Genomic DNA, 114,234 nt, shown 5'->3' on the forward strand with positions numbered 1-114,234 from the left:
CGGAGATCACCCGCGTCGAGCAGCTGCTCAACACCCGCCCCCGAGCCACCCTCGGATTCCACACCCCGGCCGTTAGGCTCAACGAACTACTCAACGTTGCGCAGACGGGTTGAGACCGCCCTGCCTCCGGGGCGAGGAACTGGGCACTCGACCAACGGGGTCGGCTCACGGGCCTCACTGACGGCCGAGGCCCGACGAGGCGGCATACCGGGCGTGCAGGGCGCTCCACGTGGCGTCCCAGTCCGGCATGGCGGCACCGGACCGGTCGGCGTCGAGCCGACGCACGTAGGTGTCCCAGCCGGCGGCGTACCCGGCCGCCTGACCGGGTGAGAGTCACTCGTGCCGCAGCGTGAGGCGCGCCCCGTCGCCGTCGCCGGCGATGCCGACCGTGACGAGGCTGGCAGCCTCCCCCACCGGCCACTCCCAGACGAGCCGACCGGGGGCTGCGCACTCGACGACCCGACACACCGGGGTGTCGGCGTCGTCGAAGTGGATGGTGAAGGCGCCACCGTCGCGCAGGTCGCCCGACACCGGGGCGAACCACCGCGCGAGCCGGTCGGGGTCGGTGCAGGCCTGCCATAGGTCGTCGACCGTCGTCGCGTAGTGCCGCTCGATGACGACGGCCACGGCGTCGTCGCTGCGCTCTATCCGGCCCAGCACCTGCAGCAGCTCATTCATCCCTCGTCCTGTCGTCTGGCCCGCGCGCCGCGGGCGATCTCGGTGTCGAGGGCGTCGAGTCGCTGCCCCCAGAACGAGCGGACCTCGCGGCACCACTGCTCGACCTCGTCGAGCGCACCGGGCACCAGGCGGTAGACCCGCCGCTGGGCGATCGCCTCGGCCTCGACCACGCCGGCGTCGCGCAGCACCCGCAGGTGCCTCGAGATGCCGGGCCGGGCCGTGTCGAAGAGCGCCGCGACGTCGCCCGCCGTCAGCTCCTCACGCGCGAGGTGCTCGACGATCGCGCGACGCGTCGGGTCGCTCAGTGCCTCGAAGGTCCCACTCACGCCCCAAACGTAACTTGCAGGTTACGTAACCGTCAAGCTACGCACGGCTCTCGTCGAGTCAGAGGGCGGCGTCGGGCTGGGCCCCGGCCCAGCGCACCGCCTCGGCGCCGGCGCGATTGGCCGCCTCGAGCGCCGCCGCGTCGTCGGCTCCTGCCGCCAGGGCGGCGGCCAGCGCCCCGCAGAACGCGTCGCCCGCGCCGACCGTGTCCACCACGTCGCCCGCATCCACCGGTATGCCGTCGACCTGGTGCTCACCCCAGCGGGCCCCCGCCGCGCCGAACGTGACGAGCAGCGAGCCGGGCACGAGGTCGGAGTCGGCGAGCTGCCGCATCTCCGACTCGTTGACGACGACGGGGTCGCACACGGCGACGGCGTCCCAGAGCAGGGGCGCGTACGGGGCCATGTTGAGCACGACCCGGGCACCCGCCCGGTGCGCTGCGAGCGCCGTCCGGGCGACGGTGTCGAGCGGCACCTCGAGGGAGCACAGCAGCACGTCACCCGGGCCGATCCCGACCGATGCCACCGACTCGTCCCGCACGAGGCCGTTGGCGCCCGGCACGACGATGATGGTGTTCTCGCCCGCGTCGTCGACGGCGATGTACGCGGTGCCCGTCGGCGCCTCAGGGTCACGCGTCACGGCCGTCCCGATGCCGGCGGCGTGCAGCCGAGCCAGGTAGGCGTCTCCGGCCTCGTCGGCGCCGACGGCACCGACCATGACGACGTCTGCGCCCGCGCGGCGGGCCCCCATGGCCTGGTTGCCGCCCTTGCCGCCGGCGAACCGTCCGTCCGCCTCGCCGAGCAGGGTCTCGCCGGGCAGGGGGTGCCGCTCCACGCGGGTCACGACGTCGACGTTGAGCGAGCCGAGCACCACCACGCGACCCATCAGCGCTGCCCCATGCGCCCGAGCAGGGTGTCGGCCCACAGCCGGGCGTAGCGGCCACCGTCGACGCCGAGCGCCACGTCCACGCGGACCGGGGCCTCACCGTGCGGGTCGTGCTTGATCGCCCCGCTCCAGTCGCGGCGGTCGACGATGGTGCGCCCCCGCGACCAGTGGCCCGCGAGCTCGACGCGGATCGGCAGCACCTGGGTGCGCAGGGCCTCGCGGTCGATGACCGCACAGACGGCACCGGCGTCACCGATCGTCGCGTCCTGGCCGCCCAGCCGCTCGCGCTGGAAGTCCATCAACCGCCCGCCCAGCTCTGCCGGCCCGCGCCCGCCGACGGCGACGAGCTCGGCCGCCGCCTCGGTCGAGATGACCGGGTCGTAGAACACGTCGAGGCCGTACATCGTGACGCGGATGCCGAGGTCGGCCGCGGCATCGAGCGTGACCGCAGCGGCCTCGGGGTCGTGGAAGACGTTGAACTCGGCCGACGCCGTGGCGTTGCCGACGTTGGCCGCTCCGCCCATGAAGACGATCTCCGAGATGCCCGCCGCCACGTCGGGGTAGGTGCGCAGCAGCAGGGCGATGTTCGTCAGGGGGGCGAGGGGCACGAGGGTGACAAGGCGGCCGGCGATGGCGGCCTCACGGCATACGTCCCGGAGCAGCTCCACGGCATGGCGAGGGTCGGGCGCGAGCGACGGTGCGGGCCACCCGAGGTCGCCCATGCCGTCCTCGCCGTGGACGTGTCGGGCGTGCAGCGGCGGCTCGAGGAGCGGCCGCTCGGCGCCACGCGCGACGGGCACGTCGGCGCGGCCCGCCGTCTCGAGCACCGTGAGCGTGTTGCGCACGACGTCGTCCACGGGGGCGTTGCCGCCGACGCACGACACCGCGCGGAGGTCGAGAGCCGGGTGCAGCGCTGCGAGCAGCAGGGCGCACGCGTCGTCGACGCCGGTGTCGACGTCGAGCACGACGGGAGTGGGTTCGGTCGTCACAGCGGCAACGTACCGGGTGGTGCCGTGCCCCGTCCCGGGCCACCGTGGTCGCGGCGGGGCGCACGGAGCGTCGCACCGCACCCACGGCCCCACGAAGCTCGAGGCGGGGCGAGATAGGGTCGGATGATGCGCCAGAGCCCCAGCCGACGCCGCCTGCCGACGACCGTCCGGAGGCTCGCCACGCTCGCCGCCGTCGTGTCGACGGTCGCCGCCTGCTCGTCCGCGCCCACGTCGACCAGCACCTCGGCCAGCACGTCGAGCAGTGCGGCCGGCTCCTCCACCACCTCGCCCAGCAGCACCACGAGCGCGACGCCGTCGACCACGTCGAGCCGCGCGACGACCACCGCGCCGACGCCCTCCCCCACTGCGACGGCGGGCGGCTCCACCTCCTGCGCCCCGAGCATCGTCGCCCGCATGGACGCCGGCGAGCGCGCCGGTCAGCTGCTCATGGTCGGCCTCGACACCGGGGCGCGCCGCACGAGCCTCGATGCGCTGGTCGCCAAGCGCCACCTCGGCGGCGTGATCCTCCTCGGCGGCTGGTTCAACGGCGCCGACCGCGTCCGAGCGACGACGCGACACCTCGCGAGCCTGGCCTCCGACCGCGCCACGGCCGGCCTCGGTCTCTTCCTCGCCGCCGACCAGGAGGGCGGCCAGGTGCAGCAGCTGCGCGGCGACGGCTTCACGCGTATGCCGTCGGCCCGCGTCCAGAACCAGGGCTCGCCGGGCGAGCTCACCGCCGACGCCACCCGCTGGGCCGACCAGCTGCGCGCTGCCGGCATCAACGTCAACCTGGCCCCGGTCGCCGACACCGTGCCGACGTCGGTCGGTCGCGCGAACGGTCCCATCGGGCAGCACGACCGGCAGTTCTCGAGCGACCCCGAGCGGGTGTCGCGGATGGTGGGCGCCTTCATCGCCGGCATGCGCGCCGGCGGCGTGGCCTCGACCGTCAAGCACTTCCCCGGCATCGGCCGCATCACCGGCAACACCGACTTCACGTCCAGCGGCATCACCGACCGCACCACGACCGTCGACGACCCGTTCCTCGAGCCGTTCCGCACCGGCATCCAGGACGGGGTCGAGCTCGTCATGGTCGGCTCGGCCATCTACAGCCGCATCGACCCCGGCACCAACGCCACGTTCTCCAGGGCGATCGTGACCGACCTGCTGCGCGGCCGGCTCTCCTACGACGGGGTCGTCATCACCGACGACGTCGGGGCGGCCAAGGCCCTCGCCGCCGTGCCGGTGGCCCAGCGCGCGACGCGCTTCATCCGGGCCGGGGGCGACATCACCCTGACCGCCCGGCCCTCGACGATCCCCGCGATGCACGACGCGATCACCCGCACGATGGCCGCCGACCCCGCCTTCGCCACGCTCGTCCAGGCCGCGACCACCCGCGTCGTCGACCTCAAGCTGCGCCGCGGCCTCGCCACCTGCAGCTGAGCACGGGCCCCTTCCCGCAGGGGGCGGGCGGGGACGCGAGCGGCATCGGCGGCGGCCGGCGGACGCTGGGAGCCGACGTACCGGCATACGGCCACCGGCGCTCCACGCCGCGAGTGTCCCCGCGTGCCCGACGGGCTCAGCCCGGCGGACTTGCCGAGCCGGGTGACCGCCGAGCGTGTGCGCTGGGCTATGCCTGGACGAGGGTGACCGGCATCGACGAGTCCGTCGGCAGACCGAGGTCGCTCGGCTCGCGCCCCTTCGACACCATCTGGGCGCCGAGTGCTGCCACCATCGCGCCGTTGTCGGTGCACAGCCCGGGACGCGGCACGCGCAGGGTCACTCCGGCCTTGGCGCACCGCTCCTCGGCGAGTGCCCGCAGGCGGGAGTTCGCTGCGACGCCGCCGCCGATGAGCAGGTGGTCGACGTCGTGCTCCTTGCAGGCGAGCAGGGCCTTGCGGGTCAGCACGTCGACGACGGCCTCCTGGAAGCTGGCTGCGACGTCGGCGACGGGCACCGACTCCCCCGCGCGGTGCCGGGTCTCGACCCAGCGCGCGACGGCCGTCTTGAGCCCCGAGAACGAGAAGTCGAAGCGGTGCCGCTCCATGTCGCGCCCGGTCGTCAACCCACGCGGGAAGTCGATGGCGATCCGGTTGCCGTCGCGGGCGGCCCGGTCGACGTGCGGGCCGCCGGGGAAGGGAAGGCCGAGCACGCGGGCGACCTTGTCGAAGGCCTCTCCGGCGGCGTCGTCCATCGTCGAGCCGAGCGAGCGCACGTCGTTGGTGACGTCGGGGACGAGCAGCAGCGAGGAGTGCCCGCCGGAGACGAGCATCGCCATCGTCGGCTCGGGCAGCGGGCCGTGCTCGACGATGTCGACGGCGACGTGCGACGCGAGGTGGTTGACGCCGTAGAGGGGCTTGCCGAGGGCGAGCGCGAGGGCCTTGGCCGAGGCGACGCCGACGAGCAGCGCGCCGGCGAGACCGGGACCGGACGTCACGGAGATGGCGTCGAGGTCGCGCAGCTGCACCCCGGCGTCGCGGCAGGCACGCTCGATGGTCGGGATCATGGCCTCGAGGTGCGCCCGGCTCGCGACCTCGGGGACGACGCCGCCGAAGCGTGCGTGCTCGTCGACGCTGCTCGCGACCGTGTCGACGAGCAGCGTCTGGCCGCGCACGATCCCGACCCCGGTCTCGTCGCAGGACGTCTCGATGCCGAGGACGAGGGGCTCGTCGCTCATGCGTCTCCCTTCGGGATGAGGAGACGCATGACGAGCGCGTCGACGTCCCCCGGCTGGTAGTAGCGGCGGCGGACCGAGATGACCTCGAAGCCGGCGCGGTCGTAGAGCCGGCGTGCGGCGTCGTTGTCGGCGCGCACCTCGAGGAGCACCGCCTCGACGCCACGGGCGACGGCCCGCCGAACGAGCTCGTCGAGCAGCAGCCGACCGATGCCCCGGCCCTGCGCGGCCGGCGCGGTGGCCACCGTCATGACGTCGGCGACGTCACCCGAGACGTCGAGGCCGGCATACCCGGCGGTGCTCCCGTCGGCGCTCACCGCGACGACGTAGTCACGGCGCGGACGGGCGGCCAGCTCGCTCCACCACGTCGCCTCGGACCACGCGTCGTCGGCGAAGAGCTCCTGCTCGAGCTCGGCGAGGCGGGCGAGGTCGGTCCACTCGAGGTCGCGGAGTGTCACGTCGGGCGACATGCCGGCACCGTCGGAGGGTTCGGGGCCCCCGGTCGGGGCCGTCGGCTCTGTGGTCGCCACGGTCATCCGAGCGTCGACTTCTTCGACGGCGGTGCCGGCGCGGCGTCGGGGCGGCGGAGGTAGAGCGGCTCGAGCCCGTCGAAGCCGTCTCCCGGGTCGACCCACTGGAGCCCCGTGGCCGGGGTGTCGCCGGTGTGTCGCGGGAGTCGGCGCACGGCGAGGTCGGCCAGCGCTCCCCCGCTGACGTCGAGGGGTCCCGCCGCGTGCGGCAGGGCCTCGGGGTAGAGCGAGGGGCCCCGCCCTGCGCACGGCAGGGCACGCAGCTCGGGCGGCAGGTCCGCTGCGCGAGCGACCGTCGGCGCACTGGTGCGGGCGGCTCCGTCGTCACCCAGGGCGTACGCGGCGGCATACACCTCCTTGCGGCGGGCGTCGGTCGCGACGAGGAGGTCTCCGCGGTGGCCGTCCGTCCAGGCCTCGTGGGCGAGCGCGTCGAGGCTCGTGAGCCCCCGCACCGGCAGGCCGAGCGCGAACGCGAAGGTGCGGCCGGTGACGATGCCGACGCGCAGGCCGGTGAACGGGCCGGGCCCGATGCCGACGACGACGTCCGTCACGTCACCGGGCGCGGCACCCGCGGCGCGGAGGGTGGCGCTGATGCCGGGCGCGAGGTGCTCGGCATGGGCACGGGCGTCGAGGGTCGTCTCCTCGGCCACCACCGACGTGCCGTCGTGCAGCCCGACGGTGATGGCCGTCGTGGACGTGTCGATCGCGAGCAGGAGCACGGTCGTCAGGCTATCCGAGGCCCACCGTCGCGCTGGACGGCGCGGTCGGGCGGCGCGTCAGGAGCGCGGGGCCAGCTCGTCGAGCACGGCGTCCCAGCGGGAGCCGACGCCGGTGAGCTCGACGGTGCGCTCGTCGTCCCCCGTGATGGTGAGCTCGAGCCGCGTGTCGCTGAGCTGCTCGGCGAGACCCGCACCCCACTCGACCACGGTGACGCTGGCGTCGAGGTCGGCGTCGAGGTCGAGGTCGTCGAGCTCGAGGGCGCTGCCGAGGCGGTAGGCGTCGACGTGCACGAGCTCGGGGCCGCCGACGAGCGAGGGATGCACCCGGGCGATGACGAAGGTCGGTGACGTGATCGGCCCGCGCACGCCGAGACCTTCGGCGACGGCCTGGGTCAGGGTGGTCTTGCCCGCCCCGAGGTCTCCGGTCAGCACGAGCACGTCGCCGCCGCGGAGCAGCGCCCCGAGCCGACGCCCGAAGTCCTGGGTCTGCGCGAGGGATGACCAGCGCACCTCGCGCCGGTTGCCCGCTCGTTCGCCCATCGTGCTCAGGCCCCCTTGGCGCGGGGGGTCGAGGAACGCGGCGTCTTCGCGCGGGCCGCCTTGCTGCGGCCCGTCCGCACGAGGTCGGCCGCCTCCTTCTCGAGCCGGCGCTGGCGCCGGTTCTTCGCGACGTCGGTGACGACGCGGCGCACGCGCGGCTGCTTCGAGACCTCGATCTGCTCGGCGCGGGCACGGGTGGCCTGGTCGACGAGCTGGATGAGGTGGGCGTTCAGCAGGTCGGGGTGCTCGAGCATGATGACGTGCCCGGCGTCGTTGACGACGATGTGCTCGGCGCCGGGGATGCCCTCGACGATGAGCTCGCTGTGCGACGGCGGGGTGAGGATGTCCTCGCGCCCGTTGAAGACGAGCACCACCGCGTTGCGGAACTCGCCGAGGGCCGGTCGCTTGTCGAAGCCGTCGAACGTCTGGAGGTAGTCGTTGACGACGTCGAGCGGGGTGCCGAGCAGGATGTCGGCGGTGTAGCGCACGACCGAGCGGGGCACCGGCGACGCGAACGAGTTCTGCTCGACCATGAAGTGCTCGAGGTCGCGGGCCGCGCGCCGCATCCTGGTGAACACCTCGGGGCGACGCGCGAGCGAGCCGAGCACGCCGGGCCCCAGCCGCTCCAGCATGAGCCGGCCCAGGGTGGCGACGCGGCCACCGTTGGCGAGCATGAGGCCGCCCGGGCTGGTCGCGACGAAGCCCGCCCCGACGACGCGGTCGAGCACCAGCTTCGGGTCGTGCTCGCCGAGCGCCAGCATCGTCATGCCGCCCATCGAGTGCCCGACCAGCACGAGGTCGCCCTCCGGCGCCATCTCGGCCAGGACGGTGCGCAGGTCCTGCCCGATGCGGTCGATCGTGTAGCTCTCCTTCTCGCCGCGCCCGGAGCGGCCGTGACCGCGCTGGTCCCACGAGACGACCCGGTAGCCGGCCTCCTTGAGGGCGCGGCGCTGGTAGACCCAGCAGCGCAGGCTGAGGCAGTAGCCGTGGGTGAGCACGACCGTGGGCAGCTCGTCGGCGCGGCCGTGGCGGGTCGAGCCGTCCGCCGCCGCTGCTGCCGCCTCGGGGGTCGGCAGGTCGATCTCGACGTGCAGCGCCACGCCGTCGTCGGTGAGGACGACGTGCTGCTCGTCGGGCTCGATGTCGAGCAGCTCGGGGGTCTCGAGGGCCGCCATCGCGGCGCGGTGCTTGCCGGCGCGGTCGGCGGCGATGCCGGCGGCGACGCCGGCGGCCACGCCCAGGGTGGCGGCGGCGATGCCGATGACGGGGTTGCGGCGGGGGCTCATGCGAGCCCCGCTTCGGCGGTGGCGTCGGCCGTGGTGGCGCCGGCCGTGGTGGCGCCGGCCGTGGTGGCGCCGGCCGTGGTGACATCCGAGCCGTCGGCGTGCGTGGCGGACGCGCCCTCGTCGCCGATGAGCAGTCGCGGCACCCGCGCCCCGAGCCGGGTGACGATCTCGTAGCTGATGGTGTCGGTGGCGTCGGCCCAATCCTGGGCGGTGGGCTCGCCGGGTGCCCCGCCGAAGAGCGTGACGACGTCGCCGGCCCGGGCCGTGGAACCCGGCCCGAGGTCGACGACGAGCTGGTCCATGCAGACCCGGCCGGCGATCGTGGTGCGGCGCCCGTCGACGAGCAGCGGCCCGACGTTCGTGGCGTTGCGCGGGATGCCGTCGGCGTAGCCGGCGGGCACGAGGCCGACCACGGTGTCGACGTCGGGCACGTAGGCGTGGCCGTAGCTGATCCCCTGCCCCGCGGGCAGCTGCTTGACGAGGGCGAGCCGGGCCCGCAGCGTCATGACCGGGCGCAGCCCGAAGTCGTCGTCGACCTGTGGCACGGGCGTGAGGCCGTACATGGCGATGCCGGGCCGCACGAGGTCGGCGTGTGCCGAGGGGTGCACGAGGGTCGCGGCAGAGTTGGCGAGGTGCCGCACCTCCGGGCGTATGCCGGCCTGCTCGGCCTCGGCGACCGCCTCGAAGAAGCGCTCCTGCTGGGCGAGCACGGTGGGGTGCTCGGGCGAGTCGGCGTGGGCGAAGTGGGTCCAGATGCCGACGACGCGGACGGTGCCCTCGGCCTCGAGGCGCCGGGCGTGCGCCACCAGGCTGCCCCAGTCTGCGCCGTAGGCGCCGCCGCGCCCCAGACCGGTGTCGACCTTGAGGTGCACGCGGGCGGTGCGACCGAGGTCGGCAGCTGCAGCGGAGATCTCGTCGAGCACCCACGGGGCGGAGGCGGACAGGTCGATGTCGCGGCCGACGGCGCCGGCGAAGTCGGAGCCCGGCACGCTCAGCCAGGTCAGCAGCCGGGTCGTGATCCCGGCGTCACGAAGGGCGAAGGCCTCGACGAACTGGGCCGCCCCGAGCCAGGTCGCGCCGCCGCGCAGGGCGGCCCGCGCCACCGGCAGCAGGCCGTGGCCGTAGGCGTCGGCCTTGACGACGGCCATGAACTCCGACGCCGGCGCGAGGGCGCGGAGGGTGCGCACGTTGGCCTCGAGCACCGTCAGGTCGATCTCGGCCCACACCGTGAGGCCGCGGGTGTCGGGCACGAGGCGCTCGGGGGGCACGGCCGCACTCCCGGCGTCGGCGGCCTCGGCGGCGTCGATGGTGCTCATGGGTGCAGTCTCGCAGTTCGTGGTGTGGGTCGCTGAGCGGGGCAGGGCGGCGGCGGCCCTGCCGGTCACCCCGGTGCTGACCGTCCCCGTGCGAGCAGGTCGCGCACGGCGGGCCGGATGCCGTGGGCCACCGCGAGCGCCCGCAGCGGGCCCCCTCCGGAGGCTCGGTCGGCGGCGACGCCGTGCACGAGCGCGCCGAGGGAGGCGGCGTCGTGCGGCTGGAGGCCCGCCGCGAGCAGCGTCCCCACGACGCCGGACAGGACGTCGCCCGCGCCCGCGGTGGCCAGCCACGTCGGGGCATCGGCCTGGGCGCGCACGGCGTGGCCCTCGGTCACCACGAGCGTCGTGGAGCCCTTGAGCAGGACGGTCGCCCCGGTGAGCTCGGCGAGGCGCCGGGCGTGGCCGAGCGGGTCGGCCTTGACGTCGTCGGCGGTGACAGCGGGCCGGTCGGCCGGATCGTCGGAGTGCCCTGAGCCTACGGCGTCGCCTTCGGCGGGTTCGTTCCGGCCGGTCGACCCGTCGAGGCGGGTCAGCAGGCGGGCCAGCTCACCGGCGTGGGGCGTCAGCACGGTGGGGGCGTCGCGGGGGTCGCCCGAGACGAGGTCGAGGCCGCCGGCGTCGACGACCACGGGCAGGTCGGAGGCCAGGGCATCGCGGGCCGCGTCGAGGTGCGCCGTGGCCGAGTCGTCGTCGGCCTGCGCGTCGAGGCCCGGGCCGACGACCCACGCCTGGACCCGTCCGGCGCCGACGACCGCCTCCGGGACGGCGTGGTGCACGAGGCCGACCGGGGTCGGCGTGCCGACGTAGCGGATCATCCCGACGCCGGCCTCGGCCGCGGCCGTCGTGCACAGCACGGCAGCACCCGGGTAGGCCTCGCTGCCGGCGACGACGCCGAGCACGCCGCGGGAGTACTTGTCGTCGGACGCGTGCGGCACCGGCCAGAGAGCGGCGACGTCGTCCCAGGTGAGCCGCTCCACGGCGGCCGGCACGTCGCCGAAGGGGACGCCGATGTCGACGACGGTGAGCACGCCTGTGGCACCTTCGCCCGCAGGCAGCAGGTGCGCCGGCTTCGGGGTGCCGAACGTCACCGTCTCGTCGGCCCAGACGGCGTCGTCCTCGCCCGCGCCGCCTGCGGGGTCGAGCCCGCTGGCGACGTCGACGGCGATGACCCACGCGTCGTCGTCGATGGCGTCGACGAGCCGGGCTGCCTCGGGACGCAGGCCGGGGCGTCCGCCGATGCCGACGATGCCGTCGAGCACGAGGTCCGCCTCGGCGACGACGTCGGCGGCATCACCCAGCGCGTCGGGGCTCGCGGCCTCCCCGGGTCCGCCGGACGCGAGGTGGACCATGACCCCGGCGGCTTCGGCGGCCGCCAGACCGCCCGCGTGGACCCCCTCGCGGCCGGACGACGCGAGCAGCACCACGGCGGCGGCGTAGCCCGCCTCGGCGAGGTGGGCGACGGCATACAGGGTGTCCCCGCCGTTGTCGCCGCCACCGACGAGCCCGACGACCGTCGTGCCTTCGGTGTCCGACAGCCGCGCAGCGGCGACCTCGGCCAGACCGAGCGCGGCGCGCGCCATGAGCGTGCCTTCGGGCAGGTCGGCCATGGCGGACTGCTCGGCGGCCCGCACGGCCTCGATGGAGTGGGCGCTGATCATCAGCCCTCCGCGACGACGACGGCCGACGCGATGCCCGCGTCGTGCGACATGGACAGGTGGAACGAGTCGACCCCGAGCGTGTTGGCGCGGGCGCGCACCGTGCCGCCGATCTCGAGCGAGGGGCGGCCGTCGTCGTTGGTGACGACGCGGGCGTCGGTCCACTCCATGCCGCCCGGGGCCCCGAGCGACTTGGCCAGCGCCTCCTTCGCGGCGAACCGCGCGGCGAGGGAGGCGATGCCGAGCCCGCGCTCCTCCGGCGTGAAGAGTCGCTCGCGCAGCGCCGGCGTGCGCTGCAGCGTCTCCTCGAAGCGCGCGATGTCGACGACGTCGATGCCGACCCCGACGATCACGTCACTCGACCGTGACCGACTTGGCGAGGTTGCGCGGCTGGTCGACGTCGAGGCCCTTGGCGGTGGAGAGCCAGAGCGCGAAGACCTGGAGCGGCACGACGGTGAGCAGCGGCGCCAGCAGCGGCGAGGTCGCGGGCACGCGGATGACCTCGTCGGCGAAGGGCTCGACGGCCTCGTCGCCCTCCTCGGCGATCACGAGCGTGCGGGCGCCGCGGGCGCGGATCTCCTGGATGTTGGAGACGACCTTGCCGTGCAGGCCGTGCTCACTCGTCGGCGAGGGCACGACGACGAAGACCGGCTGGCCCGGCTCGATGAGCGCGATCGGGCCGTGCTTGAGCTCGCCGGCGGCGAAGCCCTCGGCGTGGATGTAGGCGAGCTCCTTGAGCTTGAGCGCGCCCTCCATCGCGATCGGGTAGCCGACGTGGCGGCCGAGGAAGAGGACCGAGCGGGTGTCGGCCATGAACTTCGCGATCTCCTTGACGCGGCCCATCTGGCCGAGCAGGGTCTCGATCTTGGCCGGGACCTGCCCGAGCTCCTTCATCACCGCGGCCGCGTCATCGGCGAAGGATCCGCCGCGCAGCTGCGCGAGGTAGAGGCCGAGCACGTAGCAGGCGGTGATCTGTGCGAGGAACGCCTTCGTCGAGGCGACGGCGATCTCGGGACCGGCGTGCGTGTAGAGCACCGCGTCGGACTCGCGCGGGATCGTCGATCCGTGCGTGTTGCACACCGAGACGGTGAGCGCGCCCAGCTCGCGGGCGTGCTTGACGGCCATGAGGGTGTCCATCGTCTCGCCCGACTGGCTGATGGAGACGACGAGCGTGCGCTCGTTGACGATGGGGTCGCAGTAGCGGAACTCGTGGGCGAGGGCGACCTCCACCGGGATGCGGGTCCAGTGCTCGATGGCGTACTTGGCGGTCATGCCGGCGTACGCGGCGGTGCCGCAGGCGACGATCGTGATGCGGTCGACGTTCTTCAGCTGCTCTTCGGAGATGCTCATCTCGTCGAGCACGAGCCGGCCGTCGGCGTCGGTGCGCCCGAGCAGCGTGTCGGCCACCGCGTGCGGCTGGTCGTGGATCTCCTTCTCCATGAAGGTCGCGTAGCCGCCCTTCTCGGCGGCCGCGGCGTCCCACGTCACCTCGTACGCCTTGCCCTCGGCGGGCGTGCCGTCGAAGTTGATGACGGTGGCGCCGTCGGGCGTGATCGTGACGATCTGGTCCTGGGCGAGCTCGAGGGCGTGACGGGTGTGGCCGATGAAGGCGGCGACGTCGGAGCCGAGGTAGTTGGCGTCGTCGCCGAGACCGACGACGAGGGGGCTGTTGCGGCGGGCGCCGACGACGACGTCGGGCTGGTCGGCGTGGATCGCGAGCAGCGTGAAGGCGCCCTCGAGGTCGGCGACGACGGCACGCATCGCGGCCGTCAGGTCGTGCTCGCGCTCGTAGGCGGCGGCGAGCAGGTGGGCGACGACCTCGGTGTCGGTCTCGCTCGTGAACTGGACGCCGTCCGCCAGCAGGCCCTTCTTGAGGCTGTGGAAGTTCTCGATGATGCCGTTGTGGATGAGGGCGAGCTTGCCGTCCCCGCCACCGCGGTGCGGGTGTGCGTTCTCGTCGGTGGGGCCGCCGTGCGTGGCCCAACGCGTGTGCCCGATGCCGGTGGTGGACGCGGGCAGCGGGTCGGCCTCGAGCTCGGCGGTGAGGTTGGCGAGCTTGCCGGACTTCTTGCGGGTCTCGACGTGGTCGCCGTCGAGCAGGGCGACACCGGCGGAGTCGTAGCCGCGGTACTCGAGGCGGGCCAGGCCCTCCATGACGACATCGAGCGCCGTGCCGTCGTTCGTCCGGCCGACGTATCCCACGATTCCACACATGAGGTCCAGCCTAGGGGACCGCCCACGGGCCCGACGCCACCCTCCGGGCGCGCGTCCGACACCCGTCCGACACAATGGCCACCGTGTCGGACTCATCCAGGGAGACGCCGAGCGGCAGCAACGGCGGCAACGGGTCGATCCCCTCCCCCTACGTGGAGTTCGACCGGGCGGCGTGGTCACGGCTGCGCGAGAACCAGCCGCTCAACCTCGACGACGCGGACCTCGCGCGCCTGCGCGGCCTCGGCGACCGGGTCGACCTCAACGAGGTCGAGGAGGTCTACCTGCCGCTGTCGCGCCTGCTCAACTTCTACGTCGGCGCGACCCGGCAGCTGCACCAGGTCACGAGCGACTTCCTCGGCGAGCGCCCGGCCAAGACCCCCTTCGTCATCGGGGTGGCCGGGTCGGTCGCCGTCGGCAAGTCGACGACGGCGCGCATCCTGCGCGAGATGCTCGCCCGCTGGCCCGACACCCCACGCGTCGCCCTCGTCACCACCGACGGCTTCCTCTGGCCCAACGCCGAGCTCGAGCGCCGCGGGCTGCTCCAGCGCAAGGGCTTCCCCGAGTCCTACGACCGCCGGGCCCTGCTGCGCTTCGTCGCCGAGATCAAGTCGGGACGCGCCGAGGTCACCGCCCCGGTCTACTCGCACCTCACCTACGACATCGTCCCCGGCGAGCGCATCGTCGTGCGCCAGCCCGACGTGCTCATCGTCGAGGGCCTCAACGTGCTCCAGGCGCCCGAGGTGCACCCGGTGCGCGGCACCGGCCTCGCCGTCAGCGACTTCTTCGACTTCTCCGTCTACGTCGACGCGTGGGTCGACGACGTCCGCAAGTGGTACGTCGAGCGCTTCCTGCGCCTGCGCGAGACCGCGTTCTCCGACCCCGACTCGTACTTCCACCGGTATGCCGTGCTGTCCGACGACGAGGCGGTCGCCACCGCCAACCGCATCTGGCGCGAGATCAACGGCCCGAACCTCGTCGAGAACATCCTGCCCACCCGGTCGCGCGCCAGCCTGGTGCTCTCGAAGGGCGACAACCACGAGGTGCGCCGGGTGCGCCTCCGAAAGATCTGAGCGCCACCCGCCGCCCTGCGCACCCCGCACGCGAGCGGGTACGGACGCAGGTATGCCGTGTGGCCGGCCCCCGCTGGGAACCGGCCACACGGCATACGTCGGCCGCCTGTCGACCGCGGCTGCTCAGTACCAGTGCGGCGAACGCGCCTGCCACGTGGACCACGCGTTGCAGGGGTTGCCGTAGGACTGCTTGATGTACCAGAGACCCCATTTGATCTGCGTCAGTGGGTTGGTGCGGTAGTCCGCGCCGAACGTAGCCATCTTTCGGGCAGGCAGCGACTGCGGGATGCCGTAGGCACCCGAGCTCGCGTTCTCGGCGGACCAGCGCCAGTCGCTCTCACCCGTCCAGAGGTTGACGAGACAGTTGTACTGCGAGTCGCTCGTCCAGCCCTGGTCGACCATGAGCACGCGGGCGGCGGCCTTCGGGTCCTCCTTGGCGTTCGCGATGGCACGCTGGCGCTCGCGCTCGCGCTCGGCCTTCTCGGCGGCCTCGCGGGCCTTCTCGGCCTGCTTGGCCGCCTCCTTCTTCTTCTTGGCCTCGAGCTCCTCGGCCGTGCGCAACCCGGTGGCGGCGATCGCAGTGCGGCGCTCGTTGCGCGAGACCGAGGCTGCGGCACGGTAGGTCGTGTCGACCGTGGTCGCGCGGGCCAGCTCGTCGGTCTGGGCAGCGACGCCCGAGCCCACGACGAACGCCGCGGCGTCGGTGCCGATGAGGTTTGTCGCTTTGGCGTACGCGAAGCCCGAGGTGCCCAGCCCGAGCGCCAAGGCCCCAGCGAGGATGGGGCGTCCCACGTGACGCCTACGTTTGGGGGGCGAGTCGTGCCGGCTGCGACGAGTCCCTGCCGGCGGGCTCGCCACCTCGTGCTTCACCGGCTGAGGCATGCCCTGCCGTCGAGGAACGGCCAGATCGGACTGGTGTGGTGCGCCAAGCCGACTCGAACGGGCCGAGGTGGCGGGGCGCGTCACGCTGGAAGCGGTTGAGGGAGCCGGAGCGTTGCGGTGCCGGCCTTCATACCGTGCCATGAACGTACGTCACGCCTTCCTGGGTTCGGGGTCAGTGCTCGACGCAGGTGCGGGACGGCAGCTGGCCGTCCCGGAGACTGGTCGTGTGGGAGGAAGGTCCCAGCTGGGACATCGCTCGCACCCCACGGCGAGCGTTATCGTTCCGAGACCTTCGATGAGCAACGGTGCCAGCGCGCGGCACCCGAGAGCAAGTTCGAGCCCAACCGTAATGGGTGGTTGGGGTGTTTTGCGCCTGTGTGCCACAACACGGCGCCCCCCGAAGTCGTGCTCAGGGGGCGCCGTGCGTGACGTGACTCAGGTCACACGTCCAGACCCTCCAACATGTCGGTCACGAGGGCCGCGATCGGGCTGCGCTCGCTCCGGGTCAGGGTGACGTGCGCGAAGAGCGGGTGGCCCTTGAGCTTCTCGATGACGGCGGCCACGCCGTCGTGGCGACCGACGCGGAGGTTGTCGCGCTGGGCGACGTCGTGGGTGAGGACGACCTTCGAGTTCTGGCCGATGCGCGAGAGCACCGTGAGCAGCACGTTGCGCTCGAGCGACTGCGCCTCGTCGACGATGACGAAGGCGTCGTGGAGCGACCGGCCGCGGATGTGCGTGAGCGGCAGGACCTCGAGCAGCCCCCGGTCCATCACCTCCTCGACCACCTCGGTCGAGACCAGCGCGCTCAGGGTGTCGAAGACCGCCTGCCCCCACGGGTTCATCTTCTCGGCCTCGGTGCCGGGCAGGTAGCCGAGCTCCTGGCCACCCACCGCGAAGAGCGGCCGGAAGACGAGGACCTTGCGCTGGATGCGGCGCTCCATCACCGACTCGAGGCCCGCACAGAGTGCGAGCGCCGACTTGCCGGTGCCGGCCCGGCCGCCGAGGCTGACGATGCCGACGTCGGGGTCGAGCAGCAGGTCGAGGGCGATGCGCTGCTCGGCGCTGCGGCCGTGCAGGCCGAACGCGTCGCGGTCGCCGCGCACGAGCCGGATCTGCTTGTCGGCGCCGACCCGCCCCAGACCGCTTCCCCGCGGCGAGAGCAGGACGAGACCGGTGTGGCACGGCAGCTCGGCTGCGCCCGCGTGCTCGACGCGGCCGCGGTCGTAGAGCTGGTCGAGCTCGTCGGTCGTGACCTCGAGCTCCTGCAGGCCGGTCCAGCCCGTGTCGACCCCCTGCTCGTGGCGGTACTCCTCGGCCTCGAGCCCGCAGGCGGACGCCTTGACGCGCATCGGGAGGTCCTTGGACACGATGGTCACGTCGCAGCCCTCGTTCGCGAGGTTCTTGGCGACGGCCAGGATGCGGGTGTCGTTGTCACCGAGGCGGAAGCCCGCGGGCAGCGAGGACGGGTCGGTGTGGTTGAGCTCGACGCGGAGCGTGCCGCCGTCGTCACCGACACCGACCGGCTTGTCGAGCCGCCCCTCGCTGACGCGCAGGTCGTCGAGCAGCCGCAGGGCCTGGCGGGCGAAGTAGCCCAGCTCGGGGTGGTGCCGCTTGCCCTCGAGCTCGGTGACCACGACGACCGGCAGCACGACCTCGTGCTCGGCGAAGCGGAGCATGGCCCGCGGGTCGGACAGGAGCACCGACGTGTCGAGGACGTACGTCTTGTGCTCGGGCACGCGGTCGCGTGCCGTCGCTGCTGTGGTGGCGCGTGTGGAGGCCGCGGCCGGCTTGGTGGTCGTGCTGCTGGCTGTCGTGCTGGCGTCCGACGTGACCTGACGGGTCGTACGTGCCATGTGCCACTCCCTACGCGGCGCGCTCAGCGCGCCTGATCGCTCCCGAGATGCCGGGCGGCCACCAGAGGGTGGCGTCGTGCCCGGCCCTCCGTCCTGAGCGATCGCTCCATGGGTGGGCCTCCTGGCAACGTCCGACGGGTGTCGGCCGTTGGGACGACGGTACGACCCGGATCCGACGGGGACGCGGATTGAGAGCCGTTGCGGCGTCGTGTCGCCGGAGAGTTCACCTGTCGGCAACACAGCCGCCCACCAGACGTCCGCACGACCGCCTTGACGTCGCCGATGGCATACTGTCGAGGACTGCCGTGGGGCGGCCCGGCGAGGCAGCCGCGCGGCGGTTCGTGCCGGACAGGTCAGCGGTCGAGGCCGAGGTCGTCGAGGTCGTGGTGCTGGATGCGGGTCTCGCCGTCCTCGCCCTGGTACGCGGACGCACCGCTCTCGTGGGTGACGTAGACGTCGTCGCCGATGACGTTGATGCCCTCGGCGTAGTAGGGCAGTTCCGCGACGTCACGGGCGTCGCCGCTGTCGACGAGGCGCAGTCCGCCGGACTGGTCGCCGTCGAACGGCTGGTAGACGAGCTCGTTGGGCGAGATCCCGGCCTTGTCGCCCCACGACGTCGTGAAGAGCAGCCCACCGTCGGTGGCGGCAACGCCCTGCGCGTTGTTGGGGATGCGCTGCGGGCCCGACTGGTTCACCAGCGTGCCGGTCTCGTGGTCGACCTCGTAGCGGTAGAGCTCGGGGTGACCAGGGCTGCTGTCGCCCGGCAGCAGGGTGTTCTTGTCCCACTCGCCGACGTACGCGTAGCGCCCGTCGGGCGAGAGGTTCAGGAAGCTGCTCACCGGCACGTCCTGCGAGTGCGCAGCGGCGACGGGCGAGCCGGGGACGGCGGCGTCGATCAGCGAGCGGTCGTACGTGTAGACCTTGCCCCCGTCGGAGACGTAGACCCAGCGCCCGTCGGTCGTGACGCCGCCTCCGTGCCCGAGCTCGCCGCCGTCCTCGTCCTTGAGCTGGACGTAGGCCGTCTCGTAGCCGGTGCGCTTGTCCTGGATGGACAGGCGGACGTCCTCGGACGTGTCGCCGTCCTTGGCGTAGTAGGTCGTGAGGAACTCGTCGCGGCCCCCGTCGTAGCCCTGCCCCTGCGGGATGCCCTCGTAGTCGTCGTCGCGCAGGTGGAGCAGCTCGGGCGGCACCGTGCCGCCGAAGAGGCGCTGCATCAGGTCGGCCGTGACGACCGCCTCGCGCTCCTCGTCGGTGACGACCCCGTCGCCGTCGATGTCGTAGCGGGCGTGCTGGGCAGCGTGGCGGTCGGCCGCGGTGTGGGCCCAGCCGTCGTCGGCGCTGCCGCTGCCGCTCGTCCCGTCCTGGGCGGCCGCGTTGCGGCGCAGAGCCTGCGCGAGGCGTCCCAGGTCGCCGCCGACCCGCTCGAGCTGCGTCGAGATCGACGGCCACCGGTCGAGCAGGTGGTCGAGGCCTCCCCCGCCCCAGTGGCCCTTGAGGCCGTGCACGGCCCGGGTCGCCTCGCCGCGCAGCGACTCGAGGTCGCCGGCGTGCGCGTCGATACGGTCGGCGCTGCCGCGCAGTGCGACCGGGTCGGCCCCCTTGCGGTAGATGGCCACGGCGTTCCCCCTCCGACGTCCGGGCTCAGGACCGCGCGGCCGGCGACCCGGGCCCGCTCGAGCGACCGCGACCGCGACCGCGACCGGAGGGCCTTGGACACACCGGAACGGGCGACGTGTCGCCCATGCCCGTCACCGGCCTCGCGGGCGGGTGCGCACGGCGGCCATGACGCCGATGACGGCGGCGAAGAGGCCGAGCAGGACGATGACGACCACTCCCCCGGCGCTCGTCGGCGTCTCGCCGGTCAGCGCGCGGCGCAGGGCGAGGACCATCACGAGCGTCACGGCTGCGCACACGGCCACCAGCAGCCAGCGGCCGAAGCGCGCGACGCGGGAGTCGTTGCCGAAGGCGCTGCCCACGTTCGCGCCGGACTCGACCGCGGCCGCGAGCGGGTCGACACCGGGGTTGCGCTCGCGCCAGGCGCGGCGGGCGGTGCCCATCCGGACCACCATCGCGCCGATGAGCACGAAGACGATGCCGACGCCGAGGCGGGCACCGCGCGCCTGGTCGCCGCCGAACAGGCCGAAGGCCAGCCCGAACACCCCGATCGCACCGAGGGCGGAGCCGAGCACGATGGTCGTGCGGATCCCGACCGGACCGAAGGGCTGCGCAGGATCGTCGAGCCACGCGTACGGCGGCGGGTCGCCCACCCGGCCGCCGGGCGTCGGCGTCGGCGGGGTCGGCGCACTCATGCAGGGGCTCCCGGCAGGAGCTGCTCGAGCTCGCTCGCGAGCCCGGTCGTCACCGGGCGCGGCTCGCCGTCGGCCGAGTCGGACACGGTCCAGCCTGCCCCGTCGGGGCGGAAGTAGCGGGTGCCGACGCTGCCCTCGAGGGTGCGCGTCTCGATCGCGAAGCGAGCCGACGAAGCACCGCCACGAAGCTGCTCGACGGCGCGGGCCAGCACCTCGGCGGGCCGGTCGACGGCGTCGGTGAGCCCGACGAACCACGTGCCGAGGCTGCGCGGCTGCAACAGGGCGATGATGTCGCCGTCCTCGAGCACGACCATGAGGTCGCCCTGCTCGCCGTCCCGGACGCTGATGCCGCTCCAGCGCTTGGCGCGGGCGAAGACCGTCTCGAGCACCGCCGCCTCGCCGCGGCTGACGGCGCGGTCGCCGTCGGGCTCGGCCAGACCGCGAGCGAGCAGCGACGCCACACCGGCAGCGCCGACGAGCTCGTCGGTCGGCGCTGCGTCGAAGCCGAGCGAGGCCACCGTCATGCGGCTGCTCGCGGTCGAGTGCCGTCCGAGCAGGTAGCGGATCTCGGCCCAGCCGAAGCCGTAGACGTCGTCGGGCAGCGGCACGCGGGCGAGCTCTGAACCGGCCAGCGGGTCAGTGGCTGTGGACATTGGTGTGCTCCTTCATCGGTCCCTGTGGCACGGCACCCATCTTGTCGTGCCGCCTCTCGTCGTGCTCGGCCAGCCCCGCGGTGACCGGTGTGGGCACGTGTCGTCGAGCCTCGTCACGTGCCGCCACCTGGTCCCGGGCGCGACGCCGGTCAGAAGATGCTCGTCACCGAGTCCCAGGCGTCGGAGGCCGCGTCGCCGATGTCGCCCGCGACGTCGGCGACGCCCTCGCCGACGGCGTTGACGGCGTCGTGCACGGCCGGGATGTTCTGGTAGGCCGCGACACCGAGACCGGCCACGCCGCACGCGATGTTGATGGGCGGCGGCGCGAACACGGCGCCGGCCGCGAGACCGGTGCTGAGGCCGTTGGTGATGATGCCCTCGGTGTCACCCTCGGCGATGGAGACGCCGAGCTGGGCGGCGCTGAGGCCGATGCCCACCGGTCCGAGCACACCGAACCTGCCGACGGCGTTGCCCGCCGCGCTGCCCTCGGCGAAGAGTCCGGAGAGGCCCTTCATGTCCCAGGCGTCCGCGAAGAGGTTCGCTCCGGCGGCGAAGCGTGACGCCCCCGGGAAGACGTCGAGCATGCTGTCACCGACGCGCATCATCTCGGTGATGTTGGACAGGTAGCGGCCGCTCATGAGGGCGCCCTGCGACCGGGAGAAGACCGAGCCGAAGGCGGCCGTCTGGGCGAGCAGGCTCGGCATGCCGAAGATCGTCATGGCGTTCGCGATGCCGTCGAGGGGCGAGGTGCCGCCGTCGCCCGACCCCGACCCGCCGGGGCCGGTCGGCGATCCGGGCCCGAACGGCAGGCCCGACCCGGGTGCCCCCATCGGGCCGACACCGCCGGACCCCTGACCGCTCGTCGTGTCCTGGGCGCCGGCGTTGCGGCGCAGCGCCTCGGCGAGCTTGCCGAGGTCGGTGCCGAACTGGGTCAGCTGGGCCTCGATCGGGGGCCAGCGGTTCATCAGGTGGTCGAGGTCGCCGCCGCCCCACTGCCCCTTGAGGGCGTGGACGGCGCGACTGGCTTCACCCTTGACCGTCTCGCACTCGCGCGCGTGGCCCGTGATCCGCTCGGCCGACGCACGCAGCGCCACCGGGTCGGCGCCCTTCTTGTAGATCGCCATGCTCCGCTGCTCCCCTGACGTCTCGTGTGGCTCCGGTGTGCTCGCCACCCCGGCCGTATGCCGTGTGCCACCGGCGAGTCTTCCAGCCGGCTCCCCGAAACCTACGGGGCGGGGGCGAAGGCGGACAATGGGGAGCACTCCCCACCCCCTGCCCCCCTGCGGTCGGTCAGCTGCCGAACCGACGGTGCCGGCCGGCATACGCCCGCAGCGCGCGCAGGAAGTCGACGTGGCGGAAGTCGGGCCAGTACGCCTCGCAGAAGTAGAACTCGGACGTGGCGCTCTGCCAGAGCAGGAAGCCGCCGAGGCGCTGCTCGCCGGACGTGCGGATGACGAGGTCGGGGTCGGGCTGGCCCTTGGTGTAGAGGTGCCCGGCGATGTCGTCGGCGGTGAGGCCTGCGGCGATCTGCTCGATGGACTCGCCGGCGGCCGCACGCTCGAGGAGCAGGTCGCGCACCGCGTCGGCGATCTCGCGGCGCCCGCCGTAGCCGACGGCGACGTTGACCGTCATGCCGTCGACGTCCTTGGTGCGCCGCGCCGAGTCGCTGAGGCTGTCGGCGGTCTCGCGCGGCAGCAGGTCGCGGGCCCCGACGATCTTCAGGTGCCAGTTGCCGGTGTCGGCGAGGTCGGCCACGGCCGTCTCGATGATCTTGAGGAGCGGGGCAAGCTCCTCCTGCGGCCGACGCAGGTTGTCGGTCGAGAGCAGCCAGAGGGTGACGTACTCGACGCCCGCCTCGCGGCACCACTCGAGCAGCTCCTCGATCTTGTCGGCGCCGGCCTGGTGGCCGCTGGCCGTGCCGGCGCCGCGGGCGCGGGCCCAGCGCCGGTTGCCGTCGAGCATGACGGCCACGTGGCGAGGGAGGGACTCCTTGGGAAGATCCTTGAGGACCCGGCGTTCGTACGCGCCGTAGACCACATCGCGCCACCCCACAGGGGCCTCCTCGTCGCCTCGATCGTCCTCGCCCTCGGTCGCAGCCCGCGTGGGCCGCGGTCCCACCGTACCCTCCGGGATCGACGCGATCTCAGCGGTCGGGCGGCAGCCGTCGACGGGTCCTGTGAGGCGTGTGTGGAGGTTGTGTGACGTCGCGTGGCTTGGTGAACATCCGCCAACCTACGCACCCGTAACCTACGGTTCCGTAGGTTACACTCGGCCCATGAGCACCACGACCGAGCAGCCTCGCGACGAGTCCCCCAACGGGCCTGTCGCCGACCTCGTCGCCATCGTCAAGCCACGCCTGCGCGGCTGGCTGCACCTCGGCATGTTCCCCGTCGCACTGCTCGGCGGGCTCGTGCTCGTCCTGCTGTCCGAACCCGGCGCCGTGCGCACCGCCTCGATCGTCTTCACGACCAGCGCCGCCCTGCTCTTCGGGGTGTCGGCCGTCTACCACCGTGGCACGTGGGGGCCGAGGATGGCGGGCCTGCTCAAGCGCTTCGACCACTCGAACATCTACCTCATCATCGCCGGCACCTACACGCCCTTCGCGGTGACGCTGCTGTCGGCCGACCAGGCCCGACTGCTCCTCACCGTCATCTGGGGCGCGGCGATCGGCGGCGTGCTCTTCCGCATCTTCTGGGTCAGCGCACCGCGCTGGCTCTACACGGCGCTCTACATCGCGCTCGGCTGGACCGCGGTGTTCTACGTCGTGCCGTTCTGGCGCGAGGGCGGACCCCTCATCGGCACGCTCATCGGGCTCGGCGGGCTGCTCTACACCGCCGGCGGCATCGTCTACGGCACCAAGCGCCCGAACCCGTGGCCCAAGTGGTTCGGCTTCCACGAGGTGTTCCACGCCTTCACGCTCGGCGGCTTCGCGACTCACTTCGCGGCCGTCGCCCTCGCCGTGATCGGCTACCAGGCCGCCACCTGACGAGCACCCCCTCCCTGATCGAGAGAACGCTCCGTCACGCGCATCGCGTGACGGAGCGTTCTCTCGATCAGGGCGTTTCAGTCGTTGCGGGGCACCGGACGGTCGTCCGGCCCGTCGACCGGCGCATCGCCCGCCGTGCCGCCCGCCGTGCCGCCCGCCGTGCCGCCCTCGAGCGGCGCGTCCCGCGTGGGGTCCGGCTCGGGCCCCTCCGCCGTGCCCTCGGTCTCGGCCCGGGCCGCCGCCTCGTCGCGGTCGCGGTAGGCCATCCGGCGCAGCCGGCTGTTCATGTTGCGCACGAGCAGCCACAGCGAGATCGCGAGCACGAAGAACGCGATGAAGCCCCAGATGCCGGGGCCGACCGGGAGGTTGCCGCCGCTGCCCATCAGACGCCCGCCTTCTCGTCGTCGTGGTCGTCGTGGTCGTCGTCGTGGTCGTCCGTGTGCGTGTCCGAGCTGTCGCCGTGCCGGTGCCGAGCCTCCTCGGCACCCTCCTCGGGCTCCGGCTCCTCGGTGACCCGCCCGTCGTGGACGAGCTCGAGATCACCGCGGGTGGCGAGGGCGTCGGCCTCGGCCGGCGTGCCGAGGCCGGCGAAGAGGTCGTCCTCGCCCTCGGCCACCGGCACGTACGACAGCGCCGCCTCGAACTCCTCGACCCCCCAGACCCGCTTCTGGATCTCGAGCGGCACCTGGAACCAGAAGCCGTCGGGGTCGACCTGGGTCGCGTGGGCCATGAGCGCACGGTCACGCGTCTCGAAGAAGTCACCGCACGCGATCGTCGTCGTGGGGCGCCCCGAACGGCGCGGCTTCCAGTTGGCCAGCCACTCGGCATACGGGCTCTCGAGACCCTCGGCGAGCATCGCCTCGTGGATCGCCTCGAGGCGCGGCTTGGACCAGCCGCCGTTGTAGTAGATCTTGAGCGGCTGCCACGGCTCGCCCGCGTGCGGGTAGCGGCTCGGGTCACCGGCCGCCTCGAAGGCCGCCATCGACACCGTGTGGCACATGATGTGGTCGGGGTGCGGGTAGCCACCCTTCTCGTCGTACGTCGTCATGACGTGCGGGCGCCACGCACGGATGACCCGCACCAGCGCCTCGGTCGTCACGTCGATGTCCTCCAGCCCGAAGCAGCCGTCGGGCAGCGGCGGCAGGGGGTCGCCCTCCGGCAGGCCGGAGTCGACGAAGCCGAGCCACGTGTGCTCGCAGCCGAGCACCTCCTGCGCCGCCTTCATCTCGTCGCGGCGCACCTGGGCGATGTCGCGCAGGATGTGTGGGTCGTCCTTGAGCTTCTCGTTGAGGATGTCGCCGCGCTCGCCGCCCGTGCACGAGACGACCATGACGGACGCGCCGGCCGCGACGTACTTGGCCGTCGTCGCCGCGCCCTTGCTCGACTCGTCGTCGGGGTGCGCGTGCACCGCCATCAACCGCATGCCCTCGGCCACGTGGCTCCCTGTTCGTCGATCGTCGGTGGGATGGGCGCAGACGGCTCGTGGCCGCTCTGCGCTCGGGCCCGCGCGTCGTGCCCTGCCGGCATACGAGAGACTGGACCCGCCTGTCATCCTCTCACTCCCACCCGCGGCCACCGACGCCCGGGCTCCGACCGCCAGGACTTCGTATGCCGTCCCGCAAGACCCTGCCCCGCCCCGCCCCCGGCCAGCTCAAGTGGTGGGTCATCGGCGCGGTCGGCATCCTCGCCGGCGTCGCGCTCGCCATCTGGTTCGGGCTCTCGGCCACGCTCGGACAGCCGAGCTGGCAGACGCTCGGCTACAAGGTCGTCAGCGACCAGCAGGTGCGCGTCGACTTCGAGGTCTACCGCCCGGGCGGCACCGCCCTGACCTGCACGGTTGAGGCGCTGGCCCGCGACTTCTCGCCCGTCGGCACGAGCAGCGTCCGGGTGCCCGCGAGCGCCGACGAGACCACGCGGATGTCGGCGACGCTGCGCACCACCTCGCGAGCCGTGACCGGGCAGGTCAAGACCTGCTCCTGACCGACGCCGGCCGTCCACCCAGTGGCCACGAACGTGTCGTGAACTGCGCTTTTGCCGTTCGCTTTGTTATCCTTGTTGCTTCATCCAAGGGTCCGGACCCGTCGCCGACCGGCACGTCGAGTCGGTGACACCACGGTTCGGTCCCTTTTATTTTTGTGAGGCGCCCACGCGAGCACCGCGTGGGCGCTCTTCAATCGAGGAGTGACTACAGTGACCGACACTGCCGCTGGCTTCCTGACCCAGGAGGCCTATGACCGCCTCAAGGCGGAGCTCGACCAGCTGACGGGCGAAGGTCGCATCGAGATCGCCCGCAAGATCGAAGAGGCCCGCGAGGAGGGCGACCTCAAGGAGAACGGCGGCTACCACGCCGCCCGCGAGGAGCAGGGCAAGATGGAGGCCCGCATCCGCCAGCTCACCGAGCTGCTCCACAACGCGACGATCGGCGAGACGCCCCCCGACGACGGCGTCGTCGAGCCCGGCATGCTCGTGACGGTCGAGATCTTCGGCGACGAGGAGACGTTCCTGCTCGGCAACCGCGAGATCGCCGACGGCTCCGACCTGCAGGTGTTCTCCGAGAAGTCCGCCATGGGCGCCGCCATCAACGGCAAGAGCGTCGGCGACAGCACGAGCTACGAGGCCCCCAACGGCAAGACGATCGACGTCAAGATCGTCGCGGCCAAGCCCTACACCGGCTGAGCCGAGCCCCAGACCGCCTCGAACGGGGCCGGGTTCCCACGGGAGCCCGGCCCCGTTCTGGCGTCCGAGCCCGGTCCGGCTCAGCGACGCCAGTCTGTCCCGCTGACGGGGCAGCGCTGCGGCGCGGCTGAGCGAGGCCGGCGTCGCTGAGCGAGGCCGGCGTCAGCGCAGGATCTGGGCGGCGACGGCGCGGGCGACGTCGGGGGCGTCGGTCGCGAGCAGGCCGGCCGCGAAGAGCAGGTATGCCGTGTCGACCGTCGCGCTCGCCGCGCGGGGCACCTTCCAGCCGCCCGCGTGGTCGGCGAGCACCGCGCCGAGCACGCGCTGGCGCCCGGCCTCGTCGGTGTGGCGCAGCACGCCGCCGGAGCCGACCAGGGCGGTGACGTTCGCGAGCGGTCGCGGCGCCTCGGTGGGCTGCGCGGGGCGGGCGTGCCGGCGCACGGCCACGAGCGCCGCGAGCCGGGCCAGCTCGAGATCGAGGTCGCGCTCGACGTCGTCGGCGGGGAGCGAGCCGGGCTGCTCGTGGACGCGGGCGGCATACGCCCTCAGCGCGTCGGCGTCACGGACCCCCTCGAGCAGGTGCTCGGCGGCCGCGGCCTCGACGACGTGCTGGGCGTTCCACCGCATTCCGAGGTCCCCCTCGACGGTGCGCGCGTGCCAGAGGGGCGCGACGACGTCCTTGCGCAGCCCGGCGTCCTCGCCCTCGGGAGTCAGGCACGAGTAGACGTCGGTGGTCGCGCCCCCGATGTCGACGACGAGCACGTCTCCCCCACCGGCGACGGAGGCGAGCACCTCGACCCCGCGCAGCACGGCGTCGGGCGTGGCGGCCTCCACCATCGCCGCGAACGCCGGATCGCGCGAGAGACCCTTGCCGCCGATGACGTGGTGCAGGAACGCCTCACGGATCGCTGCGCGCGCCGACTCAGGCGCGATGACGCCGATCTGCGGCAGCACGTTGTCGGCCAGGACCGTCGGCCGGTCGGTCGTCGCGAGCACGCCGGCGGCCTCGTCGCGTGCCTCGACGTTGCCGGCGACGACGACGGGCACCGCGTGCGCTCCGTGCCCGCCGACCGCCCCCTTGGCGAGGCGCGCGGCGTTGTGCAGCAGCACGTTGCTGTTGCCGCCGTCGGTGCCGCCGACGAGCAGGATCATGTCGGGACGCGAGGCGCGCACACCCGCGACGTCAGCGGTGGTCAGCTCACCGGCCGCGACGTGCACGACCTTCGCACCGGCCGAGAGGCCGACCCGGTGACCCGCCTGGGCGGTGACGGTGCGCTCGTAGCCGACGACGGCGAGCCGAAGGCCTCCCCCGGCGCTCGAGCAGGCCCGCACGACTGCGTCGCCGCGCACGCCCAGGCGCTCCCGCAGGTCGCGGTAGCCGTCGAGTATGTCGCCGCGGCGCTGGGTCCCGGTCGTCGGTGTCGACGCGGTGCCCAGCACTGTGCCGTCGTCGGCGAGCAGGGCGCCCTTGGTGAAGGTCGACCCGAAGTCGACAGCGAGGATCGTCATGCGTGAGGAGGGAGCCGGCGCCGGATCAGCCGTGGATGTCGAGCGCCTCGCGCAGGTCGGCGATGAGGTCGTCGACGTCCTCGATGCCGACCGAGAGGCGGATGAGGTCGCCCGGCACCTCGAGCTCCGTGCCCGCGACGCTGGCGTGCGTCATGCGCCCCGGGTGCTCGATGAGCGACTCGACACCGCCGAGCGACTCGCCCAGCGTCCAGAGGCTCACGGCGGCGCACGTCTTGACGGCGGCGTCCTCGCCGCGCTTCATGCGGAAGCTGACCATGCCACCGAACCGCTTCATCTGCCGCGCCGCAACGTCGTGGTTGCGGTGCCCGGGCAGCCCCGGGTAGAGCACCTGCGAGACGCCGTCGTGGCCCTCGAGGAACTCGACGACCTTCTCGGCGTTGTCGCTGTGACGGTCCATGCGGACACCGAGCGTCTTGAGACCGCGCAGCGTGAGCCATGAGTCGAACGGGCCGGCGACGCCGCCGATGCTGTTCTGGTGGAAGGCGATCCGGTCCTCGGCGTCCTCGAGGCCTGGCACCGTGATGCTCTTCGCGGTGACGACCGCGCCGCCGACGACGTCGCTGTGGCCGCCGGAGTACTTCGTCGTCGAGTGCGTGACGATGTCGGCGCCGAGGGCGAGCGGGCTCTGCAGGTAGGCGGTCGCGAACGTGTTGTCGACGACGAGGATCGCGCCGGCCGCGTGGGCGATCTCGGCGATGGCCGCGATGTCGGCGATGCCGAGGAGCGGGTTGGTCGGCGTCTCGACCCAGACCATCTTCGTCTGCCCGGGCCGGATCGCGGCCCGCACGGACTCGAGGTCGCCCATGTCGGCGATGGAGTGCTCGATGCCCTGGGGCCCCGCGACCTTGTTGAAGTAGCGGTAGGTGCCGCCGTACGCGTCGTTGGGCACGACGACGTGGTCGCCGGGCACGAGCAGGGCCCGTGCGACGGTGTCCTGCCCGGCGAGGCCCGACGCGAAGGCGAAGCCGCGGCTGCCGCCCTCCAGGGCCGCGATGCACTCCTCGAGCGCCGTGCGGGTGGGGTTGGCCGACCGGCTGTACTCGTAGCCGTTGCGGAACCCGCCGATGCCGTCCTGCTTGTAGGTCGACACCTGGTAGATCGGGGTGACCACCGCACCGGTCAGCGGGTCGGCCTCCTGGCCGGCGTGGATGGCGCGCGTGGAGAAGCCGTGCTCGTCAGACATGGTGACGAGCCTATGCCCACGGCTCGGTCTGCGATGCTGCGGGCGTGGGCGACGACTTCGACTACGCCAACCACGGGGTGCGCCCCCGCGGGCCGGTGCTCTCGGCCCTCTCGGCGGCGTTCCCCGGCATCCGCGCCGTGCAGGAGCAGGTGGAGCCGTATGCCGCCTGGTGGCGTGCGCACAACCGCGCGGCTGCGCGGGCGGCCGGCCCGCTCTGGGTGGCACTCGGCGACTCCATGACGCTCGGCATCGGGGCCGGGGCGCCCGACCGTGGGTGGGTGGGGCAGCTGAGCCGGCGCTTCGAGGATCGCGGCTGGCAGCACCGGCTCGTCAACCTCGGCGTCAACGGGGCCCGCGTCGAGGACGTCCTCGAGCGACAGCTGCCAGCGCTGGCCGCCCTGACCGTCGACCGGCCGGCAGCCCTCGTCACGGTGGTCGCCGGGTCCAACGACGTGGTGCTGCGCCGCCACCGCCGGCTGCTCTTCGACCGGTTCGCCGCGCTGCTCGACCGGTTGCCCGACGACGCCGTGGTGTCGAACCTGCCCAACCCGCACCGCGAGGCACGGGCCGTCGACCGGCTGCTCCGCGAGCGCGCCGAGGCCGGCCGGGTCGTCCTCGTGGACGTGCGGCGGGAGGGGCCGCGGTCTTGGTGGGGGCGTCTGGCCTCGGACCGCTTCCACCCCAACGAGGCCGGCTACGCCGACCTGGCTACGGTCGTCGAGCGCTCCGTGGACCGGGCCGGGCTGCTCGGTCTGTGAAGTGTGGTGAGGCGCTCGCGCGGTGAGCCTGCGAGGGCCTCAGGCGACGCCGTGGTCGCGGGCCCAGAGGGCGGCGGACGTGCGGTCGCCGACACCGATCTGGCGGAAGACGTTGCCGAGGTGCACCTTGACGGTGCGCTCGCTGATGCCGAGGCTGCGGGCGATCTGCTTGTTGGCCAGGCCCTGCGCCACCTGGGCGAGCACCTCGCGCTCGCGGCCGCTGAGGGCGGGCCCGCCGGCCGCGTGCTGGCTCGTGGACGGCAGCAGCGCCCTCGTGACGCGGGGGTCGAGGGGGGCGTGGCCGGCGGAGGCGGCTCGTACCGCGTCGAGGACGTCGCGCGGCTCGCTGTCCTTGAGCAGGTAGCCCACGGCTCCTGCCTCGAGCGCCGCCCGCACCCGCTCGGCCTCGGCGAAGGAGGTCAGCACGACGACCGGCGCAGGGATGCCTGCCGCCTTGAGCCGTCGGATGGCCTCGACGCCGTCGACACCGGGCATGGAGAGGTCCATCAGGACCACGTCGGGCTCGACCGCCCTGACGACCCCGAGGGCCTCGGCGCCGTCGGCCGCCTCGCCGACCACGTCGAGGTCGTCGCTGGCGTCGATGATGGTGCGCAGGCCGGCGCGGACGAGCCGGTGGTCATCGACGACGACGACGGTGGTCATCGAACCTCCTCCACGGGTAGGGCGAGCTCCCACGTCGTGCCTCGGCCGCGGAACGAGCTCACACGGAGCACCGCCCCGACCTCGGTGGCGAGGTCGGCGAGTACTCGTATTCCGAAGTGTCCCTCAAGTCGCGGCAGAATGTCGGGATCGAAGCCGATCCCGTTGTCCTCCACCGTGAGCATGACCGGGTGGGCCGGGTCCTCGTCGTTCGGGCCGAGCCTGATGGAGACGTGGCAGGCGTCCGCGTGGCGCACGACGTTGCGCAGGCACTCCCGTGCCACGCGGTGGGTCAGCTGCTGGGCGACCTCGGTGAGGCGGGCCGCCGCCGGCTCGTCCACGTCGACGTGGACCTCGACCCCGCGACCTGACAGCGGTCGGGCGAGGTCGGCCAGCGTCGTGGACAGCCCGGCGTCGGCGAGGCGCTCGGGGTAGATGTCGACGAGGAGGGAGCGCAGGCTCGCGACGCTGGCCCGGAGGGTGCCGGCGGCCTCGCTGATCGTGGCCGCGAGGCCCGTGTGTCCCGCCGCGCGTTCGGCCTCGGCGGCGCCGCTGACGGCGAGGGAGCTCGCCACGAGGTCCTGCACCGGTCCGTCGTGCAGGTCGGCGGCGATGCGGCGGCGTTCTCGCGCGGAGGCGTCGACGGCGCGGCGCAGCAAGGACTCTCGGTGGTGCTGGGCGGCCTCGAGGCGCTCCAGCAACCGCCACATGACGGGAAGCATCAGCACGAGCAGCAGCATCAGGCTCGTGGCGAGCACGCCGGCGAGTCCCCGCCAGAGGTCGAAGGCCCGCTCCTGGACCGGCTGGTAGTCGCCGTAGACCTCGAAGAGCAGCTCTGTGCCGTTGGGCGCCCACACGGGCTGGTAGACCTCGAGCAGCTTGCCGTCGCCTCGTTCGAACTCGTTCTCCGAGCGGTCGAGGTCGGTGGCCTCGGCCTGGGTGCGGGGGTGGGCCAACGTGTTCTGCTGCTCCTCGTCGAGCTCGAAGCGCTTGCCGACGAGGCTCGCCTCGTCGGAGTAGACGATCGTGCCGTCGGTGGTCCAGAGCTTGACGCGCTTGATGCCGTTCGGCCGAACTCGTTCCTTGACCACGGTGTCGAGTGCCTGGAAGGCCGCTTTGTCGCCCTTGAGCAGACCGTCCTCGAGGGTCGGCTGGATGACGGCGAGCGCCAGCAGGTTGGTGCGGTGCGCCACGTCGTTGAGCACCTGCCGCTCGGCGAGGCGGCTCGCCGCGAACGAGGTCCCGACCACCACGAGGCCGAACACCGCGAGGGCGGCGAGCGAGAGCTGCACCAGCATCCGCCGGCGGCTCGGGAGCGGCGGGACCCGAGGCGGGGCGACGCCGTCGGCGAGCGTCCACCAGAGGGGGAGGTTCTGGTGGGTTCGCTCGCCGACGGCTTGCGGCGCGATCGGTGGTGGGGGATCCACCGGTCGGAGCGCCGCCCCAGGCAACGGGAGCGTGCTCCCGGTGCCCGAGCGTTCGGTCGCCTTCATGGTCAGTGGTCGTCGGCCCCGGAGTCGTCCGCGCCGTTGCGGCCCGACGAGCCGGAGGAACCGGAAGAGCCGGAAGAGCCCGAGGAGGACGTGCCGGACCGGCCGCCGCTGTCGTCGGACGTACGGGTGGTCGACGTCCCGGGGACACGTGAACCGGACGACGACGACCCTGACGTGCTCGACGAGCTCGATGACCCCGACGACCCCGACGACCCCGACGACCCCGACGACCCCGACGACCCGGACCTGCCGGACGTCGACGAGCCGGAGCCACGGTTCGACGAGCCGCCACGGTCGTCGCCGGGCTCGGCGTGCGAGCCACGGTCGTCACCTGCCTCGGTGCGTGACCCGCGAGGGCGCTGCCCACCCTTGTCGTCGCCGGCCTCGGCGGTCCGCGTCACGCTGGGGGTGCTGACCGGGGCGGTGTGCGGGTTGTCGTCCCCGGGCTCGGTGACGACCTGGGCGGACGGTGGGACGTGGGTGGGGATGCTCTGGGCGAACGAGCTGTTGCCGATCAGGCCCAGCGCCGCGGGAACGAGGGCGGCAACAGCCACCGCTGCAACGGTGAGTCGTCTCATCGGGATCTCCTCTGCGAGGCACCTTTCCCGCGTTCGGGTTGGTGTGCGGATGCTCTGATCCCACGGTGCGGCCTGCGCTCGGTCGGGCGCCATCGGGCTTTGGTCCTAGTACCTCGGCGGCCCGTCCGCTTCCGTCGCTTTCGTCCCGCGTCTCAGAGGTCCTTGGCCCACTCGCGGGTCCAGCCGGTGACCGAGAAGCCCATCCGCGCGTTGATGGCGACCATGTGGGTGTTGGTGTCGGCGTTCCACGTGCGCACGGTCGTCACGTCGGGCCGCTCGCGCTGAAGCACGCGGAGGTTGGCCAGCTTGACCGCGAGGCCGAGGGCGTGACCGCGGTGCTCGCGGAGCACGAGCGTGTCGGACTGGACGGCGAGGTCGGGCTGGGCGGGTCTGACGAGCAGGTCGGTGAAGGCGACGAGCTGCCCGGACGGCACGTGCCGGGCCACCGTCTCGACGGCCCAGATCGGGCTCGGCGTGTTCCACTGCCGGCGCACCCGGTCGGCGTCCCAGTCCTCCTCGTCGAGCTCGATGTCGCCCGTCGGCGCGTCGGTGCTCATGCGTCTCGCGAGGAGTGCGCGGTCCTCCAGCCACTCCTCCGGCAGCGCGTCGACAGCGGTCTCGACCACGTATGCCGTCTCGTCGAGTCCCGGGTCGAGCTCCGTGAGCGTCCCCTCGGTCACCGGCAGCGGCAGGTCCTGCCGCAGGTCGGCCAGGGTCTGCCGGTAGCCGTTGGCGAGCGCGAACTGCGTTGCGCCGTCGCCGTTCTCGACCGGAGACCCGCTGTGCTCGTGGATGCGCGTGCACCCGTCGTCACGCAGTGACTGCTCGCAGTGCGCGAGGAGGAGCGTGCCGATGCCGTGCCTCTGGTGGTCGGGGTGCACGGACAGCCAGACGCCCCCGATCTCGACGTTCTCGCGGGTGCGCCGGATGGTCTGTGCCGAAGCCACTGGTGCGTCCGATCCGGCAGCAACGACGACGAAGGTGCGCCGCACCTCGTGACGGCGTGGGGCGATGTCGAGGATCTCCTCGACCGAGATGCGCTCGGCGCCTTCTCCCCAGACGGCGCGGTTGGCGGCGTGGTGGACTGCGAGCCAGGCCTCGCTGGCCGGGTCTCCCACCCGCAGCTCGATCTCCTTGACCTGAAGGCTCATTCGTTTCCCCCCGTCTGCTTCTGCCACTCCCGGCTGTACCCTTCGACGGCGTAGCCGAGCCGCCGGTTGACGGCGAGCATGTGGGCGTTGCTGGCGGCGTTCCACGTGCGCACCGAGGTGACCTGGGGAAGCTCGTCCATGACACGCAGGGCGTTGGCGGCCTTGAGCCGCAGACCGAGCCCGTGGCCACGGTGCTCGCGGAGCACGAGAGTGTCCTGCTGGTACCCGAGGTCGGGGCTGCCGGCGGAGACGGCGATCGTCGTGAAGGCGACGAGACGCCCGGTCGGCAGGTGCCGGGCCGCGGACTCGACGAAGCGACGACCCGACTCCAGGGCCCGCGCGAAGGACTCGCGCACCCGCTCCGCGTCCCAGGCCTCCTCCTCCAGCGCGAGGTCGTCGAGCGGCGCGTCCGTGCTCATCCGCTGCTGCAGCACGGCCCGGTCGTCGAGCCACTCCTCCGGGATGTGGTCGACGAACGACTCGACGGCGTAGTCGTCGTCGGACCGGGCGAGCGCCTCGAGGTGTGCGCGGTCGGCGGGCAGCCGCATGGCGCTGCGGATCATCGTCTGGCCGATGGCGTAGCCGTGGCGCGCCGCGAAGGCCTCCGCTTCGTCAGTGTCACCCTCGGCCCACTCCGTCTCGCCCATGAGCGTGCCGCGGCCGTGGGCCGCGGCGATCGACTCGCCCTCACGCAGCAGGGCGGCACCGAGGCCGCGCTTCCGGTGGTCCGGGTGCACCGAGAGCCACACGAGAGCGGGGTCGAGGTTGTCGGTCGTCGGCATCCGCACCTCGAGGGCGCCGACGATGCGGTCCGCCGACCAGGCGGCCAGGGCGAACCGGCGTCCGGTGGGCGAACGGTGGAAGCCGCGGATCTCCTCGAGCGTCCACGCGCTCCCCCGGTCTCCGAAGAGCTCGCGCTGCACGGCGGCGTGGACCTCGATCCAGTCGCGTGCCGCCGGCTCCTGCACGGGGTCGAGCAGGTCGATGGGCCTGATGTCGGGGTCCTCGTTCACGGCCCCGAGTCTGTCGACCTCACCCCTGCGCGGGCCAGCGACTTTCCGCGGACGCGGACGCACGGCATACGTCATCGGTGACGCGTGCCACGCAATCGCGTTGCGGCAGCGACGCGCCCGCCCTACCCTCGAAACATGCAGCGCTCCCAGCAGACGACGACGCCGGACCCCTCCGGCGCACTGTTGCTGCTCTAGCACCCACCGCAACCCACGCCCCGGAGTCGACTCCGGGGCGTTCGTCGTCTCCGGCCGACCCGGGCACCCCGGCCCAGGAGAACGCCATGTCCGACCACCGCGACCTCAACCACGACCTCGACGTCTACGCCACCGACGCGCTCGCGGGCGCCGGGCTGCCGCTCTGGCGGCCCGCCGGGTCCGTCATCCGCAGCGAGCTCGAACGCCTCGCCAAGGACCTCGCGCACGCCGACGGCTGCGTCGACGTGCACACCCCGGTGCTCGGCAAGCGTGCCCTCTTCGAGCGGTCCGGTCACTGGGCCAAGTTCGAGGACGACATGTTCCCCGCCATGCAGCTCGGCGAGGAGGAGGTGGTGCTGCGACCGGCGAACTGCCCGCACCACGCCCTCGTCTACAAGGCGCGCAGCCACTCCTACCGCGAGCTCCCGGTCCGGTTCAACGAGCTCGCCCCGATGTTCCGGGCCGAACGGTCCGGCGTGCTCTCGGGGCTGACCCGGGTGCGCCAGATCAGCCTCGACGACACCCACGTCTTCTGCCGGCCCGACCAGACCGGGGCGGAGGTCGCGAGGGGGCTGCGCGCCGCGCTCGAGGCCCAGCGCATCCTGGGCCTGCCGGTGCACCACGTGCGGCTGTCGCTGCGCGACGACTCCGACGCGTGGCTCGGCAGCCGGGAGCAGTGGGACGTCGTGCAGGGCTCCCTGCGCGAGTCGGCGCGCGAGGTGCTCGAGGGCTACGACCTGCCGCTCGTCGAGGCGGCCGGCGAGGCGGCGTTCTACGGCCCGAAGGTCGACCTGCAGGTCTTCGACTCCCGGGGCCACGAGGAGACCATCGCCACCGTCCAGGTCGACTTCAACCAGCCCGAGCGCTTCGACCTGACCTACCACGGCGAGGACGGCGAGCGGCACCGCGTCGTCATGGTGCACCGCGGCACCGTGGGCTCGATGGAGCGCGTCACCGCGGCCCTGCTCGAACGCTACGAGGGGCGCCTGCCGCTGTGGCTCGCGCCCGTCCAGGTCGCGGTGCTGCCGGTGTCGGCCGAAGAGGACGACGCGGCCCGAGCGCTCGTCGACGCGCTGCGCGCCGAGGGCGTACGCGTGGAGCTCGTCTGCGACGACTCCCTGGGCTCGCGCATCCGTGAGGCCCGGCGCCGGCGGGTCGCGGTGGTGGCCGTCGTGGGGGCACGGGAGGCGGCCGACGCATCGGCGCAGGTCACCGACGTGGCGGCGGGCTTCCGGGACGTCGTCGCGGTCGACCGCCTGGTCGATCGCGTCGTGGCGGCGCGTGACGGACGGTGCGGGCAGGTCGACTGGGCCTGACCCGGTCCGGCATACGGGAGGGGTCTCGGGCGTTGCAGAGGCGTACCACTCACGCCACACGAAGGATGTGACACTGGAATGGTGTTCGGACTCGGTAGGAAGACCCAGATGCCCGCTCGCGAGGAGGCCCTCCCCGGCCGTGCGGAGCGCCCGTTCCAGGTGAGCCCGACCCACGTCGTGCTCGGCACCCCGCTCGAGGGGCCGTGGCCGGAGGAGTCGGAGGTGCTCTACGTGGCGATGGGCTGCTTCTGGGGCGTCGAGCGCATCTTCTGGAAGCAGGACGGCGTCGTCTCGACCGCCGCCGGCTACATGGGCGGCTACACGCCCAACCCCACCTACGAGGAGACGTGCACGGGACGCACCGGCCACGCCGAGACGGTCCGCGTCGTCTACGACCCCGAGAGGACGTCGCCCGAGCTGCTGCTCAAGGCGTTCTGGGAGAACCACGACCCGACGACCGCCAACCGTCAGGGCAACGACATCGGCACCGCCTACCGCTCCGCCATCTACTGGACCACCGAGGGCCAGCGGCTCGCCGCGGAGGCCACGCGCGAGGCCTTCCAGAAGGTCCTCGACGACAACGGGTTCGGGCAGATCACGACCGAGATCCGCTCCGCGGAGGACGCCGGGCCGTTCTACCTCGCCGAGGACTACCACCAGGGCTACCTGCACAAGAACCCCGGCGGCTACTGCAACCACGGGCCCAACGGCATGACCTGCCCGGTCGGCATCGTGCGCCAGGACCAGCTGCCGTCGCAGCAGGACATCGCCCCGCCCGCCTGACGCCCGTAGCCGGAGCCGCCGGCTCCAGCCGGCTCCCGGCGCCTGCACGAGGACGCCCCCACCCGGGTCGGGTGGGGGCGTCCGTGCGGAGGGGATCGGTCAGGGAGTGCAGGCCGTCTCGTCGAAGTGGCCGGGCGTGCCCGGGTAGGCCGAGCCGGCACCGTGCGCCGTCTCGCCCGGGTGGACCATGGCCAGCTCGCGGAAGGCCGAGGAGCCCGCGGTGGTCACGTCGGTGCCGGGACGACCGGCGCTCGAGGTCCACGCCAGCTGCTGCAGGAAGTCCTGCATCGCCGGCGAGTGCTGCCGCACGTCGTTGAAGCCGCCGTACGCGCTGTTGCAGTGCGTGAACAGGTTGTACGCGCCGTTCCAGTCGATGAGCCGGTCGCCCGGGTTGGGCCCGTTGGCCGAGACGTCGCCCTGGAGCACGTCGCGGTCCCAGCCGCCGTAGATCCAGTCGGTGCCCTGGTGGTGGTTGTCGTTCGACGGGTCGGCGTCGGCCAGGCCCGCCATCTCGAACCACAGGCACGGGTCGACCGTGACCGCGTTCCTGCCGGTGCCCGTCGTCAGCGGCCAGGCGCCGAGCGTGCAGCCGCCGCCCGGGGTGTAGGAGCCGCGGGGCCGGACATCGAGCAGGTCGGAGCCGAGGACGTCCTGCTTCGACACGTCGGACTCGCCCGCGCCACCGAAGAGGTGGTCGACGAACCGGTCGTCCGTGCCGCGCGAGCTCGGCGTGAACACCCCGCCCACGAGGCATTCGGGCGTCGCGGCGTCGAGCCCGGCGTCGCAGCCCTGGCCGCCCCAGAGGACGTCCTCGCCGTCGCCGCCGAAGAGGTCGTCGCCGCCGCTGTCGCCGTTCGCGACGTCGTCGCCGAAGCCCGCGTGGATCGCGTCGTCGCCGGAGCCACCCCGGATGAGGTCTCGCCCACCCTCGTCCATGCCGTTGTGCGGCATCGCCGGGTCCGTCGAGGTCCCGATCCACTGGTCGCCGTCGACGTCGTGGAGCAGGTCGACACGCCGGTCGTACGCGCCGCGCGGGAACGCGGTGAACGTCTCCTTGGGCGGGCTGTTGAGCGTCACCGACGCCTGGGCCGGGGTGTCCCCCGGGCTCAGGTACTGGTTCACGATGCCGCCCCGGTCGCCGACGATCGCGTCGCCGCCGCTGCCGCCGTCGATGCGGTCGTCGCCGAGCTCGCCGTACAGGTCGTCGTCGCCGTAGCCGCCGGACATGGCGTCGCCGCCGTCCTGGCCCCAGATGCCGTCGTTGCCGTCGTCACCCCACAACGTGTCGGCACCGAACGCACCCGCCACCTCGCACGTCGACTGCGCGGTCGTGCAGAAGCGCGTGCTCGGGCCGGGCAGCGCCGGGTCGTGGGTGCGCGATGCCGTGGCGTCCGACGACACGGCCCCGTCCGGGTAGCGGTCGGCGTAGACCTTCTCGGTGCGGGCGCCCCCGCCGCCCTGCAGGGTGCGCAGGAGCGAGCCGTTGTCACCGAGGACGACGTCGTCGCCGCCGTTGCCCTCGACGACGTCCGAGCCGTCACGGAAGCCGGGGGCCGCCGATCCGCCGATGACGTCGTCCTGTCCCGGCACCGAGCTCGTGCCGCGCAGCAGTGCGGTGGGGCTCGCCGAGCCGGGCCAGGCGGCCGTGACCGCCGCGACGGTCGTGCCGTGCGCCGAAGACTGGCCGAACGGCAGGTCACCGAAGAGCTGGTCGGCGCCGCCGTTGCCCTCGACGTGGTCTGGCCCGGCGTCACCGGTGACCGCGTCGTTGCCGTCCTGGCCGAGGAGCACGTCGACACCGTCGCCGCCCGAGAGCCGGTCGAAGCCGTAGAGCACGGCCGAGGGTGTCGTCAGCGGGTTGGCGCCGAGGTCCCACGGCTGGATGACGCGCGGCGTCATGGCCGTGCCGGCGGCGCTGCCGAGCCGCACGGTGACCGAGCTGGGTGCCTGACCGGCGGCCGGGCGCAGCACCTGGCCGTTGTCGCCGAGCACGACGTCGTCGCCGGGGCCGCCGAAGACGGCGTCGTCGGTGTCGGGCTGGCCGCCCGACGTCGCGCCGGAGGAGGCCCCGCCTGCGGACGGTGTCGAGCTGCCGCCGACGAGGTCGTCGTCGCCGAGGCCGCCCTCGACCCAGTCGACGTCGGGCCCGCCCTCGACGTAGTCGCCGTCGCTCTCGCCCTTGAGCCGGTCGGTGCCGCTCTGGCCGAGGATCACGTCCTGGCCGTCGCCGCCGAAGACCTGGTCGGCGCCGGAGTTGGCGAGGACCGGGCTCGTGCCGAGGTCGAGCAGCGTCACCCGGTGGGTGCGCGAGAAGCCGCGCATCCTCGTGACCGGGGTGGTGTCGTCCGCGGGGACGCCCGAGACGACGACCGCGTTGTCGCCGGCGACGAGGTCGGGGCCGGCGTCGCCGTGGAGGACGTCCCCGGCGTCCGGCCGGCCGGTGCCGGCGCCCGCCTGCTGGAACGACCCGCCCACGACCTCGTCCTCGCCCGCGTCGCCGTGGACGACGTCGGAGCCGTTGTTGCCCTCGAGGTGGTCGGCGTCGTCGCCGCCGTTGACCGCGTCGCCGCCCAGGCCGCCGTATGCCGTGTCGTCGCCGCTGCCTCCGTAGACGACGTCGCCGCGGCCGGCCGACGGTGTCAGACCGTCGAGGTCGAACGGGATCGCGTGTGCGTCAGCGGCGCTCGTCGGGTCGTCGACCGTGCCGTTGTCACCGACGATGACGTCGTCGCCGGTGTCACCGGAGATCGTGTCCCCGGCGTCGGCCGGTCCGACGTCGGTGCGGCCGGCGGCTCGGGTGCCGCCGTAGAGGACGTCGCTGCCCTCGCCACCGCTGATGCGGTCGGAACCGTCGTCGCCCTCGACGACGTCGGTGCCGGCCTGGCCGTAGAGCTGGTCCTGGCCGCCGTTGCCGAAGACGAGGTCGGCCCCGGCGTCGCCGTAGCCGCGGTCGTCGCCGCTGCCGCCCCAGACGTGGTCGGCGTCGTCGCCGCCGAGCAGCACGTCCGTGCCCTCCTGCCCGCAGACGAGGTCGGTTCCACCACCGGCGAGGACGCGGTCGCTCGCACCGCCCGCCGAGATGGTGTCGACGCCGGCGCCGCCGAGGACCAGGTCGTTGCCGTCACCACCCGCGCCCGAGGTGCCCTCGGGGACGGGGTCGCTCGTGACGGGGCTGCCGGGTCGGCACGTCTCGTCCTTCGCGGCGTCGAGGGTGGCTGCATCACGCAGGGTGTCGCCGAAGACGGTCGCCGGACCGTCGCCACCGATGACGTGGTCGTTGCCCAGGCCGCCGACGAGCGTCTTGCGCGACGAGGTCTCCCCCGCCGGGACCGGCAGGTGCGACACGACGCGGTAGGCACCGAAGTCGACGCCCTCGACGACGTCGGGACCGCGGGCGTTGCCGGCCGCGTCGAGACCCCGGGCCCCCACCTGGCTCGGCTCGGCGACGACGTAGTCGTCGCCCGGTCCGCCGAAGAGCGCGTCGGTGCCGTAGCCACCGACGAGCGCGTCGGGGCCGCCGCCACCGATGACTCGGGCGTGCTCGCCGCTCGTGGAGTGGCTGGTCACGACGTCCTCGACGGCGCTGCCCCAGACCTTGTCGTCGCCGGAACCGGTCTCGATGATGTTCGGGATCGACGGCTTGCCCGACGGGGTCGTCAGCGTGTCGGCGGTGCCCGGGTCGTCGACACCGAAGGAGCCCTCGGTGGACGCGTAGACCGTGTCGGGACCGGAGCCACCGGTGAGCGAGTCGCTGCCGAGCCCACCGATGAGGACGTTGCCCTCGGAGCGGGTCGTCGTGCCCGCCGTCGCCCCGGGCCGGTCGGAGGCGACACCGATCTTGTCGTCGCCCGGGCCCCCGTTGACGCGGTTCTTGCCGAGGCCGACGCTGATGACGTCGGCACCGCCGGCGCCCTGGGCCCCCTGCGTCGGGTCGGCGTCGAGCTCCGTCCAGTCCACGACGTCGTCGAGCTTCACCGAGGTGATCGAGCCCTTCGCGTTCTCGACGTCGACCGGGTTGAGCGCGGCCGTGACTGCCAGCGTCTGCTGCGGCAGCGCGCCGTCGCCGGAGACGAGGTCGGCGCCCAGCCCGGTCGTGATGGCGTCGGCTCCGGCCCCACCCGCGACACGGGCCACCTTGCCCGCGACGTCAGCCGTGACGATTCGGTCGTCGCCCGCGCCGCCGTCGACCCAGGCGTTGCCCGTGCCGGTCTGGACCTGGTCCTTGCCGGGGGTCCCGAAGACGATCGCGTCCTTGTCGAAGACCGACAGGTCGGCCTGCGTGGTCGGCGACGACGGGTTCGCGTCCTTCTTGCCGTCGCCGACGAAGCTGACGACGAGCGGCGTGGCCGAGCCGCGGCCGTCGACGACGACCCGCTTGAGGCCCGCGTCGAGGTACTCGCGCGTCTCACCGAGCATCTGCACCTTGAACCCGTCGAAGTCGGGGTTCGTGCCGTCGTCGTCGCCAGTCTTCTGCGCGAAGTAGAGCGCGGTCACCTTGACGGTGTCGGACTCGGTGTCGGCGGTGTTGCCCCACGGGGTGCCGCGGGCCGCGTCGGTGCCGAAGCGCCCGGCGAAGACGACGAGCGTGTCACCGCTGGTGCCCCCGAGCCGTGGCGGTGGTGGCTCACAGTTCGGTTTCGCCGTGAAGTCGAGCAGGGTGATGTCGGCGATGTTGATGGAGAACGACACGCTGAACGGCGAGAACCCGAGCGTCACGTAGAGCCGTAGGAAGAGACTGAGGCGCCCGGTGGTCGTGAAGAGGCAGAGCGGGTTGTTGGCCGCCGCGTGGAGGAACTCGCTGACCCGGAACTTGCCGTCGTTGTTGGGGTCGTTCCAGTGGAAGCCGATGGTCAGGTGCAGACCGCCCTCGATGCCGACGGTGATGATGACGGCCGTCACCGCTGCGCCGGCGGCGATCTCACCGTCGAGCCGCACGACCGGCACGGGCACCCCGCTCCCGTCGGTCGTCTTGAAGTAGAGGCCGTCGAGCAGCTTCACGGCGTCGACGGACGTGCCCGCCTGGGCCGCCTCCACGGCATACCGGATGCCGGCGGTGTCGAGGCCGGCCATGAAGCGCAGCGTCACCGACGCCGAGCCGGAGAGGGTCACCATGACGGGCGGCGGCGCGTAGACCGGGCCGAAGGCCTGGCGCCACGTGAAGCCGAGCGTCAGCGGGCCGCTGTCGAACTCGACGAGCGAGACGTCGCTGCCCATGAGCAGGCTGAAGACCGACGCGGGGTCGTCGAGGATCGGGAAGGTGAAGCCGGACTTGTTCGCGCTGCCGGCCGTGCCACCCGAGCCGAACACGTTGCCCTTGCCTCCCTTGCTGTTGAGGGCGTTCTTCACGTCGTCCTTGCTCGCCGCCGAGGCGCCCTTGATGAGGGAGGTCGGCGAGTTCGGCGCGAGGCTGCTCGTCGGCGAGACGCTCGTCGTCAGGGCCTTGCCGCCGTCGACCAGGAACTTGCCGATCGGGATGAGGCACGTCGGGTCGCCGGGTCCGCCACCGCAGTCGGGCAGGTTGTTGATGAGCGTGGTGAGGGCCGCGATCCTGTCGACGAAGTCGAGCTTCGGTCCGCCGGCGAGGGTGTTGAACGTCTTGGCGAGGGTGATGAGGCTGACGTCGCCTCCGCCGGCCATCTTGCTGAGGTCGGACAGCACCGGGATCGGGGCGTAGAGGGTGTCGATGACCGGCTGGAGCGGTCCGGTGACCGACTTGACCTTCTTGAGCACCGGGCCGAGGAGGTTCGAGAGGAACCCGCCGGCGTCGATCGCGACGTCCTTGAACTCGATCGTCGGGACGCCGAGGTTCTTGAGGTCCTTGTTCGAGAACTCCCACCCGAGAACGAAGTTCGCCTGCACTCCGGGCAGCACCGAGTCGACCGAGGCCTTGACGAGCCAGTCGGCCTTGATCTTCGCGGTCAGCGAGATGCCGAAGAGCGAGGACGCGTCGCCGCGGGCGATGTCGGAGATCGTCAGCACGCTGCCGGCCGTCTCCGTCGTGTCGCGGGACCTGAGGTCGACGAGGAAGGCGCCGGCGAAGAGCGGCGCGGAGCCGTTCTTCTTGACGTCGATGTCGAGGAAGGCGAGCTGGGCCTTCATCGTCGCGGGCATGTCGAAGCGCGCGCCGAGACCGAACTCGGGTGCGGGGGCGCCGTCCTGCCAGCTGTCGTGGGTGTAGATGACGAAGCCGTCGTCGGTGTTGACGCCTGCCTTGACGTGCAGCTGGATGCCGAGGCCGTAGGTGATGGCGTCGTCGTCGCCGGCCTTGAGCGCGAGACCGGGGATGCCGATGTCGAGCGGCAGCGTCCTGCCGTCGCCGAGGCAGCCCGAGCCGGGCACGCAGCCGTCGTCGGGCGTCACCGTGCCGGCCTTGACGTCGAAGGCGAGGTTGACCCCGTTGATGCTCGTCGTCGGGCAGTCGATGAGCATGGGCTTCGTCGTGACGGGCGTGTAGGTCGTTGCCGTGGTGCTGCCGTCGTCGGTGAAGGTCTGCGCGCTGCCCGAGGCCGCGTCGACGACCTTGACGAGCTCGAACGGGCCACCGTCCTTGCTGCGCAGCACCTTGTACTTCGTCGCGCCGCCGGACTTCGTCCACGACACCTTGATCGAGTTGCCGCCGCCCGTGCTCGTGAACGCGGTCGTCGTCTCGGCGCTCGGCGGGGAGGCGACGGTGTCGCCGTCGGTGCCCGCGCCGGTGCCCTGGCTGGCGACGATCTCGTAGCGCCACTTCGTCGCGCCGGCCGTCGACGGGGTCGCCGCGAGCGTCGGCGCGCCGGTGGGCTCGAGCTTGGCGGTGCACTCGTAGTCGACCGTCAGGCTCGTCTTCTGCAGCCCGGCCGCGGTGATCGCCTCGGCGAGCTTGGTGTTGACGTAGTCCTTGGCCTCCTTGGGGCTCGCCGGCACGGTGCCGAGCTTGGCCTTGATCTCGGCGCGCAGGCGCCCGATCGAGTCGGCGCCCTGCTGGAGGTCCTTGCCGACGAAGGGCAGCTTCCCGTCGAACGTCGCGAGGCGCATCGACTGCTCGATCTTCTCGAGGTAGCCGTCGAGGCCGGGGCCGATCTGGGTGAAGTCGGCGAACGCGTTCGCGAAGGCGGCCGAGAGGTCTGGCAGCTCGAAACGCTTCTTCGCGTCGTCCGGTGCCGGGAGGTTGCCGGTCAGGTCGAGCAGGGTCGCGGGGTCGGTCGAGTCCTGCAGGCGCAGGGCGACCGAGCCGAGCGACGTCGTCGGACCGCCCGACACGGTCGCGTAGAGCGGGATGACCCCGCAGACCATGAGCGGGGTGCTCAGACCCTCGCCGCAGTCGACCGGGGCGTTCGAGGCGTTGAAGCCGACGTCGAGCCCGGACAGGAAGGTCGAGAAGCTGACCGGGGTGTCGGCCGCGGCGCCCGTGTCGGACAGCTCGAGGCTGAGGTTGGCCCGCAGCTTCGCCTGCTTGGCCGGGTCGCCGCCCGGGTCTCCTGCCGAGACCGTCAGCGGGCCGATCGTCCCTGCGGCGCGGCCGGTGAAGGCGGCGTCGGCGCCGATGCTGACCTTGGAGTCGGCGAGCACCTTGAGCGAGGTGGCGTCGTCCGGGCCCGTGCCCGGTGCGAGCGGCACGACGAGGCCGACCTTGACGCCGCCGGTGACGTGCGCGGCCCCTTGCCCCGTGGCAGCGGCCGTGACGAGGGACCTGTCGCCGCCGAGGTCGAGGCGCAGCGGGGTGCTCGTGCGGTAGTCGCGCTTCCAGTCGAGGTCGAGAACGACGTTCGGGGTGCCGCCGGTGTCGAGGTACCGGAAATGGAGGGCTCCCGTGCCGAGCCGGTCGTCCAGGACCTTGAGGAGGTCCTGCATGTTCTGCGGCGGGTGCAGCGAGATGACGTCGAGGGCGTCGTCGAGCGGGGAGCGGAAGGCGTATGCCGTGTCGTCGGCGGGTTTCTGCGCCCAGTCCTGCGTGAGCGTCACCGTGTCACCGGAGGCAGCGGCCACGACCGCCACCTGGGTGCCGACGACGACGGTGCGCCCGACGAACGACGCGTCGAACGTGCGCCCCACGTGCTGGAGGGTGTTGGTCCCGTAGTTGACGTCGGAGCCCACCCCGGACGCGTCGCGCCGCATGAGGTCGCGCAACGACGTGCCCGTGCCGGGGATCTCGCGGCTGTAGATGCCGGTCGCACCGCCGGGCTGCGCGTCGGCGAGCTGCGCCGCCATCGTCTGGAGCGTCTTCAGGACGATGGCGAACAGCTCGGCCTGGGAGCCCGGCTTGATGTCGAGGGCGAAGATGCGGCTCAGCCGGCTGAGGTCGAGCTGCGGGCCGTCGCTGCCGCTGACCTGGGTCAGGTCGTTCCAGTGGGCGGCGACGCCGACGTCGGTGCCGGCCGGCAGGAATCCGGCTGCGTCGGGCACCGAGACCTTGAGGTCGGCGGTGGCCCGTACGTTCAGGTCGACGTCGAGCAGGTCGCCGGCCTGGCTCGTGCCCGTCGGGGTGTCGGTGACGAGTGTTGCGAAGAGTTCGCGCAGCCGAAGGTCGTGCTGGGCGTCGCCGGCCTGCCGGAGGCCGATGGAGAGCATGTGTCCCGAGCCCGCAGCCGAGCAGTCGGCCGGCGCGGAGCTGTTGCACACCGACAGGGAGCCCTTGAGCCGCACCTGGAAGAAGCCGGCGTTGGCGGTGAAGTCGACCGCGGTGTCGACCGGGAAGTCGGCCGTGAGCAGGGGGGTGCCGGTGCGCACCAGGATGCGGTCGGGACCGAGTGGCAGCGACGTGACGTTGGTCGAGAACGCGCCGGTCGACTGGACGAACGGGCAGGCCTTCGTGTTGCCCTCGAAGCCGATGCAGTCGTTGCCCGTCCTCGGGTCCTGGAGGTCGAGCACCAGCGTCAGGTCGGCGGCGAACGACGGCTTGACCGTCGCGAACGTCTGGGCGGAGTTGGCCCGAAGGATGCCGCGCCGTGGTCCCGTGCCACCCGGCTGGTCGGTCAGCTGGTCGCCGAAGGTAACGGCACCGAGCTGCGCCTCGGGGCCGACGATGACGAACGGCGTGCTGGCAGAGGGCTGCCCACCGATCCAGGTGCCGGAAACCGTGAGCGAGTTCTTCGTGTTGGCCGTGATCTCACCGGCCGACGTGCCGGCCATGACCCGCATGCCGACCCACTGGTCCGCCGTCCACGGCTGGGTGCCGTCGTCGAGCGTGAGCCCGGTGGCCGAGTACGTCGCCGACGGGCGCGACGTCCGCGCGGCTCCCGCGTCCATGGCGACGCCGGCGGAGGGCGCCGCCTTCACCATCCGCAACCGGAACACGAGCTTGCTCGTGGTCGCGTCCCACGACAGGTTGTCGAGGCCGATGCCCGCCGCCTTGAGCTTGGCGACGAGGTCCTGGAGCGAGTCGAAGGTGGGGTTGCCGACCGTCGAGGCGTCGAAGCCGGGCGGCGAGGGCTGGTTCGGGTCCGGTGCCTGCACCACGTTGGCCTTCAGGAAGTCGACGAGCACCTGGTTGGCCTTGACGGCGTCGGACACCGTGCCCCGCAGGAACGGCAGGTCGAGGTTGCCGGTCGACGGCAGCGGGCCGGCGCCGTCGGGGTCGAACTTCGCGGCCTGGATGCCGGTCAGCGCGGTCGCGACCTGGGCCAGGCCGTCGGCGAGGTCGCGCAGGCTCATGTTCTGGAACTTGCCGACGAGGCCGGCGAGCGTCGGGGCCGCGACGGTCGGCGAGCCCGTGGCGATGTTGGGCCAGACGACCGTGACGTCTGCGGCGACGTTCGTCGGGAACGCCACTCCGGCGAGGCCGCTCGTGTCGGCGGCGACGTGCAGGGTGCCCGAGACAGAGCCGGCCGTGCCGGGCTGCGAGGGTGAGCCGCTGGCGTCGAGGGCGGCCGTGACGAGGCCTGCGAGCGAGCCGTCGGCGGCCAGCTCGCCGTCGCCGGTGCCTGCGGCGTCGAAGGCGAGGACCCCGTCGTTGTTCGGGTCGTCGATCCTCGCGTACGCGTGCGCCGTGACCGCGAAGTCGGTGCTGCTCAGCGTCACGCCGAGGATGCCGACGGCGGCCTTCGCGGCGGCCGACAGGTGCGCGGTGACGTCGACGTCGACACGGGGCGCGTGCGCTGCGTCGCTCGCCAGGTAGACCTTGTTCGTCGTGGGCCCGGTCCACACCACCCACAGCGACAGCGTCGCCTCGACCGTGGCGGTGACCCCCTTCGGCGAGCTCAGCTCGACGCGCGGGCTGGCCGAGCTGACCGCGAGCGACTGCTGCGTGGCCGTGCGGGTCACGACCAGGTTCACGTGGACGCGCTTGCCCTCGCCGAGGTCGTCGACCGCGATGTCGAGCGTGCCGGCGCGGCCACCGGGCAGGCTGACGGCCTCCCCCGAGGTCGCGAGGTCGGCCCACGTCGTCGTGCCGGGCAGGGCACTCGTCACGCCCTCCCTGACGAGGTCGTCGAGTCCGGCCAGGCCCCCGGGGCTGGCGGCGACGAACGGCAGCTGCTTGCCGAAGGTGTCCAGCGTCGCGAGACCGCTCGTCCAGGACGCGAGGTTCGCGGTCCCGCCGCTCCCGCCGAGGAACGCCACCACCCTGTCGACGCCGGGGTCCGGGTCGGCGGCGAAGGCGGGCGAGGGGCCGGCCAGAGCTCCCACCACGACGAGGAGCGAGGCCACGACCGCTCCGAGGGCACGACGAATGGACTTGCGCACCATGGTTTCTCCCCAGAAGGGAGCGCACCGCGAGCCCATCCCTGCGCGAGCCACATCCGACACGCTCCTGTGCTGACAACGTAGTGAGCGACTCGTCACGCGTCCGGCGAATCGTCGGAAAACGGTCCGATCAGGTGATAGAGGGACAGATGGGACTCAGGTGACGCCAGCCGGCCGACCTCGCCCTCGGGGCGTCGATCGGTTTGGCCCTCCAGCTGCTCGGCTGGTTCGTCTTCACCGCCCTGGGCCTGGCATCGTGGATGTGCCTGTGGGCGGTGCTGCTCGTCGCGCCTTTCGAGGCGAACGGGAGGAACAACCTCGGCTCGCGCCAGCAGGCCTTCCCCGACCCGGCGACCTTCTCGCTCAACGAGGCCGCCTTCACGGCGCCCACACCGTCGGGGCTCGACCGTTTCTACGCCCGCGGCGTAGAGCCGGCGCTACGCCCCCCTAGTGGAGAGGGGGGCCAGGGGAGGCTCCTCCCCCGGTCGTCGTCTGATGGCAGGATGCCGCCATGGCCGACAAGAGCTTCCGCATCACCCGCGAGACGACGATCGCAGCGCCGCCCGAGCGCATCCACGCCCTCCTGGCCGACTTCCACGAGTGGCAGAAATGGTCGCCGTGGGAGGGGCTCGACCCCGCCATGGACCGCACCTACGCGGGCGCCGGCTCCGGGGTGGGCGCGGTCTACGCGTGGAGGGGCAACCGCAAGGCCGGCGAGGGACGCATGGAGATCCTCGAGTCGGAGACCGGCCACGTCGGGGTCGACCTGCTCTTCGCCGCCCCGATGAAGGCGCACAACCGTGTCGACTTCACGCTGACGCCGGTCGCCGACGGCACCCGTGTCGAGTGGGCGATGACCGGCCCGCAGAACGCCGTGATGCGCATCATGAGCAAGTTCTGGTCGATGGAGAAGCTCGTCGGACCCGACATGGACAAGGGCCTCGCCCAGCTCAAGCGCACCGCCGAGGCCGCATGACCTCGCTCGTCCTCCGACCGGCGACCCGTGACGACGTCGGGGCGATCGTCGCGATGCTCGCCGACGACCCCCTCGGCGCGGGTCGTGAGGATCCCGCGGACACGCAGGCCTACGACGCGGCCTACGACCGCGTCGTCGCCGACCCCGGCCAGCACCTCGTCGTCGCCGAGCGCGACGGTGCCGTCGTCGGCACGCTCCAGCTGTCGGTCATCCCGGGGCTCTCCCGTCGCGGCGCGACCCGCACCATCATCGAGGGCGTACGCGTCGCCGACGGCGAGCGCGGAAGCGGACTCGGCACCGAGCTCATCACCTGGGCCATCGAGGAGTCGCGCCGGCTCGGCGCCACGCTCGTGCAGCTGACGAGCGACGCGAGCCGCACCGACGCGCGGCGTTTCTACCAGCGCCTCGGCTTCGTCGCCTCGTACGTCGGCCTCAAGCTGCCGCTCGACGGCTGAGGGCGGGCGCGGCCGGCGCCCACCCTCGGTCGTGTCGGGGCACCAGACGGTCAGAAGATGCGGACCCGCTCGTCGGGCGCGAGCCACAGGCCGTCGCCGGGCTTCACGGCGAACGCCTCGTGGAACTCCGACAGGTTGCGCACGGCGTTGCCCCGGATGTCCTGCGGCGAGTGCGGGTCGATGGCGAGCAGGCGGATCGCCTCGGCCTCGCGGGCCTTGCCCTTCCAGACCTGCGCCCACCCGATGAAGAAGCGCTGCGGGCCGGTGAAGCCGTCGATCTCGGACATGCCGGTGCCCTCGGTCGCGATGCGGTAGGCCGAGTAGCCGATCTGCAGGCCACCCAGGTCGCCGATGTTCTCACCCACGGTGAGGCTGCCGTTGACCTTGTGCGACCCGTCGAGCCCCGCCGGCGTGTAGCCGTCGAACTGCTCGATGAGCCGCTTGGCCAACGCGTCGAACCGCTCACGGTCGCCCTCGGTCCACCAGTCGCGCAGCGCCCCGGTGCCGTCGTAGCGGGAGCCCTGGTCGTCGAAGCCGTGCCCGAGCTCGTGCCCGATGACGGCGCCGATGCCGCCGTAGTTGACGGCGTCGTCCGCCTCGAGGTCGAAGAAGGGCGGCTGGAGGATCGCCGCCGGGAAGACGATCTCGTTCATCGACGGCATGTAGTAGGCGTTGACGTGCTGCGGCAGCATGAACCACTCGGTGCGGTCGATGGGGCCGCCGATCTTGGCGAGGTTGCGGTCGATCTCGAAGGCAGTGCTGCGACGCACGTTGCCGACGAGGTCGGCCGGGTCGATCTCGATGGTGGAGTAGTCACGCCAGACGTCGGGGTAGCCGATCTTCGGGGTGAAGGCGTCGAGCTTCTCGAGGGCCTGGGCTCGCGTCTCGGGGCCCATCCACTCGAGTGACGAGAAGGACGCGCGGAACGCCGCGACGAGGTTGCCGACGAGCTCCTGCATCCGCTCCTTCGCCGCCGGCGGGAACCACCGCTCGGCGTACAGCCGCCCGACGGCCTCGCCGACGCACGACTCGACGACGGCCACCCCGCGCTTCCAGCGCTCCTTGTTCTCGGGCTGCCCCGACAGCGTGCGACCGAAGAAGTCGAAGTCCTCGTCGACGAAGGACTGGGGCAGCAGGGTCGCGAACTCCGAGAGCACGTGCCATGTCAGCCACGCGCGCCAGTCGTCGATGTCGACCGACTCCAGCGCCGCCCCCAGGGCGCTGACGAAGCTCGGCTGGCGGACGACCACCTTGTCGAAGGACCCCGACGGCGCCTGGAGGGCGGACAACCAGGAGTCCCAAGGGAACTGGGGCGCGAGCTGCTTCGCCTCGTCGAGCGTGTGGGCGTTGTAGGTCTTGACCGCATCGCGGTTCGTGACGTTGTCCCAGTGCGACGAGGCGAGGAGGGTCTCGAGCGCCATGACGCGGGTGGCCTTGCCCTCGGCGTCGGGGATGCCCGCGAGGCCCAGCAGCCGCCCGATGTGCGCCACGTAGGCGGTGCGGATGTCGGCGTACTTGTCCTCGCGGTAGAACGACTCGTCGGGCAGGCCGAGGCCGCCCTGCTCGAGGTAGACGACGTACTGCTCCGGCGAGCGCTCGTCGGGAGCCACGAAGTGGCGCAGCGGCCCGTCGACGCCGTCGCGCTCGAGACGCCCGAGGGCAGCGCCGAGGGTGTTCACGTCGACGACCGTGGCGACCTCCGACAGCACCGCCTGGAGCGGGGTCAGGCCGAGCTCCTCGACGCGGTCGGTGTCGGTGAAGCTGGCGTAGAGGTCGCCGACCTGGCGCTTCGGGGTCCCGGGTGCGCTGTCGTGGTCGGCGGCCGCCGACTCGATGAGGTCGCGCACCCGCGACGTCGACTCCTCGCGCAGGATGTCGAAGGTGCCGAACCGCGCCCGGTCGCCGGGGATCTCGGTCGTGTCGAGCCACGTGCCGTTGACGAACCGGAACAGGTCGTCCTGCGGCCGGGCCGACCGGTCGAGCGCCTCGAGGTTGATGCCGGACTTCATGACCACGATGTCTCCTCGTACCCGCGCCGGACCGTCCCGGCGAACGTGCCCCGAGCCTAACCACGCGAGGCCGTTCGCCGGGTCACGACCCGGCACGGGCGGGAGCCGGCGTCTAGCGGCGCAGCCGTCCGGCCACGACGCCGGCGAGCCCGACGACGAGCAGCATCCCGCCGAAGGCGCCGATCATGGGCGGCCCGACGAGGCGGAAGGTGAGGTCCGAGTCGGTCAGGTTGGCGGCGAGCAGCCACCCGGCCACGATCATCGTGAGCAGCCCGAACATGATCGAGCCGGGACGCGGGCCCTTGCGCACGGTCACGAGGGCCGGCCGTGGGTCGTGGTGGCTCGGCGCCGTGCCTGCCGGTGGCGGCCACGCGCCGGGCTGCGACGGGTCGGGCAGCGACGGCGGCGGCAGGTGCGGCAGCTGCGTCGCGTCGGTGACGACGTCGTCGGGCACCGGGGCCGACGGCTCCACACGGAACGGGCTCGTCGTCGGCAGCGCCCGGGTGGAGGAGGCCGGGATCGTCGTCGTCGCGTCGGGGCCGGACTCGGGGAGGGGCACCGGGTCGGCCAGCGGGTCGCTGAACTGCGGCCCTGCGCTGGTGCTGTCGTTGCTCATGGTGCCGGTCTCCTGTGACGTCGTGGTCGTGGTGTCTGTCGTGTCTGTGGTGTCGCCGGGCCCCGTTGCCTCGGCCGGGTCGTGGGCGTTGCCGGTGCTCATGACGCGCTCGCCGTCGTGACGCGGATCGAGCCCACGCCGACCTCGGCGTCGACGGTGATCTCCGTCGTGGCGCCGGCGTCCCCGAACGTCACGGTCTCGTTCCAGTCGGTGCCCTCGTGCCTCAGCTGCCCCGGGCCGAGCTCGGTCATACCCGTCCCGGTCACGCCGGAACCGGTCGCGACCAGCTCACCCGCCCGCGCCTTGGCGTGCACGACGACCTTCACCTTCTCGGGAACGACGATGTTCAGCTCGCCGGCACCCATGATGGCGCGGACCGTGTCGGCGGTGGGCGTGGCCTTGTAGTCGGCAGCCGTGAGGTCGAGCTTCATCGAGCCGAGGGTCAGCTCGTAGGTCGGCGCGGGTGTCAGCGTCGTGACGGCGTACGACTTCTCACCGACCTGCCAGGGGTGGTTCAGCCCGGCGGGGGCCGCGGTCGTGATGGCGGCGGCGATGATGCCGACGACGGCGAAGAAGCCGAGGCCCGAGCGGCGACCGGCGATGCCGGCGACGACGATGGCGAGGCCGAGCACGCCCACGCCCGAAGCGATCCCGATGGCGACGGGGTTGCCAGACCAACCTGCCCATGGGACGAGGAGCGACATCACCACACCGGCGATGATCGACAGTCCGAGCACGAGGAGCCCGCCGGCGAAGCCGATCGACGGCGTGCGCTGGCGCACCGGCGTCGGCGCCGGCGGCCGCGGCGTGACCAGGGTGGCGCCCGCGTTGGCGGCCGCGTTGCCCGTGGAGCCGTATGCCGGGTGCGACGTCGCGACCGGAGCCGACGTGCCGCCCGTGGCCGGGTCCGTGGACGCGTACGGGTCGCTGGGCGTGCCAGTGGCCGCGCCGGTGGCCGTGGACGCGGGGCGGTTGCCCGAGCCCTTCCACGGGGCCTGCGCCATGAGGTCACGGCCGGTGTCGGTGCGGGTGAGGAACCACCAGGCGCCGACGACGAGGAGCACGAAGCCGAAGACACGGAAGCCCTGCGTGTCACCGCCCCACCAGGGGCCGCCACCGAGCACCGACATGGCGGTGACGACGAGCAGGAAGATGGAGCTGCCCTCGCCGTGCCTCAGCGCGCGCTCGACGTGGATCTCGCCCTGCTCGTCGGGCATGAGCAGCCAGAGCACGAGGTAGAGCGCCACGCCCATCCCGAAGAAGATGGAGAAGAGGATGAAACCGGCGCGCACGACCAGCGGGTCCACGCCGAGCCAGCGCGCGATCCCCGTCGCGACACCGGCGAACCAGCGACCGTCCCTGCCGCGCACGATGCCCGGGCGCCGCAGGGCGGTGTAGAAACCGTCCAGGCCATGGCCCTGCGTCGGGGCCCCATTGCTTTTCGTCATGGCTCCAGACTGGCGGCGCGGCCGCGGCGCAACCATGAGGGTCGACCCTGAGCGCACCCTGACGCGACCCCCAAAGCAGGCCCGGATGGTCGCCCTCACGCGCCCCCGTGGGTGAGGATGGGACGGTGCAGACGGCATACGAGAACGGCCAGGGACCGGCGCGACCCGCGTGGCGGGCGACGCAGCGGCCGCCGCTCGTGCGCCACCGGCAGGGCAAGGTCGTGGCGGGTGTCGCCGCCGGGCTCGCCGACCACCTCGGTGTGCCCGTGTCGGCCGTGCGGATCGCCCTCGTGCTGACGAGCATCCCCTTCGGAGCCGGACTCGCCGTCTACGTGTTCCTCTGGGCGACGATGCGCGAGATCGGCGACGTCGTCCCCGTGGCTCCGGCGCCCGTGGCGGACCCGACCGGCGCCACCACGTCACCCGGCTCCTCGGCCGGCGGCGGCCACGGCCACCACCACATCGATCTGGCGAGCCTGCGCACCTGGCTGCGCAGCGGCAACCAGGCCGTCCTCATCACGCTGCTCGGGGTCGCGGCACTCGCCCTCGCCGGCGCGCTCTGGCTCGGCAGCGCCGGCTTCGACGTGCACGCCGAGGTGATCCTGCCCGTCGTGGCCATCGTCATCGGCGCCATCTTCTTCTGGTCGCAGCTCGACGACACCGATGCCATCGGCGCCCGCCGCCCGGTCCGGTGGATCTGGCTCGTCGTCGGCCTCGGCCTGACGATCCTCGGACTCGTCGGGCTGCTCGTGCGCGGCACCGACCTCACCGCCCTGTGGCAGGTCGGGGGTGCCGTGCTCGCCGCGCTCGTCGGGGTCGCCGTGCTGAGCGCGCCCTGGATCCTGCGGCTCTGGAGCAACCTGCGCCTGGAGCAGGCGGCCCGGATCCGCGCCACCGAGCGCGCCGACATCGCGGCCCACCTGCACGACTCGGTGCTGCAGACCCTCGCGCTCATCCAGCGCCAGTCGTCCGACGCCGCGACGGTCGCCCGGCTCGCCCGCGCCCAGGAGCGCCAGCTGCGCAGCTACCTCTACGACGAGGACGCCCGCGCGGGCACGCTCGGCGCCGCGCTCACCGCAGCGATGGGTGAGGTCGAGGACCTCCACGGCGTGCCCGTGCAGCTCGTCGTCACCGGCGACCGCCAGATCGACGAGCATCTCGACGCCCTCGTCAAGGCGGTCCGCGAGGCCGCCTGGAACGCGGTGCGCCACGGCAGCCCGCCCGTCAGCGCGTACGTCGAGGTCGGCCCCGACGCGGTCGAGGCGTTCGTGCGCGACCACGGTGCCGGCTTCGACCTCGACGACGTGCCCGACGACCGCGCGGGCGTGCGCGAGTCGATCATCGGCCGCATGGAGCGGCACGGCGGCACGGCCCATATCCGGCACCGCGCCGACGGGACCGAGATCGAGCTGCGCCTCCCGGTGCGCCAGCCGGCCGACCCCGAGCCCGCCGACCCGAAGGCCGCACCTTCGAAGAACCCCGACGCCGCGACGGCACAGACCCAGAACCAGACGTCGGCCCAGACCCCGACTTCGGCCCCGCCCCCGCCCCCGACCCAGACCCCGACCCCGACCCAGGAGCAGGCTTCATGACCGACCCGCGGACGATCCGCATCGTGATCGTCGACGACCACCACATGTTCCGCACCGGCGTGCGCGCCGAGCTGACGGCTGCGTCGGCGGCGTCGGGCTCGCTGTCGCTCGAGATCGTCGGCGAGGCGGGTGCGGTGGAGTCGGCCGTCCAGGTCATCACCGAGCAGCGGCCCGACGTCGTGCTCCTCGACGTCCACCTCCCCGGCGGCGACGGACACGGCGGCGCCGACGTCATCCGGGCCTGTGCCGGGGTCCAGTCGACGGGCGACGTGCCGGTGCGCTTCCTCGCCCTGTCGGTCTCCGACGCCGCCGAGGACGTCATCGCCGTGATCCGGGCGGGTGCACGCGGCTACGTCACCAAGACCATCAGCGCCGACGAGCTGCTGACCGCGATCAGCCGGGTGGCCGACGGTGACGCCGTCTTCAGCCCGCGCCTCGCGGGTTTCGTGCTCGACGCCTTCGGTGCGGCGGCCGGCGAGGTCGCCGAGATCGACGAGGAGCTCGACCGCCTGTCGGCGCGCGAGCGCGAGGTGATGCGCCTCATCGCGCGCGGCTACCAGTACAAGGAGGTCGCGAAGGAGCTGTTCATCTCCGTCAAGACCGTCGAGACCCACGTCAGCTCGGTGCTGCGCAAGCTGCAGCTCAGCTCGCGCCACGAGCTGACGGCCTGGGCGATGGGCCGCCGCCTCCTCTGACCCCGACTACCTTGGCGCGTGGAGGAAGCGGCGCAGGGCGGTGACGATGATCTCGGGGGCGTCGGTGTGCACCCAGTGGCCCGCGCCCTTGATCGTGAAGAGGCGGGTGCGCGGGAAGTGCCGACGCATGCGGTCGCCGTCCTCCCGCTTGATGTAGCGCGAGTCGCCGCCGGCGACCCACAGGACGGGGCCCTCGTACGCCGGCAGGGCGTCGACGTCGCGCGGCCAGTCGGCGATGCGTGAGTCAACGCCGAGGGCGGCGTCGGCCGCGATGAGGTCGAGGTTGACCTGCCAGCGCCACGACTGTCCCTCGCGGCGGAGGTTCTGCAGCAGGAAGGCCTTGACGCCGGGGTCGGGCTCGTCGAAGCGGGCCTCTGCGTCACCGCGGCTCTCGAGCTCGGCGAGAGGAAGGTCCTGCATCTCGCGGATGTAGCTCTCGAACCGCTCGAGCGAGCCGTAGCCCTTGGGGGCGATGTCCACCACGACGAGGCGGCCGACGAGCTCGGGGTGGCGCAGCGCGAGCACCATCGAGACCTTGCCGCCGAGCGAGTGTCCGACGACCATCCAGGACTCCCCCGGAGCCGTGGCTCGCAGCGTGCCGGCGACGGCGTCGGCGTACGCGTCGAGGCTGAACTCCTGCGACCACGGCGACCGGCCGTGGTCGGGCATGTCGACGAGCAGGCACTGGGCGTCGGAGCCGTCGGGGCCGCTCACCGCCTTCGCGATCTGGGTCCAGTTGCGGCCCTGGCCGAAGAGCCCGTGCAGGAAGGCGACACGCGGCCCGGCCGTGCCCACGGACAGCGTGTTGAGCGAGGCCTGGTCCGGAGCAGACGTCATGCCGCGAGCCTACGCGGGGTCGCCTCACGCTCGTCGTGGGCCTCGGTGAGGCCTCCGCGACGGTGCCGCGTGCGTGACCTCACGCCCCTGCGACGGCCCCGTGAGGGAGATGTAACCGCGGTGTCACAGCAGGCCGGACGTCGTGCAACACCGCCTTCCTAGCGTGGGCGCCACGCTCTCGCAGCGGCCCCCGACCCGCCTCCCGAGGAGGAACCCGTGAGCACCACCACCGGAAACAGCACCGGCACCAGCACGAACGGCAGCGTCGCCGCCCCCACCAGCACGCCGACCACCCTCGTCCCGGAGAGCCCGAGCCGCTTCCGCCAGCTCACCGCGCCCCGCTCGCGCGTCATCCGCGACTGGGACCCCGAGGACACCGTGGCCTGGGAGGCCGGCAACAGCAAGGTCGCCCGGCGCAACCTCGTCTGGTCCGTCGCGACCGAGCACATCGGCTTCTCCATCTGGTCGATCTGGTCGGTCATGGTGCTCTTCATGCCGCAGGCCGTCTACGGCTTCACCCCGGCCGACAAGTTCTTCCTCGTGGCCGTACCGACCCTCGTCGGCGCCGTGCTGCGCGTGCCCTACACGATGGCAACCGCGTTCTTCGGCGGCCGCAACTGGGCCATCTTCAGTGGCGTGGCGCTCCTCGTGCCCACCGTCCTGACGTGGTGGCTCATGGTCAACCCGGGGCACTCGCTCGGGACCTTCATGGCCGTCGCGGCCCTCGCCGGCCTCGGTGGCGGCAACTTCGCCTCGTCGATGACGAACATCAACGCGTTCTACCCGCAGCGGATGAAGGGCTGGGCCCTCGGTCTCAACGCCGGCGGTGGCAACATCGGCGTCCCCGTGGTCCAGCTCGTCGGCCTGCTCGTCATCGCGACGCTGGGCAACCGGCGGCCCGAGGTCGTCTGCGCCGTCTACCTCGTGCTGCTCGCGGTCGCGAGCGTCGGCGCCGCCGTCTTCATGGACAACCTCGACCACCAGACCGCCAACCCGAAGGCGATGCTCGAGGTGCTCCGCCACGCCGACGCCTGGGTCATCTCGCTGCTCTACATCGGCACGTTTGGCTCGTTCATCGGCTTCGGCTTCGCCTTCGGCCAGGTGCTCAACCAGACCTTCCTCGCCGGCCTCACCGGCGGCGCCGCACCGACGCCGGCCCAGACCGCGGCGGCGAGCCTGCACGCGGCCCAGATCGCCTTCGTCGGCCCGCTGCTCGGCTCGGTGAGCCGGGTCTGGGGCGGCAGGCTCGCCGACCGTCGCGGCGGGGCCGCCGTCACCCTGTGGACCTTCGTCGGCATGGCCTGCGCCGGTGTGCTCGTGACCCTCTCGGCCCGCGCCGACGACGTCACCGCCGGAGCGGCGACCGGCCTGCAGCTCACCGGCCTCATCGGCGGCTTCGTGCTGCTCTTCGTCCTCTCCGGGCTGGGCAACGGCTCGGTCTACAAGATGATCCCGGCGCTCTTCGAGACCAAGGCGGCCACGATCCCCGGCCCCACCGTCGAGCGAGCCGCCTGGTCGCGCTCGATGTCCGGAGCCCTCATCGGCATCGCCGGCGCGATCGGCGCCGTGGGTGGGGTGCTCATCAACCTCGGCCTGCGCGCGTCGTACCAGGGTGCGGCGAAGTCGGCCACGGCGGCGTTCGTCGTCTTCACGCTCTTCTACGTCGGCGCTGCCGTCCTCACCAAGGTGCGCTACCGACGATGACGACCCAGACCACCGCCGGCCGCACGGCCGACACCACCGCAGTGCCGACCCGCGCGCTCGGAGGGGGCAACCCCTCCGAGCCGCAGGGGCAGCCCGGCGTCGCCACGCACTGCGCCTACTGCGGCCTCCAGTGCGCGATGACGCTGACCGGCTCGTCGGCCCATGACCTCACGGTGGCCCCGCGGCGCTTCCCGACCAACCGGGGCGGCCTCTGCCAGAAGGGGTGGACCAGCGCCGAGCTGCTCCGCACGCCCGGTCGGCTCACCACTCCCCTGGTCCGCCGGGACGGCGAGCTCGCCCCCGCGTCGTGGGACGAGGCCCTCGACGTCGTCGCCGACGCGATCGTCCGGACGCAGGCGGCATACGGCCGGGATGCCGTGGCTGTGTTCGGCGGCGGAGGTCTGACGAACGAGAAGGCCTACCAGCTGGGCAAGTTCGCGCGAGTGGCCCTGCGGACCAGCCAGATCGACTACAACGGGCGCTGGTGCATGAGCTCGGCAGCCGCCGCCGGGATCCGATGCTTCGGCCTGGACCGCGGGTTGCCCTTCCCCGTGACCGACATCGGGTCGGCACACGCCGTCCTGCTCCTCGGGGCCAACCCCGCCGAGACGATGCCGCCGTTCCTCACGCACCTCGTGCGCGCCGCCGACGCGGGCGGTCTCATGGTCGCCGACCCGCGGCTGACCCCCACGGCCGCCAAGGCCGTCGACGGCGGCGGCCTGCACCTCCAGCTGCGCCCCGGCACCGACGCCGCCCTCGCACTCGGCATGATCCACCTGGCCGTCACCGAGGGGTACGCCGACCGCCCCTACGTCGCCGAACGCACCTCGGGCTTCGACGACTTCTGGCCCGTCGCCGCCCAGTGGCTGCCCGAGCGCGTCGAGCGGGTCACGGGCGTCTCGGTGACGACGATGCGCGCGGCGGTCGCGGCCCTCGCCCGGGCCCGCGACACCGAGCGCGGCGCGTACGTGCTCTCGGCCCGCGGCAGCGAGCAGCACGCGAGCGGCACCGACACCGTGACGGCGTTCATCGCCCTCGCCCTCGTGCTCGGGCTGCCGGGCAACCCGGGCACGGGTTTCGGCACGATCACCGGCCAGGGAAACGGCCAGGGCGGGCGCGAGCACGGCCAGAAGGCCGACCAGCTGCCCGGCTACCGCAAGATCGACGACCCTGCGGCGCGCGCCCACGTGGCGGCCGTGTGGGGCGTCGACCCCGACGACCTGCCCGGCCCGGGCCGCAGCGCGTTCGAGCTGCTGTCTGCCCTCGGCACCGACGGGGGCCCGCGGCTGCTCATGGTCCACGGCAGCAATCCCGTCGTCTCCGCGCCCGACGCGCGGGCCGTTGCCGAGCGGATCGCCTCCCTCGACCTGCTCGTCGTCTGCGACTTCGTCCTGTCGGAGACCGCGGCCGTCGCCGACGTCGTGCTCCCCGTGCTGCAGTGGGCCGAGGAGGAGGGCACGCTGACCAACCTCGAGGGTCGCGTGCTGCGACGCCGGCGCGCCCTCGAGGCACCGGGCCTGTGCCGCAGCGAGCTCGAGGTGTGGAGCGAACTGGCTGCCCGGATCGGTTGCAGCACAGGGTTTCCCACCGACCCGCGCGTCGTCTTCGAGGAGCTGCGCCGGGCGTCGGCGGGCGGACCGGCCGACTACTCCGCCGTCACGTGGGAGCGCCTCGACGCCGGCGAGAGCCTGCACTGGCCGTGCACCCCGGAGCGGCCCCAGGGCACGCCACGCCTGTTCCTCGACGCGTTCGCCACGCCCGACGGGCGCGCCCGCTTCGTGCCCGTCGACCACGTCGGGCCGGCCGAGACCGACGACGCGGACTACCCACTCGTCGCCACGACCGGCCGGGTGCTCCAGCACTACCAGTCCGGCGCGCAGACCCGGCTCGTCGACGAGCTGTCGGCGGCCGCGGGCGACATGTTCGTGCAGCTGCACCCCGACACCGCCGACGCGGCGGGCGTCGCCGACGGCGACCTCGTCGACGTCGTGAGCCGCCGCGGCCGCACGAGGGCGTCGGTGCGCCTCGACGACGACATGCGCGGCGACGTCGTCTTCCTCCCGTTCCACTGGGCCGGCGACGGCCGAGCGAACTCGCTGACGCACGCCGCCCTCGACCCGACCAGCCGCATGCCCGAGTTCAAGGCGTGCGCCGTCCGCCTGGAGGCCGTCTCATGACCCCCACCCCCCGCCGCGTGCTCGTCGTCGGCAACGGCATGGCCGGTGCCCGGCTCGCCGAGGAGGTCCGGCACCGCGACCCCGAGGCCACACGCTTCGCGGTCACCGTCGTCGGCGAGGAGCCGCACGCCGCCTACAACCGGGTCCTGCTCTCGACCGTCGTCGCCGGCGGCATCACACCACGCGACACCCGCCTCAAGCCCGACGGCTGGTGGGCCGCTCGCCACGTCGACGTCGTCACGGGCGCGCGGGTCACCGCCGTCGACACGGCTGCCAGGGTCGCCACCCTGACCGACGCCGACGGCACCGAGCGCACGATCGCCTGGGACGAGCTCGTGCTCGCCACCGGCAGCACGGCGTTCGTCCCCCCGACCGAGGGGCTGTACGCCGGCACGCCGGGTCCTCACGCCTCGCTTGCCGAGGGCGTGGTCGCGTTCCGCACCGTGGACGACTCGTCCCGCATCGTGGAAGCAGCCGAGTCCGCCTCCACCGCAGTGGTGCTCGGCGGCGGCCTGCTCGGGCTCGAGGCTGCACGGGGCCTCCTGGCCCGTGGTGTCGAGGTGACGATCGTCCACCCGCAGGACTTCCCGATGGACCGCCAGCTCGACGTCGACGGTGGCGCGGTGCTCACCCGGGTCGTGCGCGGCATCGGGGCGCGCCTCGTGCTCGGCCAGCTCGTCACCGCCCGCCACCCGGCCCGCGACGGTGAGCCGGCCCACGTGGTGCTGAGCGACGGATCGGCCGTGGCAGCCGACCTCGTCGTCGTGGCCGCAGGGGTGCGTCCCCGCACCGATCTCGCCGTCGCGATGGGCCTCGACGTCGACCGTGCCGTCGTCGTCGACGACCGGCTCGCCACCTCGGTGCCCCACGTCCACGCCATCGGCGAGTGCAGCCAGCACCGCGGCGAGGTGCCCGGCCTCGTCCAGCCCGGATGGGACCAGGCTCGTGTCCTCGCCGACGTGCTCACCGGGGCGGACGCCGACGCCACCTACGAGGGCACGAGCGTGCTCACCCGGCTCAAGGCGCACGACATCGACCTCGCGAGCATGGGCACCGTCGACGTCGACGTGCACGACCCCGGCCACGAGGTGCTCGCCTTCACCGACCCGGTGCGCGGCCGCTACGCCAAGCTCGTGCTGCGCCAGGACCGGCTCGTCGGCGCCATCCTGCTCGGGGTCGGCGACGCCGCAGGGGCCCTCACCCAGCTCTACGACACCGGCGCCGCCGTCCCGCGGGACCGTCTCGCGCTCATGCTCGGTCGTGCCGTCACCCGATCGACGGCCCCCGACACGGTGAACCTCGCCGAGATGCCCGGCTCCGCCGTGATCTGCCGCTGCAACACGGTGACGAAGTCGGCCATCGTCGGCGCCTTCCGCGCCGGCGCCGACAGCGTCGCCGCCGTAGCCGAGGCCACCCGCGCCACGACCGGCTGTGGCTCGTGCAAGGGCGCCGTCGACGGCCTCTGCTCGTGGCTCAGGTCGGCCGAGCCCGGCTCTGCCCCAGCCGAACCCGCCCAGTCCACTCCAGACCAGTCCACTCCAGACCAGTCCAGCCCCGCACCGGTGCCGGCACCCGCCGCCCTGACCGAAGGAGCCGCCTGATGACCACCACGACCGAGAACCACAACGGCACCGACACCCGCACCGTCGTCGTCGTCGGACACGGCATGGTCGGCCACCGCTTCGTCGAGGCGCTGCGTTCGCGTGACACCGAGAGCACGTGGAAGGTCGTCGTGCTCTCCGAGGAGGCGGAGGCGGCATACGACCGCGTCGGCCTCTCCTCGTACGTCGGGGCGTGGGACCGCGGGGCGCTCGCGCTCGCTGGCAACACCTACGCCGAGGACGCCCTGGTCGACCTGCGCCTCGGCACCCGTGCCGAGACGGTCGACCGCGTGGCGCGGACCGTCACCACGAGCGCCGGCGACGTCATCGCGTACGACTCGCTCGTGCTGGCCACGGGCTCGTACCCCTTCGTGCCTCCGGTGCCCGGCCACGACTCGACCGGGTGCTTCGTCTACCGCACGCTCGACGACCTCGACGGCATCCGTGCCGCCGCCGAGGTGGCGCACGAGCGCGCCCGCGCCGAGGGCCGCGAGGCCAACGGGCTCGTCGTCGGAGGCGGGCTGCTCGGGCTCGAGGCCGCCAACGCGCTGCGGCTGCTCGGCCTGACCCCGCACGTCGTCGAGTTCGCCCCCCGGCTCATGCCGCTGCAGGTCGACGAGGGCGGCGGGGCCGTGCTCGAGGGGCTCATCAGCAACCTCGGCGTCCAGGTGCACACCGGCGCCGGCACGAGCTCGATCTCGCCGCAGGACGACGGCCGCCTCGCCGTCGAGCTGTCCGACGGAACAGCGCTGCTCACCGACCTCGTCGTCTTCTCCGCCGGGGTGCGCCCGTCGGACGCCGTGGCCCGCGACGCCGGCCTCGACGTCGGCGAGCGTGGCGGCGTCGTCACCGACCTGGCCTGCCGCACGAGCGACGAGAACGTCTGGGCCGTCGGCGAGGTCGCCGCGGTCGAGGGCCGCTGCTACGGGCTCGTCGCGCCGGGCTACACGATGGCCGAGGTCGTCGCCGACCGGCTGCTCGGTGGTGAGGCGACCTTCCCCGGCGCGGACCTGTCGACCAAGCTCAAGCTGCTCGGCGTCGACGTCGCCTCCTTCGGCGACGCCATGGCCACGACTCCCGGCGCCCTCGAGATCGTGCACACCGACGCGACGAAGGGCACCTACGCGAAGGTCGTCGTCAGCGACGACGCCAGGACGCTGCTCGGCGGCATCCTCGTCGGCGACGCGTCGGCGTACACGACGCTCAAGGCGTACGTCGGGCGCGAGGTGCCGGGCGACCCGGGTGCACTCGTCTCCCCCGCCGGTATCGACGACTCAGCGCTCGGCTCCGCACTTCCGGACGACGCCGTCATCTGCTCGTGCAACAACGTGACGAAGGGCTCGATCTGCGGCGCGATCGCCGAGGGCGCCTGCGACCTCGCGGCCGTCAAGGGCTGCACGAACGCGGGGACCACCTGCGGCGGTTGCCTGCCCACGGTCAAGAAGCTCCTCGTCGACTCGGGCGTCGAGCTGTCGAAGGCGCTCTGCGAACACTTCGAGCAGAGCCGCGCCGAGCTCTTCGAGATCGTCGCCTCGACCGGCATCCGCACCTTCTCGGGGCTCATCGCTCGCTACGGCACGGGCACCGGCTGCGAGATCTGCAAGCCCACGGTCGCCTCGATCCTCGCGTCGACGAGCAGCGACCACATCCTCGACGGCGAGCAGGCCGCACTGCAGGACAGCAACGACCACTTCCTCGCCAACATCCAGAAGAACGGCACCTACTCGGTCGTGCCCCGTATGCCGGGCGGCGAGGTCACCGCCGAGCAGCTCATCACCATCGGCCGGATCGCCCAGGACTTCGGGCTCTACGTCAAGGTCACGGGCGGCCAGCGCATCGACCTCTTCGGCGCGCGCGTCGAGCAGCTGCCGGCCATCTGGCAGCGCCTCGTCGACGTCGGCATGGAGTCCGGGCAGGCCTACGGCAAGTCGTTGCGCACCGTGAAGTCGTGCGTCGGGTCGACGTGGTGCCGCTACGGCGTGCAGGACTCGGTCGGCATGGCAGTCGACCTCGAGCACCGCTACCGCGGGCTCCGCTCGCCGCACAAGCTGAAGTTCGGCGTCTCGGGCTGCGCCCGTGAGTGCGCCGAGGCACGCGGCAAGGACGTCGGCGTCATCGCCACCGACAAGGGCTGGAACCTCTACGTCTGCGGCAACGGCGGCCAGACGCCTGCCCACGCGCGACTGCTCGCGAGCGACCTCGACGACGAGACGCTCGTGCGCTACATCGACCGGTTCCTCGTGTTCTACGTCCGCACCGCCGACCGGCTGCAGCGCACCGCGCCGTGGCTCGACTCGCTCGAGGGCGGTCTCGACCACCTCAAGGCCGTCGTCTGTGACGACTCGCTCGGCATCGCGGCCGACCTCGAGGCCACCATGGCGCGCCACGTCGACGGCTACCAGGACGAGTGGAAGGCCGTGCTCGACGACCCGGAGAAGCTCGCCCGCTTCGTGTCGTTCGTCAACGCACCGGAGGAGGCGGACCCGACCGTCGCGTTCGACGAGTCCGGCCCGCGCAAGGTGCCGGTGATGCTCGGCATGCCGTCCACGAACCGCCCCGAGTGACCGAGTCCGCCTGCACCAGAGAGGAACCCGATGACCACCCTCGCCACCGCCCCCGTTCACATGACCGCACCTGCCCGCACTGTCGTCCGTCCAGGGATCGTGCCCGCCCCCGGTGCCAAGCAGTGGGTGCCGGCCTGCGACGTCCACCGGCTCGTGCCCGGCCGCGGCGTCGCGGTGCTGCTGCCCGGCGGCGCCCAGGCCGCGCTCTTCCTGCTGCCGAACGGGATGATCTACGCCGTCGACAACCTCGACCCGTACGCCGGCGCCGCCGTCCTGTCGCGCGGGCTCACCGGCGACCGGGGCGGCGAGCCGACGGTCGCGTCACCGCTGCTCAAGCAGGTCTTCTCGCTGCGCACCGGCGCCGCCCTCGACGACGAGGCGACGACGCTGCCGACGTATGCCGTCCGCGTCCAGCACGGCATCGTCCACATCGGCGTCTCGCTTCCCTGAGGAAGCCCGTCGGAAACTGAGCACTCGACGCAACGGTCCCACTCGAGTGCTCATTTCCCGACACACCGCATCCGTCGGAAACCGAGCACTCGACGCTGGGTGTGCGTCGAGTGCTCAGTTTCGTGCAGCGGTGTTGCAGGGGGTCAGACCGCGCTGGCGACGAGGGCGGCCCGGACGGCATCCTCGAGGTCGGTCGTGGGGCGACCGGCGAGGCGCGACAGGTCACCGGAGTCGGTGAGCAGGGCGCCCTCGGCGATGCCACGGTCGCTGTCGGCGAGCACGGCGGCATACCCCTCGGGGAGCCCGGCTGCCACGAGCGCGGCCGTGTAGTCCTCGACCGAGAGGTCGCGGTAGACGACGTCACGACCGGTCACGCCGGCCACCGCGGCGGCGTACTCGGCGAGGGTGAACGCGTGGTCGCCGCCCAGCTCGTAGACGGCGCCGTCGTGGTCACCACCCGCGAGCACCGCCGTAGCGGCAGCCGCGTAGTCGGCACGCGACGCCGCGCTCACGCGACCGTCGCGGGCGGCGCCCAGGACCACGCCGTGCTCGAGGACGGTCGGCAGCTGGCCGGTGTAGTTCTCGAGGTACCAGGAGTTGCGCAGCAGGGCGTGCGGCAGGCCCGAGGCCGCGAGGAGCTCCTCGGTCGCGCGGTGCTCGGCCGCGAGCGCCAGGTCGGAGGTGTGGGCGCGGGTGATGCTCGTGTAGGCGACGAAGCCGACGCCGGCCTTCTTGGCGGCCTCGACCACGTTGGTGTGCTGAGGGATTCGCGCGCCGACCTCGCTGCCGGAGACGAAGAGGAGGCGGTCGACACCCGTGAAGGCCGCGTCGAGCGAGGCCGGGTCGTCGTAGTCGGCGCGGCGCACCTCGACCCCGCGCTCGGCGAGGTCGGCGAGCGACTCGGTCCTGCGGGCGGTGGCGACGATGTGGGCGGCAGGCGTGCCGCGGTCGAGCAGGGCCTCGACGACGAGGCGGCCGAGGTGGCCGCTGGCACCGGTGACGAGAAGGGTCATGACGTTCCTTTCCAAGGCTGTGGACACCCAGGGGAACGACCGGTCTGCCTGCATACTTCCCAGAAGTTAGTACCCACTTTGAAGTAAGGTACTGACATGACGGTTAGCCAGACGCTGCGCGACTACTTCCCGGATGCCGTCTACGCATCCGGGTGCCCCAGCCGCGTCGTGCTGGACCACGTGACGAGCAAGTGGGGCACCCTCGTGCTCCTGGCGCTGTCCGAGGGCGAGCCGCTGCGGTGGAGCGAGCTGCGCCGGCGGGCGGAGGGTGTCAGCGAGAAGATGCTGGCCCAGACGCTGAGGATGCTGGAGGCCGACGGTCTCGTCCACCGCGACGCCCGCCCGGTGGTGCCGCCCCACGTCGAGTACTCCCTGACCGCGCGGGGCGCCGAGCTCGCGGAGCGCCTGGTGCCGCTCATGCTGTGGATCGTCGAGAACGCGCCCGACATCCTCGCCGACGCCGAGGCCTCCGCAGCCGCGCGCTGACGTTCAGACGTTGAGGCGGTAGCCGCGTCGCACCACCGTCTGCACGAGGTGCCGGTCGGGCAGGGCCGACCGCAGGCGGCTGACCGCCATGTCGAGAGCGTGCTCGTTCTCCGCGTCGGGCAGCTCGTCGAGCAGGCGCTCGCGGCTCAGCACCGCCCCCGGCTCGGACATCAGTGCCGCGAGCATGGCGCGAGGGCCTCGAGCCAGGGTCACCGTCTGTCCGCCGAAGGTCACCCGGCGGCCGTGGACGAGGAGCGGACCGAGGGCCGTCTGCACCTGCTCGACGCCGTTGACGGTGAGGTGCTCGATGACGGTGCGGATGAGCGCGCCCATGCGGAACCGGTCGGGCACGATCGGCGTGATGCCCAGGTCGAGCAGGGGCGCAGCCGTCACGGGTCCGACGGCTGCGGCGGTGACGCCGCACCGCAGCGCGTCGACGAGCACTCCGTCCATGCCGAGCTGCGCTGCGGCTGAGACGAGCCCGTCCACGGCGGGTGCCGACGTGAAGGTCACGACGTCGACCTCGCGGGCTGCCACCGCGGCGACGAGGCGGCCGAGCCGGCTCTCGTCGGTGGGTCGCACCCAGCGGTAGGGCGCGACGGTCAGCACCGACGCCCCCGCGGTCCGCAGCCGTTCCAGCTGCTCGACGTCCTCGTGCCCGTGCAGCTGCACCGCGACCCGCTTGCCGCGTACGCCGGCGTCGAGCACCAGGCCGATCGTCGAGGCCGTGCGCTCGTCGTGGGCGATGCCGTCGTCGTCGTGGCCGGCGGCGCGCACCGCGCCGCGGGCCTTGGGTCCGCGCACGATGATCCGCGCGTCGTCGAGCGTGCGGGACAGCTCCTCACCGAGGCCTGCTGCGTCGGCGGCCTCGATCCACCGGCGGAAGCCGTATGCCGTCGTGACGACCACGACGTCGGGGCGGCACTCGATGACCGCCCTCGTGTCGCCGATGAGGATCTCGTCCTCCTCGACCGGGGCGATGCGGACGGCCGGGGCGTGCAGCACCTCCGCGCCGCGTCGTGCGAACGCGTCGATGAGGTCGCTCGAGCGACGGTCCGAGGTGACCGCGATGCGGAAGCCCGTGAGCACCGGGCCCGTCGCCTCGGGGCGCACGGCGTCGGCACTCTCGGGGTCGGGTCCGTTCAGCTCGGTCGACCAGGCCGTACGCGGGTGGGTCCGACGCGGGGTCGTCGCGCCGCCCTGCGCCTCGTTCTCGGGCGCCGGCTCAGGGCGCCCCGCGTCGCCGCTCACCCGACGGCGCCCATCGCGGGGCTCACGCCCGCCCGCCGCTCGGCGCCCGCGCGTCGCGCCCACACGTCGGACTGGCGCACGACGTCACCGACGACGATGACCGCCGGCGACGCGGCGCGCTCACGCGAGGCGAGGTCGGCCAAGGTGTCCACGGTGCCGACGATGCTGCGCTGGTCGGGCGTGAAGCCGCGCTCGACGACGGCCGCCGGGGTGTCGGGGGCGAGGCCCGCGCGCACGAGAGCGGTGGTGATCGGCACGAGGTTGTGCATGCCCATGAGGAAGACGACGGTGCCACCCAGCGTGGCGAGCGAGGCAGCCTGGTGCGGCTCGAGCGGCACGTGTCCCGACACGACGGTGAAGACGTGGCTGACGCCGCGGTGCGTCACGGGTATGCCGGCCGCCCCGGGCACGCCCACCGCGGACGTGACGCCGGGCACCACCGTGACGGGCAGCCCGGCCTCCACCGCGGCGAGGACCTCCTCGCCGCCCCGGCCGAAGACGTAGGGATCGCCGCCCTTGAGACGCACGACCACGAGGCCGGCCTGCGCCCGTTCGACCATGATGCGCTCGATCTCGGCCTGCGGCACGGCGTGGTGACCGGGGCGCTTGCCGACGTCGATGACCTCGGCACCCGGCGCGAGGGCGGCGACGTCGCCCACCTCCGCGAGGCGGTCCGTGAGCACGACGTCGGCCTCGGCGAGGGCGCGGACCCCGGCGAGCGTGAGCAGCTCGAGACCCCCGGGACCCGCGCCCACGAGCACGACGCGACCGCCGGACGGGCTCTCCGCTCCGAGGGTCTCGCTGACGACGACGCAGGTCGCCGCGAGCACCTCCCGAGCGGCGGACCACGTGACGGCGGGGCCGACGAGCACCCCCAGGCGCACACCCGCGCACGCCTGGGGGGTCACGGCGTCGGACGAGGCGGCGGTGGTCACCACGGCGCCCGCCCGTGAGTAGCGGCGTACGACGGGAGGCAGTGCACCGGACGGTCCCACGACGAGCACGGGGACATCGGTGAGGTCGGTGTCGATCAGCACGGCGGACTCCTTCCGTCGCAGCTCGGGTTCGCGTGCCCACCACGGTAGGAAGCGCGTGTTTCAGCCGCGTTTCCATCGCGCGATGCGCTGGTAACGATGGGCTCACCCGGGCCCCGGGCGAGAGTGCGACCGCACGCCGCTGCCACGCCGGCCCACTCGGTCGTGAGCCACCAGCGCCGATGCCGGCGCCACCTGACAGAGTGGCGCCATGACCCGCGAAGCTCCTGTGCTCGTCGCGGCCGCCCACGGCACGTCGTCACCCGCGGGCCGGTCTGCCATCGGCGGGCTGGTCGCAGCCGTCGCGGCCCGGAGGCCCGACCTCAGGGTGCGCGCGGCCTACGTCGACGTCCAGCCACCGGAACCGGCGGCGGTGCTCGCCTCGCTCGCCGACGGGTGCCGGGGCCGTCTCGTCCCCCTGCTCCTCTCGGCCGGCTACCACGTCTACGTCGACCTCACCGAGGCCGCGGCGTCGGTGCCCGGCACGACGGTCGCCCCCGCCCTGGGGCCGGACGACCGGCTCGCCGAGCTGCTGCGGCGCAGGCTGGAGGCCGCGGGCCTCGCCGACGACGACGTGGTCGTGCTCGCCGCAGCAGGTTCGTCGCAGCCGTCCGCGGTGGAGGACTGCCGCCGTGTCGCAGAGCAGCTCGGTCGCCTCCTCGGCCGACCCGTCACCGCAGCGTTCCTGTCGGCTGCAGAGCCGAGACTTGCGGATGCGATTGGGGCGCAACGCGTTCTGGGCCGTCGCGTCGTCGTGGCCCTCTACCTGCTGGCCCCGGGCTTCTTCGCCGACCTCGCGGCGAGGGCGGGGGCCGACGTCGTCACGCCGCCCCTCCTGGTGCCCGACGAGCCCGCCCCCGACGAGCTCGTCGACATCGTCCTCGAGCGCTACGACGGGTGACGCTAGGGTGGTGCTCGGCGATGGATCCCGCCAGGTCACCTCGAGTGCCCGAACCGCCGGCCGGCTGATGGTTCCTGTCCGTGCGCGGTGCTCGTCGCCGCGAGGACGGGCGGGCCTGGCCGCCGCGCCCGTCACCCAGTGACTGGAGACCCCCGATGGGACAGCGAGTGCCACCCCAGCCAGACCCCTCGCGGCTGACCGACTTCGCCGGTCACCCGCTGGTCGTCGGCGTGGTCGCCGACCAGGCACCGCTCGTCGCACTGACGGCGGTGTCGCTGGCCCGCGCGACGGGCGCCTCGGCCATCTACTTCGCCCACGTCGACACGTCCCGCTACGCCGACGTCGAGCACCCGGACGGTACGGTCCGCCACCTGCCGATCGACCCCGACCTCGACGACGAGCTCTGGCCCGAGCGTGAGGACGCCCTGCTCCGGACGGTGCGCGAGTGGATGGACGGCCAGGACGTTCGCTGGCACTTCCGCTACCTCGCCGGCCGACCGGACCGTGCACTGACTCACCTCGCGCGCGCCGTCGACGCCGCGGCCTTCGTCGTCGGCACCCACGTCGGGCACCACCGCCGCATCGCCGACTTCGTCAACGGCTCGGTGCCGATGCAGCTCTCGCACCGCCAGCACCGCCCCGTGGTCGTCGTGCCGGTCAGCGTCGTCGACTGGGAGGGCCCGGCACCGTGGGAGTGAGCGCCGGGGATCCCGGACGGACGACGACCTCGGCGGCGCGACCGGCACGGGCCGCGCACCGGCATCCCGGCTTGCTGGCGCTCATCTTCGTCGGCGGTTCGTTCGGCACCGGCGCGCGGGCGGCGCTCGAGAACGCCGTGCCCGCCGACGCCGGCGGGATCCCGTGGATGACGTTGTCCATCAACGTGGTCGGTTCGCTGCTGCTCGGGCTGCTGCTCGAGACCCTCGCCCGGACGGGAGACGACACCGGCCGGCGCCGGGCCGCACGGCTGACGCTCGGGACCGGGGCGCTCGGCGGCTTCACGACCTACAGCACCTTTGCCGTCGAGACGGTGCAGCGCCTGACGTCGGGGTCGGTCGCGATCGGCGTCGCCTACGCGGCGGCCGGCGTCGTGCTCGGTGCGGCGGCCGCTGTCGCCGGCATCGCGGCCGCGCGCCGCCTCGCCCGCAACGCCGTGGGGGCTCGCCGATGACGATGCTGCTGCTCGCCCTCGCCGGCGGCCTCGGCGCCGTGTCCCGTTTCGTCGCAGACGCGTTCGTCGCCCGGCACAACCCCTTCCGTATGCCGCTGGGCACCCTTCTCATCAACGTGACCGGCTCGCTGCTCCTGGGTGTCCTGACCGCGGCGTTCACGGCGGGGTCACCGGACTCGACCGGGTCGACCCTTCGAGCCGTCCTCGGCACCGGGTTCTGCGGCGGCTACACGACGTTCAGCACGGCGTCGGTCGAGACCGTGCGGCTGTGGCTGGCGGAGGGCCGGAGCACGGGCATCGGCTACGCCGCGGCGACGCTCGTCGGCTCGGTCGCGGCCGCCGCGCTGGGTCTCTGGCTGGGCGGCCTCACCTGAGCTGGTCCGCGCCCCCGGCCCGGGGTCAGCGGATCGGCAACCCGAGCTGGTGGGCGGCAGTGGCACCGACCGCTGCAGACGGGACCACGTGGTACCAACCGGCGGCCACGCCGTGCTGCAGCTCGAAGGCCTGCCCGAGACCGATCCACTGGGCCCAGCCCGTCGCGGTGTGCGCCTGCGGCGTCCCGGCCGCTGCGACGAACGAGGCGCCGACCCCGGTCGGCTGCCCCACCGCGTGGCCGGAGGAGTGACGGGAGGAGTGACCGGACGAGTGGCCGGACGAGTGGCTGGGGCGCCCGCTCGAGCGGTGCTGCAGGTCGGCGTTGTCGTGGAGGCGACGCGAGAGCCGGTCGAAGTCGGCGCTGATGCGCGTGAGGTCGTGCTCGACCCGGCGCCACCTCTCGACGAGGTGCTGGAGGTCGCGCCCCTGCCAGACCCGCTGCATCGTCGACACCGCCCGCTGGCCGCGCGCCCGCACGACGTCGATCTCGTTGCCGAACGACGCCATGCGTCCCGCCGAGTCGCGCAGCGCGTCGACGTCAGCACCCTTCGAGAACACAGAACTCCCCTTCACCCCTGCAAACCGGACCAATCCTCACCCGACCACGTGCCGGCACGCAATGGGGAGCCCTCCCCGCACCGCCGGCATACTCGAGGGGTCCTCCCGCCCGAGAGAAGGTATGCCGCTGAGCCCGCCACGCAGCTACCTGACCCTCGCGTCGGCCGCCAGGGCCGAGATCGAGGTGCGTCGCTCCCGGTTCGTGTGCGACGCCGCGCCCGCGACGACGGAAGAGACCGCTCGTGCTTTCATCGAGCAGGTGCGCGCGGGCACCCGGGACGCCCGGCACCACTGCACGGCGTTCGTGCTGGGTGCCGACGGGGCGACCGTGCGGAGCAACGACGACGGCGAGCCGTCGGGGACCGCGGGCGCCCCGATGCTCGACGTGCTGCGAGGCCGCGGCCTCACGGACGTCGTCGCCGTCGTCACGCGGTGGTTCGGTGGCACCCTGCTCGGCACGGGCGGCCTCATCCGGGCCTACGGTGACGCGGTGGCGGCGGCCCTCGGGCAGGCACCGCTCCTGACCATGGAGCTGCGGGAGGGGCTCGTCGTCGAGGTCGGCGCAGCCGACGGGCCACGGGTCGAGAACGCGCTGCGCGGGCACGTCGGCGTCGACGTCACCGGGGCCGAGTGGACGGCCGAGGGTCTCGGGCTGCACCTCGCGCTCGTGCCGGGGGTGCAGGCTGCTGTCGAGGGTCTGGTCGCCTCCCTGACCGCGGGATCCGCACGGGTCACACGGGGCCCGTCACGTTGGGTCGAGCAGGGCACGAGCCGAGGCCGACCCGGCGCAGACGCGTGAGAGCATGCCTGCATGGGCTTCCAGATCGCGGGCGATCCCGCCGCTGACCAGGTGCTGGACGAGCACCCGTTCGCCGTCGTCGTCGGGATGATGCTCGACCAGCAGTACGGCATGGAGCACGCCTTCCGCGGTGGCTACAAGGTGCTGAGCCGCTTCGGCACGCTCGACCCGGCCGCCATCGCGGCCGCGGACCCCGAGGAGTTCAAGGCGATGGCCAGCACGCCACCGGCGATCCACCGCTTCCCCGGCTCCATGGCCGCACGCCTCCAGGAGCTCGCCGCCCTCGTCGAGAGCCGCTACGACGGCGACGTCACCCGTCTCTGGACCGAGGCGACCACGGGCAAGGAGCTGCTGAAGCGGGTCCAGGAGCTGCCGGGCTTCGGCAAGCAGAAGGCCCAGATCTTCGTCGCCCTGCTCGCCAAGCAGCTCGGCGTGAGGCCCGAGGGCTGGGAGGCCGCAGCCGGTGACTACGCGCTCGACGGCTACCGCTCGGTGGCCGACGTCGTCGACGGTGACTCGCTCCTGAAGGTTCGAGAGTACAAGCAGGCCAAGAAGGCCAGCGCCAAAGCAGCCCAGGACGCCTGAGCCGCAAGAACTTCCGTCCGTATGCCGCTGGGCTCGCTTCGAGCAGAAGCGAGCCCAGCGGCATACGTGGTCGGCGACCGTGAGTGACTGTCAGTCGGCGAGGAAGCCGAGCAGGTCGGCACGGGTGAGGACACCGATGGGCTTGCCGTCCTCGACGACCAGGATCGCGTCGCAGTCCTCGAGCTCCTTGCGGGCCGCCGACACGGGCGAGCCGGCGCCGACGAGCGGCAGCCCGGGCTCCATGTGCTTCTCGACCGAGTCGGCGAGGTGCGCCTGACCGGTGAAGAGGGCCTGGAGCAGGACTCGCTCGCTCACCGACCCCGCCACCTCGCCCGACATGACGGGAGGCTCGGCCTTGACGACCGGCATCTGCGAGACGCCGTACTCGCGCAGGATCTGCACGGCGTCGCGGATCGTCTCGTTGGGGTGCGTGTGCACCAGGGCCGGCATGTCGCCCGACTTCGTGTGCAGCACCGAGCCGACGGTCTCCTCGGTGTGGTCGTTGAGGAAGCCGTAGGAGTGCATCCACTCGTCGTTGAAGATCTTGCTCATGTAGCCGCGGCCCGAGTCGGGCAGCAGCACGACGACGACGGCGTCCTCGGGCAGGTCCTTGGCCGCACGCAGCGCGGCGACGACGGCCATGCCGCACGAGCCACCCACGAGCAGCCCCTCCTCGCGGGCCAGGCGGCGCGTCATCTCGAAGGAGTCGGCGTCGCTCACCGCGATGACCTCGTCGACGACCGACGGGTCGTACGCGCCCGGCCAGAAATCCTCGCCCACGCCCTCGACGAGGTAGGGGCGGCCGGTTCCGCCGGAGTACACGGAGCCCTCGGGGTCGGCGGCGATGATGCGCACCGCGCCGTCGCTGACCTCCTTGAGGTACTTGCCGGTGCCGCTGATCGTGCCGCCCGTGCCGGCGCCCGCGACGAAGTGCGTGACCTTGCCGTCGGTGTCGTTCCAGATCTCCGGCCCGGTGGTCAGGTAGTGGCTCTTGGGGCCCTCGGGGTTGTAGTACTGGTTCGGCTTCCACGCGCCGTCGATCTCGCGGACGAGGCGGTCGCTCACCGAGTAGTAGGAGTCGGGGTGCTCCGGCTCGACCGCCGTCGGGCAGACGACGACCTCGGCGCCGTACGCCTTGAGCACGTCGCGCTTGTCCTGGCTCACCTTGTCGGGGCAGACGAAGACGCACTTGTAGCCCTTGCGCTGTGCCACGAGGGCCAGGCCCACACCCGTGTTGCCGCTCGTGGGCTCCACGATGGTGCCGCCCGGCTTCAGCAGCCCGTCGCGCTCCGCGGCCTCGACCATGCGCAGGGCGATGCGGTCCTTCACCGAGCCGCCGGGGTTGAAGTACTCGACCTTCGCCAGGACGGTGCACCTCACCCCCGCGTCGGCGACGACCGAGCCGAGCTTGACCAGGGGCGTGTTTCCGACGAGGTCGGCGACGTTCTCTGCATACTTCACCCGCCCATCCTAAGAGGGGCGTCCCACTGGTCGAGACACGCGGGGTGGGCGGGTGGGCACACGCCCGAGGCCCGAACCACCCCGAACCGGGCACGCCGCAGGGGCCCCGGGCGTTACCGTGGTGGACCCGGTCGAGCGACCACGGCAGCGGAAGGGAGCCTTCGAGATGGGGCGTGCACGGCGCGCGCGCAGGATCGCCCAGCAGGCGGCCTACGGCGGCGGAGTGGGGGTGGCGGGCCTCGGAGCCCTCAGCCTCCTCGGCTACGGCCTGCTCCGCGCCGAGGCCCACATGGCCCGGCGGATCGTCGGGCAGCCGTTCGAGGGCGCTCCAGAGGACAGCGGCACCTACGGCTCCGGCCACGGCCTGGCGGTGCAGTTCCTCGTGCTCGGAGACTCCACCGGGGTCGGGATGGGTGCCGACCACCCGCACCAGACCATCGGCGCCACCATCGCGAGCGGGATCGCCGCCTTCAGCGGACGGCCCGTCGAGCTGACGAACGTCGCGGTCATCGGCGCCGAGTCGCCCGACCTCGACGAGCAGGTGGAGCGTGGCCTGGCCGCCGTGCCGGAGCCCGACGTCGCCGTCATCATGGTCGGCGCCAACGACGTCACGCACCGCATCGACACCTCGGTCGCCGTGCGCCACCTCGAGATGGCCGTGCGGTCGCTCCGAGAGGCGGGCGCCGAGGTCGTCGTCGGCACGTGCCCCGACCTCGGGGCCATCGAGCCGGTGCCGCAGCCGCTGCGGCTGCTCGCCCGCCGCTGGTCGCGAGACCTCGCGGCCGCCCAGACGGTCGCCGTCGTCGAGGCCGGTGGCCGGGCGGTGTCGGTGGGCGACCTCCTGAGCGAGGCCTTCTCCGCCGAGCCCACCGTGATGTTCAGCAAGGACCGCTTCCACCCGAGCCCGGCCGGCTACGCCCGTGTCGCGGCCGCCCTGCTCCCGACGGTCAGTGCCGCGCTCGACCTCTTCGGCGAGCGGAGCGCGCCGACCGAGCCCAACCTGCGGCGCGGCGAGAGCGTCGGACCCGTCGCCAAGGCCGCGATGCGGGCGGTCACCCAGCCCGGCACCGAGGTCGCGCCGGCCGAGGTCGACGGGCAGGCCCGTGGCGCCCAGGGCCGATGGGCCGTACTGCTCCACCGCATCCGTCCGGCCGTGCCGCTGCACGCGCCACCCGGCCTCGGCGAACCCGCGGCGCCCCCCGTCGACGCCGCCGGACAGGACGCCGGTCCTGTCCGGGGCGCGACCGCCGAGCCCACCGGCGACGACACCCTCTCGGAGGACACGGCCTCGGATGAGACGGCCTCGAAGGACAGCCCGACGCGGGACACCGTCGCGCGCTAGCCACGACGGCGAAGGGCCCGTCCGCGTGGTGCGGACGGGCCCTTCGTGGGAGTGCGAACGGCTGGGTCAGCCGATCTTCATGATCTCGGAGGCGGCGGGCGCCTTGATGCCGAGATCCTCGTTCCACTTGGAGAAGTCGAGCTGGCCCGGGCTGTCGGACGAGCCGGTGAAGCGCACGACCTCGAACTTGTCCTTGGAGACGTAGAGCGCGCCCTCGGCCTTGCCCTTCTTGTCGGTGAGCACCCAGCACGGCACGCCGTTGACGTCCTCGGTGGCGACGTCCTTCGCGAGCTGGCTGGGCGTCACGGCGCCGAAGGCCTTCTCGAGGAAGGTCTTGAGGCTGAGGCTCTCGGTCATGGCACCGGCCGAGGTCGGGGCCTTGATGAACTTGTTGCCGGCCTTCTGCACCGACGCGGGAGCACCCTGCTTCTTCCAGAACTCGGCGTCGGCCTGGATGTAGACGGCGTCGGAGAGGGAGATGACACGGGCCTTGCCGTCGCCCTCCATGTCGATGGTGATGTCGGCGTTCTTGCCGTCGCTCGTGCCCTTGAAGTCGATCTTGATCGTCTTGCCGCTCTGGTCGACCTGGCCCACGAAGGCGCCGGACTTCGCCGCAAGAGCGCTGGTCTTGGCCTTGCTGAGGATCTCGGACGCCTCGGGGGCGTCGCTCGCCGCCGAGGTGGTCGAGGTGGACGAGCTCGCGGCGGGCGTGGTGCCGCTCGAACCGGTCGCCGGGGTCTCGGACTTCGAGCACGCGGCCGCGCCGAGGCTGATCGCGATGGCGCCGGAGACGGCGACGGCGCGGGTCGTGAAGGTCTTCATGTGGGTGGTGCCCCCTGATCGTCGGAGGTCCGGGTGAGCCTCCGGACCGGGCCGGCGCTGGCGAGCACCGACAACCCGGTCAGCCTAGCGGGGTGGCGGCGAGACACAGGTCATGGGCGGTGCCCTGTCCAACAGGTGCGAGGACGTCCTACCATCGACGGACTGAGCAAGCGCTTAGTGGATCCCTCCCGATGAAGTAGCAGGAGAACCCCCGTGACCGAAGCCGTCATCGTCTCGACCGCCCGCTCGCCGTTCGGGCGCGCCTTCAAGGGCTCGCTCAAGGAGGTCCGCCCCGACGACCTCGCCGCCACCGTCATCCAGGCCGCGCTGGACAAGGTCCCCGGCCTCGACAAGACGCTCGTCGAGGACCTCTACCTCGGCTGCGCCGAGCCGTCGGGCAAGCACGGCTCCAACATGGCCAAGGTCGTCGCCACGCTGCTCGGGCTCGACGCCACGCCGGCCGCGACGATCAACCGCTTCTGCGCCTCCTCGGCCCAGACCACCCGGATGGCCTTCCACGCCATCAAGGCCGGCGAGGGCGACATCTTCGTCTCCGCGGGCGTCGAGTGCGTGTCGCAGTACACCGACTGGGCCGGCGCGGGCGGCGCCAAGGCCGATGCGCAGAACCCCCGCTTCGCCGAGGCGCAGGAGCGCACCAAGCGCATCGCCGAGTCCAACGAGACGTGGACCGACCCGCGCGAGCAGGGCGACCTGCCCGACATCTACATCGCGATGGGCCAGACGGCCGAGAACGTCGCGACGGCGTACGGCATCTCCCGCGAGCGCCAGGACGAGTGGGGCGTCACCTCGCAGAACCGCGCCGAGGCCGCCATCGCGCGCGGCTTCTTCGACTGGGAGATCACGCCCATCACCACGCCCGACGGCACCGTCGTCACCAAGGACGACGGCCCCCGCGCCGGTGTCACCCTCGAGGCGGTCCAGGGCCTGAACCCCGTCTTCCGCGAGCAGGGCACCGTCACGGCCGGCAACTGCTGCCCGCTCAACGACGGCGCCGCCGCCCTCGTCGTCATGAGCGACACCAAGGCCAAGGAGCTCGGCCTCACGCCGCTCGCCCGCGTCGTCTCGACCGCCGCCACCGGCCTCTCCCCCGAGATCATGGGCCTCGGCCCGGTCGAGGCGAGCAACCTCGCGCTCAAGCGCGCCGGGCTCTCGATCGGCGACATCGACCTCTACGAGATCAACGAGGCGTTCGCCGCGCAGGTCATCGGCTCGGCCGACCAGATCGGCATGGACTACGACAAGCTCAACGTCAACGGCGGCGCCATCGCGATCGGCCACCCGTTCGGCGCCACGGGCGCGCGCATCACCGGCACGCTCATCAACGCGCTGCGCGAGACCGACGGCCAGTTCGGCCTCGAGACCATGTGCGTCGGCGGCGGCCAGGGCATGGCCGTCATCTTCGAGCGCCTCAGCTGACGCCCCCATCGAGAAAGCAATCCGTCCGCCTCCGGGCTCGGTTCATCCGAGATCCGGGGCGGACGGATTGCTTTCTCGATGTACGTGGACCGCGGACGGATCGCTTTCCCGATGGTCAGAGGGAGTGGCGTATGCCGGCGAGATCGGCCGCGACCGTGGCCGGGTCGGTGCCCGGCCGGGTGACGAACAGGTCGTGGACCATGACGGCCAGCTGGTCCATCACGACAGCCGGGCCGAGGTCCGGCACGTCCCGGGGCGGCGCCCCTCGCGCTCCCGCCACCCGGTCGGCGAGATCCTGAACGACGAGGCGGACGGCCGGCATACGCGAGAGCGCGTGGTCGAGCGGCAGCTGGTGCCACCGCTCGACCACGCGCCGGAGCTCGTCGGACACCTCCCGCGGGGTCGGCGAACCCGCGCGAGGAGGTGCCGGAGGGGTCACGCGGTCAGTCGCGCAGACGCGCGAAGAGGCGGACGAACTCGATGTAGAGCCAGACCACCGACACGATGAGTCCGTGCGCGAGCAGCCAGGAGTACTTGGCCGGGGCGCCGAGACGCACCGCGTGGTCGATCGAGTCGAAGTCGAACGCCAGCGACCAGGCCGCGAGGCCGACGCCGAGGATCGACAGGCCGATGCCGAGCATGCCGCTGCCGCCGAAGCCCCAGCCGCCCAGCACTCCGGTCCACTGGAGCACGAGCTGGAGCAGCATGAAGAGGGCGTAGCCGATGACCATGAAGGTGAAGATGCGCCGGGTGCGGCTGTTCACCTTGACTAGGCCGAAGGCGTAGGCGGCGTACATGCCGGCGAAGGTGCAGGCCGTGGCGAGCACCGCCATGAGGACGACGCCCTTGTAGTTCGGGATCGTGTTGATCGTGTAGCTGAACGCCCCGAGGAACGCGCCCTCGACGGCGGAGTACAGCACGATGAGCGGCACCGAGACCGTCTTCATGAAGGCGATCGCGAGGCCCAGCACGAGGCCGATGACCATGCCACCGAGCCAGATCGGGCGGGCGAGGCCGGGCGAACCGGACACCATCACCCACGTCACGGCTCCTGCGGCGACCAGGAGGGCGAAGAGCCCGAGGCTCTTCATGATGACGTCGTCGAGCGTGACGCGGCCGGTGTCGACCGGGCCGGCGCTCTGGCGCGCGTACATGTCGTTGAGCTGCTGCGCGGACATCGCGTCCTGGGTCGCGTAACCCGTGGTCGCGGCCTGCGTGGGGGCGCCCGGCTGCTGCGGACTGCCCTGGGGAGCGCCGAAACCGGCGTAGCGCTCCTTCTCGATCTGCTTGTTCAGCCGGTCGAAGACCGGGTTTCCACCTGCCATGTGAGTGCGCTCCTCGAAGCACTGGGTGCCACGACCCGCTCATGGGCGTGACGACTGTCCCCAACAGTAAGCGAACGCACCCCACCGATAGGTTCCCGGAGCCCCCGGACACGCGGCGGCCGGGACGTCGCCCGCACGGCGGAACGGCATACTGGGGCCCGCGCCCCCGTGGCCCAATCGGCAGAGGCAGGCGACTTAAAATCGCCAACGGTGAGGGTTCGAGTCCCTCCGGGGGTACGTGGACAGGGACGGTCGTCCGGGCACGGTTCGGTAACGGCCGCGCCCACCCCTTGGGCGTGGCTCGGCACCCACCACGCCGCTCCACCTAGAATGGCGGCCGAGAACGAGGTCCAGGGGCTTGATCCGTCGCTCCTCCAGGGCCTGCGCCGCGTCGGCGACGCGGTCCCCTCAACCGAAGGAGCAAGCGGGTGCTGGAGCATCGTGTCGCGGGGGCGACGACGACTGTTCCCTCACGCACGGGTGGGACCACTCGTCCGACCCTTACCGGGGCGGTCGCCGACTTCGGAGCCGACTTCGCCGCCCGCTTCACCGCTGCGCTGCAGCGCAGCTGGGCCGACCCGATGGTCCGCCGGGGCACCGTGGGCACCTCGCTCGTCGCCGCCGGCTCGATCAGCCCGGCGTTCCTGCCCGGTGACACGTTCGAGACGCCGGTCTCGCCCCTCATCGGGCGCTTCGGCCTCGAGTGGCTCGGCACCGGCGCCGGCCGCGTCGTCACCACGGTCCTGCTCGCCGTCGGGCTGGCGCTCCTCGTCGACGCCTGGCTGCGGATGCGCCCGGTCCACGGCCGCAAGGCGCCGTCCCTCGCGTGGCTGCTCTGGAGCCTGCCGATCATGCTCGCGCCGCCGCTCTTCAGCCGCGACGCCTACAGCTACGCCGCCCAGGGCAAGATCGTCTCCCGCGGCATGGACCCGTACGCCGTCGGCCCCTTCTGGGTGCCGGGGCCCTTCGCCGACCAGGTCGACCCGATGTGGGTGCAGACCCCCGCGCCCTACGGTCCGCTGGCGCTGCAGGTGCAGCACGCCGTCGTCCAGGTCTTCCCCGACCACGCGTATGCCGCCGCCGTCGCCATGCGCGTCCCGGCCCTACTCGCGGTCGGGCTGCTCGCCTACGCCCTGCCCCGTCTCGCGGAGCGCTACGGCGTGAGCGGCCGGCATGCCCTCTGGCTCGGCGTGCTCAACCCGCTCGTCATCATGCACTTCATCGGCGGTGCCCACGGCGACGCCGTCATGGTCGCACTCGTCGCGTTCGCCCTGCTCCTCGCCAGCCGCGGGCAGCTCGTCGTCGCGTCGATGACCCTGGCCGCCGCTGCCACCTACAAGCAGACGGCCGTGCTCGCGCTCATCGGCATCGTCGGGATGGCCCTGCAGGCGCAGAGCGACCTCGCACCCGGTGCCGCGGCCCGGCTGCGTGCGATGGTGCGCCACGGCCTCGTCCACGGCGGCGTCATGGTGGTCACCTTCGCCACCATCACGCAGCTCACCGGTCTCGGCTGGGGCTGGGTGCCCAACCTCTCGGTGCCGGTCTCGCTGCGCTCGATGCTCTCGCCGCCCACCTTCGTCGGCAGCGTCGTCGAATGGCTCATGCGCGTCGGTGGCATGCCCGAGAGCGTGGCCGCTGCCCCCGTCCCGATCGCCCAGACCATCGGCCTCGCCGCAGGCCTGGCCGGCATCGCCTGGATCACGTGGCGGGTGGCCCCACGCAACCCGGTGCTCGCGACGGCCGCCGCGATGCTCGTGCTGTGCGCCTCGGGCCCGGTCATCCACCCGTGGTACCTCCTGTGGGGTGGCGTGCTCCTCGCGGCCGTCCGGCTGTCGGCGGTCCACATGCGGGCGGTCGTCTTCGCGACGCTCTTCTTCGTCACCTACGGCGTCGTCGACGCCACCGTGTCCAACGGCACGTGGGCCCTCGGCGTCTCGGCCGCCCTCTGGATGGCGGGCCGCCTCCGCGCCCACCGTCGCCGCGTGCACGAGCAGTCCGACGAGCCGGTGCTCGCCGTAGCCCTCCCACGCGCCTGACGCTGGCTATCATCGGCGCGTGGTCAGGGAGACAGGGGAGCGCTTCGTCGCGCGCGCACGGCGCTGGGCGCTCGACCTGCCGCCGCTGGCCCTGTTGACGGGTGGCTTCCTCGTCGTCCTGCTCGTCTCGGGGCTCTTCGGGGGCCTGCGCGAGGTCGACACCGACCCGGCCGGCACCGTCACGGCCGGGGTCCCCGTGGAGACCGAGCCGCTCACCGTCACCGTCAAGGACGCGTACTGGGTCACGGCGTTCCCCGAGGCCGCCGACTCCCCCGACAGCGCTGACAGCGCTGACAGCGACCGACGGATCTACCCGGACGAGCCCACCCGAGGGCGCTTCGTCGTCGTCGAGGCGACCGTGCTCAACACGTCCGACGAGACCGTCGAGTACGACGTGCTGCGCGAGGCCGTCTCGCTCGACGGAGCCCAGGGCTTCGTGTCCACGCGCGACACGGCCCTCGTGCCGGCGGCGCAGGCCCGGCCCACGTACGTCTACACCATGCCCGAGAAGCGGATCTTCGGCACGGCCCAGCCGGGCGTGACCTACACGGTGGCCTACCTCTGGGACCAGTCAGCGGCCGTGCCGCTCCCCCAGCGCCTCACGGTCGCCGTCAACGGCCACACGTGGCGCGAGGACACCCTCGACTTCCACCTCGGCTGGAAGGACCCCGCCGTCGAGGCGACCGGCCCCTTCGCCGTGCCCGAACGGCGGGCCTCATGAGGCTGCCGCGGCCGCGCCGCTCGACCTTCGGCGTGGGCGCCCTCGTCGTCGCCGGCCTCGCGGTGACCCAGTCGCTCGACGCGCTGCTCCCGTCGGCGACCGGCGCCGACTTCGGCACCGGGGCCCAACGTCCCTTCGTCCGCGAGGGGATCGTGGGCACGCCGATCGCCCTGCGCACGGGCGACCTCACCGTCAAGGCGGTCGAGGGCGCCACGACGCTCGAGGAGAGCGGCGCCTACCCCGTCACCACCGAGGCGGTCTTCGTCGTCGTGCACTTCACCTGGAAGCCGCAGCGGGAGAAGGGCACGATCGCGGTCGCCGAGGTGGCCGGGGGCGACGACCGCGTCTTCCGGGCCACGTCGATCGGGTCGGGACGTGACGGGGTGACCTGCCCGTTCCCGCCGCCCGGGGTCACCGCCGAGTGCACCGCTGTCATCGAGCTCCCCCGCGACGCGCTCCCCGGCGCGTCGGTCACGCTGTCCACCAACGCCATCGACGAGGGCCTCGACGACGTCGCCCGCGTCGACCTCGGGGTCGACGCGGCAACCTCGGGCTCGTGGGGACGGGGCCGCACGGCGACCGTGTCGTCCGGGCTGGTGGGTCTCTCGTGAGCAGCGGCGAGACGGCCAGCGAGACGGGCAGCGAGACCGGCAGCGAGACCGGCAGCGAGACCGGCAGCGAGACCGGCAGCGAGACCGTCGCCCCGAGCCGGCGCAGCTGGTTGCGCCGCAACCGGGTCGGGCTCGTGCTCCTGCCGATCGCCCTCGCCGCCGCTCTCGCCGGCAACGCCGAGCGCCTGCAGACGCTCTGGTGGGAGGACGCCCTGCACGCGCCTCAGCGCCCCGACTCCGCCGGCGTCGTCCACTTCGTCGACGCGTACGACGACGGGCACCACGCGTGGCCCATCCGCCCGGCTCTCTCGCTCCTGTCGGTCGCCCGCGTCGACTCCCTGCCCGGCCCCGACGGAGAGCCACGCCCGGTGACGCTGCCCACGGGTGCAGTGCTGCACAAGGTGACCCTGCACGTCGAGGCCGACCCGAACATGATCCTCACCGGGTGCACCCTCGCCCTGGCCGACGAGGACGGCACCCGCTGGGAGACGAGGTCGCGCGCCTTCGAGGTCGACGCCTCCGAGCCGTTCTCGCCGTGCACGCCCGACGACCACCCCGGCCCGGGCTGGCTGCCGAAGGACGAGCAGCCGGTCGTCGAGGCCGACGAGGTGCGCCCGGCGGGCTACGACGTCGACTCCTACGTCGTGACGCCGGCGGACGCGCGGCCCACGGAGGTCTGGGTCTGGTGGGACGAGCCGCGCTTCGCTGCGCTGCCGATCACCTCGACCGACGAGGGCTGAGCGCGCACCAGCGACGTCGGCGGCGCCTCAGGCCTGCGCGGGCACCGGCGCGTCGGGCGTCGCGGTCAACGCAGCTGTCGCCTCCGCCTCGTCGCGGCGCAAGATGATGCGGTCGACGGCGGCGGCGATGAGTCCCACGAGCAGCACCGTGTAGCAGGCCATCTGAGCCACGTTGAACCACGGCATGAAGGCGAGGCCCGTCGAGGCGTCGACGGGGCCGCGGGCGAGGCGCAGCAGCTCGCCGACGCCCCAGTGCACGCCGCGCGCCACCATGAACACGACGCAGAAGAGCAGCATCGGCACGAGACCCGCGACGACGAGCAGGCGTACGCCGTCGGCGAAGGTGCGGAAGCGGTCACGCAGGTCGGCGGTCGCGTTGCGGCCGAGCCGGCGCACCGGGGCCGGCACGCGCTGGGTGCGCGACGCGACGGCGTCGACCGACCGGCGCCACCTGCCGACGGGCACCTCGCCCGCCCCCGCAGCGGATGCCGGGCCACCGGCTGGACTGAGGGCCGGCGCGGCGATGCGGTCACGCCGGCCGTAGGCCACGGCCCCGACGGTGAGCCAGGCGATGGGCACGACGACGAGGTCGGCCCCGTTGGCGAGCACGCCTGCGACCGCGTCGACGACCGCCTTGACCGGCACGCCGACCGGGCCCAGCACCTCCACCACCCGGTGCCAGCCGTCGAGCGCCCAGACGGTGAACGCGCGCGAGTCGCGCCAGTCGGCGAACTTCTGGAACAGCTGGTCGGCGTAGACCGCGAGGGAGAAGAGCCAGAAGATCTCGATGTAGGCCGCGAACAGGCCGACGCCCGTGTGCTTCTCGGCGAGCTCGAAGCGGTTGATGAGGCGGCGCAGCACGAACGCCACGACGATGACGCCGAGCAGGAACGCCCGTTCGCCGATGATGAAACGCATCGGCCCGGTGTCGGAGCCGTAGAAGAGGTCGGCGCTCGCCCGGAACTCCTGGAAGGCCGCCTGGTTGATGAACTGGCGACGGTCGGCCTCGAGGAAGCCCTGCGCCGAGTAGACGGTGAGGAACGGCACGAGCATGCTCGCCAGCAGGCCCAGCCGGCCCCCTTCGGCGCCCCGGCGTCGCGCCTGCCGAGTGGTTGCACCGGCATTCGCGTCACCGGTGGCCGGGGCGGTCGCGAAGCTCGCGTGCCGCAGCGACGGGGAGAGCGTGCGCAGCATGAAGATGATCGCGGCGAGCGTGCCGATGGGGGCCAGCGGCAGCAGCAGCTGCGCGACCAACGGGTGCTGGTCACTCACCTCCACGGCCGCCCAGATGACGCCTCCGCGCACGGCCGCACCGAACAGGAAGAGCACGAGCAGGACCGGAAGGTGCCGCCATGCCAGTCGCAGGCCGTCGACCACCACCGACGAGGCGTCGCGCACCCCTGACCACACCCTGTCCACGGGCGCAGTCTAGGGTCGGCGCGCGACGCTGAGGGCGATGCCGTCGAGGATGTCGTGCTCCGAGGTGATGACCTCGGCGATCCCCGCCCGGTCGGCGACGCGCTCGACGACGCGCCGCCACACGAGCGCGCCGGCGCCGATGACGTCGACGCGGCCGGGGTGCATGTAGGGCAGCGCCGCCCGGTCGGCACGGGTCATCGCGAGCAGGTCGTCGCACGCGGCGAGCACGTCGGCCACCGGGGCGTGGCTGAGGTGGATGCGCTCGGGGTCGTATGCCGGCAGGCGGAGCAGGTGCGCCGTGATCGTCGTGACGCTGCCGGCGAGGCCCACCAGGGCCGAGACCCCCTCGAGGGGCACCGTGGACTCCGCGACGTCGAGCGCCGCGTCGATGTCACGGGTGGCCGCGGCGATCTCGTCCGCGGAGGGCGGGTCGCTGACGAGGTGGCGCTCGGTCATGCGCACGCAACCGATGTCGACCGACCGCGCGGCCTCGACGTGCTCGGTGCCGCGGACCAGCTCGGTCGATCCCCCACCCAGGTCGACCACGACATACGGACCCGGGACACCTTGCGCCGCAAGGCCGCCCGTCGCTCCCGCGAAGGAGAGCGCGGCCTCCTCGTCGCCGGACACGACCTCGGGAGACACCTCGTCGCCGTAGTGCTCCTGGAAGGCGGTGCGCACGCCCTCGATGAAGTCGGCGGCGTTCTTCGCGTCGCGGGAGGCCGAGGTGGCCACGAAGCGGACGGCTGCGGCTCCGAGCTCTCGGCACGCGGCGGCATACTCACGCGTGACGGCGAGAGTGCGCTCCATGGACTCGGGGGCGATGACCCCGGTGCGGTCGACACCGTGGCCGAGCCGCACGATCTCCATCTGGCGTCGCATGTCGGTGAGGGCGCCGGTGGACGGGTCGACGTCGGCGACGAGCAGGCGGATCGAGTTGGTGCCGCAGTCGATCGCGCCGACGCGCACGGTGCCCTCAGCCATCGGCGCGGCCCGTCGCGGCGGTGCCGGCGGTGTCCCCGGTGGTGTCGCCGGCGGCGTCGGTGGTGTCCTCGGCGGCGTGCTGGGCCGCGCACGACATCGGCTGCCACCAGTCGTCGAGCATCGCGAGCGCCTCGTCGCCGAGCGGGTTCACGCCCGGGCCCGCGGCGAGCGAGTGTCCGACGAGCACGTGGAGGCACTTGACGCGCGTCGGCATGCCCCCGGCGGAGATGCCGTCGATCTCGGGCACGTCACCGAGCTCGGCGCGCTGGGCGAGGTAGTGCTCGTGGGCCCGGGCATAGGCCGCCGCGAGCTCGCTGTCGTGCCCGAGCCGCTCGGTCATCTCCTTCATGACCCCGCTCGTCTCGAGCGTGCTGATGGCTCCGGTGAGGCGGGGGCAGGTGGCGTAGTACGTCGTCGGGAAGGGTGTGCCGTCGGGCAGGCGGGGCTCGGTGCGCAGCACGTCGGGCTCGCCGCAGGGGCAGCGGTGGGCCACCTCGGCCACGCCACGGGGCGTCCGGCCCAGCTGCCGCTCCACGGCGGTGAGGTCGGCGGGGTCGACGGGGTCGACGGCGGGACGGGAGGGACGTGCGGGGTCGCTCACTCGGCACTCACTTGGGGTTCACTCCTGGGACTGGCTGCTGGGCCTTCGGACCGGTGCCGCACCAGTGTGCTCCTTCCGGCGCCACCCGGGGGTGGCAGCCGGCCGTGGTCACTTGCGCGCGACGCCTGCGGTCGGTCGGTCGGCGATCTGGACCGACTGCCACACCTTGCCGTACCAGGGCGCCGAGGAGTTGGCCAGGGGTGCTGCGACGACGGGACGCTCGGCGGCCGGCGCGCTCTTCTCGTTGGCCGCGGGGTCGATGACGGTGTAGGCGCGGTCGCCGACGCGCACGAACTTGAGTCGCTCGCGCGCCTGCACCTCGATGAAGGCGGGGTCCTTCCACAGAGCGGCCTCGCGCTCGAGCTGCTGCACCGTCTGCTGCTGCTGGGCCACCTTCTCCTGCAAGGCGGCCGCGTCGCCGCGCTGCTGCACGAGCGAACGCAGGGTCGGCACGATCGTCACGGCGAGCATGACGACGATGCCGAGGAGGATCGCTCCACGCACCCAGGCCGTCGACGCGGACGGCGGCGTGGCCTGCGGCGTGCGCGGGCGGGCGGCGAGCGCCGGGCGTTCCTTGCCCGCACCGGGTCGGCTCTGCCGGGAGGCACCCGGCCGGGACTGGCCGGGACGGGTGCCCGACGCCTTGGCGGCACCCGTGCGGGGCGTGGACCGTCCCGAACCGGTACGAGCGCCGGCCGCGGGGGTGCTGCCCGTACCCGTCGACGAACGGGGGGTGCTGCGCGGGGCCGAGGGACGCGCGGCGGCCGGGCGCGCGCCGCCGCCCGGGCGGCCCGTCGACGACGGGCGACCCGGGCGGGACGGCGTGCGGTCGGCCATCGGGCTCAGCCCTGCGACCCGAAGCGGCTCGCCTCGAAGCGCGGGAACGCGCCGGCGCCGGCGTAGACCGCGGCGTCGTCGAGCTCCTCCTCGATGCGGAGCAGCTGGTTGTACTTCGCGACGCGCTCGGAGCGGGCCGGGGCGCCGGTCTTGATCTGGCCGCAGTTCGTCGCGACGGCGAGATCGGCGATCGTGACGTCCTCGGTCTCGCCGGAACGGTGGCTCATCATGCAGCGGTAGCCGTTGGTCTGCGCGAGGGTGACCGCGTCGAGCGTCTCGGTGAGCGTGCCGATCTGGTTGACCTTGACGAGAAGGGCGTTGGCCGTGTTGCTGCTGATGCCGCGGCCGAGGCGCTCGGGATTGGTGACGAACAGGTCGTCGCCGACGAGCTGCACCTTGGTGCCGAGCAGGTCGGTCATGGACTTCCAGCCGTCCCAGTCGTCCTCGTTGAGGGGGTCCTCGATGGACACGAGCGGGTAGGCGTCGACGAGCTCGGCGTAGTAGGCGACCATCTCGTCGGCCGACTTGCTCGCGCCCTCGAACGCGTAGGAGCCGTCCTCGAAGAACTCGGACGCCGCGACGTCGAGCGCGAGGGCGATGTCGCGGCCGGGCTCGTAGCCGGCGGCCTTGATCGCCTCGAGGATGAGGTCGAGGGCAGCCCGGTTGGACTCGAGGTTGGGGGCGAAGCCGCCCTCGTCGCCGAGGCCGGTGGCGAGGCCGCGCTCGCTGAGCACCTTCTTGAGCGCGTGGTAGACCTCGGTGCCCCAGCGCAGCGCCTCGCGGAAGGTGGGCGCGCCGATCGGCGCGATCATGAACTCCTGGATGTCGACGTTGGAGTCGGCGTGCGACCCACCGTTGAGGATGTTCATCATCGGGACGGGCAGCACGTGCGCGTTCGGGCCACCGACGTAGCGGAAGAGCGGCAGGCCGGCGGACTCGGCGGCGGCGTGCGCGACGGCGAGCGAGACGCCGAGGATCGCGTTGGCGCCGAGCGTCTCCTTGTTGGCCGATCCGTCGAGGGCGAGCATCTCGGCGTCGATGAGCCGCTGCTCGCTCGCGTCGAAGCCGACGAGGCGCGGGTTGATCTCCTCGATGACGGCGTCGACGGCCTGCTCGACGCCCTTGCCGAGGTAGCGGCCCTTGTCCCCGTCGCGGCGCTCGGACGCCTCGAAGGCTCCGGTCGAGGCGCCCGACGGGACGGCCGCGCGAGCGAACGTGCCGTCGTCGAGACGGATCTCGACCTCGACGGTGGGGTTGCCGCGCGAGTCCAGGATCTCGCGGGCGCCAATCTCCTCAATGCTGGCCACTGGCTCTCCTGTGCTGTGCTGCTCGTGCTGGCGCGCTGCCGGGTTGGCCCGGCCAGCTCGACGAGCAGGGGGTGGATGGGTCCGGGGTGCTCGGCGGCCTTCGGCTGGTGCGAGCGGGACGCGACGTTGCGAACCGGGCGCACACCGAGCACAGGTGTCGGGATCGAGCGTAGCCCGTGGCGTCGGGCGCCGGACGGAGCGACCCGGCATACGGGCGGGTAGCCACGCGAGACCGCCGGACGACGGTCATTCAGCTCGGGCCGTGGACGAAAGCCACACATCGGACAGTCCAAAGTTTTTTACTCTTTCCTTACCAATCGCTGACCAGACCGAGGCATACTCCAACTAACCATCCGGGGGGGTGGAGCTCTACGTGGCTAGGGCACCGAGGGGTGCCGGGGGTGGGGTGTTGTCATGGGTCAGCCCATGCGCGAAGCGGGGGTAGTTCTGCTCGATGTGAGTGCGCGTCCGGTGACGCAACCTCACAGCGAGAGGAGTCGCGGCCAGCGTCTCCTGCAGCTGGGGATCGCGGGGGGCGATCTGGTGATCATCACCGCTGCGACGGCGCTGGCCGCGATCGGCCGAACCGGCCTCGAGGTCTTCGACGTCGCCAACGACGTCAACCAGGTGGCGCAGTCGGTCGGTCTGTGGATCGTGGCCGCGTGGATGCTCGCGAACCTGCTCTCGGGCACCTACACGAGCAGCCACCTCGGCGTCGGCACCATCGAGTACGCCCGGGTGTGCAGCGCGGCGGGTCTCACCGCCGGCGCGATCGGCATCCTCAGCTACCTCACGAAGTTCAACCTCTCCCGAGGCTTCTTCGTGCTGATCTTCGCGATCGGGGTGCCCACGGTGCTGCTCTGGCGCTGGTATGCACGGCGCTTGGTCCACCGGGCGCACGCCCGCGGCCGGCTGCTGACTCGGGTGCTCATCTCGGGCTCGGTCGCCCACGTCGACGACGTCGCCGCCGTGCTCGAGCGCGAGGCCTGGCTGGGCTTCCGCATCGTCGGCGCGCTCATCCCGTCGTCGCAGCCGCTGCGGTCCACCCCGCGTGGGGTCCCCGTCGTCGGCACGACGAACCACACCGCCGAGTCGGTGCTCGCCGAGAAGGCCGACATGGTCGTCTTCACCGAGGGCGCCTTCCCGTCGGCCGTCGACTTCCGCCGCATCGCCTGGGACCTCGAGGGCCACCACGTGCAGATGGCGGTCGTCCCCAGCCTCAGCGACATCTCGACGGGCCGCATCGCGATGCGTCCCGTCGGCGGGCTGCCGCTCGTCCACGTGGGCCAGCCGCAGAGCCTCGGCGCCTCCCGCGGCCTCAAGCGAGCGTTCGACCTGCTCGGCGCGACGGCGCTGCTGCTGCTCGCCTCGCCCGTCATGCTCGTCTTCGCCATCGCCACCAAGCTCCAGGACGGCGGGCCGGTCCTCTTCCGGCAGACCCGGGTCGGGCGCGACGGCGTGCTCTTCGAGTGCCTCAAGTTCCGCAGCATGGTCGTCGACGCGGAGTCGCAGCTGCCCGGCATCACGCACCTCAACCAGAACAGCGACGGCGTGCTCTTCAAGATCGCCCGCGACCCGCGCGTGACGAAGGTGGGCGCCCTCATGCGCCGCCTGTCCATCGACGAGCTGCCCCAGCTGATCAACGTCGTGAACGGCGACATGAGCCTCGTGGGACCCCGACCTGCTCTGCCGGCCGAGGTGCGCCGCTACGTGCCGGACGTCCAGCGACGGCTGCACGTTCGTCCGGGTGTGACCGGCCTGTGGCAGGTCTCCGGGCGCAGCGACCTCTCGTGGGAGGACACCGTGCGCCTCGACCTCTACTACGTCGACAACTGGTCGCTCGTGCAGGACCTGTCGATCCTGGCCAAGACCGTCCACGCGGTCGTCAGGCCCCGCGGCGCCTACTGACGGCGCGGCACCACTCGAGACCCGGAAGGGGTCGCGTCGCTTCACCCGGTCGACGCGGCCCCTTCCGTCACTTCCGCTCGTGCCGAGGGCGTATGCCGTCAGGCGACGTCGCCGCCGACCGCCTCGCTCGCGGCAGCGAGGCCGCGCAGCGTCTCACGCAGGGCGGCCTCCGCGTCGACGCCCTCGGCGCGGGCCCGGCGGACGAGGGCGAGCAGCTCGGATCCGAGGCCACCCGTCTCGACGGCGGCGTCGACGAGGTCGTCGCGACCGGCCTTGTGCAGGCGTGAGACGTATTTCTCGGCGCGCGCCAGCGCCGGCAGCGAGTGCGGCACCCCCTCCACAGGGTGCGTGCGGTGCTGCTTCTCCTCGGCCTTGATCGACTCCCAGTTGGTGGCCACGGCGTCGGCGGTGTCGGCCTCGACGTCGGCGAAGACGTGGGGGTGGCGGCGCACGAGCTTCTCGACGAGACCGCCCGCGACGTCGTCGATGCCGAACGGATCGCTCGGGTGCTCCTCGGCGACGCGGGACTGGAACGCGACCTGCAGCAGCAGGTCACCGAGCTCCTCCTGCATGTGGGCCGGGTCGCCGCTCTCGATGGCCTCGATGGCCTCGTGCGCCTCCTCGAGCAGGTAGGGCACGAGGGAGGCGTGGGTCTGCTCGGCGTCCCACGGGCAGCCGCCCGGCGAGCGCAGCCGGTCCATGACGGCGACGACGTCGAGCAGGCGCGCGCCCGGCACGTCGAAGGAGCCGATGAGCAGCTCGACGTCGGGCGGCTCGGGCAGCCGGGTCACCTCGACGGCGACGGCGTCGCTGAGCCCGGGGTCGCCGTCGGACGAGCCCACCCAGACGACGTCGCCCTCCTCGGCTGCGGCGACGAGGTCGAGCGCGAGCTCGGCGGGATGGCCCTCCTCGCGCTCGCGCACCTCGACCCCCGCCTCGACGACCGCCGCGACCTGGGGCTCGTCGGGACGGCCCCAGACGGCATACGCCTGCCCGAGGATCGTCCACGCCTCGCGCGTCAGGAGCCCCGGCGCGACGCGGGGTGTGGTGACGAGCAGGACGAGGCGACCGGGCACGGCGACGGGAAGGTGCGAGCGGCTACTGGCCCGGGGTGCCCGTGGCACCGCCCCCGGCCGGCGCCGGGTTGGAGTCGGGCTTGAGCCAGTTCGGCGTCGTCTGGCCGATGGTGAAGTAGACCGGACCCTGGTCGGACTGCACGACCGAGCCGTACTTCGGGTTGACGGAGATGTCGGCTCGCTTGAGGTCGGCGCGGTAGGCGGCGACGTCGGCGGGCGTCATCTTCTGCGACTGGATGAGGGCGACCGCCTCGACGAACTCCTTCGTCGTGTCGGTGGCGCCGGGGATGGAGGCGATGACCGAGGCGTAGGTCTCGTCGGGCTTCCAGCTGCCCGACTTCGCGACGGCGCTCTTGAGCAGCGGCGCGGCGACGAGGGCCGTGACGACGATGTTCTCGGCGAAGTCGAGCTTGGCGGCCTTGAGCTGGTCGAACGTCTCGCGCACGTCGGACTCGTGGATGACCTCGCCGTTGACGACGGCGGCGGCCTGCTGGCGGGTCTCGAAGCCGCACCCGCCGAGCAGCGACACGGCACCGAGGGCGGCGATGCCGACGACGGCGACGCGCCTGGTGGGACGGGCAGACCAAGCCTTCACTGATTTCCTCCTCTGGCGGATGCGTCTGACATCCTACGGGGCGCCCACGGCGGATCTCGCCGACCCCGACGAAGCGGTGGCCGCCGCGCCGGCGGACGCGATGTCGTCGAGCAGCACGGCGGAGATGAGCTGGCGGGCCCAGGTCAGCACCTCGACGTCGCGCAGCGGCTTGCCACCGACGCGGGCCGTCATCGGGGCCGGCACGAGGATCGTGCCCAGCGCCTCCTTGACGATGGTGCCCGGGTAGAGGCGCATGAGCCGCAGCTGCTGGCTCTCTCGCAGCTCCTTGACCGGGCCGAACCTCACGACCTTGCCCTGCACGCCGATGTCGCCGATGCGGGCCTGGCGGGCCACCACGCGCAGGCGGGCCACCTCGAGGAGGTTCTCGACGGGCTTGGGCGGGGCGCCGTAGCGGTCGCGCAGCTCGGCCGCGATCTCGTCGACGGCCTCGAAGGTCTCGACGGTGGCGAGCTTCTTGTACGCCTCGAGGCGCAGCCGCTCCCCCGGCACGTAGTCGTGTGGCAGGTGCGCGTCGACGGGCAGCTCGATCTTGATCTCGGCCGGCACGTCGACGGCGTCGCCGCGGAAGTCGGCGACGGCCTCACCGATGAGCCGCACGTAGAGGTCGAAGCCGACGCCCTGGATGTGTCCGGACTGTTCGCCGCCGAGCAGGTTGCCGGCGCCGCGGATCTCGAGGTCCTTCATCGCGACCGCCATGCCGGACCCGAGGTCGGTGTTGCTCGCGATGGTGCGCAGGCGGTCGTGCGCCGTCTCGGTCATCGGCTTCTCGGGCGGGTAGAGGAAGTAGGCATAGGCCCGCTCACGCCCGCGCCCGACGCGTCCGCGCAGCTGGTGCAGCTGGCTGAGGCCGAGCATGTCGGACCGCTCGACGATGAGGGTGTTGGCGTTGGAGATGTCGAGGCCGGTCTCGACGATGGTCGTGCAGACGAGCACGTCGAAGCGCTTCTCCCAGAAGTCCTCGACGACCTGCTCGAGCCGGTGCTCGCCCATCTGGCCGTGGGCCGTGGCGATGCGGGCCTCGGGCACGAGCTCGCGAAGGCGGCTCGCCGCCTTCTCGATCGAGCTGACCTTGTTGTGCACGAAGAAGACCTGGCCCTCGCGCAGCAGCTCGCGGCGGATCGCGGCAGTGATCTGCTTCTCGTCGTAGGCGCCGACGAAGGTGAGCACGGGGTGGCGCTCCTCGGGCGGCGTCGCCAGCGTCGACATCTCACGGATGCCGGTGACGGCCATCTCGAGCGTGCGGGGGATCGGGGTGGCCGACATCGACAGCACGTCGACGGCGGTGCGCATCGTCTTGAGCAGCTCCTTGTGCTCGACGCCGAAGCGCTGCTCCTCGTCGATGATGACGAGTCCGAGGTCCTTGAACTTCACGTCCTTGGCGAGCAGGCGGTGGGTGCCGATGACGAGGTCGAGGGTGCCGTCGGCCATGCCCTCCATGACCTCCTTGGCCTCCTTGTCGCTCTGGAAGCGAGAGAGCGAGGCGACCTTGACGGGGAACTGCGCGTAGCGCTCCGAGAAGGTCTGCTGGTGCTGGCTCACGAGCAGCGTCGTCGGCACGAGCACCGCGACCTGCTTGCCGTCCTGGATGGCCTTGAACGCCGCACGAACCGCGATCTCGGTCTTGCCGTAGCCGACGTCGCCGCAGATGAGGCGGTCCATCGGGACCTGCTTCTCCATGTCGGCCTTGACCTCGTCGATGCTGACGAGCTGGTCGGGCGTCTCGACGAAGGAGAAGGCGTCCTCGAGCTCGCGCTGCCACGGGGTGTCGGGGGCGAAGGCATGGCCCTTGGTGGCCTGGCGCGCGCTGTAGAGGCGGATGAGGTCGGCCGCGATCTGCTTGACGTAGCGCTTGGCCCGCGACTTCGTCTTGGACCAGTCGGACCCGCCCATCTTGTTGAGCGTGGGCTCCTCGCCGCCGACGTACTTGGTGACCTGGTCGAGCTGGTCGGTGGGGACGAAGAGGCGGTCGCCCGGCTGGCCGCGCTTGCTCGCGGCGTACTCGATGACGAGGTACTCGCGCGTCGCGCCGGCCACGGTGCGCTGCATCATCTCGACGAACCGGCCGACACCGTGCTGCTCGTGGACGACGTGGTCGCCGGGCCGGAGCTGGAGGGGGTCGACCTGGTTGCGCCGGCGCGACGGCATACGCCGCATGTCCTTGGTGGACGTGCCGCTGCCGGGCTGGCCGGTGAGGTCGGTCTCGGTGAGCACCTCGATGCGACCGGCCTCGTGGACGAAGCCACGCACCAGCGGCGCCGTGGTGACGTGGACGGTGCCGGCGGTGAGGGTGTCGTCGCGCGACGTGTCGAGGGCCTGGACCGCGACCTCGTTCTCGCGCAGCACCTCGGCGACGCGCTTGGCGAGGCCGGGGCCCTCGGTGACGACGGCGACGGCCCAGCCCTCGCGCACCCGCTCGCGCAGGTGCTCGACGGTGCGCTCCGTGTCGCCCCGGAAGGCCTCGGGGTCGGTGGTGCGCACGGCGACGCGCTCGTCGACGTCGTCGTCCTCGATGACGAGGTCGGCGTCGGCCACGAAGGGTGTCAGGGTCCACCAGGCCCGGCCGGTGGCCTCGGCGTGGGCCCGCACCTCGGCGATGGACCAGTAGGAGGCACTGCCGAGGAGCGACTGGAGGTCGACGGGCACCTCGTTGCCGGCCGCCGCGTTGGCCCAGCTGGCCTCGAGGAACTCGGCGCTGGTGGCGACGAGGTCGTGCGCGCGGCGGCGCACCCGCTCGGGGTCGGAGACGAGCACGACCGCGCGCTCGGGCAGGACGTCGAGCACCGACTCCATGCCGTCGACGAGGGCGGGTGCGAGGGACTCCATGCCCTCGACGGCGATGCCCTCTGCGACCTTGGAGAGCATCTCGGAGACGCCCGGCAGCTGGTCGGCGAGAGCGCGTGCCCGCGCGCGCACCTGGTCGGTGACGAGCAGCTCTCGGCACGGCGGGGCCCACAGGCCGTGATCGGCGATCTCGAGGGAGCGCTGGTCGGCGACCTTGAACCAGCGCACCTCCTCGACGGTGTCGCCCCAGAACTCGATGCGGACCGGGTGCTCCTCGGTGGGCGGGAACACGTCGAGGATGCCGCCGCGCACGGCGAACTCGCCGCGCCGCTCGACGAGGTCGGTGCGGGTGTAGGCGGCGGCGACGAGGGCGTCGACGACGTCCTCGAGGGGCCGCTCGTCGCCCGCACGCAGCGCGACGGGCACGAGGTCGCCGAGCCCCTTGGTCAGGGGCTGCAGGAGGGCGCGCACCGGCGCCACGACGACCGACAGGGGGCCGTATGCCGTGTCGTCGGGGTCGGGGTGGGCGAGCCGTCGCAGCACGGCGAGGCGCCGGCCGACGGTGTCGCTGCGCGGCGAGAGTCGCTCGTGGGGCAGGGTCTCCCACGACGGGAAGACGGCGATGCGCTCGCCCGGCAGGAAGAGCCCGAGAGCAGTCTCGAGGTCCTCGGCCTCACGGGTCGTCGCAGTGACGACGACGAGGGGCGCGGCGTCGGCCGGTCCCGAGGCGAGGCTCTCGGCCTGCCGGGCGAGGGCGGCCACGAGGAAGGGGCGCGAACCGTCGCTGGCGGAGACGTCGACGAGCCGGGTGCGACCCACCTGGTCGAGGACGTGGCGGACATCGGGGAGCGCCCTGAAGGCGGACAGCATTGGGTGCGGCATCAGGTCCTCCAGTCTAGGTCGGGGCGGCGACAGTCGCGGCGCCGGTCGACGGCCGCACGGCCAGGTGGTCGCGCGTGCTCAGCGCGGCGCGTGGAAGCGCTGCTGGGCCTCGAGCAGGCCGACCTCGATGAGGGCCTCGACGGCGTCGGCGCCCTCGTCGAGCAGGAACGGCAGCACGTCCGTGCGCTCGGCCTTGCTGAAGTCCTTGAGCACGAAGTCGGCGGGGTCCTGGCGTCCCGGCGGCCGGCCGATGCCGAGGCGCACGCGCAGGTAGTCCTTGGAGCCGAGCGACTTCGACACCGAGCGCAGGCCGTTGTGACCGCCCTCTCCCCCGCCCTGCTTGAGGCGCACGAGGCCGGCGTCGATGTCGAGCTCGTCGTGGATCACGACCACGCGCTCGACGGGCACGTCGTAGTACTTCATCAGCCCGGCCACGGCACCACCCGACTCGTTCATGTAGCTCGACGGGGTGGCCAGCACGACCTTGGGGCCGCCGACCTTGAGGCGCATCTCGGCGACACGCGCCCGGGCCTTGTGCGCCTTGAAGGCGGCGCGGCCACCGACGGCGCGGCCGGCGAGCTCCTCGAGGGCCATCGCCCCGACGTTGTGGCGGTTGCCGGCGTAGCCGGGCCCGGGGTTGCCGAGCCCGATCACGAGCCAGGTGTCCATGCGGTCCTCCGGTGGTCGGCGCTGGGGGTCGCGCTACGGGAGCTGGCGCGCGCACGGGCCCCGCCGAGCAGACGCTCGGACGGGACCCGTGGACGCAAGGGGTGGCGCGGCATACGGCGTCGCGCCACGGATGTGGCTGTGGCTCAGGCCTCGTCGCCCTCGGCCTTGGCCTCGGCGCCCTCGGCGGCCTCGCCCTCGGCGCCCTCGGCGGCCTCGCCCTCGGCAGCCTCGTCGTGCTCCTCGCGCTCGATGCCGGCCTCGGCCTCGGCCTCGGCGAGCTCGGCCTCGAGGGCCTCGGCGGAGATGGCCTGCGTGACGTTGACGACGAGGGCCTCGGCGTCGGTCACCAGCGTGGCGCCCTCGGGCAGCTCGACGGCGCCGGCGAGGATCTGGGTGCCGGCCTCGAGCCCCTCGACCGAGACGACGACGTTCTCGGGGATGTTCGTGGCGAGGGCCTCGATCTGGAGCGTGTTGTGGTCGAGCGTCACGACGGTCTCGGGAGCGGCCTCGCCCTCGAGGTGGACGGAGACGTCGACGGTGACCTTCTCGCCCTTGCGGACGACGACGAGGTCGACGTGGTCGATGACCGGCTTGATGGCGTCGCGCTGGACGTCCTTGGCGAGGGCCAGCTGCTCCTTGCCGTCGATGACGATCGTCAGCAGGGCGTTGGCCTGCTTGAGCGCCATCATCGTGTCGTGGCCGGGGAGCGAGATGTGCACGGGCTGGGTGCCGTGGCCGTACATGACGGCGGGGATGTTGCCGGCGCGGCGGATCTTGCGGGCGGCGCCCTTGCCGAAGTCGGTGCGCTTCTCGGCGACGAGCTTGGTGTTGTCGGACACGGGTGACTCCTGGAGGTCTCGTGGGATGAGGCGGTCGGTGGCGGCCTCGACGCGGGACGACGCGCGATGATCGGCAGTTCGCAGCGGATGGCCGACGCGGTCCGCACGCAGAGGCGAACCCGCTCCGCGGCACGCTCCTAGGCGCGTCCACGAGTCAGGCCACCGCGTCGATCACGGACCTCGTCACGTCCTGCCGTGGCAGTCGTGCACCGTCCCTCGCCGAGGCAACTGCTCGATCTTACGGGACGGACCGCCTGCCGGCGAAATCGAGCCCCCAGCCTGCAACACACCCGGGAGCGGTCCGTCGAGCATGGGTGCAACCGACCCGACCTGACCACTACCGGGTGTGTTGCGGGAGAGGGGATGAGTGGGGCAGGCGGGTCAGGAACGGGCCTCGTCGGAGCGCACCGCGGCCAGGCCGGCCACGATGAGCGCCCCGCCCAGCAGCTGCACGGGCGTCGGCAGCTCGGCGAGCACGAGCCAGGCGAAGAGCACGGCGAAGAGCACCTCGGTGAGGGCGACGAACGAGGCCACCTTGGCTCCGAGCATCCGCACGGCGGCGATGCCGGTGACGTAGGCGAACGCGGCCGCGACGAGTGCGATGACGAGCACGGGCACCCACCACGGGACGACGACGCCGCCGAGGGGCACGTGCGCCGCGCCCCGGGTCATGTCGAGGGCCCCCGTCAGGGCGGCGGCCCAGAGCGAGGCCGCCCCGACGGCGAGGCCGCCGCCGGCGAGCGCGAGCGGCGGCACGTCGTCGTCGACGTGGTCGGCGAGCAGGAAGTAGAGCACGAGGCAGACGGCGGCGCCGAGCCCCCAGAGGACTCCGACGAGGCTGATGCTCGCGCCGCCCACGACGTCGAGGACGAGCAGCAGGCCGGCGACGGCGAGCGCGACCCCGACGAGCGTCAGGCGGCGCGGGGCCTGCCGGTGGCGCAGCCAGAGCCAGCCGACGATGAGCACGGGCGCGAGGTACTCGAGGAGCAGGGCCACCCCGACGGACAGGTGGGTCACGGCGTTGAAGTAGGCGAGCTGGCAGCCGGCCACACCGGTCAGGCCGTAGCCGACGACGACCCACGCGTTGCGCCGCAGTGCCGGCCAGCGGCCGCGCAGCGACCAGAGAGCGGGGCCGAGCAGCACGAGCGCGGCGAGGGTGATGCGCATCGTCACGACCGCGCCGGGCGACCAGCCGCCGACGAGCAGGGACTTGCCGAACGCCCCCGAGGTCGCGAAGGCGGCCGCGGAGACGAGGGCGACACCGAGCCCGAGCAGCGGGTGGCGGGAGCGACCTGCCTCGGGCGTCCCGACCTCGTCGGCCCTCGCCGACTCTCCGACGACCGGGCCGGTGACGACAACGCGTTCGGTCATGGCACCCTCGCTACCTCCGCCGACCCGCGCGACCCGCCGGGTCCGCTGCGATGTCAGCACCTAAAAGACTTACACTCATGACAGTAACGACACCTCATGTCAGGAGTCAACATGCTTTTCACCCATGACACGGACGTGGCCCTGACCGCCGCCGCGGCGCTCGTCAACACCATGCCCGGGGTCCTGCCCGGTGACCGCGCCCCGGACGCCCTGACCACCCTCGACGAGCTCGACTCCCTCTACGCCGAGCACGGCTGGACCGGCCGCTTCGACCGGGACGAGGCGGAGCTGCAGGCCGTGCGCGAGCTGCGCCCCCGCCTGCGCGGCTTCTGGGAGCTCGACGAGGCAGGCGTCGTCACCCTCGTCAACGACCTGCTGGCCGAGGCGAGGGCCACCCCGCAGCTCGTCGACCACGACGGTGTCGGCTGGCACATCCACGCCACCCCGCCCGAGGCCCCCCTGCCCCAGCGCATGGCGGTCGAGGCCGCCATCGCCGTCATCGACGTCGTGCGCGCCGGCGAGCTGGCCCGGCTGCGGGTCTGCGAGGCCGCGGACTGCGACGACGTCGTCGTCGACCTGTCGAAGAACCGGTCCCGCCGCTACTGCGAGGGCGGCTGCGCCGCTCGTGCGCACACCGCGGCCTACCGCGCCCGGCAGGCCGCGCGCGCCTGAGCCCCCGACAGCGAGCCGACCACAGACAGAGGCCGTATGCCGTCGGGTGGGTCCCGGCGGCATACGGCCTCGGTGCGTGGCTGGTGCGGCTCGGCGGCTCAGGCCTTGCCGTCGAAGAGGCTCGTGACCGAGCCGTCCTCGAACACCTCCTTGATGGCCATCGACACGAGGGGTGCGATCGAGAGGACCTCGAGCTTGTCGAATCGGCGGTCGTCGGGGATCGGCAAGGTGTTGGTGACGATGACCTCCTCGACCTTGCAGGCCTTGAGTCGGTCGACGGCCGGGCCGGAGAGGATCGCGTGCGTCGCGGCGATGATGACGCTGGCAGCGCCCTGGTCCATGAGGGCGTCGGCGGCCTTGGTGATCGTGCCCGCGGTGTCGATCATGTCGTCGACGAGCACGCAGACGCGGCCCTTGATCTCACCGACGACCCGGTTGGCGACGACCTCGTTGGGCCGGTTGATGTCGCGGGTCTTGTGGATGAAGGCCAGCGGGGCGCCGCCGAGGCGCGAGCTCCAGTCCTCGGCCACCTTGATGCGGCCCGCGTCGGGTGAGACGACGGCGAGGTCGAGGTGGCCGTACTTCTTGCCGACGTAGTCCGCGAGGATCGGCATCGCCATCAGGTGGTCGACCGGCCCGTCGAAGAAGCCCTGGATCTGGGCGGTGTGCAGGTCGATCGCCATGAGGCGGTCGGCGCCCGCGGTCTTGAAGAGGTCGGCCATGAGGCGCGCCGAGATCGGCTCGCGTCCGCGGTGCTTCTTGTCCTGGCGCGCATAGCCGTAGAAGGGCAGCACGACCGTGATGCGCTTGGCCGAGGCCCGCTTGAGGGCGTCGATCATGATGAGCTGCTCCATGATCCACTCGTTGATCGGAGCGGTGTGGCTCTGGATCACGAAGGCGTCGGAGCCGCGCACCGACTCCTCGTAGCGCACGTAGATCTCGCCGTTGGCGAAGTCGTAGGCAGAGGTCGGCACCAGCTCGGTGCCGAGCTCTTTGGCGACCTCCTGCGCGAGCATCGGGTGGGCGCGGCCGGAGAAGACCATCAGGTGCTTCTCCGTCGTCTTGTTGATGCCGCTCATCGCTGGGCGTCCTTCGTCTCGCGGGGGCTGTCGGTCGGGGCGTCGGTGTCGTTGTCGGTGTCGCTGTCGGTGTCGGTCTGCGAGAGGCGGTTGTTCGGGGAGACTGCGCCGGGCTCGCTGGCGAGCGCCGCCTCCACCTCGGCCGCCGCCTCGGCGTCGGCGCGCGCCTCGGCCCGGGCACGGGCACGCGCGACGGACTGCGGGTCGACGGCGGGGGCGTCCCCGACCTGCGACTCCCCCGCGCGCGCGGCCTGGGCCGCCTCGTCGGTCTTCGTCCCGGCGCGCCGGCGCGCGACCCAGCCGTCGATGTTGCGCTGCTGGGCACGGGTCACGGCGAGCTGGCCGGGGGCGACGTCGCTCACGACCGCCGACCCGGCCGCGACGTAGGCGCCGTCGCCGATGGAGCGCGGGGCCACCACGACCGAGTTGCTGCCGACGAAGCTGTGGGCGCCCACGGTCGTGTGGCCCTTGGTGACGCCGTCGTAGTTGGCGAAGATCGTGCCGGCGCCGATGTTGGCGCCCTCGCCGATGGTCGCGTCGCCGCAGTAGGTCAGGTGCGGCACCTTGGCGCCGTCACCGATCACCGCGTTCTTCGTCTCGACGAAGCCGCCGATCTTGCCCTTGGCGCCGAGACGGGTGCCCGGGCGCAGGTAGGAGAAGGGCCCCACCGTCGCCCCGGGACCGATCTCGGCGAGCTCGGCCTGCGTGCGCACGACGCTGGCGCCGTCGCCGACCTCGACGTCGGTGAGCGTGGTGTCGGGGCCGATGACGCAGTCGCGCCCGATGGTGCTGGCGCCGTGGATCTGCGTGCCCGGCCGCACGACGGTGTCGGGACCGATGGTCACGTCGGCGTCGATCCACGTCGTGGCCGGGTCGACGACGATGGCGCCGTCACGCATCGCCTGCTCGACGGTGCGCCGGTTGAGCTCGGCGCCGAGACGGGCGAGCTGCACCTTGTCGTTGACGCCCTCGGTCTGCCACAGGTCGGCGACGAGGTGGGCGCGCACGGTGAGGCCTCGGCCACGGGCGATCGCGATGACGTCGGTGAGGTACTTCTCGCCCTGCGCGTTGTCGGTGCCGACCTCGGCGAGCGCCTCGCGCAGCACCGCGACGTCGAACGCGTACAGGCCGCTGTTGACCTCGCGGATGGCCCGCTGCTCCTCGTCGGCGTCCTTCTGCTCGACGATGGCGGCGACGTCGCCGGCGTCGTCGCGCAGCACGCGGCCGTAGCCGGTCGGGTCGTCGAGCGTGGCGGTGATGACGGTGACGGCGCTGCCCGACGCGTGGTGGGCAGCGACCAGGCCCTCGAGCGTCTCGCTCGTCAGCAGCGGCACGTCGCCGTAGGTGACGACCACCGTGCCGGACAGGTCGGCCGGCAGGGCCTCGAGGGCGCACTCGACGGCGCGACCGGTGCCCTTGACGTCGTCCTGGTCGGCGACCACCGCGTCGGGGTCGACCTGTGCCACGTGCTCGGCGACCCGGTCGCGCTCGTGGCGCACCACGACAGCGAGGTGGTGGGGGCTGGTGCCCCGCGCCGCCCGGATCGCGTGAGCCACGAGAGTGCGGCCCCCGATCGAGTGGAGGACCTTCGGGGTCGTGGACTTCATGCGTGTGCCCTCACCGGCGGCGAGGACGATCACGGCGGTCGGCCGTAGATCGCTCACAGGGCGCAGCTCCTTCATGGATCGGCGTGCACTCGGGCGCGGACGACCCCAGCCGTGAACGACCTGGGTGCGCCGCCCGCCATGCTACTCGCGGGCCAGCGCCGTGCCGCGCGCCCGTGCGCGCGCCGTGACCCCGCTCACAACCAGAGGTGCAGCTCTGTCGCACGAGTGTGCGGTTCCGTCAGGAGTGGGCGTTGCACGGTCCACTCCTGACGGGAACGCGCACGTATGCCGGGAAGGCGCACCGCTGCGCTCGCCATGTCGCTGCTCCCCGGGCAGGAGTCGAACCTGCGTCGCTTGTCCTGATTCAAAGTCAGGCGGGCCCTGCCGGCAGACCAACCGGGGAACGTCCTCGCGGACGTGCACAGGCTAGTGCAGCACCGGGTCCGGCGATGACGGGTGGACCGGACGGCTCAGGAGCCGACAGGCGTGGCGCCGGTCGCCGCCGGGTCGGAGGTCGACGGGTCGGTGGGCGCCGACCCCAGCACCTGGGTGTCGAGGGTGGGTGGCGTGACGTCGGGCTGCGCCGCCGGGGGCACTGCACCGGCCGGGTCGGCAGCGGCCGCCGGTGGCACGTTCTCGGCAGCGGTGGAGGAGGCGGCCGTGGTCGACCCGGCCGGGCCGGATGCGGCGTCACCCGCAGCGGTGCCGGCCGGGGCAGGGTCTGCAGCAGGAGAGGAGTCGGGCGCGGTCGGGCTCGCCGGAGCCGGAGCCGCGGGGTCGATGGCCGGCGAGCCAGCGGGCGCCTGGGTGTCGGTCGGCGACGACGGGGCGGGGGTCTGGTCAGCGACCGCAGCACCCGGGTCGGTGGTCCCGACACCTGCGTCAGGCGTCGCTGCTGCCGGGTCGTCGGCCGCCGGCGTCGTGCCGGTCGTGCTCGCCGCCGCGTCGGCGTGCTCAGGCACCTCCGTGGACGGGGCCGAGGTGTCGTCGACAGGGTTCACCGGCGCGGGCGCGACCGCGTCGGGAGTCGACGGCGTCGAGTCGGACGCCGCAGGCGGCGGCACCGTCGCGGGGTCGACCGGCGCCGGGGCGGGAGGCGGCGGCGTCGGGTCGACAGCCGTGGCAGCCGTGCCTGTGGCCGTCGGCGCTGCCGGGGCAGGTGGGGTGGCCGCAGCCGGCGCGGCCGACACGGTCGACGGGGTCGACACGGTCGACGTGGTCGACGCCGTGGCGCTGCTCGCGACGACGCTGGGCAGCACGGTGAGCACGAGCACGTCGGTGGGGTTGGTGCCGGCCGCGGGGCCGGTGGTCGACGGCGTGGTCTGCGCGGCGTTGTCGACCACGATCACCTGGGCGGCAGGCGTCCCGAGGTTCTGGGTCACGGTCGGGACCACGGCGATGCCCATGCCCACCACGAGACCCGCCATCGCCGTGGCGATGGGCGGCCCGAGGGTCGTCCCGGCGAGCAGCGACCCACCGGCGAGCGCGACCGCTGGAGCTGCGACCGCCGCCCCGGACACCAGCGCGGTGGTGCCCACGACACCTGCCGCGAGGGGGGCGCTGATCGCGGCGCCCCCGACCGCGCCGGCCGAGACGGCCGTGCCGGCCGCGACCGACGTGGCTCCCACTGAGGCCGCGCCGGCACCGGAGGCGATGGCTCCCGATACGACCCCGGCCGACGTGCTGGTCACGGTCACGGTGCTGGTCACCGTGACCCCGGCCGCGGTGGCTCCCGCGGCGCCTGATGCCGCACCGCCGGCGATCGCGCCGACGGTGGTGCCCGCTGCCGAGACGCCGCCGGCGGCGGTGCCGATGACGGTCGTACCGGCGGCAGTGCCCGCGGCGGTGGCTCCCGCCGCAGTGCTCGCGGCGGTTGCAGTGCTCGCGGCGGTGGCGGTGCCCGCGGCGGTTGCACCCGCAGCAGTGCCTGTCGCAGCCGTGCCGGCTGTGGCCGTGCCGGCGGCAGTGCCTGCGGCCGTGGTGCCTGCGGCTGCTCCTGCCGCCGTGGAGCCTGCCGCTGAGCCGCCGATGAGAGCGGCGATCGCGCCGTGCTGCAGGGTGCCGGCCATGGCGGCTCCGGCCGCGAGCACGATGGGTCCGGTGAGCACGCCGAACCCCTCGTAGACGCGTCGCAGCTCGACCGCGAGGCCCGCCTCCCTGGTGCAGCGCGCGAGGTGGTCATCGGCGCGCGCCTGCTGCCGCGCCGTGAGACGCCCGCGGACGTGACCGCCCAGGTGGTCGAGCGTCCAGCGGCACTCGGGCGCACCGCATACGGGCACGCGCCGCTGCACCCAGACGTCGAGGTAGCGCGCACGCAGCTCGTCACGGGCCCGCATCGCCCTGGCGCTGACGACGTTGGCGGAGACGCCGAGGAGGGGGGCGACCACGCGCGGCGGCTCCCCTTCGACCATCGTGTGCCACAGCAGCTCGCGGTCGCTCTCGCTCAGCTGTCGGAACGCTGTGCGGACGAGGTCGGTGTCGACACCCTCGGCGCCCAGCGCGGACAGGTGGGTGTCGGCGGCCGGGATGCGGTCGAGGTCGGTGCCGGACGTCGGCACGAGGCTCATGTCGCCGCGCACCGCGTCGACGCCGACGGTGCGGACCGTGGCGGTGAAGTACGCGCGGAAGTTCTCGGACGGACCGTTGCCCTCGCGGATGAGCCGGAACACACGGGCGGAGGCCTCGGCCACGAGGTCCTCGGCGGACACACGTCCGCGGAAGCGGGTGGCGACGCCGAACGCCGCGGGGAGGTTGCGCTGCCAGAGCGTGGCGAAGGCGCTGTCGTCGCCGAGCCGCGCGCGGGAGAGCAGGACCGCGTCGCTCTCGTCGAGCGCATCGGCGCTGGACGAGACCGCGGCCGTGGACTCCGTCTGGGGTCCGATCGTGTGGGCTGACACCTGAGGGGGCTCCTCCCGCGAGGGATGACCTCCAGTGTGGGGCACGGATGCCGCTCGTGGGAGTCCTTTTCGAGGAACCGCCTGCCGCCGGGCAGGGGGCGGTGAGGTCGATCGCGGCCCTCCCCGGGTTTGCGTCGCGATCGACCTCACCGGCGGTCTCACCCGGCCGTGGTTCCCCCCAATGCCTCGGCTCCTCCGCCAACTCCCTGCCGAACACATAGACGGAGCGCGCTCGGTTTCATGACGGGATTTCGAAAAAAGTTCTGACGCGCCTGCCCCTGGCACGGCCCGCGGCCCGCTGACTGCACAATGGCGGCGTGACCCCAGACCGCGCCGAACGAGCAGACCGCGCCCGCCCGCGGGCCCGCATGACGGGCCCCGAACGGCGGGAGCAGCTCATCACCGTCGGCCGGAAACTGTTCGCGGACAAGGGATTCGAGGCAACATCCGTCGAGGAGGTGGCTTCCAGGGCCAACGTCTCCAAGCCCGTCGTCTACGAGCACTTCGGCGGCAAGGAGGGGTTGTACGCCGTCGTCGTCGACCGCGAGATCCAGGCCCTCATGGGTGGCATCAGCGCCGCGCTCGAGGAACCGGAGGGTGCCCGGGTGCTGCTCGAGCGGGCGACGCTGGCCCTGCTGGACTACATCGAGTCCGACCCCGACGGCTTCCGCATCCTCGTGCGCGACTCACCCCCCGGCCAGGCGACCGGCTCCTTCGCGAGCGTGCTCGGTGACGTGGCGGCGCAGGTCGAGCACCTGCTGGCGGCGGAGTTCAAGCAGCGCGGGCTCGAGCCGAAGTCGGCGCCGATCCACGCGCAGATGCTCGTCGGCATGGTGGCGCTGACGGGCCAGTGGTGGCTCGACAGCCGCAAGTTCAAGAAGGGCCAGGTGGCCGCGCACCTGGTGAACCTCGCGTGGAACGGCCTGTCGGGACTCGACCCGAAGCCGCGCCTCGTGACGCTCCCGCGCCGCTGACCCTCAGGAGGGTCGGAGCGTCTGGGTCCAGGTGCGGCCACGGGCGTCGGTGACCCGCACGACGAGCGGCACGACGCCCCCGGTGCCTGCCTGGTCGAGGACGGCGGAGCCGCGACCCCCGGTGCACGACACTGCGGCGCGGGAGGCCTGTACGCAGTCCCAGCTCGAGTTGCGCACGGTGAGACGGCCGGCGCCTCCCTCGTTGCTGATCCTCACCGTGAGGCCGGCCGTGACGGCCGTGCGCACGCGCACCGAGATGCGCGCGGTCTCGCCGTCCTTCACGAGGTTCACCGAGACGGCCGGAGCGGCTGGTCCGTCTGACGGGGGGTCCGACGGAGCCGGGTCCTGCGGAGCCGGCGGGCCGGACGGGGTGTCCGGCGTGGTCGTCGGAGTCGGCGTCGAGGTGCGAGGTGTGGGCGGTGCCGGCGCAGGAGGGCGGGAGGCAGCCGGTGCCTGGGCGACCGGCGCGGCCGGTGCCGTCGCCGCGGTGGGGCGAGGAGAGCCGGAAGCGGCGACGGCGTCGCTGTCGCTGCGCGCAGCTCCAGCGGCGGGCGGGCGGCCGCCGGCCGCGGCACTCAGCTCGCCCGGCGCCGAGGTCGCGGGCAGGGCCGACAGGCTGGCGGTCGTGGACGACGGGCGACTCGTCGACGGGGCGGCACCAGCCGGCGCCGCTGGCGTCGGGACCGAGCGCGGTGCAGGAGCCGTGGTGGGCGTCGACGCCCGGGGAGCGGGGAGCGTCGCGTCGGCGAGCGCGGGGCCGGGCGTGGCGAGGGCCCCGGCGAGCCCGGCCGTCACGGCGAGCGCCGCAGCGACGTTCGTGGCCCGGGCGGCCAGCTGCGCCACGAGGTCGACCGCCCTGCCTGCCCCCGAAGCGGAGGCTTGGGCCGCGGACGCCCCGGTGACACCGCCGTCCGCCGTGCTGCCCGGGCCCGCCGCACTTTCCAGGCCCGCCGCACCGGCCTGGCCTGTCGGAGCAGCGGCCGTCGTTCCGGAGGCCGCCGTGGTGGCCGCCGTGGTGGCCGCCGTGGTGGCCGCCGTGGTGGCCGTCGAGAGGGCCGCGAGGCCGCCCCCGGTCACGAAGCCCGGCGACATGAGTCCGGCAGCGAGCACCACGGGCACCACGAGCGCCGGGAAGCCGTCGTGGATGACCCGCAGGTCCTCGGCCAGCGCCGCCGCGTGCGGGCACCCCTCGACGTGGGCCCGGGCACGCTCGGTCTGGCGCTTGGGCAGCCGTCCACGCACGAAGGCGCCGAGGTGCTCCACCGTCCAGCGGCACTCGTCGCTGTCGGCTGCCGCGAGCCCCCGGGCCGCCCGGGCGTCGAGGAAGTTCGCGCGCAGGGACTCGCGCGCCCGCATGGCCCGCACGCTGACGGCGTTGGCGGTCATGCCGAGGACGGGTGCGACGGCGCGCGGGGCGGCGCCCTCGACGGTCGTGTGCCACAGGATGCGCTGGTCGCGCTCCGACAGCTCGCCGAAGGCGGCGCGCACCAGCGCCATGCCGTCCTCGTCGACGGCCAGACCCGCGAACGGGTCGGCGAGCGCCGGGGCGGCGAGCTCTTCGAGATCGTCGTCCTCGGTGGGAACGAGCCGCAGGTCGCGTCGGCCCTGGTCGACGGCGACGGTGCGCACCGCCGTCAGGAAGTACGCGCGGAAGCTCTCCTCGGGCCCGCGCCCCTCACGGAGGAGGGCCAGCACCCGGGCGGCGGCCTCGGCGACGATGTCCTCGGGGGCGGAGCGTCCGCGGTGACGGTTCGCGACGGCATACGCCGCGGGGAGGTGCCGGCGCCACAGCTCGCCGAAGGCCTCGGCCGAGCCGTCGCGGGTGAGCGCGAGCAGGGTGGCGTCGGGGGCCGCAGCCCAGGCCTCGCTCGACCACAAGGTCGGTTCTGCCGACAACCCTTCGCCCTTCGTCTGCCCGGAACTCACCGGTTTGTCCGGTCTGAGCGGTGCAGCCAAGTCTGCCAAGCGGCGGGGCGGGCGTCCATCCCGACGAGCGGTCGGCACAAGAAGGCGGACCGGGCCCGGTTGGGGCTGGCAGGTTTCGTCCTCCCGAATGATCCCCTCCACGAAACCACGCGGGAGGACGAAACCTGACGGCACCACTGGAGATGACCCCGAAGGGGCCACTCCCTCCCCTGACCAAGCGGGAGACCCCTGCGTTGCCGTCACCTGTATGACGTGCCTGCACCCATTTCATGACACGGTTTTCCGAAATGGGGGCAAATGCCGGAAATTGACCCAGTTTTTCTCCCGCGGTGGGACGGCGCGCGGGCTCGAGACCACGCTTTTACCGTCGCGAGACACGTCCCTTACCCACACCGTCGGCGCCCGCGCACGCCGCAAGCCACCCGGCCGGGTATGACCCCGCCATGACGCGACGGTGGCTCTTCGCCGACCAGCTAGGCCCGCACTTCGCGGTCGGGCACGACGGCGTGCTGCTCGTCGAGAGCCGGCGGGCGCTCGCCCGGCGCCCCTTCCACCGGCAGAAGCTGCACCTCGTGCTGTCGGCGCTGCGCCACCGCGCGGCCGAGCTCGGTGACTCGGCGGTGCTGCTGCGCACCGACACCTACACGGAGGCGGTGCGCGAGCTGGGCGAACCGGTGCGCGTCTACGAGCCGACGTCGTATGCCGCCGAGCGGCTCGTGCGCCGGCTGTACGCCGACGGGGTGGTCGAGGACATCGACCCCACGCCGGGCTTCAGCCTCCCTCGGGAGGAGTTCGCCGCCTGGGCGGGCGACCGTCGCCGGGTGCGGATGGAGGACTTCTACCGGTTCCAGCGCCTGCGCCTCGACCTGCTGGTCGAGGGCGAGCGACCGGTGGGTGGCCGGTGGTCGTTCGACGACGAGAACCGCGAGCCCCCGCCCAGGGGCGCCGAGCGGCTCGACGTGCCATCGCCCTACCAGCCGCGCGAGGACGACATCGACGCCGAGGTGCGCGAGGACCTCGACCGCTGGACGCGCGAGGGGCACCTCTCCCCCGTCGGCGACGACGGCCCGCGGGTGTTCGCCGTGACCCGGCGCGAGGCGCTCGCGGCCCTCGACCGGTTCGTCGTGAAGCGGCTCGGCGCGTTCGGGCCGCACGAGGACGCGATGCTCCGCGGGGACTGGGCGATGGCGCACAGCCTGCTCTCGGTGCCGCTCAACCTCGGGCTGCTCGACCCCGTCGAGGTCGTCGACCGGGCGGCCCAGGCCTACCGCGACGGCGACGCCCCGCTCGCCTCCGTCGAGGGCTTCGTGCGGCAGGTCATCGGCTGGCGCGAGTACGTCTGGCACCTCTACTGGCACTTCGGTCCGACCTACCGGCGCCGCAACGCGCCCGCCGCGCGGCGCCCGCTGCCCGGCTGGTTCGACCGGCTGGAGACCGACCAGGTCGACGCTGCCTGCCTGCAGGACGCGTTGACCGGGGTGCGCGAGCGCGGCTGGGTGCACCACATCCCGCGCCTCATGGTGCTCGGAAACTGGGCGGCGCAGCGCGGCTACCACCCCGACGCGCTGACCGAGTGGTTCCAGACGCGCTTCGTGGACGGCTACGACTGGGTCATGCCGGCCAACGTCGTCGGCATGAGCCAGCACGCCGACGGCGGCGCGATGGCGACCAAGCCGTACGTCTCGGGTGGGGCCTACATCGACCGCATGAGCGACTACTGCGGCGGCTGTCGTTACGACCCGAGGAAACGGCTCGGCGACGACGCCTGCCCGTTCACGGCCGGCTACTGGGCCTACCTCGACCGCAATGCCGCCCGCCTCGAGGGCAACCACCGCATGGCGCGGCCGCTGCAGCAGCGGCACCGGCTCGCCGACCTCGAGGCCGTCGTGGCCCAGGAGCGGCGCCGAGCCGCGACTCCTCCGTGAGGACGAGCGCGTTCAGGCAGGCGTGCGGGCGACGGCGAACGTGCGCGTGAACGGGAAGATCACGCCGTACGCCTTGCGCGGGTATGCCGCCTCGAGCTCCTTCTCGTAGTCGGCGACGAAGTCGTCGCGTTCCTTCTCGTCGAGCACCCCCAGCACGGGGCGCAGGCCGGTGCCGCGCACCCACTCGAGCACGGGGTGCGGGCCGTCGGGCTCGGCCGCGAGGACGTGCTCGTAGGTGGTCTGCCACACGTCGACGTCGGGGGTCAGGTCGAGCAGGAGGGCGGCATACGTCTGCGGCTGGGCGACTGCCTGCGCGCGGGCGAGCCCGGGGCGCAGGTCGTCGGCCCGCGCGTGCCGGGCGGCGACCTCGCGCATCAGCCGGTGCGACGGGGCGTCGAAGTTCGAGGGGACCTGCATGGCGAAGGTGCCGCCCGGTGCGAGCGCCGCGACCCACGACGGGATGAGGCGCAGGTGGCTCGGCACCCACTGCAGCGTGGCGTTCGTGACGAGCACGTCGACGGAGCCGCCGGACTCGGTCGGGTCCCAGTCCTCGGCGGCGGCCTCGACCCACTCGACATGACCGTCGACGTCGAGCTCGCGGGCTCGGGCCAGCATGTCGGGCGAGCTGTCGACGCCGACGACGCGGGCGTTCGGCCAGCGCTGGGCGAGCCCGAGCGTGAGCTCGCCCGGGCCGCACCCCAGGTCGACGACGAGCCGTGGGTCGTCCGCATCGACGCGTGCCAGCAGGTCGGCGAACGGGCGGCCCCGGTGGCCCGCGAAGACGGCGTACTGGCGCGGGTCCCAGGCGGCGTCGCCGGGGCGAGTGGATCCGCTGGAGGCAGTGGTGGGTTCGGTCACGACGTGCTCACTTTCCTTCGATGTCAAGAGTCTTGACGGCGACTACAGTTGGCTCCATGAGCGCCGAGAGCAGGCCCGCCGACGACGTGGACGAGATCGTCGCTGCCTGGCGCCGCGAGCGGCCCGACCTCGATGTCTCGCCCCTCGAGGTGCTCTCGCGCGTCTCGCGCCTGGCTCGCCGTCTCGACCTCGCGCGCGGTTCGGCCTTCTCGGAGCACCTGCTCGAGGGCTGGGCGTTCGACGTGCTGTCGGCCCTGCGCCGGGCGGGCGAGCCCTACGAGCTGTCGCCGGGCGCGCTGGTGCAGCAGACCCTGGTCACGTCGGGCACGATGACCAACCGCGTCGACCGGCTCGAGCGCAGCGGCTTCGTCGAGCGCCGCCCCGACCCGGGCGACCGGCGCGGCGTGCTCGTGCGCCTGACCGCTGCGGGTCGCGACGTCGTCGACTCGGCGATGGCCGACCTCATCGAGCAGGAGAAGTCGCTGCTCTCGGAGCTGTCGGCAGCCGACCGCGCACAGCTCGCGACCCTGCTGCGGCGCATGCTCGCCCCGCTCGAGTCGCGGGGGGCCCAGCACGGCTGACGCGCTCATCCCTGCTGGAACTCCAGCCGGTTGCCCACGGGGTCGGTGGTGTGGAAGCGGCGCAGGCCCGCGATGTTCTCGTCCCAGGTGACGGGGGCTCCGGCCGCCGACACGGCTTCGGCCAGCTCCTCCACGTCGGCGACCGCGATGCCCGGGTGGGCCTTGCGGGCCGGGGCAAAACCCTCCTCGATGCCGACGTGCAGCTCCGCGGAACCGGCCCGGAACCACACGCCGCCCCGCGCGCGCAACGCCTCGGGCTTCTCCACCTCGGTCATGCCGAGCACGCTGCCGTAGAAGGCGCGCATGTCGTCCTCGCAGCCCGCAGGGCCCGAGACCTGGACGTGGTGCAGGTGCATCTCCATGGCTCCGAATTTATCTTGACATCAAGATAAATTCAACGGGATTCGACCGAGTTTCCCGCCCGCGCGTACCCTTCCGGGCCCCCACGTCGTTTCTCCTGCACCGGGTCGCCCGCCTCGGCGCGACCCGCCGAGCAACTCCTAGGAGCACGCGTGAACACCACTCGCAAGCACGTCCTCGCCATGGGACTGTGCCTCGTCTCGGCGGCGGCGGGGGCCCCGCTCGCGGCGGCGACAACGACGTCGACCGCCGCACTCCCCGTGAGCACCTCGCTCACCAACACGATCACCGACACGGTCAGCGACCTGCTCGCGACCCTCGACACCCGGGCCGTCACGAAGGCGGTCGTCCCCACGGCAGCGACGAAGTCCGCCGTCGCGGCGCTGCTGAAGACCGCCGGCGCGGGGGCCCGCGCCACGTGGGACGCGCGCTTCGGCACCCTGCGCGCGCTGCGCGCCGACGGCTACCTGACCGCGGCACGCAGCGGCACCGCCGTCGACGTCGCCCGCGGCTGGCTCGCCTCCCAGCCCGCGGCGTTCGGGCTCTCGGCCGCGCAGGTGCAGGGCCTCACCGTCGCCCGCGACCACGCCCTGCCGGGCACCGGCACGCACGTCGTCAGCTTCGTGCAGACCTTCGCCGGCGCGCCGGCCGCGCGCGGTGGCCGCCTCAACGTCGCCGTCGCCTCCGACGGGCGCGTCCTGTCATACGCCGGCGAGACCGCTCCCGGGGCGGGTCTCCTCGGCACGTGGGTGCTCGGCGAGACCGGCGCCCTGCTCAAGGTCGCGGGCACGCTCGCTCCCGGCACGGCATACGCCCCCGTCGCCGACGGCACGCAGGCCGGCTTCACGACGTTCGGGCGGGGGCCGTTCGCCGGCCCGGGCTACGTGCGCAAGGTCGCCTTCCCGACGAAGTCCGGCCCGGTCGCGGCCTACAAGGTCTTTTTCATCAAGAGCCAGACCGAGGCCTGGGAGGTCATCGTCGACGGCACGACGGGCGCGGTGCTGCATCGGGCGAGCGTCGTGCAGTTCGACGACGCGCACGGCACGGTCTACGACAACTACCCGGGTGCCGCGAACGGCGGCCAGCCGCGCCAGCAGTCGTTCGGCGCCACGGCCGAGTCGCCCAAGGGCTGGGTCGACCTCACGGGCGCGACCGGCACCGGCGTCACGACGCTTGGCAACAACGCCGACAGCTACGCCAACTGGTCGAACTTCATCGCCCCGGTCGACAACGCGCCACGACCGGTCTCCCCCACCGGCCACTTCGACTACGCCTACACGAACCGGTGGGCCGCCACGAAGGGCCAGACCACGCCGCCCTCCTACGCCGAGGACCTCGACCCGGCGGCGACGAACCTCTTCTTCCAGCACAACCGCATCCACGACCAGTACTACGCGCTCGGCTTCACCGAGAGCGCCGGCAACTTCCAGACCGACAACGGCGGCAAGGGCGGCCAGGGCGGCGACGCGATCCGCGGGCTGGTCCAGGCCGGCGCCGCGTCGGGTGGCGCGCCGACCTACACCGGTCGGGACAACGCGTACATGCTCACCCTCGACGACGGCATCCCGCCGTGGAGCGGCATGTTCCTCTGGGAGCCGATCGACGACGCGTTCGAGGGGCCCTACCGCGACGGATCGTTCGACATGTCCGTCATCCAGCACGAGTACAGCCACGGCCTGTCGAACCGCTACGTCGCGGGTGGCGGTGCGCTCGGCTCGCACCAGGCCGGCTCGATGGGCGAGGGCTGGGGCGACTGGTACGCGATGAACCACGCGTACGCAACGGGCCTCGAGCGCTCGCGCGCCGTCGTGGGGGCGTACGCCACGGGCAACGAGGTCCGCGGCATCCGCAACTACGACTACAACAAGAACCCCAACACCTTCGGCGACATCGGCTACGACCTGACCGGGCCCGAGGTGCACGCCGACGGCGAGATCTGGACGGCGACGCTGTGGGACCTGCACAAGGCCCTCGTGGCGCGCTACGGAATCGCTGCCGGCTCCGAGCGGGCCGCGCGCCTCGTCACCGACGGCATGCCGCTCACCGCGCCGAACCCGTCGTTCCTCGACGCGCGTGACGGCATCCTGAGCGCCGACCTCGACCGCTACCACGGTGACGACACGGCCCTCATCTGGTCGGTCTTCGCCAAGCGCGGCGCCGGCGTCTCCGCCTCGACGGCGACCGGTGACGACACCGACCCGAAGCCGGCGTTCGACGTGCCGGCGGCCGCGTCCAACGGCACGGTCGCGCTGACCCTCGTCAACGCGACGACGGGCCAGCCGATCAGCAACGCCCGGGTCATCCTGGGCCGCTACGAGGCTCGGGTCTCGCCCCTCGTGCGCACCGGCTCGACCGGCGGCGCGACGGTCAAGGCCGTCACCGGCACCTACCCGCTGACCATCCAGGCACCCGGGTTCGGCACCCAGACCATCGAGGGCTTCTCGGTCGTCGCGGGCAAGAACACGGCGAAGAAGATCTCGCTCGCACCCAACCTCGCCTCGACGGCGGCCGGCGCGCAGGTCGTCTCGGTCTCGTCGCAGGACGACGGCGCCCCGGCGAAGTTCGCCTTCGACGACACGGCCGCCTCCGTGTGGTCGACGAAGGCCGGCGAGACGGCCTACAACGCGGGACCCGACGAGCGGGTCACCGTCAAGCTCGCCGCCCCGGCGACCGTCAGCTCGGTGCGGGTCAGCGCCTACAAGGCGACGAACGCGTCGC

The 114,234-nt window shown here is 72.8% G+C and carries 96 protein-coding genes, 2 tRNA genes and 1 riboswitch (1 of these 99 only partly in view); of the genes, 37 read left to right on the forward strand and 61 right to left on the reverse strand.

The annotated features are described in order from the left end of the window. Positions 1-333: 333 nt before the first annotated feature. Genes ACXR8F_RS17085 through ACXR8F_RS17105 form a run of 5 tightly spaced genes read right to left on the reverse strand, consistent with a single transcriptional unit; the run spans position 334 to position 3,292 of the window. Entirely contained in the window at positions 334-678 is a 345-nt protein-coding gene (locus ACXR8F_RS17085; protein WP_458802263.1) for an SRPBCC domain-containing protein, read from the reverse strand. Next, the gene (locus tag ACXR8F_RS17090; protein WP_458802265.1) at positions 675-1,004 is read right to left on the reverse strand and encodes an ArsR/SmtB family transcription factor; all 330 of its coding nucleotides are present in this window, start codon (positions 1,002-1,004) and stop codon (positions 675-677) included. The genes ACXR8F_RS17085 and ACXR8F_RS17090 overlap by 4 nt, the downstream gene beginning before the upstream one ends. Before the next feature lie 58 nt (positions 1,005-1,062). Continuing rightward, the gene (locus ACXR8F_RS17095; RefSeq protein WP_458802267.1) at positions 1,063-1,887 is read right to left on the reverse strand and encodes a ribokinase; all 825 of its coding nucleotides are present in this window, start codon (positions 1,885-1,887) and stop codon (positions 1,063-1,065) included. Further along, entirely contained in the window at positions 1,887-2,876 is a 990-nt protein-coding gene (locus ACXR8F_RS17100; RefSeq protein ID WP_458802269.1) for a nucleoside hydrolase, read from the reverse strand. The genes ACXR8F_RS17095 and ACXR8F_RS17100 overlap by 1 nt, the downstream gene beginning before the upstream one ends. Beyond that, positions 2,873-3,292 (reverse strand): hypothetical protein, encoded by a 420-nt coding sequence (locus ACXR8F_RS17105; protein WP_458802271.1) that lies wholly within the window; start codon positions 3,290-3,292, stop codon positions 2,873-2,875. Before ACXR8F_RS17105 ends, ACXR8F_RS17100 begins: the two co-directional genes overlap by 4 nt. Here ACXR8F_RS17105 and ACXR8F_RS17110 point away from each other — a divergent pair. After that, positions 3,291-4,316 (forward strand): glycoside hydrolase family 3 N-terminal domain-containing protein, encoded by a 1,026-nt coding sequence (locus ACXR8F_RS17110; RefSeq protein WP_458802273.1) that lies wholly within the window; start codon positions 3,291-3,293, stop codon positions 4,314-4,316. The genes ACXR8F_RS17105 and ACXR8F_RS17110 overlap by 2 nt on opposite strands. A gap of 187 nt (positions 4,317-4,503) precedes the next feature. On the opposite strand, the gene tsaD is transcribed toward ACXR8F_RS17110, so the two are convergent. The 9 genes from tsaD to glmS form a co-directional block, all read right to left on the reverse strand. Then, positions 4,504-5,550, reverse strand: coding sequence for a tRNA (adenosine(37)-N6)-threonylcarbamoyltransferase complex transferase subunit TsaD (tsaD, locus tag ACXR8F_RS17115; RefSeq protein WP_045187599.1), 1,047 nt, complete (start codon positions 5,548-5,550; stop codon positions 4,504-4,506). Then, positions 5,547-6,017 carry a ribosomal protein S18-alanine N-acetyltransferase gene (gene rimI / locus ACXR8F_RS17120; protein WP_458802275.1) on the reverse strand — a complete coding sequence of 157 codons (471 nt, stop codon included), beginning with the start codon at positions 6,015-6,017 and terminating at the stop codon, positions 5,547-5,549. Before rimI ends, tsaD begins: the two co-directional genes overlap by 4 nt. A 62-nt stretch (positions 6,018-6,079) precedes the next feature. Next, positions 6,080-6,796 (reverse strand): tRNA (adenosine(37)-N6)-threonylcarbamoyltransferase complex dimerization subunit type 1 TsaB, encoded by a 717-nt coding sequence (gene tsaB, locus ACXR8F_RS17125; RefSeq protein WP_458802277.1) that lies wholly within the window; start codon positions 6,794-6,796, stop codon positions 6,080-6,082. A gap of 57 nt (positions 6,797-6,853) precedes the next feature. Further along, the gene (gene tsaE, locus ACXR8F_RS17130) at positions 6,854-7,336 is read right to left on the reverse strand and encodes a tRNA (adenosine(37)-N6)-threonylcarbamoyltransferase complex ATPase subunit type 1 TsaE (RefSeq protein WP_458802279.1); all 483 of its coding nucleotides are present in this window, start codon (positions 7,334-7,336) and stop codon (positions 6,854-6,856) included. A gap of 5 nt (positions 7,337-7,341) precedes the next feature. Beyond that, on the reverse strand, positions 7,342-8,622 hold the full coding sequence (locus tag ACXR8F_RS17135) for an alpha/beta fold hydrolase (RefSeq protein WP_458802281.1): 1,281 nt from the start codon (positions 8,620-8,622) through the stop codon (positions 7,342-7,344). Further along, positions 8,619-9,938 (reverse strand): alanine racemase, encoded by a 1,320-nt coding sequence (gene alr, locus ACXR8F_RS17140; RefSeq protein ID WP_458802283.1) that lies wholly within the window; start codon positions 9,936-9,938, stop codon positions 8,619-8,621. The genes ACXR8F_RS17135 and alr overlap by 4 nt, the downstream gene beginning before the upstream one ends. Before the next feature lie 65 nt (positions 9,939-10,003). Beyond that, complete coding sequence (locus tag ACXR8F_RS17145) at positions 10,004-11,596, reverse strand: bifunctional ADP-dependent NAD(P)H-hydrate dehydratase/NAD(P)H-hydrate epimerase (protein WP_458802285.1); 1,593 nt, start codon at positions 11,594-11,596, stop codon at positions 10,004-10,006. Further along, the gene (locus ACXR8F_RS17150) at positions 11,596-11,946 is read right to left on the reverse strand and encodes a holo-ACP synthase (RefSeq protein ID WP_045187608.1); all 351 of its coding nucleotides are present in this window, start codon (positions 11,944-11,946) and stop codon (positions 11,596-11,598) included. Before ACXR8F_RS17150 ends, ACXR8F_RS17145 begins: the two co-directional genes overlap by 1 nt. Position 11,947: 1 nt before the next feature. Beyond that, positions 11,948-13,807, reverse strand: coding sequence for a glutamine--fructose-6-phosphate transaminase (isomerizing) (glmS, locus tag ACXR8F_RS17155; RefSeq protein WP_045187610.1), 1,860 nt, complete (start codon positions 13,805-13,807; stop codon positions 11,948-11,950). Between the two features lie 74 nt (positions 13,808-13,881). On the opposite strand from glmS, the gene coaA reads away from it, so the two are divergent. Next, positions 13,882-14,877, forward strand: coding sequence for a type I pantothenate kinase (gene coaA / locus ACXR8F_RS17160; protein ID WP_458802288.1), 996 nt, complete (start codon positions 13,882-13,884; stop codon positions 14,875-14,877). A 123-nt stretch (positions 14,878-15,000) separates the two neighbouring features. On the opposite strand, the gene ACXR8F_RS17165 is transcribed toward coaA, so the two are convergent. The 7 genes from ACXR8F_RS17165 to ACXR8F_RS17195 form a co-directional block, all read right to left on the reverse strand. After that, a complete protein-coding gene (locus ACXR8F_RS17165; RefSeq protein ID WP_458802290.1) occupies positions 15,001-15,669 on the reverse strand; it encodes an aggregation-promoting factor C-terminal-like domain-containing protein in 669 nt (222 codons plus the stop codon). A 530-nt stretch (positions 15,670-16,199) separates the two neighbouring features. Next, positions 16,200-17,435 carry a PhoH family protein gene (locus tag ACXR8F_RS17170; RefSeq protein WP_458802436.1) on the reverse strand — a complete coding sequence of 412 codons (1,236 nt, stop codon included), beginning with the start codon at positions 17,433-17,435 and terminating at the stop codon, positions 16,200-16,202. A gap of 530 nt (positions 17,436-17,965) precedes the next feature. Beyond that, positions 17,966-19,228 (reverse strand): hypothetical protein, encoded by a 1,263-nt coding sequence (locus ACXR8F_RS17175; protein ID WP_458802292.1) that lies wholly within the window; start codon positions 19,226-19,228, stop codon positions 17,966-17,968. Between the two features lie 132 nt (positions 19,229-19,360). Beyond that, complete coding sequence (locus ACXR8F_RS17180; protein ID WP_458802294.1) at positions 19,361-19,921, reverse strand: hypothetical protein; 561 nt, start codon at positions 19,919-19,921, stop codon at positions 19,361-19,363. Beyond that, a complete protein-coding gene (locus tag ACXR8F_RS17185) occupies positions 19,918-20,574 on the reverse strand; it encodes a hypothetical protein (RefSeq protein ID WP_045187620.1) in 657 nt (218 codons plus the stop codon). The genes ACXR8F_RS17180 and ACXR8F_RS17185 overlap by 4 nt, the downstream gene beginning before the upstream one ends. A gap of 149 nt (positions 20,575-20,723) precedes the next feature. Then, positions 20,724-21,698 carry a hypothetical protein gene (locus ACXR8F_RS17190; protein WP_458802296.1) on the reverse strand — a complete coding sequence of 325 codons (975 nt, stop codon included), beginning with the start codon at positions 21,696-21,698 and terminating at the stop codon, positions 20,724-20,726. A 166-nt stretch (positions 21,699-21,864) separates the two neighbouring features. After that, positions 21,865-22,626 carry an isoprenyl transferase gene (locus tag ACXR8F_RS17195; protein WP_045187623.1) on the reverse strand — a complete coding sequence of 254 codons (762 nt, stop codon included), beginning with the start codon at positions 22,624-22,626 and terminating at the stop codon, positions 21,865-21,867. 223 nt (positions 22,627-22,849) lie between these two features. Between ACXR8F_RS17195 and trhA the strand changes: the two genes are divergently transcribed. Next, entirely contained in the window at positions 22,850-23,560 is a 711-nt protein-coding gene (gene trhA / locus ACXR8F_RS17200) for a PAQR family membrane homeostasis protein TrhA (protein ID WP_458802300.1), read from the forward strand. Positions 23,561-23,637: 77 nt separating this feature from the next. Here the strand turns inward: trhA and ACXR8F_RS17205 are convergent, their stop codons facing one another. Further along, a complete protein-coding gene (locus ACXR8F_RS17205; RefSeq protein ID WP_458802302.1) occupies positions 23,638-23,943 on the reverse strand; it encodes a hypothetical protein in 306 nt (101 codons plus the stop codon). After that, positions 23,943-24,995, reverse strand: a complete 1,053-nt coding sequence (gene mca / locus ACXR8F_RS17210; protein ID WP_458802304.1) for a mycothiol conjugate amidase Mca — start codon at positions 24,993-24,995, stop codon at positions 23,943-23,945. Before mca ends, ACXR8F_RS17205 begins: the two co-directional genes overlap by 1 nt. 173 nt (positions 24,996-25,168) lie before the next feature. Here mca and ACXR8F_RS17215 point away from each other — a divergent pair, with 173 nt between their 5' ends. Together ACXR8F_RS17215 and greA are read left to right on the forward strand one after the other, a co-directional pair. Next, the gene (locus tag ACXR8F_RS17215; RefSeq protein WP_458802306.1) at positions 25,169-25,540 is read left to right on the forward strand and encodes a DUF4307 domain-containing protein; all 372 of its coding nucleotides are present in this window, start codon (positions 25,169-25,171) and stop codon (positions 25,538-25,540) included. A gap of 210 nt (positions 25,541-25,750) precedes the next feature. Next, positions 25,751-26,236, forward strand: coding sequence for a transcription elongation factor GreA (gene greA / locus ACXR8F_RS17220; RefSeq protein ID WP_045187631.1), 486 nt, complete (start codon positions 25,751-25,753; stop codon positions 26,234-26,236). 162 nt (positions 26,237-26,398) lie between these two features. On the opposite strand, the gene ACXR8F_RS17225 is transcribed toward greA, so the two are convergent. Next, on the reverse strand, positions 26,399-27,745 hold the full coding sequence (locus tag ACXR8F_RS17225; protein ID WP_458802308.1) for a glutamate mutase L: 1,347 nt from the start codon (positions 27,743-27,745) through the stop codon (positions 26,399-26,401). A gap of 25 nt (positions 27,746-27,770) precedes the next feature. Further along, positions 27,771-28,949, reverse strand: a complete 1,179-nt coding sequence (locus tag ACXR8F_RS17230; protein ID WP_458802310.1) for a cystathionine gamma-synthase — start codon at positions 28,947-28,949, stop codon at positions 27,771-27,773. 44 nt (positions 28,950-28,993) lie between these two features. Here ACXR8F_RS17230 and ACXR8F_RS17235 point away from each other — a divergent pair, with 44 nt between their 5' ends. Continuing rightward, positions 28,994-29,707 carry an SGNH/GDSL hydrolase family protein gene (locus ACXR8F_RS17235; RefSeq protein ID WP_458802312.1) on the forward strand — a complete coding sequence of 238 codons (714 nt, stop codon included), beginning with the start codon at positions 28,994-28,996 and terminating at the stop codon, positions 29,705-29,707. A 39-nt stretch (positions 29,708-29,746) separates the two neighbouring features. Here the strand turns inward: ACXR8F_RS17235 and ACXR8F_RS17240 are convergent, their stop codons facing one another. The 5 genes from ACXR8F_RS17240 to ACXR8F_RS17260 form a co-directional block, all read right to left on the reverse strand. Then, complete coding sequence (locus ACXR8F_RS17240; protein WP_045187638.1) at positions 29,747-30,370, reverse strand: response regulator; 624 nt, start codon at positions 30,368-30,370, stop codon at positions 29,747-29,749. Continuing rightward, positions 30,367-31,665 (reverse strand): sensor histidine kinase, encoded by a 1,299-nt coding sequence (locus ACXR8F_RS17245; RefSeq protein WP_458802315.1) that lies wholly within the window; start codon positions 31,663-31,665, stop codon positions 30,367-30,369. The genes ACXR8F_RS17240 and ACXR8F_RS17245 overlap by 4 nt, the downstream gene beginning before the upstream one ends. Positions 31,666-31,862: 197 nt before the next feature. Then, complete coding sequence (locus ACXR8F_RS17250) at positions 31,863-32,438, reverse strand: hypothetical protein (RefSeq protein WP_458802317.1); 576 nt, start codon at positions 32,436-32,438, stop codon at positions 31,863-31,865. Positions 32,439-32,590: 152 nt separating this feature from the next. Then, a complete protein-coding gene (locus ACXR8F_RS17255; protein WP_458802319.1) occupies positions 32,591-33,589 on the reverse strand; it encodes a GNAT family N-acetyltransferase in 999 nt (332 codons plus the stop codon). Further along, entirely contained in the window at positions 33,586-34,602 is a 1,017-nt protein-coding gene (locus tag ACXR8F_RS17260) for a GNAT family N-acetyltransferase (RefSeq protein WP_458802321.1), read from the reverse strand. Before ACXR8F_RS17260 ends, ACXR8F_RS17255 begins: the two co-directional genes overlap by 4 nt. 281 nt (positions 34,603-34,883) lie before the next feature. Between ACXR8F_RS17260 and thrS the strand changes: the two genes are divergently transcribed. Together thrS and msrA are read left to right on the forward strand one after the other, a co-directional pair. Further along, positions 34,884-36,113 (forward strand): threonine--tRNA ligase, encoded by a 1,230-nt coding sequence (gene thrS, locus ACXR8F_RS17265; RefSeq protein WP_458802323.1) that lies wholly within the window; start codon positions 34,884-34,886, stop codon positions 36,111-36,113. A gap of 108 nt (positions 36,114-36,221) precedes the next feature. After that, a complete protein-coding gene (msrA, locus tag ACXR8F_RS17270) occupies positions 36,222-36,896 on the forward strand; it encodes a peptide-methionine (S)-S-oxide reductase MsrA (protein WP_458802325.1) in 675 nt (224 codons plus the stop codon). Between the two features lie 99 nt (positions 36,897-36,995). Here msrA and ACXR8F_RS17275 read toward each other — a convergent pair whose 3' ends face one another. After that, positions 36,996-47,558 (reverse strand): calcium-binding protein, encoded by a 10,563-nt coding sequence (locus ACXR8F_RS17275; protein ID WP_458802327.1) that lies wholly within the window; start codon positions 47,556-47,558, stop codon positions 36,996-36,998. Positions 47,559-48,066: 508 nt separating this feature from the next. Here ACXR8F_RS17275 and ACXR8F_RS17280 point away from each other — a divergent pair. Together ACXR8F_RS17280 and ACXR8F_RS17285 are read left to right on the forward strand one after the other, a co-directional pair. Then, on the forward strand, positions 48,067-48,531 hold the full coding sequence (locus ACXR8F_RS17280; RefSeq protein WP_045187655.1) for an SRPBCC family protein: 465 nt from the start codon (positions 48,067-48,069) through the stop codon (positions 48,529-48,531). Further along, a complete protein-coding gene (locus ACXR8F_RS17285; protein WP_458802329.1) occupies positions 48,528-48,986 on the forward strand; it encodes an N-acetyltransferase family protein in 459 nt (152 codons plus the stop codon). Before ACXR8F_RS17280 ends, ACXR8F_RS17285 begins: the two co-directional genes overlap by 4 nt. A 50-nt stretch (positions 48,987-49,036) precedes the next feature. Here the strand turns inward: ACXR8F_RS17285 and ACXR8F_RS17290 are convergent, their stop codons facing one another. The 3 genes from ACXR8F_RS17290 to ACXR8F_RS17300 form a co-directional block, all read right to left on the reverse strand. Next, positions 49,037-50,995: a M13 family metallopeptidase gene (locus tag ACXR8F_RS17290; protein ID WP_458802438.1), complete on the reverse strand. Its 1,959-nt coding sequence runs from the start codon at positions 50,993-50,995 to the stop codon at positions 49,037-49,039. A 112-nt stretch (positions 50,996-51,107) separates the two neighbouring features. Next, positions 51,108-51,713 carry a hypothetical protein gene (locus tag ACXR8F_RS17295; RefSeq protein ID WP_458802331.1) on the reverse strand — a complete coding sequence of 202 codons (606 nt, stop codon included), beginning with the start codon at positions 51,711-51,713 and terminating at the stop codon, positions 51,108-51,110. Next, the gene (locus ACXR8F_RS17300) at positions 51,710-53,059 is read right to left on the reverse strand and encodes a PspC domain-containing protein (protein ID WP_458802333.1); all 1,350 of its coding nucleotides are present in this window, start codon (positions 53,057-53,059) and stop codon (positions 51,710-51,712) included. The genes ACXR8F_RS17295 and ACXR8F_RS17300 overlap by 4 nt, the downstream gene beginning before the upstream one ends. Positions 53,060-53,184: 125 nt before the next feature. Here ACXR8F_RS17300 and ACXR8F_RS17305 point away from each other — a divergent pair, with 125 nt between their 5' ends. Both ACXR8F_RS17305 and ACXR8F_RS17310 read left to right on the forward strand, forming a co-directional pair. Continuing rightward, positions 53,185-54,651: an ATP-binding protein gene (locus ACXR8F_RS17305; protein ID WP_458802335.1), complete on the forward strand. Its 1,467-nt coding sequence runs from the start codon at positions 53,185-53,187 to the stop codon at positions 54,649-54,651. Continuing rightward, positions 54,648-55,346, forward strand: coding sequence for a LuxR C-terminal-related transcriptional regulator (locus ACXR8F_RS17310; RefSeq protein WP_458802337.1), 699 nt, complete (start codon positions 54,648-54,650; stop codon positions 55,344-55,346). Before ACXR8F_RS17305 ends, ACXR8F_RS17310 begins: the two co-directional genes overlap by 4 nt. Before the next feature lie 6 nt (positions 55,347-55,352). Here ACXR8F_RS17310 and ACXR8F_RS17315 read toward each other — a convergent pair whose 3' ends face one another. Next, positions 55,353-56,183: an alpha/beta fold hydrolase gene (locus tag ACXR8F_RS17315; protein ID WP_458802339.1), complete on the reverse strand. Its 831-nt coding sequence runs from the start codon at positions 56,181-56,183 to the stop codon at positions 55,353-55,355. A gap of 216 nt (positions 56,184-56,399) precedes the next feature. On the opposite strand from ACXR8F_RS17315, the gene ACXR8F_RS17320 reads away from it, so the two are divergent. The 5 genes from ACXR8F_RS17320 to nirD are packed head-to-tail and all read left to right on the forward strand — an operon-like array spanning position 56,400 to position 64,679. Further along, positions 56,400-57,887 (forward strand): nitrate/nitrite transporter, encoded by a 1,488-nt coding sequence (locus ACXR8F_RS17320; protein ID WP_458802341.1) that lies wholly within the window; start codon positions 56,400-56,402, stop codon positions 57,885-57,887. Further along, positions 57,884-60,064, forward strand: coding sequence for a molybdopterin oxidoreductase family protein (locus tag ACXR8F_RS17325; protein WP_458802343.1), 2,181 nt, complete (start codon positions 57,884-57,886; stop codon positions 60,062-60,064). Before ACXR8F_RS17320 ends, ACXR8F_RS17325 begins: the two co-directional genes overlap by 4 nt. After that, positions 60,061-61,665, forward strand: coding sequence for an FAD-dependent oxidoreductase (locus ACXR8F_RS17330; protein ID WP_458802345.1), 1,605 nt, complete (start codon positions 60,061-60,063; stop codon positions 61,663-61,665). The genes ACXR8F_RS17325 and ACXR8F_RS17330 overlap by 4 nt, the downstream gene beginning before the upstream one ends. Then, complete coding sequence (gene nirB, locus ACXR8F_RS17335; RefSeq protein ID WP_458802347.1) at positions 61,665-64,229, forward strand: nitrite reductase large subunit NirB; 2,565 nt, start codon at positions 61,665-61,667, stop codon at positions 64,227-64,229. Before ACXR8F_RS17330 ends, nirB begins: the two co-directional genes overlap by 1 nt. A gap of 30 nt (positions 64,230-64,259) precedes the next feature. Further along, positions 64,260-64,679 carry a nitrite reductase small subunit NirD gene (gene nirD, locus ACXR8F_RS17340; protein ID WP_458802349.1) on the forward strand — a complete coding sequence of 140 codons (420 nt, stop codon included), beginning with the start codon at positions 64,260-64,262 and terminating at the stop codon, positions 64,677-64,679. A 143-nt stretch (positions 64,680-64,822) separates the two neighbouring features. On the opposite strand, the gene ACXR8F_RS17345 is transcribed toward nirD, so the two are convergent. After that, the gene (locus ACXR8F_RS17345; RefSeq protein ID WP_458802351.1) at positions 64,823-65,692 is read right to left on the reverse strand and encodes an SDR family oxidoreductase; all 870 of its coding nucleotides are present in this window, start codon (positions 65,690-65,692) and stop codon (positions 64,823-64,825) included. A gap of 96 nt (positions 65,693-65,788) precedes the next feature. On the opposite strand from ACXR8F_RS17345, the gene ACXR8F_RS17350 reads away from it, so the two are divergent. Continuing rightward, positions 65,789-66,178: a winged helix-turn-helix transcriptional regulator gene (locus tag ACXR8F_RS17350; RefSeq protein WP_458802353.1), complete on the forward strand. Its 390-nt coding sequence runs from the start codon at positions 65,789-65,791 to the stop codon at positions 66,176-66,178. A gap of 3 nt (positions 66,179-66,181) precedes the next feature. Here ACXR8F_RS17350 and ACXR8F_RS17355 read toward each other — a convergent pair whose 3' ends face one another. Both ACXR8F_RS17355 and cobA read right to left on the reverse strand, forming a co-directional pair. Then, the gene (locus tag ACXR8F_RS17355) at positions 66,182-67,324 is read right to left on the reverse strand and encodes a uroporphyrinogen-III synthase (protein ID WP_458802440.1); all 1,143 of its coding nucleotides are present in this window, start codon (positions 67,322-67,324) and stop codon (positions 66,182-66,184) included. Positions 67,325-67,425: 101 nt separating this feature from the next. Continuing rightward, the gene (gene cobA / locus ACXR8F_RS17360; RefSeq protein ID WP_045187674.1) at positions 67,426-68,466 is read right to left on the reverse strand and encodes a uroporphyrinogen-III C-methyltransferase; all 1,041 of its coding nucleotides are present in this window, start codon (positions 68,464-68,466) and stop codon (positions 67,426-67,428) included. A gap of 208 nt (positions 68,467-68,674) precedes the next feature. Here cobA and ACXR8F_RS17365 point away from each other — a divergent pair, with 208 nt between their 5' ends. The 4 genes from ACXR8F_RS17365 to ACXR8F_RS17380 all read left to right on the forward strand — a co-directional run bounded on the left by ACXR8F_RS17365 (position 68,675) and on the right by ACXR8F_RS17380 (position 70,909). Beyond that, a complete protein-coding gene (locus ACXR8F_RS17365; protein WP_458802356.1) occupies positions 68,675-69,364 on the forward strand; it encodes a sirohydrochlorin chelatase in 690 nt (229 codons plus the stop codon). A 7-nt stretch (positions 69,365-69,371) separates the two neighbouring features. Continuing rightward, positions 69,372-69,448: riboswitch (Fluoride riboswitch) on the forward strand. Between the two features lie 71 nt (positions 69,449-69,519). Next, the gene (locus tag ACXR8F_RS17370) at positions 69,520-70,062 is read left to right on the forward strand and encodes a universal stress protein (RefSeq protein WP_458802358.1); all 543 of its coding nucleotides are present in this window, start codon (positions 69,520-69,522) and stop codon (positions 70,060-70,062) included. A gap of 71 nt (positions 70,063-70,133) precedes the next feature. Next, the gene (locus ACXR8F_RS17375) at positions 70,134-70,535 is read left to right on the forward strand and encodes a fluoride efflux transporter FluC (RefSeq protein WP_458802360.1); all 402 of its coding nucleotides are present in this window, start codon (positions 70,134-70,136) and stop codon (positions 70,533-70,535) included. Beyond that, a complete protein-coding gene (locus ACXR8F_RS17380; protein ID WP_045187677.1) occupies positions 70,532-70,909 on the forward strand; it encodes a fluoride efflux transporter FluC in 378 nt (125 codons plus the stop codon). The genes ACXR8F_RS17375 and ACXR8F_RS17380 overlap by 4 nt, the downstream gene beginning before the upstream one ends. 25 nt (positions 70,910-70,934) lie before the next feature. On the opposite strand, the gene ACXR8F_RS17385 is transcribed toward ACXR8F_RS17380, so the two are convergent. After that, the gene (locus ACXR8F_RS17385) at positions 70,935-71,468 is read right to left on the reverse strand and encodes a hypothetical protein (RefSeq protein WP_458802361.1); all 534 of its coding nucleotides are present in this window, start codon (positions 71,466-71,468) and stop codon (positions 70,935-70,937) included. A gap of 61 nt (positions 71,469-71,529) precedes the next feature. On the opposite strand from ACXR8F_RS17385, the gene ACXR8F_RS17390 reads away from it, so the two are divergent. Beyond that, positions 71,530-72,267, forward strand: coding sequence for an IMPACT family protein (locus tag ACXR8F_RS17390; RefSeq protein ID WP_458802362.1), 738 nt, complete (start codon positions 71,530-71,532; stop codon positions 72,265-72,267). A gap of 12 nt (positions 72,268-72,279) precedes the next feature. Beyond that, the gene (locus ACXR8F_RS17395; protein ID WP_458802363.1) at positions 72,280-72,852 is read left to right on the forward strand and encodes an HhH-GPD-type base excision DNA repair protein; all 573 of its coding nucleotides are present in this window, start codon (positions 72,280-72,282) and stop codon (positions 72,850-72,852) included. 90 nt (positions 72,853-72,942) lie between these two features. Here ACXR8F_RS17395 and ACXR8F_RS17400 read toward each other — a convergent pair whose 3' ends face one another. After that, a complete protein-coding gene (locus ACXR8F_RS17400; RefSeq protein WP_045187684.1) occupies positions 72,943-74,313 on the reverse strand; it encodes a cystathionine beta-synthase in 1,371 nt (456 codons plus the stop codon). 166 nt (positions 74,314-74,479) lie between these two features. Here ACXR8F_RS17400 and ACXR8F_RS17405 point away from each other — a divergent pair, with 166 nt between their 5' ends. Further along, the gene (locus ACXR8F_RS17405) at positions 74,480-75,655 is read left to right on the forward strand and encodes an SGNH/GDSL hydrolase family protein (protein WP_458802365.1); all 1,176 of its coding nucleotides are present in this window, start codon (positions 74,480-74,482) and stop codon (positions 75,653-75,655) included. A gap of 66 nt (positions 75,656-75,721) precedes the next feature. Here the strand turns inward: ACXR8F_RS17405 and ACXR8F_RS17410 are convergent, their stop codons facing one another. Beyond that, positions 75,722-76,477 carry a hypothetical protein gene (locus ACXR8F_RS17410; protein ID WP_045187686.1) on the reverse strand — a complete coding sequence of 252 codons (756 nt, stop codon included), beginning with the start codon at positions 76,475-76,477 and terminating at the stop codon, positions 75,722-75,724. A gap of 213 nt (positions 76,478-76,690) precedes the next feature. Here ACXR8F_RS17410 and ACXR8F_RS17415 point away from each other — a divergent pair, with 213 nt between their 5' ends. Next, positions 76,691-77,914, forward strand: a complete 1,224-nt coding sequence (locus ACXR8F_RS17415) for an acetyl-CoA C-acetyltransferase (protein WP_045187688.1) — start codon at positions 76,691-76,693, stop codon at positions 77,912-77,914. A 115-nt stretch (positions 77,915-78,029) separates the two neighbouring features. Here the strand turns inward: ACXR8F_RS17415 and ACXR8F_RS17420 are convergent, their stop codons facing one another. Together ACXR8F_RS17420 and ACXR8F_RS17425 are read right to left on the reverse strand one after the other, a co-directional pair. Beyond that, complete coding sequence (locus tag ACXR8F_RS17420; RefSeq protein WP_458802367.1) at positions 78,030-78,305, reverse strand: hypothetical protein; 276 nt, start codon at positions 78,303-78,305, stop codon at positions 78,030-78,032. 52 nt (positions 78,306-78,357) lie between these two features. Continuing rightward, positions 78,358-79,239, reverse strand: a complete 882-nt coding sequence (locus ACXR8F_RS17425; RefSeq protein WP_045187692.1) for a Bax inhibitor-1/YccA family protein — start codon at positions 79,237-79,239, stop codon at positions 78,358-78,360. A gap of 162 nt (positions 79,240-79,401) precedes the next feature. On the opposite strand from ACXR8F_RS17425, the gene ACXR8F_RS17430 reads away from it, so the two are divergent. The 5 genes from ACXR8F_RS17430 to ACXR8F_RS17450 all read left to right on the forward strand — a co-directional run bounded on the left by ACXR8F_RS17430 (position 79,402) and on the right by ACXR8F_RS17450 (position 83,347). Next, positions 79,402-79,476: transfer RNA gene (locus ACXR8F_RS17430), tRNA-Leu, on the forward strand. A gap of 191 nt (positions 79,477-79,667) precedes the next feature. After that, entirely contained in the window at positions 79,668-81,275 is a 1,608-nt protein-coding gene (mptB, locus tag ACXR8F_RS17435; RefSeq protein ID WP_458802369.1) for a polyprenol phosphomannose-dependent alpha 1,6 mannosyltransferase MptB, read from the forward strand. A 19-nt stretch (positions 81,276-81,294) separates the two neighbouring features. Beyond that, entirely contained in the window at positions 81,295-81,996 is a 702-nt protein-coding gene (locus ACXR8F_RS17440; RefSeq protein WP_458802371.1) for a hypothetical protein, read from the forward strand. Continuing rightward, positions 81,993-82,607, forward strand: coding sequence for a hypothetical protein (locus ACXR8F_RS17445; RefSeq protein ID WP_458802373.1), 615 nt, complete (start codon positions 81,993-81,995; stop codon positions 82,605-82,607). The genes ACXR8F_RS17440 and ACXR8F_RS17445 overlap by 4 nt, the downstream gene beginning before the upstream one ends. Continuing rightward, entirely contained in the window at positions 82,604-83,347 is a 744-nt protein-coding gene (locus ACXR8F_RS17450) for a hypothetical protein (RefSeq protein WP_458802374.1), read from the forward strand. Before ACXR8F_RS17445 ends, ACXR8F_RS17450 begins: the two co-directional genes overlap by 4 nt. 27 nt (positions 83,348-83,374) lie before the next feature. Here the strand turns inward: ACXR8F_RS17450 and ACXR8F_RS17455 are convergent, their stop codons facing one another. From ACXR8F_RS17455 to eno, 5 genes are all read right to left on the reverse strand, one after another. Beyond that, the gene (locus ACXR8F_RS17455; protein WP_458802375.1) at positions 83,375-84,766 is read right to left on the reverse strand and encodes a hypothetical protein; all 1,392 of its coding nucleotides are present in this window, start codon (positions 84,764-84,766) and stop codon (positions 83,375-83,377) included. A 9-nt stretch (positions 84,767-84,775) separates the two neighbouring features. After that, a complete protein-coding gene (locus ACXR8F_RS17460; protein WP_045187706.1) occupies positions 84,776-85,750 on the reverse strand; it encodes a Ppx/GppA phosphatase family protein in 975 nt (324 codons plus the stop codon). Next, positions 85,743-86,351 (reverse strand): DUF501 domain-containing protein, encoded by a 609-nt coding sequence (locus ACXR8F_RS17465; protein ID WP_458802377.1) that lies wholly within the window; start codon positions 86,349-86,351, stop codon positions 85,743-85,745. The genes ACXR8F_RS17460 and ACXR8F_RS17465 overlap by 8 nt, the downstream gene beginning before the upstream one ends. Positions 86,352-86,459: 108 nt before the next feature. After that, positions 86,460-87,188 carry an FtsB family cell division protein gene (locus ACXR8F_RS17470; protein ID WP_458802379.1) on the reverse strand — a complete coding sequence of 243 codons (729 nt, stop codon included), beginning with the start codon at positions 87,186-87,188 and terminating at the stop codon, positions 86,460-86,462. Positions 87,189-87,193: 5 nt separating this feature from the next. Then, positions 87,194-88,495, reverse strand: coding sequence for a phosphopyruvate hydratase (gene eno / locus ACXR8F_RS17475; RefSeq protein WP_458802381.1), 1,302 nt, complete (start codon positions 88,493-88,495; stop codon positions 87,194-87,196). Positions 88,496-89,038: 543 nt separating this feature from the next. Between eno and ACXR8F_RS17480 the strand changes: the two genes are divergently transcribed. Then, on the forward strand, positions 89,039-90,403 hold the full coding sequence (locus ACXR8F_RS17480; RefSeq protein WP_458802383.1) for a sugar transferase: 1,365 nt from the start codon (positions 89,039-89,041) through the stop codon (positions 90,401-90,403). Between the two features lie 98 nt (positions 90,404-90,501). On the opposite strand, the gene ACXR8F_RS17485 is transcribed toward ACXR8F_RS17480, so the two are convergent. From ACXR8F_RS17485 to ACXR8F_RS17510, 6 genes are all read right to left on the reverse strand, one after another. Then, positions 90,502-91,479, reverse strand: coding sequence for a MazG family protein (locus ACXR8F_RS17485; protein ID WP_458802385.1), 978 nt, complete (start codon positions 91,477-91,479; stop codon positions 90,502-90,504). Positions 91,480-91,501: 22 nt separating this feature from the next. Further along, a complete protein-coding gene (locus tag ACXR8F_RS17490; RefSeq protein ID WP_458802387.1) occupies positions 91,502-92,074 on the reverse strand; it encodes a hypothetical protein in 573 nt (190 codons plus the stop codon). A gap of 33 nt (positions 92,075-92,107) precedes the next feature. Further along, complete coding sequence (mfd, locus tag ACXR8F_RS17495; protein ID WP_458802388.1) at positions 92,108-95,758, reverse strand: transcription-repair coupling factor; 3,651 nt, start codon at positions 95,756-95,758, stop codon at positions 92,108-92,110. Positions 95,759-95,836: 78 nt separating this feature from the next. Continuing rightward, a complete protein-coding gene (gene pth, locus ACXR8F_RS17500) occupies positions 95,837-96,427 on the reverse strand; it encodes an aminoacyl-tRNA hydrolase (protein WP_045191540.1) in 591 nt (196 codons plus the stop codon). A gap of 143 nt (positions 96,428-96,570) precedes the next feature. Continuing rightward, the gene (locus ACXR8F_RS17505; protein ID WP_458802391.1) at positions 96,571-97,266 is read right to left on the reverse strand and encodes a 50S ribosomal protein L25/general stress protein Ctc; all 696 of its coding nucleotides are present in this window, start codon (positions 97,264-97,266) and stop codon (positions 96,571-96,573) included. Positions 97,267-97,647: 381 nt separating this feature from the next. Continuing rightward, a complete protein-coding gene (locus ACXR8F_RS17510) occupies positions 97,648-98,637 on the reverse strand; it encodes an EamA family transporter (RefSeq protein WP_458802393.1) in 990 nt (329 codons plus the stop codon). A 111-nt stretch (positions 98,638-98,748) separates the two neighbouring features. Between ACXR8F_RS17510 and ACXR8F_RS17515 the strand changes: the two genes are divergently transcribed. Continuing rightward, complete coding sequence (locus ACXR8F_RS17515; protein WP_458802394.1) at positions 98,749-99,309, forward strand: CGNR zinc finger domain-containing protein; 561 nt, start codon at positions 98,749-98,751, stop codon at positions 99,307-99,309. A 98-nt stretch (positions 99,310-99,407) separates the two neighbouring features. Here the strand turns inward: ACXR8F_RS17515 and ACXR8F_RS17520 are convergent, their stop codons facing one another. The 4 genes from ACXR8F_RS17520 to ACXR8F_RS17535 all read right to left on the reverse strand — a co-directional run bounded on the left by ACXR8F_RS17520 (position 99,408) and on the right by ACXR8F_RS17535 (position 104,892). Continuing rightward, a complete protein-coding gene (locus tag ACXR8F_RS17520; RefSeq protein ID WP_045191535.1) occupies positions 99,408-100,388 on the reverse strand; it encodes a ribose-phosphate diphosphokinase in 981 nt (326 codons plus the stop codon). Next, positions 100,385-102,052: a bifunctional UDP-N-acetylglucosamine diphosphorylase/glucosamine-1-phosphate N-acetyltransferase GlmU gene (gene glmU / locus ACXR8F_RS17525; RefSeq protein ID WP_458802397.1), complete on the reverse strand. Its 1,668-nt coding sequence runs from the start codon at positions 102,050-102,052 to the stop codon at positions 100,385-100,387. Before glmU ends, ACXR8F_RS17520 begins: the two co-directional genes overlap by 4 nt. A 267-nt stretch (positions 102,053-102,319) precedes the next feature. Beyond that, positions 102,320-102,398, reverse strand: a tRNA-Gln gene (locus tag ACXR8F_RS17530). 67 nt (positions 102,399-102,465) lie between these two features. Next, the gene (locus ACXR8F_RS17535) at positions 102,466-104,892 is read right to left on the reverse strand and encodes a sigma-70 family RNA polymerase sigma factor (protein WP_458802399.1); all 2,427 of its coding nucleotides are present in this window, start codon (positions 104,890-104,892) and stop codon (positions 102,466-102,468) included. A 368-nt stretch (positions 104,893-105,260) separates the two neighbouring features. Between ACXR8F_RS17535 and ACXR8F_RS17540 the strand changes: the two genes are divergently transcribed. Further along, entirely contained in the window at positions 105,261-105,866 is a 606-nt protein-coding gene (locus ACXR8F_RS17540; RefSeq protein WP_458802442.1) for a TetR/AcrR family transcriptional regulator, read from the forward strand. Positions 105,867-105,869: 3 nt separating this feature from the next. Here the strand turns inward: ACXR8F_RS17540 and ACXR8F_RS17545 are convergent, their stop codons facing one another. Beyond that, the gene (locus ACXR8F_RS17545; protein ID WP_458802401.1) at positions 105,870-107,762 is read right to left on the reverse strand and encodes a sigma-70 family RNA polymerase sigma factor; all 1,893 of its coding nucleotides are present in this window, start codon (positions 107,760-107,762) and stop codon (positions 105,870-105,872) included. 473 nt (positions 107,763-108,235) lie between these two features. Between ACXR8F_RS17545 and ACXR8F_RS17550 the strand changes: the two genes are divergently transcribed. Next, positions 108,236-109,717 carry a cryptochrome/photolyase family protein gene (locus tag ACXR8F_RS17550; RefSeq protein ID WP_458802403.1) on the forward strand — a complete coding sequence of 494 codons (1,482 nt, stop codon included), beginning with the start codon at positions 108,236-108,238 and terminating at the stop codon, positions 109,715-109,717. Between the two features lie 12 nt (positions 109,718-109,729). Here ACXR8F_RS17550 and ACXR8F_RS17555 read toward each other — a convergent pair whose 3' ends face one another. After that, the gene (locus ACXR8F_RS17555) at positions 109,730-110,575 is read right to left on the reverse strand and encodes a methyltransferase domain-containing protein (RefSeq protein WP_458802405.1); all 846 of its coding nucleotides are present in this window, start codon (positions 110,573-110,575) and stop codon (positions 109,730-109,732) included. A 56-nt stretch (positions 110,576-110,631) separates the two neighbouring features. Between ACXR8F_RS17555 and ACXR8F_RS17560 the strand changes: the two genes are divergently transcribed. After that, positions 110,632-111,156, forward strand: a complete 525-nt coding sequence (locus ACXR8F_RS17560; protein WP_045191527.1) for a MarR family winged helix-turn-helix transcriptional regulator — start codon at positions 110,632-110,634, stop codon at positions 111,154-111,156. Positions 111,157-111,161: 5 nt separating this feature from the next. Here the strand turns inward: ACXR8F_RS17560 and ACXR8F_RS17565 are convergent, their stop codons facing one another. After that, positions 111,162-111,518, reverse strand: a complete 357-nt coding sequence (locus ACXR8F_RS17565) for a VOC family protein (RefSeq protein WP_458802408.1) — start codon at positions 111,516-111,518, stop codon at positions 111,162-111,164. Positions 111,519-111,668: 150 nt separating this feature from the next. On the opposite strand from ACXR8F_RS17565, the gene ACXR8F_RS17570 reads away from it, so the two are divergent. After that, a protein-coding gene (locus ACXR8F_RS17570) for a M36 family metallopeptidase (protein WP_458802410.1) crosses the window boundary here: on the forward strand, positions 111,669-114,234 show its 5' portion. It continues 677 nt past the right edge of the window; the window shows 2,566 of its 3,243 coding nt (coding positions 1-2,566); its start codon is at positions 111,669-111,671; its stop codon lies off the right edge, out of view.

The organism is Terrabacter sp. AAH1, assembly GCF_054456855.1.

What these genes read in the sequence shown, in the direction of transcription:
- ACXR8F_RS17255 (WP_458802319.1), bottom strand. Translation starts at nt 33,589, where the DNA reads ATGAGCCTTCAGGTCAAGGAGATCGAGCTGCGGGTGGGAGACCCGGCC.
- ACXR8F_RS17410 (WP_045187686.1), bottom strand. Translation starts at nt 76,477, where the DNA reads ATGAAGACCTTCACGACCCGCGCCGTCGCCGTCTCCGGCGCCATCGCG.
- ACXR8F_RS17085 (WP_458802263.1), bottom strand. Translation starts at nt 678, where the DNA reads ATGAATGAGCTGCTGCAGGTGCTGGGCCGGATAGAGCGCAGCGACGAC.
- ACXR8F_RS17380 (WP_045187677.1), top strand. Translation starts at nt 70,532, where the DNA reads ATGACGATGCTGCTGCTCGCCCTCGCCGGCGGCCTCGGCGCCGTGTCC.
- ACXR8F_RS17250 (WP_458802317.1), bottom strand. Translation starts at nt 32,438, where the DNA reads ATGAGACGACTCACCGTTGCAGCGGTGGCTGTTGCCGCCCTCGTTCCC.
- ACXR8F_RS17105 (WP_458802271.1), bottom strand. Translation starts at nt 3,292, where the DNA reads ATGCGGGCGACGATGCTCGGGGCGCAGGAGGTGGAGCCGCCCGCCGTC.
- ACXR8F_RS17285 (WP_458802329.1), top strand. Translation starts at nt 48,528, where the DNA reads ATGACCTCGCTCGTCCTCCGACCGGCGACCCGTGACGACGTCGGGGCG.
- ACXR8F_RS17510 (WP_458802393.1), bottom strand. Translation starts at nt 98,637, where the DNA reads ATGACCGAACGCGTTGTCGTCACCGGCCCGGTCGTCGGAGAGTCGGCG.
- alr (WP_458802283.1), bottom strand. Translation starts at nt 9,938, where the DNA reads ATGAGCACCATCGACGCCGCCGAGGCCGCCGACGCCGGGAGTGCGGCC.
- msrA (WP_458802325.1), top strand. Translation starts at nt 36,222, where the DNA reads ATGCCCGCTCGCGAGGAGGCCCTCCCCGGCCGTGCGGAGCGCCCGTTC.
- ACXR8F_RS17240 (WP_045187638.1), bottom strand. Translation starts at nt 30,370, where the DNA reads ATGACCACCGTCGTCGTCGTCGATGACCACCGGCTCGTCCGCGCCGGC.
- ACXR8F_RS17145 (WP_458802285.1), bottom strand. Translation starts at nt 11,596, where the DNA reads ATGATCAGCGCCCACTCCATCGAGGCCGTGCGGGCCGCCGAGCAGTCC.
- ACXR8F_RS17445 (WP_458802373.1), top strand. Translation starts at nt 81,993, where the DNA reads ATGAGGCTGCCGCGGCCGCGCCGCTCGACCTTCGGCGTGGGCGCCCTC.
- ACXR8F_RS17190 (WP_458802296.1), bottom strand. Translation starts at nt 21,698, where the DNA reads ATGGCGATCTACAAGAAGGGCGCCGACCCGGTGGCGCTGCGTGCGTCG.
- ACXR8F_RS17205 (WP_458802302.1), bottom strand. Translation starts at nt 23,943, where the DNA reads ATGGGCAGCGGCGGCAACCTCCCGGTCGGCCCCGGCATCTGGGGCTTC.
- ACXR8F_RS17515 (WP_458802394.1), top strand. Translation starts at nt 98,749, where the DNA reads ATGCTTTTCACCCATGACACGGACGTGGCCCTGACCGCCGCCGCGGCG.
- ACXR8F_RS17300 (WP_458802333.1), bottom strand. Translation starts at nt 53,059, where the DNA reads ATGACGAAAAGCAATGGGGCCCCGACGCAGGGCCATGGCCTGGACGGT.
- ACXR8F_RS17395 (WP_458802363.1), top strand. Translation starts at nt 72,280, where the DNA reads ATGGGCTTCCAGATCGCGGGCGATCCCGCCGCTGACCAGGTGCTGGAC.
- ACXR8F_RS17225 (WP_458802308.1), bottom strand. Translation starts at nt 27,745, where the DNA reads ATGACGATCCTCGCTGTCGACTTCGGGTCGACCTTCACCAAGGGCGCC.
- ACXR8F_RS17170 (WP_458802436.1), bottom strand. Translation starts at nt 17,435, where the DNA reads ATGCTCCGCTTCGCCGAGCACGAGGTCGTGCTGCCGGTCGTCGTGGTC.
- ACXR8F_RS17185 (WP_045187620.1), bottom strand. Translation starts at nt 20,574, where the DNA reads ATGTCCACAGCCACTGACCCGCTGGCCGGTTCAGAGCTCGCCCGCGTG.
- ACXR8F_RS17405 (WP_458802365.1), top strand. Translation starts at nt 74,480, where the DNA reads ATGGGGCGTGCACGGCGCGCGCGCAGGATCGCCCAGCAGGCGGCCTAC.
- pth (WP_045191540.1), bottom strand. Translation starts at nt 96,427, where the DNA reads ATGGACACCTGGCTCGTGATCGGGCTCGGCAACCCCGGGCCCGGCTAC.
- ACXR8F_RS17550 (WP_458802403.1), top strand. Translation starts at nt 108,236, where the DNA reads ATGACGCGACGGTGGCTCTTCGCCGACCAGCTAGGCCCGCACTTCGCG.
- ACXR8F_RS17280 (WP_045187655.1), top strand. Translation starts at nt 48,067, where the DNA reads ATGGCCGACAAGAGCTTCCGCATCACCCGCGAGACGACGATCGCAGCG.
- ACXR8F_RS17540 (WP_458802442.1), top strand. Translation starts at nt 105,261, where the DNA reads ATGACGGGCCCCGAACGGCGGGAGCAGCTCATCACCGTCGGCCGGAAA.
- ACXR8F_RS17290 (WP_458802438.1), bottom strand. Translation starts at nt 50,995, where the DNA reads ATGAAGTCCGGCATCAACCTCGAGGCGCTCGACCGGTCGGCCCGGCCG.
- ACXR8F_RS17230 (WP_458802310.1), bottom strand. Translation starts at nt 28,949, where the DNA reads ATGTCTGACGAGCACGGCTTCTCCACGCGCGCCATCCACGCCGGCCAG.
- glmS (WP_045187610.1), bottom strand. Translation starts at nt 13,807, where the DNA reads ATGTGTGGAATCGTGGGATACGTCGGCCGGACGAACGACGGCACGGCG.
- tsaE (WP_458802279.1), bottom strand. Translation starts at nt 7,336, where the DNA reads ATGGGCGAACGAGCGGGCAACCGGCGCGAGGTGCGCTGGTCATCCCTC.
- ACXR8F_RS17365 (WP_458802356.1), top strand. Translation starts at nt 68,675, where the DNA reads ATGACCCGCGAAGCTCCTGTGCTCGTCGCGGCCGCCCACGGCACGTCG.
- ACXR8F_RS17245 (WP_458802315.1), bottom strand. Translation starts at nt 31,665, where the DNA reads ATGCTGGTGCAGCTCTCGCTCGCCGCCCTCGCGGTGTTCGGCCTCGTG.
- ACXR8F_RS17295 (WP_458802331.1), bottom strand. Translation starts at nt 51,713, where the DNA reads ATGAGCACCGGCAACGCCCACGACCCGGCCGAGGCAACGGGGCCCGGC.
- ACXR8F_RS17370 (WP_458802358.1), top strand. Translation starts at nt 69,520, where the DNA reads ATGGGACAGCGAGTGCCACCCCAGCCAGACCCCTCGCGGCTGACCGAC.
- ACXR8F_RS17345 (WP_458802351.1), bottom strand. Translation starts at nt 65,692, where the DNA reads ATGACCCTTCTCGTCACCGGTGCCAGCGGCCACCTCGGCCGCCTCGTC.
- rimI (WP_458802275.1), bottom strand. Translation starts at nt 6,017, where the DNA reads ATGTCGCCCGACGTGACACTCCGCGACCTCGAGTGGACCGACCTCGCC.
- ACXR8F_RS17565 (WP_458802408.1), bottom strand. Translation starts at nt 111,518, where the DNA reads ATGGAGATGCACCTGCACCACGTCCAGGTCTCGGGCCCTGCGGGCTGC.
- ACXR8F_RS17110 (WP_458802273.1), top strand. Translation starts at nt 3,291, where the DNA reads ATGGACGCCGGCGAGCGCGCCGGTCAGCTGCTCATGGTCGGCCTCGAC.
- thrS (WP_458802323.1), top strand. Translation starts at nt 34,884, where the DNA reads ATGTCCGACCACCGCGACCTCAACCACGACCTCGACGTCTACGCCACC.
- ACXR8F_RS17215 (WP_458802306.1), top strand. Translation starts at nt 25,169, where the DNA reads ATGCCGTCCCGCAAGACCCTGCCCCGCCCCGCCCCCGGCCAGCTCAAG.
- ACXR8F_RS17425 (WP_045187692.1), bottom strand. Translation starts at nt 79,239, where the DNA reads ATGGCAGGTGGAAACCCGGTCTTCGACCGGCTGAACAAGCAGATCGAG.
- ACXR8F_RS17315 (WP_458802339.1), bottom strand. Translation starts at nt 56,183, where the DNA reads ATGACGTCTGCTCCGGACCAGGCCTCGCTCAACACGCTGTCCGTGGGC.
- ACXR8F_RS17460 (WP_045187706.1), bottom strand. Translation starts at nt 85,750, where the DNA reads ATGGCTGAGGGCACCGTGCGCGTCGGCGCGATCGACTGCGGCACCAAC.
- ACXR8F_RS17135 (WP_458802281.1), bottom strand. Translation starts at nt 8,622, where the DNA reads ATGAGCCCCCGCCGCAACCCCGTCATCGGCATCGCCGCCGCCACCCTG.
- ACXR8F_RS17275 (WP_458802327.1), bottom strand. Translation starts at nt 47,558, where the DNA reads ATGGTGCGCAAGTCCATTCGTCGTGCCCTCGGAGCGGTCGTGGCCTCG.
- mfd (WP_458802388.1), bottom strand. Translation starts at nt 95,758, where the DNA reads ATGCCGCACCCAATGCTGTCCGCCTTCAGGGCGCTCCCCGATGTCCGC.
- ACXR8F_RS17470 (WP_458802379.1), bottom strand. Translation starts at nt 87,188, where the DNA reads ATGGCCGACCGCACGCCGTCCCGCCCGGGTCGCCCGTCGTCGACGGGC.
- coaA (WP_458802288.1), top strand. Translation starts at nt 13,882, where the DNA reads ATGGCCACCGTGTCGGACTCATCCAGGGAGACGCCGAGCGGCAGCAAC.
- ACXR8F_RS17560 (WP_045191527.1), top strand. Translation starts at nt 110,632, where the DNA reads ATGAGCGCCGAGAGCAGGCCCGCCGACGACGTGGACGAGATCGTCGCT.
- ACXR8F_RS17350 (WP_458802353.1), top strand. Translation starts at nt 65,789, where the DNA reads ATGACGGTTAGCCAGACGCTGCGCGACTACTTCCCGGATGCCGTCTAC.
- ACXR8F_RS17180 (WP_458802294.1), bottom strand. Translation starts at nt 19,921, where the DNA reads ATGAGTGCGCCGACCCCGCCGACGCCGACGCCCGGCGGCCGGGTGGGC.
- ACXR8F_RS17325 (WP_458802343.1), top strand. Translation starts at nt 57,884, where the DNA reads ATGACGACCCAGACCACCGCCGGCCGCACGGCCGACACCACCGCAGTG.
- ACXR8F_RS17310 (WP_458802337.1), top strand. Translation starts at nt 54,648, where the DNA reads ATGACCGACCCGCGGACGATCCGCATCGTGATCGTCGACGACCACCAC.
- ACXR8F_RS17330 (WP_458802345.1), top strand. Translation starts at nt 60,061, where the DNA reads ATGACCCCCACCCCCCGCCGCGTGCTCGTCGTCGGCAACGGCATGGCC.
- ACXR8F_RS17390 (WP_458802362.1), top strand. Translation starts at nt 71,530, where the DNA reads ATGGGGAGCCCTCCCCGCACCGCCGGCATACTCGAGGGGTCCTCCCGC.
- nirB (WP_458802347.1), top strand. Translation starts at nt 61,665, where the DNA reads ATGACCACCACGACCGAGAACCACAACGGCACCGACACCCGCACCGTC.
- ACXR8F_RS17095 (WP_458802267.1), bottom strand. Translation starts at nt 1,887, where the DNA reads ATGGGTCGCGTGGTGGTGCTCGGCTCGCTCAACGTCGACGTCGTGACC.
- nirD (WP_458802349.1), top strand. Translation starts at nt 64,260, where the DNA reads ATGACCACCCTCGCCACCGCCCCCGTTCACATGACCGCACCTGCCCGC.
- trhA (WP_458802300.1), top strand. Translation starts at nt 22,850, where the DNA reads ATGAGCACCACGACCGAGCAGCCTCGCGACGAGTCCCCCAACGGGCCT.
- ACXR8F_RS17520 (WP_045191535.1), bottom strand. Translation starts at nt 100,388, where the DNA reads ATGAGCGGCATCAACAAGACGACGGAGAAGCACCTGATGGTCTTCTCC.
- tsaD (WP_045187599.1), bottom strand. Translation starts at nt 5,550, where the DNA reads ATGAGCGACGAGCCCCTCGTCCTCGGCATCGAGACGTCCTGCGACGAG.